109 protein-coding genes, 1 tRNA gene and 4 pseudogenes (2 of these 114 only partly in view) are annotated in these 111,655 nt (G+C 61.6%); 62 read left to right on the forward strand and 52 right to left on the reverse strand.

Annotation, left to right across the window (positions count from 1 at the left end; all coding sequences use genetic code 11):
- The 4 genes from AC56QQ_RS17975 to AC56QQ_RS17990 form a co-directional block, all read right to left on the reverse strand.
- On the reverse strand, positions 1-21 hold the 5' portion of the coding sequence (locus AC56QQ_RS17975; protein WP_497122866.1) for a sulfatase-like hydrolase/transferase. The gene continues 1,416 nt to the left of window position 1, outside the view; only the first 21 of its 1,437 coding nucleotides appear in the window; its start codon is at positions 19-21; its stop codon lies beyond the left edge, outside the window.
- Positions 22-118: 97 nt separating this feature from the next.
- The gene (locus AC56QQ_RS17980) at positions 119-1,333 is read right to left on the reverse strand and encodes a GNAT family N-acetyltransferase (RefSeq protein ID WP_497122867.1); all 1,215 of its coding nucleotides are present in this window, start codon (positions 1,331-1,333) and stop codon (positions 119-121) included.
- Between the two features lie 57 nt (positions 1,334-1,390).
- Positions 1,391-2,119 carry a glycerophosphodiester phosphodiesterase gene (locus AC56QQ_RS17985; protein WP_497122868.1) on the reverse strand — a complete coding sequence of 243 codons (729 nt, stop codon included), beginning with the start codon at positions 2,117-2,119 and terminating at the stop codon, positions 1,391-1,393.
- Between the two features lie 14 nt (positions 2,120-2,133).
- Positions 2,134-2,598 (reverse strand): RidA family protein, encoded by a 465-nt coding sequence (locus AC56QQ_RS17990; protein WP_497122869.1) that lies wholly within the window; start codon positions 2,596-2,598, stop codon positions 2,134-2,136.
- Positions 2,599-2,736: 138 nt separating this feature from the next.
- Here AC56QQ_RS17990 and AC56QQ_RS17995 point away from each other — a divergent pair, with 138 nt between their 5' ends.
- From AC56QQ_RS17995 to tsf, 5 genes are all read left to right on the forward strand, one after another.
- Positions 2,737-3,564, forward strand: a complete 828-nt coding sequence (locus AC56QQ_RS17995; protein ID WP_091574814.1) for a cell envelope integrity EipB family protein — start codon at positions 2,737-2,739, stop codon at positions 3,562-3,564.
- Between the two features lie 115 nt (positions 3,565-3,679).
- Complete coding sequence (locus tag AC56QQ_RS18000) at positions 3,680-4,972, forward strand: lysophospholipid acyltransferase family protein (RefSeq protein ID WP_497122870.1); 1,293 nt, start codon at positions 3,680-3,682, stop codon at positions 4,970-4,972.
- A 43-nt stretch (positions 4,973-5,015) separates the two neighbouring features.
- Entirely contained in the window at positions 5,016-5,294 is a 279-nt protein-coding gene (locus AC56QQ_RS18005; protein WP_497122871.1) for a DUF4031 domain-containing protein, read from the forward strand.
- Positions 5,295-5,497: 203 nt separating this feature from the next.
- On the forward strand, positions 5,498-6,280 hold the full coding sequence (gene rpsB / locus AC56QQ_RS18010) for a 30S ribosomal protein S2 (RefSeq protein WP_142865747.1): 783 nt from the start codon (positions 5,498-5,500) through the stop codon (positions 6,278-6,280).
- Positions 6,281-6,389: 109 nt separating this feature from the next.
- Entirely contained in the window at positions 6,390-7,313 is a 924-nt protein-coding gene (tsf, locus tag AC56QQ_RS18015) for a translation elongation factor Ts (RefSeq protein WP_497122872.1), read from the forward strand.
- A gap of 17 nt (positions 7,314-7,330) precedes the next feature.
- On the opposite strand, the gene AC56QQ_RS18020 is transcribed toward tsf, so the two are convergent.
- Positions 7,331-8,269 carry a LysR family transcriptional regulator gene (locus AC56QQ_RS18020; RefSeq protein ID WP_489861601.1) on the reverse strand — a complete coding sequence of 313 codons (939 nt, stop codon included), beginning with the start codon at positions 8,267-8,269 and terminating at the stop codon, positions 7,331-7,333.
- Between the two features lie 109 nt (positions 8,270-8,378).
- Between AC56QQ_RS18020 and AC56QQ_RS18025 the strand changes: the two genes are divergently transcribed.
- The 12 genes and pseudogenes from AC56QQ_RS18025 (at position 8,379) to lpxB (ending at position 20,911) form a co-directional block, all read left to right on the forward strand.
- Complete coding sequence (locus AC56QQ_RS18025; protein WP_497122873.1) at positions 8,379-9,482, forward strand: aldo/keto reductase; 1,104 nt, start codon at positions 8,379-8,381, stop codon at positions 9,480-9,482.
- Between the two features lie 136 nt (positions 9,483-9,618).
- On the forward strand, positions 9,619-10,341 hold the full coding sequence (pyrH, locus tag AC56QQ_RS18030) for a UMP kinase (protein ID WP_091574801.1): 723 nt from the start codon (positions 9,619-9,621) through the stop codon (positions 10,339-10,341).
- A gap of 109 nt (positions 10,342-10,450) precedes the next feature.
- Positions 10,451-11,005 carry a ribosome recycling factor gene (gene frr, locus AC56QQ_RS18035; protein ID WP_091574798.1) on the forward strand — a complete coding sequence of 185 codons (555 nt, stop codon included), beginning with the start codon at positions 10,451-10,453 and terminating at the stop codon, positions 11,003-11,005.
- Positions 11,006-11,040: 35 nt separating this feature from the next.
- Positions 11,041-11,775 carry an isoprenyl transferase gene (locus tag AC56QQ_RS18040; RefSeq protein ID WP_489861599.1) on the forward strand — a complete coding sequence of 245 codons (735 nt, stop codon included), beginning with the start codon at positions 11,041-11,043 and terminating at the stop codon, positions 11,773-11,775.
- On the forward strand, positions 11,772-12,587 hold the full coding sequence (locus AC56QQ_RS18045; RefSeq protein ID WP_497122874.1) for a phosphatidate cytidylyltransferase: 816 nt from the start codon (positions 11,772-11,774) through the stop codon (positions 12,585-12,587). The genes AC56QQ_RS18040 and AC56QQ_RS18045 overlap by 4 nt, the downstream gene beginning before the upstream one ends.
- A 104-nt stretch (positions 12,588-12,691) precedes the next feature.
- Positions 12,692-13,833, forward strand: a pseudogene (gene rseP / locus AC56QQ_RS18050) (RIP metalloprotease RseP).
- 217 nt (positions 13,834-14,050) lie between these two features.
- A complete protein-coding gene (bamA, locus tag AC56QQ_RS18055; protein WP_497122875.1) occupies positions 14,051-16,420 on the forward strand; it encodes an outer membrane protein assembly factor BamA in 2,370 nt (789 codons plus the stop codon).
- Positions 16,421-16,495: 75 nt separating this feature from the next.
- Complete coding sequence (gene lpxD, locus AC56QQ_RS18060; RefSeq protein ID WP_497122876.1) at positions 16,496-17,551, forward strand: UDP-3-O-(3-hydroxymyristoyl)glucosamine N-acyltransferase; 1,056 nt, start codon at positions 16,496-16,498, stop codon at positions 17,549-17,551.
- Positions 17,544-18,011 carry a 3-hydroxyacyl-ACP dehydratase FabZ gene (fabZ, locus tag AC56QQ_RS18065; protein WP_256752815.1) on the forward strand — a complete coding sequence of 156 codons (468 nt, stop codon included), beginning with the start codon at positions 17,544-17,546 and terminating at the stop codon, positions 18,009-18,011. Before lpxD ends, fabZ begins: the two co-directional genes overlap by 8 nt.
- Before the next feature lie 13 nt (positions 18,012-18,024).
- A complete protein-coding gene (gene lpxA, locus AC56QQ_RS18070; RefSeq protein ID WP_489861594.1) occupies positions 18,025-18,858 on the forward strand; it encodes an acyl-ACP--UDP-N-acetylglucosamine O-acyltransferase in 834 nt (277 codons plus the stop codon).
- Positions 18,830-19,746 (forward strand): annotated as a pseudogene (locus AC56QQ_RS18075) (LpxI family protein). The gene lpxA and the pseudogene AC56QQ_RS18075 overlap by 29 nt, the downstream one beginning before the upstream one ends.
- The gene (gene lpxB / locus AC56QQ_RS18080; protein WP_497122877.1) at positions 19,739-20,911 is read left to right on the forward strand and encodes a lipid-A-disaccharide synthase; all 1,173 of its coding nucleotides are present in this window, start codon (positions 19,739-19,741) and stop codon (positions 20,909-20,911) included. Before AC56QQ_RS18075 ends, lpxB begins: the two are co-directional and overlap by 8 nt.
- Before the next feature lie 31 nt (positions 20,912-20,942).
- Here the strand turns inward: lpxB and gltA are convergent, their stop codons facing one another.
- Together gltA and gltX are read right to left on the reverse strand one after the other, a co-directional pair.
- Positions 20,943-22,271 (reverse strand): citrate synthase, encoded by a 1,329-nt coding sequence (gltA, locus tag AC56QQ_RS18085; protein ID WP_256752818.1) that lies wholly within the window; start codon positions 22,269-22,271, stop codon positions 20,943-20,945.
- A 183-nt stretch (positions 22,272-22,454) separates the two neighbouring features.
- Positions 22,455-23,879, reverse strand: a complete 1,425-nt coding sequence (gltX, locus tag AC56QQ_RS18090) for a glutamate--tRNA ligase (RefSeq protein ID WP_497122878.1) — start codon at positions 23,877-23,879, stop codon at positions 22,455-22,457.
- A 101-nt stretch (positions 23,880-23,980) separates the two neighbouring features.
- Here gltX and AC56QQ_RS18095 point away from each other — a divergent pair, with 101 nt between their 5' ends.
- The gene (locus AC56QQ_RS18095) at positions 23,981-26,125 is read left to right on the forward strand and encodes a ComEC/Rec2 family competence protein (RefSeq protein ID WP_497122879.1); all 2,145 of its coding nucleotides are present in this window, start codon (positions 23,981-23,983) and stop codon (positions 26,123-26,125) included.
- Here the strand turns inward: AC56QQ_RS18095 and lexA are convergent.
- Complete coding sequence (gene lexA / locus AC56QQ_RS18100) at positions 26,119-26,859, reverse strand: transcriptional repressor LexA (RefSeq protein WP_256752821.1); 741 nt, start codon at positions 26,857-26,859, stop codon at positions 26,119-26,121. The genes AC56QQ_RS18095 and lexA overlap by 7 nt on opposite strands.
- 381 nt (positions 26,860-27,240) lie before the next feature.
- Positions 27,241-27,975, reverse strand: a complete 735-nt coding sequence (locus tag AC56QQ_RS18105) for a GntR family transcriptional regulator (protein WP_497122880.1) — start codon at positions 27,973-27,975, stop codon at positions 27,241-27,243.
- A gap of 161 nt (positions 27,976-28,136) precedes the next feature.
- Here AC56QQ_RS18105 and kynU point away from each other — a divergent pair, with 161 nt between their 5' ends.
- Entirely contained in the window at positions 28,137-29,384 is a 1,248-nt protein-coding gene (gene kynU / locus AC56QQ_RS18110; protein ID WP_497122881.1) for a kynureninase, read from the forward strand.
- Between the two features lie 4 nt (positions 29,385-29,388).
- Here kynU and kynA read toward each other — a convergent pair whose 3' ends face one another.
- A complete protein-coding gene (gene kynA, locus AC56QQ_RS18115; RefSeq protein ID WP_497122882.1) occupies positions 29,389-30,225 on the reverse strand; it encodes a tryptophan 2,3-dioxygenase in 837 nt (278 codons plus the stop codon).
- Positions 30,222-31,847, reverse strand: coding sequence for an AMP-binding protein (locus tag AC56QQ_RS18120; RefSeq protein ID WP_497122883.1), 1,626 nt, complete (start codon positions 31,845-31,847; stop codon positions 30,222-30,224). The genes kynA and AC56QQ_RS18120 overlap by 4 nt, the downstream gene beginning before the upstream one ends.
- Before the next feature lie 318 nt (positions 31,848-32,165).
- Between AC56QQ_RS18120 and AC56QQ_RS18125 the strand changes: the two genes are divergently transcribed.
- Positions 32,166-32,996 carry a hormone-sensitive lipase gene (locus tag AC56QQ_RS18125; protein WP_497122884.1) on the forward strand — a complete coding sequence of 277 codons (831 nt, stop codon included), beginning with the start codon at positions 32,166-32,168 and terminating at the stop codon, positions 32,994-32,996.
- A gap of 47 nt (positions 32,997-33,043) precedes the next feature.
- On the opposite strand, the gene AC56QQ_RS18130 is transcribed toward AC56QQ_RS18125, so the two are convergent.
- From AC56QQ_RS18130 to AC56QQ_RS18150, 5 genes are all read right to left on the reverse strand, one after another.
- Positions 33,044-34,249, reverse strand: coding sequence for a molybdopterin molybdotransferase MoeA (locus AC56QQ_RS18130; RefSeq protein WP_497122885.1), 1,206 nt, complete (start codon positions 34,247-34,249; stop codon positions 33,044-33,046).
- Positions 34,249-34,731, reverse strand: coding sequence for a cyclic pyranopterin monophosphate synthase MoaC (moaC, locus tag AC56QQ_RS18135; RefSeq protein WP_497129041.1), 483 nt, complete (start codon positions 34,729-34,731; stop codon positions 34,249-34,251). Before moaC ends, AC56QQ_RS18130 begins: the two co-directional genes overlap by 1 nt.
- A 66-nt stretch (positions 34,732-34,797) precedes the next feature.
- Entirely contained in the window at positions 34,798-35,646 is an 849-nt protein-coding gene (gene trpC / locus AC56QQ_RS18140; protein ID WP_497122886.1) for an indole-3-glycerol phosphate synthase TrpC, read from the reverse strand.
- A gap of 3 nt (positions 35,647-35,649) precedes the next feature.
- Positions 35,650-36,660: an anthranilate phosphoribosyltransferase gene (gene trpD / locus AC56QQ_RS18145; RefSeq protein WP_497122887.1), complete on the reverse strand. Its 1,011-nt coding sequence runs from the start codon at positions 36,658-36,660 to the stop codon at positions 35,650-35,652.
- Positions 36,657-38,549: a SurA N-terminal domain-containing protein gene (locus tag AC56QQ_RS18150; RefSeq protein ID WP_497122888.1), complete on the reverse strand. Its 1,893-nt coding sequence runs from the start codon at positions 38,547-38,549 to the stop codon at positions 36,657-36,659. The genes trpD and AC56QQ_RS18150 overlap by 4 nt, the downstream gene beginning before the upstream one ends.
- Positions 38,550-38,693: 144 nt before the next feature.
- Here AC56QQ_RS18150 and tpiA point away from each other — a divergent pair, with 144 nt between their 5' ends.
- The 5 genes from tpiA (at position 38,694) to AC56QQ_RS18175 (ending at position 43,782) form a co-directional block, all read left to right on the forward strand.
- The gene (gene tpiA, locus AC56QQ_RS18155) at positions 38,694-39,461 is read left to right on the forward strand and encodes a triose-phosphate isomerase (RefSeq protein ID WP_497122889.1); all 768 of its coding nucleotides are present in this window, start codon (positions 38,694-38,696) and stop codon (positions 39,459-39,461) included.
- 170 nt (positions 39,462-39,631) lie between these two features.
- On the forward strand, positions 39,632-40,108 hold the full coding sequence (gene secG / locus AC56QQ_RS18160; protein WP_489861579.1) for a preprotein translocase subunit SecG: 477 nt from the start codon (positions 39,632-39,634) through the stop codon (positions 40,106-40,108).
- Between the two features lie 211 nt (positions 40,109-40,319).
- Positions 40,320-41,441 carry a L,D-transpeptidase gene (locus AC56QQ_RS18165; RefSeq protein ID WP_497122890.1) on the forward strand — a complete coding sequence of 374 codons (1,122 nt, stop codon included), beginning with the start codon at positions 40,320-40,322 and terminating at the stop codon, positions 41,439-41,441.
- Positions 41,442-41,579: 138 nt separating this feature from the next.
- Positions 41,580-43,217 (forward strand): CTP synthase, encoded by a 1,638-nt coding sequence (gene pyrG / locus AC56QQ_RS18170; RefSeq protein ID WP_497122891.1) that lies wholly within the window; start codon positions 41,580-41,582, stop codon positions 43,215-43,217.
- 25 nt (positions 43,218-43,242) lie between these two features.
- Positions 43,243-43,782, forward strand: a complete 540-nt coding sequence (locus tag AC56QQ_RS18175; protein WP_497122892.1) for a DUF1697 domain-containing protein — start codon at positions 43,243-43,245, stop codon at positions 43,780-43,782.
- Between the two features lie 33 nt (positions 43,783-43,815).
- Here the strand turns inward: AC56QQ_RS18175 and AC56QQ_RS18180 are convergent, their stop codons facing one another.
- Positions 43,816-45,273 (reverse strand): NCS1 family nucleobase:cation symporter-1, encoded by a 1,458-nt coding sequence (locus AC56QQ_RS18180; protein WP_497122893.1) that lies wholly within the window; start codon positions 45,271-45,273, stop codon positions 43,816-43,818.
- 324 nt (positions 45,274-45,597) lie between these two features.
- Here AC56QQ_RS18180 and AC56QQ_RS18185 point away from each other — a divergent pair, with 324 nt between their 5' ends.
- On the forward strand, positions 45,598-45,900 hold the full coding sequence (locus AC56QQ_RS18185) for a DUF982 domain-containing protein (RefSeq protein ID WP_489861573.1): 303 nt from the start codon (positions 45,598-45,600) through the stop codon (positions 45,898-45,900).
- 280 nt (positions 45,901-46,180) lie between these two features.
- Here AC56QQ_RS18185 and AC56QQ_RS18190 read toward each other — a convergent pair whose 3' ends face one another.
- Complete coding sequence (locus tag AC56QQ_RS18190) at positions 46,181-46,642, reverse strand: pyridoxamine 5'-phosphate oxidase family protein (protein WP_497122894.1); 462 nt, start codon at positions 46,640-46,642, stop codon at positions 46,181-46,183.
- A 342-nt stretch (positions 46,643-46,984) separates the two neighbouring features.
- Between AC56QQ_RS18190 and AC56QQ_RS18195 the strand changes: the two genes are divergently transcribed.
- Entirely contained in the window at positions 46,985-48,187 is a 1,203-nt protein-coding gene (locus AC56QQ_RS18195; protein WP_497122895.1) for an MFS transporter, read from the forward strand.
- 124 nt (positions 48,188-48,311) lie between these two features.
- Positions 48,312-49,271: a tRNA dihydrouridine(20/20a) synthase DusA gene (gene dusA / locus AC56QQ_RS18200; RefSeq protein WP_497122896.1), complete on the forward strand. Its 960-nt coding sequence runs from the start codon at positions 48,312-48,314 to the stop codon at positions 49,269-49,271.
- Positions 49,272-49,287: 16 nt separating this feature from the next.
- Here dusA and AC56QQ_RS18205 read toward each other — a convergent pair whose 3' ends face one another.
- Positions 49,288-49,989: a TIGR02281 family clan AA aspartic protease gene (locus AC56QQ_RS18205; protein ID WP_497122897.1), complete on the reverse strand. Its 702-nt coding sequence runs from the start codon at positions 49,987-49,989 to the stop codon at positions 49,288-49,290.
- Between the two features lie 13 nt (positions 49,990-50,002).
- Positions 50,003-50,236: a DUF1289 domain-containing protein gene (locus tag AC56QQ_RS18210; protein ID WP_489863436.1), complete on the reverse strand. Its 234-nt coding sequence runs from the start codon at positions 50,234-50,236 to the stop codon at positions 50,003-50,005.
- Between the two features lie 199 nt (positions 50,237-50,435).
- Here AC56QQ_RS18210 and AC56QQ_RS18215 point away from each other — a divergent pair, with 199 nt between their 5' ends.
- Positions 50,436-51,434, forward strand: coding sequence for a nicotinate-nucleotide--dimethylbenzimidazole phosphoribosyltransferase (locus AC56QQ_RS18215; RefSeq protein ID WP_497129043.1), 999 nt, complete (start codon positions 50,436-50,438; stop codon positions 51,432-51,434).
- Positions 51,435-51,467: 33 nt separating this feature from the next.
- Here AC56QQ_RS18215 and AC56QQ_RS18220 read toward each other — a convergent pair whose 3' ends face one another.
- A complete protein-coding gene (locus AC56QQ_RS18220) occupies positions 51,468-52,988 on the reverse strand; it encodes a sensor histidine kinase (RefSeq protein ID WP_497122898.1) in 1,521 nt (506 codons plus the stop codon).
- 75 nt (positions 52,989-53,063) lie between these two features.
- Between AC56QQ_RS18220 and AC56QQ_RS18225 the strand changes: the two genes are divergently transcribed.
- The 4 genes from AC56QQ_RS18225 (at position 53,064) to AC56QQ_RS18240 (ending at position 55,607) form a co-directional block, all read left to right on the forward strand.
- Positions 53,064-53,687 (forward strand): thermonuclease family protein, encoded by a 624-nt coding sequence (locus tag AC56QQ_RS18225; RefSeq protein ID WP_497100869.1) that lies wholly within the window; start codon positions 53,064-53,066, stop codon positions 53,685-53,687.
- 43 nt (positions 53,688-53,730) lie between these two features.
- Complete coding sequence (locus AC56QQ_RS18230) at positions 53,731-54,342, forward strand: glutathione S-transferase (protein ID WP_497122899.1); 612 nt, start codon at positions 53,731-53,733, stop codon at positions 54,340-54,342.
- Positions 54,282-55,007, forward strand: coding sequence for a uracil-DNA glycosylase family protein (locus tag AC56QQ_RS18235; protein ID WP_489861366.1), 726 nt, complete (start codon positions 54,282-54,284; stop codon positions 55,005-55,007). Before AC56QQ_RS18230 ends, AC56QQ_RS18235 begins: the two co-directional genes overlap by 61 nt.
- A gap of 108 nt (positions 55,008-55,115) precedes the next feature.
- A complete protein-coding gene (locus tag AC56QQ_RS18240; RefSeq protein WP_006205209.1) occupies positions 55,116-55,607 on the forward strand; it encodes an Lrp/AsnC family transcriptional regulator in 492 nt (163 codons plus the stop codon).
- 28 nt (positions 55,608-55,635) lie between these two features.
- Here AC56QQ_RS18240 and AC56QQ_RS18245 read toward each other — a convergent pair whose 3' ends face one another.
- The 13 genes and pseudogenes from AC56QQ_RS18245 to moaA all read right to left on the reverse strand — a co-directional run bounded on the left by AC56QQ_RS18245 (position 55,636) and on the right by moaA (position 65,309).
- Complete coding sequence (locus tag AC56QQ_RS18245; protein ID WP_497122900.1) at positions 55,636-56,208, reverse strand: DUF3299 domain-containing protein; 573 nt, start codon at positions 56,206-56,208, stop codon at positions 55,636-55,638.
- Positions 56,209-56,270: 62 nt separating this feature from the next.
- On the reverse strand, positions 56,271-56,810 hold the full coding sequence (locus AC56QQ_RS18250) for a GNAT family N-acetyltransferase (protein ID WP_497122901.1): 540 nt from the start codon (positions 56,808-56,810) through the stop codon (positions 56,271-56,273).
- Positions 56,807-57,536, reverse strand: a pseudogene (locus AC56QQ_RS18255) (DNA alkylation repair protein). Before AC56QQ_RS18255 ends, AC56QQ_RS18250 begins: the two are co-directional and overlap by 4 nt.
- Positions 57,533-58,402 carry an NAD(P)-dependent oxidoreductase gene (locus AC56QQ_RS18260; RefSeq protein ID WP_489861363.1) on the reverse strand — a complete coding sequence of 290 codons (870 nt, stop codon included), beginning with the start codon at positions 58,400-58,402 and terminating at the stop codon, positions 57,533-57,535. The pseudogene AC56QQ_RS18255 and the gene AC56QQ_RS18260 overlap by 4 nt, the downstream one beginning before the upstream one ends.
- A gap of 112 nt (positions 58,403-58,514) precedes the next feature.
- On the reverse strand, positions 58,515-59,336 hold the full coding sequence (locus AC56QQ_RS18265) for an ABC transporter permease (protein WP_489861362.1): 822 nt from the start codon (positions 59,334-59,336) through the stop codon (positions 58,515-58,517).
- A complete protein-coding gene (locus AC56QQ_RS18270; RefSeq protein ID WP_497122902.1) occupies positions 59,333-60,052 on the reverse strand; it encodes an ABC transporter permease in 720 nt (239 codons plus the stop codon). The genes AC56QQ_RS18265 and AC56QQ_RS18270 overlap by 4 nt, the downstream gene beginning before the upstream one ends.
- An 80-nt stretch (positions 60,053-60,132) precedes the next feature.
- Positions 60,133-60,918, reverse strand: a complete 786-nt coding sequence (locus tag AC56QQ_RS18275; protein ID WP_091585816.1) for an ABC transporter substrate-binding protein — start codon at positions 60,916-60,918, stop codon at positions 60,133-60,135.
- 157 nt (positions 60,919-61,075) lie between these two features.
- Positions 61,076-61,585: a molybdopterin-guanine dinucleotide biosynthesis protein B gene (mobB, locus tag AC56QQ_RS18280; protein ID WP_497122903.1), complete on the reverse strand. Its 510-nt coding sequence runs from the start codon at positions 61,583-61,585 to the stop codon at positions 61,076-61,078.
- Positions 61,582-62,214 carry a molybdenum cofactor guanylyltransferase MobA gene (mobA, locus tag AC56QQ_RS18285; RefSeq protein ID WP_497122904.1) on the reverse strand — a complete coding sequence of 211 codons (633 nt, stop codon included), beginning with the start codon at positions 62,212-62,214 and terminating at the stop codon, positions 61,582-61,584. Before mobA ends, mobB begins: the two co-directional genes overlap by 4 nt.
- A gap of 56 nt (positions 62,215-62,270) precedes the next feature.
- Positions 62,271-63,191: a DMT family transporter gene (locus AC56QQ_RS18290; RefSeq protein WP_497122905.1), complete on the reverse strand. Its 921-nt coding sequence runs from the start codon at positions 63,189-63,191 to the stop codon at positions 62,271-62,273.
- A gap of 119 nt (positions 63,192-63,310) precedes the next feature.
- Positions 63,311-63,670, reverse strand: a complete 360-nt coding sequence (locus AC56QQ_RS18295) for a hypothetical protein (RefSeq protein ID WP_497122906.1) — start codon at positions 63,668-63,670, stop codon at positions 63,311-63,313.
- Between the two features lie 116 nt (positions 63,671-63,786).
- Positions 63,787-64,257: a hypothetical protein gene (locus AC56QQ_RS18300; protein WP_497122907.1), complete on the reverse strand. Its 471-nt coding sequence runs from the start codon at positions 64,255-64,257 to the stop codon at positions 63,787-63,789.
- Positions 64,258-64,313: 56 nt separating this feature from the next.
- A complete protein-coding gene (moaA, locus tag AC56QQ_RS18305; protein ID WP_497122908.1) occupies positions 64,314-65,309 on the reverse strand; it encodes a GTP 3',8-cyclase MoaA in 996 nt (331 codons plus the stop codon).
- A 198-nt stretch (positions 65,310-65,507) separates the two neighbouring features.
- Between moaA and AC56QQ_RS18310 the strand changes: the two genes are divergently transcribed.
- Both AC56QQ_RS18310 and AC56QQ_RS18315 read left to right on the forward strand, forming a co-directional pair.
- On the forward strand, positions 65,508-65,861 hold the full coding sequence (locus tag AC56QQ_RS18310; protein WP_256754463.1) for a gamma-butyrobetaine hydroxylase family protein: 354 nt from the start codon (positions 65,508-65,510) through the stop codon (positions 65,859-65,861).
- Between the two features lie 71 nt (positions 65,862-65,932).
- Positions 65,933-66,544, forward strand: coding sequence for a pyridoxamine 5'-phosphate oxidase family protein (locus AC56QQ_RS18315; protein ID WP_497122909.1), 612 nt, complete (start codon positions 65,933-65,935; stop codon positions 66,542-66,544).
- Between the two features lie 24 nt (positions 66,545-66,568).
- On the opposite strand, the gene AC56QQ_RS18320 is transcribed toward AC56QQ_RS18315, so the two are convergent.
- Complete coding sequence (locus tag AC56QQ_RS18320) at positions 66,569-67,021, reverse strand: MarR family winged helix-turn-helix transcriptional regulator (RefSeq protein ID WP_109671239.1); 453 nt, start codon at positions 67,019-67,021, stop codon at positions 66,569-66,571.
- Positions 67,022-67,068: 47 nt separating this feature from the next.
- On the opposite strand from AC56QQ_RS18320, the gene AC56QQ_RS18325 reads away from it, so the two are divergent.
- Entirely contained in the window at positions 67,069-67,980 is a 912-nt protein-coding gene (locus AC56QQ_RS18325) for an alpha/beta hydrolase (protein WP_497122910.1), read from the forward strand.
- Positions 67,981-67,986: 6 nt separating this feature from the next.
- On the opposite strand, the gene AC56QQ_RS18330 is transcribed toward AC56QQ_RS18325, so the two are convergent.
- The gene (locus AC56QQ_RS18330) at positions 67,987-68,382 is read right to left on the reverse strand and encodes a rhodanese-like domain-containing protein (RefSeq protein ID WP_256754467.1); all 396 of its coding nucleotides are present in this window, start codon (positions 68,380-68,382) and stop codon (positions 67,987-67,989) included.
- Positions 68,383-68,779: 397 nt separating this feature from the next.
- Between AC56QQ_RS18330 and AC56QQ_RS18335 the strand changes: the two genes are divergently transcribed.
- A complete protein-coding gene (locus tag AC56QQ_RS18335; RefSeq protein WP_497122911.1) occupies positions 68,780-70,660 on the forward strand; it encodes a L,D-transpeptidase family protein in 1,881 nt (626 codons plus the stop codon).
- Positions 70,661-70,724: 64 nt separating this feature from the next.
- On the opposite strand, the gene AC56QQ_RS18340 is transcribed toward AC56QQ_RS18335, so the two are convergent.
- From AC56QQ_RS18340 to AC56QQ_RS18350, 3 genes are all read right to left on the reverse strand, one after another.
- Positions 70,725-71,210 (reverse strand): hypothetical protein, encoded by a 486-nt coding sequence (locus tag AC56QQ_RS18340; protein ID WP_489861351.1) that lies wholly within the window; start codon positions 71,208-71,210, stop codon positions 70,725-70,727.
- Between the two features lie 91 nt (positions 71,211-71,301).
- Positions 71,302-72,042, reverse strand: a complete 741-nt coding sequence (locus AC56QQ_RS18345) for a lysozyme inhibitor LprI family protein (protein ID WP_497122912.1) — start codon at positions 72,040-72,042, stop codon at positions 71,302-71,304.
- Between the two features lie 160 nt (positions 72,043-72,202).
- On the reverse strand, positions 72,203-72,460 hold the full coding sequence (locus AC56QQ_RS18350) for a PepSY domain-containing protein (RefSeq protein ID WP_489861349.1): 258 nt from the start codon (positions 72,458-72,460) through the stop codon (positions 72,203-72,205).
- Positions 72,461-73,083: 623 nt separating this feature from the next.
- Between AC56QQ_RS18350 and AC56QQ_RS18355 the strand changes: the two genes are divergently transcribed.
- Positions 73,084-73,521: a hypothetical protein gene (locus tag AC56QQ_RS18355; protein WP_489861348.1), complete on the forward strand. Its 438-nt coding sequence runs from the start codon at positions 73,084-73,086 to the stop codon at positions 73,519-73,521.
- A gap of 333 nt (positions 73,522-73,854) precedes the next feature.
- Entirely contained in the window at positions 73,855-74,076 is a 222-nt protein-coding gene (locus AC56QQ_RS18360) for a DUF768 domain-containing protein (RefSeq protein WP_497122913.1), read from the forward strand.
- A 487-nt stretch (positions 74,077-74,563) separates the two neighbouring features.
- On the opposite strand, the gene AC56QQ_RS18365 is transcribed toward AC56QQ_RS18360, so the two are convergent.
- Both AC56QQ_RS18365 and AC56QQ_RS18370 read right to left on the reverse strand, forming a co-directional pair.
- A tRNA-Val gene (locus AC56QQ_RS18365) sits at positions 74,564-74,638 on the reverse strand.
- 136 nt (positions 74,639-74,774) lie between these two features.
- Positions 74,775-75,461: a phosphoglycolate phosphatase gene (locus AC56QQ_RS18370; protein WP_497122914.1), complete on the reverse strand. Its 687-nt coding sequence runs from the start codon at positions 75,459-75,461 to the stop codon at positions 74,775-74,777.
- Positions 75,462-75,625: 164 nt separating this feature from the next.
- Between AC56QQ_RS18370 and rpiA the strand changes: the two genes are divergently transcribed.
- The 4 genes from rpiA to AC56QQ_RS18390 all read left to right on the forward strand — a co-directional run bounded on the left by rpiA (position 75,626) and on the right by AC56QQ_RS18390 (position 79,659).
- Positions 75,626-76,357, forward strand: a complete 732-nt coding sequence (gene rpiA, locus AC56QQ_RS18375; RefSeq protein ID WP_497100863.1) for a ribose-5-phosphate isomerase RpiA — start codon at positions 75,626-75,628, stop codon at positions 76,355-76,357.
- Positions 76,344-76,958 carry a DUF2059 domain-containing protein gene (locus AC56QQ_RS18380; protein WP_497122915.1) on the forward strand — a complete coding sequence of 205 codons (615 nt, stop codon included), beginning with the start codon at positions 76,344-76,346 and terminating at the stop codon, positions 76,956-76,958. The genes rpiA and AC56QQ_RS18380 overlap by 14 nt, the downstream gene beginning before the upstream one ends.
- A gap of 116 nt (positions 76,959-77,074) precedes the next feature.
- A complete protein-coding gene (gene gor / locus AC56QQ_RS18385) occupies positions 77,075-78,463 on the forward strand; it encodes a glutathione-disulfide reductase (protein WP_497122916.1) in 1,389 nt (462 codons plus the stop codon).
- 35 nt (positions 78,464-78,498) lie between these two features.
- Entirely contained in the window at positions 78,499-79,659 is a 1,161-nt protein-coding gene (locus AC56QQ_RS18390; protein ID WP_497122917.1) for a serine hydrolase domain-containing protein, read from the forward strand.
- 63 nt (positions 79,660-79,722) lie between these two features.
- On the opposite strand, the gene mgtE is transcribed toward AC56QQ_RS18390, so the two are convergent.
- The 4 genes from mgtE to AC56QQ_RS18410 all read right to left on the reverse strand — a co-directional run bounded on the left by mgtE (position 79,723) and on the right by AC56QQ_RS18410 (position 86,397).
- Complete coding sequence (gene mgtE / locus AC56QQ_RS18395) at positions 79,723-81,087, reverse strand: magnesium transporter (protein WP_497122918.1); 1,365 nt, start codon at positions 81,085-81,087, stop codon at positions 79,723-79,725.
- Positions 81,088-81,360: 273 nt separating this feature from the next.
- Positions 81,361-83,253, reverse strand: a complete 1,893-nt coding sequence (locus AC56QQ_RS18400; RefSeq protein ID WP_489861341.1) for an ABC transporter ATP-binding protein/permease — start codon at positions 83,251-83,253, stop codon at positions 81,361-81,363.
- Between the two features lie 626 nt (positions 83,254-83,879).
- Positions 83,880-84,560: a DsbA family oxidoreductase gene (locus AC56QQ_RS18405; RefSeq protein ID WP_489861340.1), complete on the reverse strand. Its 681-nt coding sequence runs from the start codon at positions 84,558-84,560 to the stop codon at positions 83,880-83,882.
- A gap of 16 nt (positions 84,561-84,576) precedes the next feature.
- The gene (locus tag AC56QQ_RS18410; RefSeq protein WP_497122919.1) at positions 84,577-86,397 is read right to left on the reverse strand and encodes an extracellular solute-binding protein; all 1,821 of its coding nucleotides are present in this window, start codon (positions 86,395-86,397) and stop codon (positions 84,577-84,579) included.
- Positions 86,398-86,629: 232 nt separating this feature from the next.
- On the opposite strand from AC56QQ_RS18410, the gene AC56QQ_RS18415 reads away from it, so the two are divergent.
- Entirely contained in the window at positions 86,630-87,259 is a 630-nt protein-coding gene (locus tag AC56QQ_RS18415) for an invasion associated locus B family protein (protein WP_091585775.1), read from the forward strand.
- A gap of 90 nt (positions 87,260-87,349) precedes the next feature.
- Here the strand turns inward: AC56QQ_RS18415 and hspQ are convergent, their stop codons facing one another.
- Both hspQ and AC56QQ_RS18425 read right to left on the reverse strand, forming a co-directional pair.
- Entirely contained in the window at positions 87,350-87,673 is a 324-nt protein-coding gene (gene hspQ / locus AC56QQ_RS18420; protein WP_019858091.1) for a heat shock protein HspQ, read from the reverse strand.
- A gap of 173 nt (positions 87,674-87,846) precedes the next feature.
- Positions 87,847-89,058, reverse strand: coding sequence for a UbiH/UbiF family hydroxylase (locus AC56QQ_RS18425; RefSeq protein WP_497122920.1), 1,212 nt, complete (start codon positions 89,056-89,058; stop codon positions 87,847-87,849).
- Positions 89,059-89,128: 70 nt separating this feature from the next.
- Between AC56QQ_RS18425 and AC56QQ_RS18430 the strand changes: the two genes are divergently transcribed.
- The 8 genes and pseudogenes from AC56QQ_RS18430 to AC56QQ_RS18465 all read left to right on the forward strand — a co-directional run bounded on the left by AC56QQ_RS18430 (position 89,129) and on the right by AC56QQ_RS18465 (position 97,387).
- A complete protein-coding gene (locus tag AC56QQ_RS18430; protein WP_497122922.1) occupies positions 89,129-90,067 on the forward strand; it encodes a DUF2182 domain-containing protein in 939 nt (312 codons plus the stop codon).
- 14 nt (positions 90,068-90,081) lie between these two features.
- Entirely contained in the window at positions 90,082-90,696 is a 615-nt protein-coding gene (locus AC56QQ_RS18435; RefSeq protein ID WP_497122923.1) for a DUF1326 domain-containing protein, read from the forward strand.
- Positions 90,693-91,511: a phosphatidylcholine synthase gene (gene pcsA / locus AC56QQ_RS18440; RefSeq protein WP_497122924.1), complete on the forward strand. Its 819-nt coding sequence runs from the start codon at positions 90,693-90,695 to the stop codon at positions 91,509-91,511. Before AC56QQ_RS18435 ends, pcsA begins: the two co-directional genes overlap by 4 nt.
- Before the next feature lie 22 nt (positions 91,512-91,533).
- The gene (locus AC56QQ_RS18445; protein ID WP_497122925.1) at positions 91,534-92,511 is read left to right on the forward strand and encodes a quinone oxidoreductase family protein; all 978 of its coding nucleotides are present in this window, start codon (positions 91,534-91,536) and stop codon (positions 92,509-92,511) included.
- 133 nt (positions 92,512-92,644) lie between these two features.
- Complete coding sequence (locus AC56QQ_RS18450) at positions 92,645-94,222, forward strand: ABC transporter ATP-binding protein (protein WP_497122926.1); 1,578 nt, start codon at positions 92,645-92,647, stop codon at positions 94,220-94,222.
- Positions 94,219-95,348 (forward strand): annotated as a pseudogene (locus tag AC56QQ_RS18455) (ABC transporter permease). The gene AC56QQ_RS18450 and the pseudogene AC56QQ_RS18455 overlap by 4 nt, the downstream one beginning before the upstream one ends.
- Positions 95,348-96,268, forward strand: coding sequence for an ABC transporter permease (locus AC56QQ_RS18460; protein ID WP_497122927.1), 921 nt, complete (start codon positions 95,348-95,350; stop codon positions 96,266-96,268). Before AC56QQ_RS18455 ends, AC56QQ_RS18460 begins: the two are co-directional and overlap by 1 nt.
- Positions 96,269-96,319: 51 nt before the next feature.
- Positions 96,320-97,387, forward strand: coding sequence for a BMP family ABC transporter substrate-binding protein (locus AC56QQ_RS18465; RefSeq protein ID WP_489861330.1), 1,068 nt, complete (start codon positions 96,320-96,322; stop codon positions 97,385-97,387).
- 71 nt (positions 97,388-97,458) lie between these two features.
- On the opposite strand, the gene rimO is transcribed toward AC56QQ_RS18465, so the two are convergent.
- From rimO to AC56QQ_RS18485, 4 genes are all read right to left on the reverse strand, one after another.
- Complete coding sequence (gene rimO, locus AC56QQ_RS18470) at positions 97,459-98,772, reverse strand: 30S ribosomal protein S12 methylthiotransferase RimO (protein WP_497122928.1); 1,314 nt, start codon at positions 98,770-98,772, stop codon at positions 97,459-97,461.
- A 146-nt stretch (positions 98,773-98,918) separates the two neighbouring features.
- Positions 98,919-99,578 (reverse strand): TerC family protein, encoded by a 660-nt coding sequence (locus AC56QQ_RS18475; RefSeq protein ID WP_091585755.1) that lies wholly within the window; start codon positions 99,576-99,578, stop codon positions 98,919-98,921.
- A 186-nt stretch (positions 99,579-99,764) separates the two neighbouring features.
- A complete protein-coding gene (locus tag AC56QQ_RS18480; RefSeq protein WP_497122929.1) occupies positions 99,765-100,172 on the reverse strand; it encodes a DUF930 domain-containing protein in 408 nt (135 codons plus the stop codon).
- A 109-nt stretch (positions 100,173-100,281) separates the two neighbouring features.
- A complete protein-coding gene (locus tag AC56QQ_RS18485) occupies positions 100,282-100,971 on the reverse strand; it encodes a DUF2161 domain-containing phosphodiesterase (protein ID WP_497122930.1) in 690 nt (229 codons plus the stop codon).
- Positions 100,972-101,398: 427 nt separating this feature from the next.
- On the opposite strand from AC56QQ_RS18485, the gene AC56QQ_RS18490 reads away from it, so the two are divergent.
- The gene (locus AC56QQ_RS18490; protein WP_497122931.1) at positions 101,399-101,578 is read left to right on the forward strand and encodes a hypothetical protein; all 180 of its coding nucleotides are present in this window, start codon (positions 101,399-101,401) and stop codon (positions 101,576-101,578) included.
- 109 nt (positions 101,579-101,687) lie between these two features.
- Here AC56QQ_RS18490 and AC56QQ_RS18495 read toward each other — a convergent pair whose 3' ends face one another.
- Entirely contained in the window at positions 101,688-102,254 is a 567-nt protein-coding gene (locus tag AC56QQ_RS18495; RefSeq protein ID WP_497122932.1) for a CatB-related O-acetyltransferase, read from the reverse strand.
- Between the two features lie 308 nt (positions 102,255-102,562).
- Here AC56QQ_RS18495 and AC56QQ_RS18500 point away from each other — a divergent pair, with 308 nt between their 5' ends.
- The 9 genes from AC56QQ_RS18500 to AC56QQ_RS18540 all read left to right on the forward strand — a co-directional run.
- On the forward strand, positions 102,563-102,931 hold the full coding sequence (locus AC56QQ_RS18500; RefSeq protein ID WP_497122933.1) for a YybH family protein: 369 nt from the start codon (positions 102,563-102,565) through the stop codon (positions 102,929-102,931).
- A gap of 426 nt (positions 102,932-103,357) precedes the next feature.
- Positions 103,358-104,659 (forward strand): tyrosine-type recombinase/integrase, encoded by a 1,302-nt coding sequence (locus AC56QQ_RS18505; RefSeq protein WP_497122934.1) that lies wholly within the window; start codon positions 103,358-103,360, stop codon positions 104,657-104,659.
- A gap of 135 nt (positions 104,660-104,794) precedes the next feature.
- Positions 104,795-106,009, forward strand: a complete 1,215-nt coding sequence (gene mauJ / locus AC56QQ_RS18510; protein WP_497122935.1) for a methylamine utilization protein MauJ — start codon at positions 104,795-104,797, stop codon at positions 106,007-106,009.
- A gap of 71 nt (positions 106,010-106,080) precedes the next feature.
- The gene (locus tag AC56QQ_RS18515; protein ID WP_497122936.1) at positions 106,081-106,377 is read left to right on the forward strand and encodes a helix-turn-helix transcriptional regulator; all 297 of its coding nucleotides are present in this window, start codon (positions 106,081-106,083) and stop codon (positions 106,375-106,377) included.
- Between the two features lie 158 nt (positions 106,378-106,535).
- Positions 106,536-109,028 (forward strand): DNA primase family protein, encoded by a 2,493-nt coding sequence (locus AC56QQ_RS18520; RefSeq protein ID WP_497122937.1) that lies wholly within the window; start codon positions 106,536-106,538, stop codon positions 109,026-109,028.
- An 852-nt stretch (positions 109,029-109,880) separates the two neighbouring features.
- Complete coding sequence (locus AC56QQ_RS18525) at positions 109,881-110,624, forward strand: hypothetical protein (RefSeq protein WP_497122938.1); 744 nt, start codon at positions 109,881-109,883, stop codon at positions 110,622-110,624.
- Positions 110,621-110,860, forward strand: coding sequence for a hypothetical protein (locus AC56QQ_RS18530; protein WP_497122939.1), 240 nt, complete (start codon positions 110,621-110,623; stop codon positions 110,858-110,860). Before AC56QQ_RS18525 ends, AC56QQ_RS18530 begins: the two co-directional genes overlap by 4 nt.
- Before the next feature lie 34 nt (positions 110,861-110,894).
- Positions 110,895-111,326, forward strand: a complete 432-nt coding sequence (locus tag AC56QQ_RS18535) for a hypothetical protein (protein WP_497122940.1) — start codon at positions 110,895-110,897, stop codon at positions 111,324-111,326.
- A gap of 255 nt (positions 111,327-111,581) precedes the next feature.
- A protein-coding gene (locus AC56QQ_RS18540; RefSeq protein ID WP_497122941.1) for a hypothetical protein crosses the window boundary here: on the forward strand, positions 111,582-111,655 show its 5' end (the start). It continues 124 nt past the right edge of the window; 74 of the gene's 198 nt are visible here — the first part of the coding sequence; its start codon is at positions 111,582-111,584; its stop codon lies off the right edge, out of view.

Here is a 111,655-nt window from a genome sequence, read left to right on the forward strand (position 1 = left end):
CAGAGATGCCAAACCCTGCATGCTTCCCCCGTGGGTGCCTGAGCACCCATGCCCGAGCTTGGCTTAGCGGATTCCGGTTGGACGGTAAACAGCGGCGATGGTCACGCCGAAAGGCCTGTTATTCCTCCAGGTCTTTGCGAAACGGGGTGTGCTCTCCCAGATATTCGCCCATCCGTTCCACCTCGCGCCGTTCGCGCTTGAGATAGTCGGCAACGGCGTTGCGCAAGCCGGGATGGGCGATGTAGTGCACGGAATGCATGGTCACCGGCCGGTAGCCGCGCGCCAGCTTGTGTTCACCCTGCGCGCCCGCCTCGACCACCTTCAGCTTGCGCGCGATGGCGAAGTCGATCGCCTGATGGTAGCAGACCTCGAAATGCAGGAAGGGGTGGTCCTCGATGCAGCCCCAGTTGCGGCCATAGAGGGCGTCGGAGCCGATGAAATTGATGGCGCCGGCAACATGGCGCCCGTTGCGCTTGGCCATGACCAGCAGGATGTCGTCGGCCATGCGTTCGCCGATCAGCGAGAAGAACTGGCGGTTGAGATAGGGCCGGCCCCATTTGCGGCTGCCGGTGTCCATGTAGAAGGCGAAGAAGTCGTCCCAGGCCTTTTCGGTGAGGTCCTTGCCGGTCAGCCAGTCGATCGAGATGCCGTCGGCAAGCGCCTCGCGTCTTTCCTTCTTCATCGCCTTGCGCTTGCGGGAAGCCAGGGTGGCGAGGAAATCGTCGTAGGTTGAAAAGCCTTCGTTGAAGAAGTGGAACTGCTGGTCGGTGCGATGCAGGAAACCTGCCGCTTCCAGCACCTCCACGTCGCTCTCCTGCGCGAAGGTGACATGCGCGGACGAGACGCCAAGCTTGTCCGTGACCGCCTTCAAACCGGCAGCCAGCCCGGCCTTGACGGTGCCGATATCCTCGCCCCTGGTGACCAGCAGGCGAGGGCCAGTGACCGGCGTGAACGGCACCGAGCATTGCAGTTTGGGATAGTAGCGACCGCCGGCGCGCTCGAAGGCATCCGACCAGCCATGATCGAACACATATTCGCCCTGGCTGTGCGACTTGAGATAGCACGGGACCGCACCGAGAAGCCTGCCTTGCGCGTTCTCCAGCCTCAGGTGATGACCTTGCCAGCCGGTGCGCCGCACGGCGCAACCAGACTCTTCGAGTGCGCTCAGAAAAGCGAATGAAACGAGCGGGTTGTAACCGTTTTCCGTGTCGCCGCGCGTGGTGCCGCCGAAGCTGTCCCATTCCTCGCAGGTGAACGCGCCGATGCCCGCGGCGACGCGGATCGAATAGTCCGCATTTGCTGTCTGCCCGTCGCCGTCGTCGCCCTGATCCATGAGGCTTATTTAAGCTCCGCCCTGCTTGGTACAAGTCACGTTTCAGGCAACCCGACCTCAGGCAGCATTGACAAGATCGGGCTCGAATCCCTCGAACGTCATCTGGTCGGCGTATTTGAAGGTCAGGTCCACGGCCGGCTGGTCGTGCACGGTCCAGGTGATGACTGGCATGCCGAGCTTTTCACGCACAAAGCTGACGAACCGGTTCGGCAGATCACCGGCGGCATAGGAAGTGAAGGCGATCTCGTGCGCCAGCATGGCGAAATGCGCCTCGATCAGCCGGTTTTCCTTGCCATAGGCGGTCAATCCGGCCGGAATGCCCGGCGCATGTTTGGAAAAATCTCGGATCAGCCAGTGATCGAACGACATGATCGCCGCTTTGCCCTTGTAGCGCTTCAGCAACTTGCCGACATGCGCCACGAGGCTCTCGTCGCGGCCGGGAACCCCTTTCAGTTCCACTACCATCGGTACGCGGCCATCAACCAGGTCGAGCGCTTCCTGCAGCGTCGGCACATGGTCAGCCGTGCCACCGACCTTCAGCGCGGCCATCTCCGCCGCGGTGCGCTGCCAGACGAAGCCGTCCTGTCCTGTCAGCCTTTGCAAGTCGCCATCATGGATGATGACGGGAACGCCGTCAGACGACAGATGCACGTCGCATTCGATGGCATAGCCGCGCTCGGTAGCCGCGGCGAAAGCGGAAAGCGTGTTTTCCCATCGCGTCTTGTTCATGTCGTGAAAGCCGCGATGGGCGACTGGCCGGGCGGTCAGCCAGGATAGGTCGGTCATGGTCGTCCCCTGGCTCATTCGACTTCGAAGATCGCTTCGATTTCCACTGCGGCATTAAGCGGCAGGGAGGCGGTGCCGACGGCGGAGCGGGCATGCCTGCCGCGCTCGCCGAGTGCCTCGACCAGAAAATCTGAGGCGCCATTGGCAACCAGATGCTGTTCGACAAAATCAGGCGTGGAGGCGACGAAGACGGTGATCTTCACCAGGCGGCGGATTTTCTCGAGGTCGCCGAGCGCGGCCTTGGCCTGGGCCAGGATGTTGATCGCGCAGTACTTTGCCGCGTCCTTGCCGGCCGCGGTGTCGACATCACGGCCAAGCAGGCCGCTCGCCTGCAGCTTGCCGTCCTTGAGTGGCAACTGCCCGGCGGTGAACAGCAGCTTGCCGGTTGTGCAATAGGGCACATAGTTGGCGGCGGGCGCGGCGGCGACAGGAAGTGTCACGCCCAGATCGCTTAGCCGCTTTTCGATTGTTTCACTCATTGGTTTTCCCTATTGCTGGAAGGCGCCGCGCTGGCCGGGCCGAAATTGCTATTTTTGCCTCGCTTCCGCCACGACTTTTTTTAAGCTGGACCATCTTTCCCTGCGGCCTGCCATCAGCCGCGACGATCGGAGCACCTCATGCGCGCAACGCGCCTTGTATTCCCTGCCGTTCTGTTGTCGGCGGTCTTCTCGATGGGCCCTGCTTTTGCCGTGCCGGCGCTGCAAGCACATCGCGCTGTCTACGACCTTACGCTCAACAAGGCTTCCGATCGCTCCGGGATAACAGGCATATCCGGCCGCATGGTCTATGAGTTCAACGGCTCGGCCTGCGAAGGCTATACGGTCAAATTCCGCTTCGTTACCCAGATCGTCACCGCTGACAACACGAGGCTGACGGACCAGCAGACGACCACTTTCGAAGATGCGGAAGGCAAGACATTCTCGTTCGTGACGAAATCCTTCGTCGACCAGAACCTCGACAAGGAGGTCAAGGGCATCGCCACGAAAGAGACAAAGGGGCTCAAGGTCGATATCGACAAGCCCGAAAAGAACAGCCTTGAGCTGGCCGCGACCCAGTTTCCCACGCAGCATCTGGTCGAACTGATCGGCAAGGCCGAGAAGGGCGAAAGCTTCTATGAAACCAACCTGTTCGACGGCTCCGAAGACGCCAACAAGGTGATGACCACCACTGTCGTGGTCGGCAAGAAAACCGATGCCGACAAGGCCGACCCGGAGGCCCCGGCGCTGGCGAAGCTCGCCACCGACAAATACTGGCCGGTCGACATCGCCTATTTCGACGGTACCGACAAGTCAGGCGAAGAGGTGCCCGAATACCGGATCAGCTTCAAGCTGCATGAGAATGGCATCACCCGCGACCTCGTCATGGACTATGGCGACTTCTCGATGACGGGAAAGCTGGTCAATCTTTCATTGTTCGACCAGTCGAAAGCCTGCCCGACGAAATAGTGCCGTGGCCGCCGCTTTGACTGATCTCGACACGGCGCCTGTGCGGTCAAGGACTTGAACGCGCCGCAATTGCTTCTCACCTTCTCTTTCGGATTTGCGGGGGAGCAGCTTGAGCATGATCGATGTCTTCGTGGCGCCGAGGCCCAATCCGGCGCTGATCAACATCATGACGTCGGTCAACCGGATCGTCATGCTGCGAGGTGTCCCGGGCTTTCGCGATATCTTGCCGTTCAACCGCCTGGCCGGGTTGCGCGGCGTCGCCAACGTCCGTCACATCGATTTTCCCGATGCCGACCTTCAGCGGCTGCGGGCCAGTTGCGGTACAGGCAAGGCCACCTTCATCACGCCCAATCATCCCGAGTTCTTCACCGACTGGATGATCGACAAGGAGATCGTGTCGCAGGTCAGCCCGCTCGCGGCGTCCTGGGCGACGAACGGTGTCGTCAACGGTCTCGGCCGGCTGATGCAGAAATTCTGGCTGGCCAACAATCTGATCGCCCAGATACCCGGTAACAGCGCCGCCGCCGGGGAACACTCGGTGGCTTGGGCCGTGAAAGGACATGGCGTGCTCCTGCATCCCGAAGGCGGCGTCGGCTGGCACGGCCATGTCGTTGCGCCGTTGCTGCCGGGTGCCGTGGAAATGGGGCTCGAAGCTCTCAGGCAGGGGCGGGCGGTTGATCCGAATTTCAAGGTCTGGATCGCACCGATCGTCTGGAAGCTCGCTTTCACCGGGAATGTGGAGCGGGCGCTGGCCAAGGAGTGCGCCTATGTCGAGCGAAGTCTGAAAATCGAGCGCAACCTCGCCGACACGCTGCCGCAGCGCGTCCACCACATCTATTCGATGCTGCTGGCCCGCGATGAGGCCGCCTGGGCCATGGCATCGGACGAAAGCGCACCCTATGCAGAGCGCCAGCAGGCGTTGTTGATCGAGCTGGGCCGTCGGCTTGGCGAAACCATCTCATTCGACGCTGCCAACACCACCATCACCGAGCTTCTGCGGCGGTCGCGCCGCTGGCAGCGCGAAAACGCCGGCGATGTCGAAAGGCAGAAGCAGGTCCGCGCGCTGGCCGACACGATCCAGAGGCTGCAACGCGTCGGGTCCTGGGCCTCGGCCGATCCGCGCATCACCCAGGAGGAGATCGCCGAACATCTGAAGCGGATTCGCAACGACTATTGCCGGGGCGGACTGCGCGACACGATGAACCGGTTCATTCCGCAGCCGGCCGGGCCGCGCTGCGCCCATATCAGGGTGCCCGATCCACTCGGCCTGCATGCCTATGTCGGCTCGGTCGAGGATGCGGTCGCCGAGTTGCATCGGCGTATGCAGGAAACAGTGACCAGCACGATGGTGGAGGTCGAGGCCTGCCGCGGCTTCATTTTCTATCCGAATCCCTTCTATCATCGCTAGGCGGGTTCCGACCGGCGCGAAATGAAGGAATGCGGCGAGCCTCATGGCGGTCTATGTCGACGCGGCGATCTGGAAATGGGTTGGTCATCGCTGGTGCCATCTGCTGGCCGACGACACCGACGAGTTGCATCGCTTCGCCGCGGAGCTTGGCGTCAAGCGCTCATCCTATCAGGGACCACCCAAGACATCGGCACCGCATTATGACATAACCGGCTTCGAGCGCGACCGTGCGGTGCGGCTCGGCGCCATCGAATGCAGCCGCGAGGAGATCGTCGCGATCTTCAGGCGGGTGAGGGTGCCGAACGGCAAGGTAAAGCGCTGACGGCAGGGCGCGGATCGTCGCACGCCTGACCACGGAAGCCGCCCGACTTGCGTTTGTCGCGCATCCCATCTATATGCGCGCTCATTCCACACACGGACTTTGGTGTCTGCCCGGGAGAAATCCGGCTGAAACCTCCGGTGGCGTTCGAGGACAAAGTCCAACAATGCCTGTGTCCGTGGAGGCTAACCGGAAAGGAAATAAGAATGGCTCTGCCTGATTTCAGCATGCGCCAGCTTTTGGAAGCTGGCATTCACTTCGGCCACCAGACCCACCGCTGGAACCCGAAGATGGCGCCCTACATCTATGGCGCCCGCAACAACATCCACATCATCGACCTCTCGCAGACGGTGCCTTTGCTGCACCAGGCGTTGAAGCAGGTTTCCGACACCGTCGCCAAGGGCGGCCGCGTGCTGTTCGTCGGCACCAAGCGCCAGGCATCCGACATTGTCGCCGATGCCGCACAGCGTTCGGCCCAGTACTATGTCAACTCCCGCTGGCTCGGCGGCATGCTGACCAACTGGAAGACGATCTCGAATTCGATCCAGCGCCTGCGCAAGCTCGACGAGATGCTGGCCGGCGAGGCCCAGGGCCTGACCAAGAAGGAGCGCCTGAACCTCGATCGCGAGCGCGAGAAGCTCGACAAGGCGCTCGGCGGCATCAAGGACATGGGCTCGACGCCCGACCTGATGTTCGTGATCGACACCAACAAGGAAGCGATCGCCATCCTCGAGGCCAAGCGTCTCGGCATCCCGGTCGTCGCCATCATCGATTCGAACTGCGATCCCGACAAGATCGACTTCCCGATCCCCGGCAATGACGACGCGGCCCGCGCCATCCAGCTCTATTGCGACCTTATCGCCAAGGCCGCGATCGACGGCATCGCTCGCCAGCAGGGCGCGCTCGGCGTCGATATCGGCGCTTCGGTCGAAGCTCCGGTCGAGCCGGCGCTCGATCCGACACCGGCGGCAGAGACCCCGGAAGCCTAATAATCGAAGGCCGGTTGCGGCCTTCATCTTTCTCATATTCTGGCACGCTAGACAGACGCATCATCGAGTACCGATGGTGCGTCGGTGCATTTAAAACAAAGAGGCGACAATGAGCATTTCGGCTGCACAGGTCAAAGAACTCCGCGACTTGACCGGCGCGGGCATGATGGATTGCAAGGCGGCACTGAACGAGACCAACGGCAATATGGAAGAGGCCGTTGACTGGCTGCGCAAGAAGGGCATTTCGAAGGCCGACAAGAAGGCTGGTCGCACCGCGGCCGAGGGCCTGATCGGCGTCGATTCCGGTGTGCGCGAGGCTGCTGTCGTCGAAGTCAATTCCGAGACCGACTTCGTTGCGCGCAATGCCGCGTTCCAGGAGATCGTCGCCAATGTGGCCAAGGTCGCGCTCGCCTATGGCGGCAAGACCGAAGCGGTCGCGGCAGCCAAATATCCGGGTTCGGACAAATCGGTCGCCGACACCATCAAGGACGCTGTCGGCACCATCGGCGAAAACATGGGCTTCCGCCGTTCGGCCAAGCTCACCGTTCCGCATGGTGCGGTCGCTACCTACGTCCACAATGCGGTTGCCGACGGCCTCGGCAAGCTCGGCGTGCTGGTCGCGATCGAGACGACTGGCGACGCGCATGCGGCCAACGCCTTTGCGCGCCAGGTTGCCATGCATGTCGCCGCCACCAGCCCGATGGCGTTGACCACGGAAGAGCTCGACCCGGCGGCTATCGAGCGCGAGAAGGCCATCTTCTCCGATCAGGCGCGCCAGTCCGGCAAGCCGGAAGCGATCATCGAGAAGATGGTCGAAGGCCGTCTGCGCAAGTTCTACGAGGAAGTCGTTCTGCTGAAGCAGGCTTTCGTGCTCAATCCCGACATCACCGTCGAGAAGGCGCTGAAGGATGCCGAGAAGGACATCGGCGCGCCCGCTAAAATTACCGCTTACCTGCGCTTTGCGCTCGGCGAGGGCATCGAGAAGGAAGAGACCGATTTCGCGGCGGAAGTCGCGGCGGCGGTCAAGAAGTAAGGTTGCCTTCGGGCAGTCTATCCTTCTGACGAAGTTTTTCGGCCGGGCGTCCGCAAGGGTGCCCGGCCGATTTCTTGCGCGGTATCGATGAAGGCCCGGAGTTTCGGCGCCATGGACGCCCGGCGCGGGAAATACAGGAACGCGCCCGGCTCCTCGATCGAGGCCTCGCGCAGCACCTCGACCAGCCGGCCCGCCTCGACATCGGCCCGCACCAGCGGTTCGAACAGATAGGCGAGGCCGATGCCGGCCAGCGCCATGTCGCGCGCCGACAGCGAATCGGTGACGATGACGCTGCCGCGCGTCTCGAACCCAATATCCTTGCCCTGGTCGGAGAGATCCCACCGGTAGAGCGCGCGCGATCGCAGCATCCGGTAACCGATGCAGTTGTGCTGTGAGAGATCAGCCAGGGTTCGTGGCTTTCCGTGCCGGCCGATATAGGCCGGAGAGGCGACAATGACCGTCCGGAATGGCGGGGTGAGCCGCACCGCCACCATGTCGTCGGCGATCATTTCGCGCAGCCGGATTCCGGCGTCGAAGCCCTCGCCGACGATATCGCTCAGGCGGTCATCGGTCACGATGTCGACCGTCACGTCGGGAAAACGCACCGCCATGGCCGCAAGGACGGGCATCAGCGCCAGCGGCAAGGCCAGCCGCGGCGCATTGATCTTGAGAAGCCCGCTCGCCTTGCCTTTGATCGAGCGAATGCGCTCGATCCTGTCCGCGATGTCTTTCAGCGCCGGTTCCGCCGCGGCCACCAGCGCCTCGCCGGCCTCTGTCAGGGCGACGCTGCGCGTCGTCCGGGCGAACAATGGCTGGCCGATCCGCTCTTCCACCAGCCGCACCGAATGGCTGACAGCGGACGGGCTCATGCCAAGTTCGGCGGCGGCCAGCGCGAAGCCGCCGCGCCGCGCAACGGCGACGACGACGGGAAGGTGGCTTAGGAGATCGCGATCCATTCATGCATGATATCGCATAGTCCATGCGGATAATACAATCTAATCAACTGGGACTGGCAGGAGCATCTACGCTGCATCGCCGCGATTGGCTAAACAGCAGGAGACGATCATGACCATGTATTACACCCTTGGGCGCAGCGGCTTGCGCGTCAGCCGGCTCGCGCTCGGCACCATGACTTTCGGCACGGAATGGGGCTGGGGCGCCGACAAGGAAACGGCGCGTGGGCTGGTCGACGCCTATGTCGAGGCAGGCGGCAATTTCTTCGACACCGCCGATCTCTACACCGGCGGCACGGCCGAAACCTGGCTCGGCGAATTCATCGCCGAGCGCGGACTGCGCGACAAAGCGGTCATCGCCACGAAATTCACCTACAACGCCGAACCCGGCAACCCAAACGCCGGCGGCAATGGCCGCAAGACCATAATGCGGGCCGTCGAGGCTTCCCTGAAACGGCTCGGCACCGACTACATCGATCTCTACATGCTGCATACCTGGGACAGGCTGACACCGCCCGAGGAGGTGATGCGCACGCTGGACGACCTGGTTCGTGCCGGAAAGATCCGCCATGTCGGTCTGTCGAACGTGCCGGCATGGTATGCCAGCCGGGCGCAGGCCGTTGCCGAGCATCACGGCTACGAGCCGGTGTCGGCGCTGCAGCTCGAATATTCGCTGGCCGAGCGCAACATCGAGCATGAATTCGTGCCATTCGGCACCCGCCATGGCGCCGGCATCATGGTGTGGAGCCCGCTGGCCAGCGGCCTCCTCAGCGGGAAATACCGTTCCGGCGCGGACGGCAAGGCAAGTGGCAGGCTGGAAACGATGCGGGGCTCTTCCAATCCCGGTTTCCAGAAATTCACCGACCGCAATTGGGAAATCGTCGCCGAACTGGAGAAGGTTGCCAATCGGGTCGGCCGCAGCCTGGCCCAGGTCGCGGTGAACTGGGCCGCGACCAGCCCGGGCATTGCATCGGTGATTATCGGCGCGACCAAACTGGATCAGCTCAAGGACAATCTGGGAGCGCTCGATTTCGACATTCCGGCGGACCTGCGGGCGCGTCTCGATACAGTCAGCAAGCCGGTCACGCCCTTTCCCTATTCGTTTTTCGGCGCCGACATCCAGGGCGGCATAACGGGAGGACTGGCCATCGGCGACAAGCCGCTCGGCTACATGCCCGACCTTTTGATGCAGGGCAGCTTCGCCGGCGTTTCCTAGAAAATCGTCCCTGAATTCCGCTTCGGGCGCCGCGTGACATCGCGGCGCCCTTCGTGTATCGGAACCCGGTGTCTTGGGATGGCGCCCGCGCGAGGGTAGCCGCCCCGGACCCGCCACATAAAACGACGAGGCCCAGATGACGGTGAAGCCCCTCTACCGACGTGTCTTGCTGAAAGCGTCGGGCGAAGCATTGATGGGCGAACAGCATTTCGGCATCGACGTATCCGTCGTCGACCGTATCGCCGGCGATATCGCCGAGGCTCGCGCCTTGGGCATCGAGGTCGGCGTCGTCATCGGTGGCGGCAACATCTTTCGCGGCGTGGCCGTCGCCTCCAAGGGGGGCGATCGCGTCACTGGCGACCACATGGGCATGCTTGCCACGGTCATCAATTCGCTGGCGCTGCGCACCTCGCTGAACAAGATCGGTGTCGATGCCGTGGTGCTTTCCGCGATCGCCATGCCTGAGCTCTGCGAGAGCTTTTCGCAACGCCAGGCGACCGCCTACATGAACCAGGGCAAGGTGGTGATCTTTGCCGGCGGCACCGGCAATCCGTTCTTCACCACTGATTCGGCGGCGGCACTTCGCGCGGCCGAAATCGGCGCGGACGCGCTGTTCAAGGGCACTCAGGTCGACGGTGTCTACTCGGCCGACCCGAAGAAGGACCCGAATGCGACGCGTTTCGAGCGCATTAGCCATGGCGAAGTCATAAAACGCGGCCTCTCCATCATGGATACGGCAGCGATTGCACTTGCGCGGGAAAACAACATTCCGATAATCGTCTATTCGATCCACGAAAAGGGTGGTTTTGGCGATATTCTGAGGGGCGGCGGCCGCTGCACGGTTGTCGCGGACGATTGATCCGGGGCCGGATCCCGAAAAAAGGGAACCGGCTTTCGAAAATCAGGCTCGAACACGGGGCCTTGCCCCGAAGCAGTGAACCCGCGTCAGACGGGTCGAGGAGACTAGGATGAGTGGTGAGTACGAGGATCTCAAGCGGCGCATGGATGGGGCAATCGCCGCGTTCAAGCATGATCTGGCTTCGCTGCGGACCGGTCGCGCCTCCAGCAATCTGCTCGACGCGATCCAGGTGCAGGCTTACGGCACCACCATGCCGATCAACCAGGTGGCCAACGTTTCGGTGCCGGAGCCGCGCATGATTTCGGTGTCGGTCTGGGACAAGTCGATGGTCGGCGCGGTCGACCGCGCCATCCGCGAATCCAATCTGGGCTTCAACCCGATCGTCGACGGCACCAATCTCAGAATTCCGCTACCCGAACTCAACGAACAGCGCCGCAAGGAATTGGTCAAGATCTCGCACACCTACGCCGAGAATGCCCGTGTCGCCGCACGCCATGTGCGTCGCGATGGCATGGACTTCCTGAAGAAGGCGGAGAAGGATGGCGACATCAGCGAGGACGACCAGCGCAAGCGCTCCGACCAGGTCCAGAAACTGACCGACGAGACGATCAGCACCATCGATCACCTGCTTTCCGATAAGGAAGCTGAAATCATGCAGGTTTAGGGTCGGTCGGCAGCGACTGGCCCGAAAGCGAGAACATGGCAACGCCCGCGCATGTCGCGATCATCATGGACGGAAACGGACGCTGGGCCAAGGCGCGCGGCATGCCGCGGCTTGCTGGTCATCGTGCCGGTGTCGAGGCGCTGCGCAAGACGGTGCGTGCCGCACCTGGTCTCGGCATCTCCTACCTGACTGTCTATGCCTTCTCGTCGGAGAACTGGTCGCGGCCAAAGTCCGAAGTCAGCGACCTGATGGGCCTCCTGAAGCTTTTCATTCGCCGCGATCTCGCCGAGTTGCACCAGAGTGGTGTGCGGGTCAGGATCATTGGCGACAGGGCAGGGCTGCAGCCCGACATCAGAGGGCTGCTCGATGAAGCCGAATCGCTGACCGCCGGCAATGGAGCGCTGACGCTGGTGATCGCCTTCAACTATGGTGGACGCGACGAGATCGTTCGCACGGCGCGCAAGCTGGCTTCAGCCGTGGCGCGTGGCGAACTCGACAGCGAGGCGATCACCGCCGAAAGCTTTGCCGGCTGTCTCGACACGCAAGGCATTCCCGACCCGGAACTGGTCATACGCACCAGCGGCGAGCTCCGGCTGTCGAACTTCCTTTTGTGGCAGGCCGCCTATAGCGAGCTCGTCTTCCTGCCTTGCTACTGGCCCGACTTCAGCCGGGAGCACCTTGCCGAGGCCTTGCGCGAGTTTGCCGGCCGCGAACGCCGTTTTGGCGGACTCGGCCCGCAGGACGTCGCTTCGCGACCGGCCGCGAGATGAGCAATCTTCAGCTCCGCGTCATTTCGGCAATCGTGCTTGCCATCATCACCCTTGGCTTGACCTGGCTCGGAGGTCTGCCTTTCCGATTGCTCTGCGCCGTGATGTCGGCGGTGATCTTTTACGAATGGACGCGCATGTCGCGTCCGACCGAGGGCGCGGGCCTGGGTTTCCTGCCCGAAGCACTGCTTGTCGTTTTCATTGGCGCCTTGATTGCCGGCCTTGCCGCATCCTGGCTGCTGCCTCTTGTCGTGATCGTGGTTGCCGCAACGGCGATTGCCGCCTCGATTCGCAAGGCCGGACAATGGGATGCGGCCGGCCTTGCCTATGCCACGGTTTCCGGCCTGTCGCTCGCTTTGCTGCGCGACGGCGACCGTTCAGGGCTCGTTGCCATCCTGTTTCTGTTCGCGGTCGTCTGGGCCACCGATATCTTTGCCTATTTTGTCGGTCGCGCCGTTGGCGGTCCGAAACTGGCGCCGTCGATCTCGCCGGGCAAGACCCGCAGTGGGGCGCTTGGCGGCGCTGTCGGGGGCATCGTCGCGGGGTTGATCCTGGCCGCCGTCGCCGGTATCGGCAATCTGGCGCTGCTCGGCCTGGTGGCGCTCGCGCTTTCGATTGTCGCCCAGGCCGGCGACCTGTTTGAATCCTGGGTCAAGCGCCGCCATGGCCGCAAGGATTCGGGTACGCTCATCCCGGGCCATGGCGGCGTCATGGACCGTGTCGACGGGCTTGTCGCGGCGGCTTTCGCCCTATACGTCATCGGCTGGATTTCGGCGACCGCCGATCATCCGGCGCAGGGGCTGTTTCCCATTTGAGCGGTGTCATTTCGAGATCCGATGCGCGCAACGCCTTGGATTTGCCCGGATTGATGTCACAGTCACGGCGCTACCTGCGCCGCGGAAGAATTTGAGGGCATGACTTGAACGAGATTCTTCACGCGATCTTCAGCACGGAAGGCTTCTTTCTCGGCACGCTCGTGCCTTTCCTGTTCGTGCTGACGGTGGTGGTGTTCGTCCATGAAATGGGCCACTACCTCGTCGGCCGCTGGTGCGGCATTGGGGTCAGGGCCTTCTCGATCGGCTTCGGCCCGGAACTCTTCGGCTTCAACGACAGCCACGGCACGCGCTGGAAACTGTGCGCGATACCGCTTGGCGGCTATGTCAAATTCGTTGGCGACATGAACGCCACCTCGAGCCAGCCCTCTTCGGAAGAGCTCGAAACGCTGACTGAGGAAGAGCGCAAGGTCGCCTTCCATACGCAACCGATCTGGAAGCGCGCTGCGACGGTGGTGGCCGGGCCGCTGTTCAATTTCCTGCTGACGATCGCCGTCTTTGCCGTGCTGTTTGCCGCCTATGGGCGCTATGTCTCGGAACCGATGGTGGCAGAGGTGACCGTCGACAGCCCGGCGGCGAAGGCAGGTATCCTGCCAGGTGACCGATTCGTCAGCGTCGATGGCAGCAAGGTCGAAACCTTTGGCGACGTCCAGCGCCTGGTTTCGGGCCGGGCGGGCGACACCATCACCTTCGTCATGCTGCGCGACGGCAAGGAAGTTACCGTGACCGCGACGCCGCGGTTGATGGAACAGGAAGACGCGCTCGGCAACAAGGTCAAGGTGGCCGTGATCGGCGTCGTCAACAACAAGGAACTTGGCCAGCCCCGCCTCGTCACCTACAGCCCCGCCGGCGCGCTGACCGCGGCGGTCGAGGAAACCGGACACATCATCCAGCGCACCGGCCAGTTCCTGCAGCGCTTCGTCGTCGGGCGCGAGGACAAATGCCAGCTGGGCGGCCCGGTGAAGATCGCCGACATGGCTGGCAAGGCGGCAAAACTGGGTTTCGAATGGCTTGTGCAACTCGTTGCGCTGCTGTCTGTCGGGATAGGTATTCTAAACCTTTTGCCGATTCCCCCCTCGACGGCGGCCATCTGTTGTTCTACGGGGTGGAGGCCATCATCCGTCGTCCGGTGTCTGACCGGATGATGGAAATGGCCTATCGGGCGGGGTTGCTTCTGGTGCTGTGCTTCATGGGGTTCGTTTTCTGGAACGATCTGTTTGGGTGCTGAAATCATGAAGAAATTTGGCCTGAGCATGGTCGATGTTGAGACGTCGTTTACCATGCACGGGGATATGAGTGACGCGAAAGCCACGCCGCAGGGTTAAGTAAATACAAATTAACCAGAAGCCTTGCGTGTAGGGAAAATCCGGTTAATACGGTAGGGGAAATTACCGCACGTCCGGTTTTCTCGCCGTGGGGACTACGAGAAAAGGTTATTAAGCCCGATGAAGGCAGCATCCAAGTTTCTGAGCGCCGCTTCCGCGGTGGCCCTGTCTGCGGCTCTGGTCGTGCCAGGCGCGCTCACAGTGCAGTTCGTTGCCACATCGGCGGCCGAGGCCGCTGTCGTCAGCAGAGTCGAAGTGAGCGGTAATCAGCGTATCGACGCCGACACCATCCGCAACTACATCACTATCAAGCCGGGCAAGGCCTTCTCCAGTTCCGATATCGACAACGCCATCAAGGCGCTGTTCGGCACGGGCCTGTTCTCGGATGTGCAGATCAACCAGGTCGGCTCGACGCTGGTGGTCAAGGTTGCCGAATACAAGGTCGTCAACCAGGTGCTGTTCCAGGGCAACAAGAAGCTCAAGGACAATGCCCTTGCGGCAGCAGTGCAGTTGAAGCCGCGCGGAACGTTCTCGCAGGCGACGCTCGATGCCGACGTCGAATCGGTCAAGGCTGCGTACAAGCGCATCGGCCGAGACGACGCATCCGTTACCACCCAGGTCATGGAACTCGGCGACAACCGCGTGAACGTGGTCTTCAACATCAACGAAGGTGGCCGCACGCAGATCGCGGCGATCAATTTCGTTGGCAACAGCGCTTACTCCAGCCGTCGCCTATCGGATGTGATCAACACCAAGCGTTCGTCGTGGATTTCGTTCGTGCTGCGCGACGACGTCTATGACGACGACAAGCTGCGCGCCGACCAGGAGCTGCTGCGCCGCTTCTATTACAATCACGGCTATGCCGATTTCCAGGTCGTGTCCGCTGTCGGCGAGCTCGACAGCACGACGAACAAATACACGGTCACCATCACCGTTCAGGAAGGCGACCGTTACACATTCGGCGACGTCAGTGTCGAAAGCACGATCCCGGAAGTTGACTCGAAGTCGCTGGAGTCGGTGGTCGAGACCCACAAGGGCGATGTCTACAACGCCAAGGATGTCGAGAACACCATCATCGCGCTGACCGAGAAGGTGGCCGGTTCCGGCTATGCCTTCGCGCAGGTGACGCCGCGTGGCGATCGCAACTTCGAGAACCATACCATCTCGGTGGTTTATACCGTCGATCAGGGCACCAAGGCCTATGTCGAGCGCATCGAAATCCGCGGCAACGATCGCACGCGTGACTATGTCATTCGCCGCGAATTCGACGTCAGCGAGGGTGACGCCTTTAATCAGGTGCTCATCCAGCGCGCGAAGAAGCGACTTGAAGACCTCGGTTACTTTGAGAAAGTCGATATCTCGACGGTGCCTGGTTCGCAGCCCGACCAGGTCGTGCTGGTGGTCGACGTGGTCGAGAAATCGACCGGCGAATTCTCTGTAGGCGCCGGTTATTCGACCGGTGGAGACACGGCTGGCCCATCCGTCGAAGGCTCGATCACCGAGCGCAACTTCCTCGGCCGAGGCCAGTTCATCAAGATTTCTGCCGGTGGCGGCAAGAACTCGCGCGACTACAGCCTGTCCTTCACCGAGCCCTATTTCCTCGGACGGCGCATCGCCGCCGGCTTTGACATCTACAATCAAACCCGGAACTACGACAAGTACGACAGCAAGACGCTCGGTGCGACCGTGCGTTTCGGCCTGCCGATCACCAACAGCATCTCGACCCAGCTCGCATACAACATTGCCCAGGAAAAATATCAGTACGACTCCAGCTGCGATAACAATGGAGACGGTACGCTCGGCGATTGCAATATTTCGCAAGCCATTGTTCAGGGTATTGACGAGAGCCCCTGGATCAAGTCGTCGGTCAGCCTTGGTCTGGTCTACAACACCATTGACGACATGAAGAACCCGCACGAAGGCATTTACGCCACGACGACGGCCGAATTTGCCGGCTTGGGCGGCGATGCCAAATACGTGAAGCTGACCGGGCGCGGCAGCATCTATCAGACGCTGTCGGAGCAGCTTGATCTGGTTGGCCTCGTCTCGGCTGGCGCAGGTCATGTCGAATCTTACGGCGGCGATGGCGGTTTGCGTATCTTCGATCAATTCCAGAGCAGCGATCGCATGATCCGCGGCTTTGCGTATGGCGGTATTGGTCCTGTAGACGCAAGTACGGGTGACCATCTGGGTGGCACGACCTATTTCAATGCTTCTGCGGAAGCCCAGTTCCCGTTGCCGGTCATTCCGGAAAGCTTTGGTCTGCGCGGCGCCGTGTTCGCTGACGCTGCAACGCTCTATGGCAGCAGTATCAATAGTCCGACCGTCACTCAGACCTCAGTTGACATGAAATTGCGTGCCTCGGTCGGCCTCGGCCTGATGTGGGCCTCGCCATTTGGTCCGATCCGTATCGACTATGCGATTCCGGTCAAGAAGGAAGCGTCAGACGACGTGCAGGAATTCAACTTCGGCATATCGACCCGCTTCTGATCGGCGGCCAACGATGCTCCCGGATCCTACAGGTCCGGGAGAAATGTTCCGACCTAGCTGGATATAGCTTCTGGAATGACCGATCCGGTGTTCTTCGCGCCATCACGCCGGTATACGGCGGGCGAAGTCGCGAATCTGACCGGCTCGGTGCTTGTCGATTCCGGCCACTCCCAAATTGCGATCGATGCTCTGGCGCCAGCCAACGAAGGCGGCGAGAATGCGCTCGTTTTCGTCGATGGCAAACGCAATTCCGCGCTGATGCCGTCGCTGCGAGCGGCGGCGGTGCTGTGCCCTGCGGAATTCGCCGGCAAGGCTCCGGCCGGCATTGCCGTTCTTGTTCATCCGCGTCCGCAGCAGGCATTCGCGCTGGTCGGGCGCCTGCTGTTTCCGACGGCTGCGACACCGGGGCCAATGACCAGTGAAACCGGTGTCTCGCCGCATGCTCATGTCGACCCGACCGCGCATGTCGAACCCGGTGCGGTCATCGAGGCCGGCGTGGTCATCGGGCCGGGGGCCTCGATCGGCAGCGGTACCGTCATCGCACCCAACGCTGTCATTGGACAATTTTGCCAGATCGGCCGTGACGGCTATGTCGGCCCGGGCGCCAGCATTCAGTATGCCTTGATCGGCAACCGTGTCATCATCCATGGCGGCGCCAGGATCGGCCAGGATGGTTTTGGCTTCGTCGGTGGCGCCAAGGGACCCGAACGTGTGCCCCAGATCGGTCGCGTCGTTATCCAGGACGATGTCGAGATCGGCTCGAATTCCACTGTGGATCGTGGCGCCATGTCCGACACGATCATCGGCCAGGGCACCAAGATCGACAATCTCGTGCAGATCGCCCATAACGTCCGCATCGGCCGCAATTGCATAGTGGCCGGGCTTTCAGGTATTTCGGGTTCCGTTATCGTGGGTGACAATGTCACCATGGGTGGCGGGGTTGGGCTTGCGGATCACCTGACCATCGGGTCCGGAGCCAAGCTCGCCGCCAGAAGTGGGTTTATGAGCAATGTCCCCGCAGGTGAGATCTGGGGCGGTTATCCGGCACAGCCAATGGCGGAAGCCATGCGCGAGATAGCCATGTTGCGAACGATGGCAAGGGCACGCAAGCAGGGCAAGGGAAATGGCTGATATGGTGGCGGCTACGACGCTGGAAGCGGTCGACATCATGGGGCTGATGAAGCTCCTGCCGCACCGCTATCCGTTCCTGATGATCGATCGTATTGTCGACATCGATGGCGACGAGTCCGCCGTCGGTATCAAGAACGTCACCATCAACGAACCGCATTTTCAGGGACATTTCCCGGAGCAGCCGGTCATGCCGGGCGTGCTCATCGTCGAGGCGATGGCGCAGACCGCCGGCGCCATCTGCATCCGCAGTCTGGGTACCGAAAAGCCGTCACTGGTCTATTTCCTGACCATCGACAACGCCAAATTCCGCAAACCGGTCGTTCCCGGTGACCAGTTGAAGATCTATGTCAAGAAAATCAAGAAACGCGGCAACCTGCTTAAATTCGCTTGTGAAGCCATGGTCGACGGCGCCAAGGCGGCCGAGGCCGAGATTTCAGCCATGATGGTCACCAGCGACTGACGATCGAATGCTTATGAAAATCAAGACATCAATCCATGCTTCCTCCGTCGTGGAGGAAGGCGCTCAAATCGGCCAAGGCGTGCGCATCGGACCATTTTGCCACGTTGGCGCCGATGCGGTGATCGGCGACGGCGTCGAACTGGTCAGTCATGTCTCGGTGATGGGCGCGACCACCATTGGCGCCTCGACCAAGGTTTATCCGATGGCGACGTTGGGCGCGCCGCCGCAGAACACCAAGCACAAGGGCGGCCGCACCACCCTGGTCATCGGCAAGAACTGCACGATCCGGGAAGGCGTCACCATGCATCTCGGCACCGATTCCAGCCGTGGCGAGACGACGGTCGGCGACAATGGCAATTTTCTCGCCTACGCCCATATCGCCCATGACTGCGTCGTCGGCAACAACGCGACCTTCGCCAATGGGGCGACGCTGGGCGGTCACTGCGAGGTCGGCAACAATGTCTATATTGGCGGCCTGACCGCCGTTCATCAGTTTGTCCGCGTCGGCGACAACGCCTTTCTGGGCGGCTGCTCGGCGGTCGTCGGCGATGTCATCCCCTATGCCATCGCGGTCGGCAATCGCGCCAGTCTGCGCGGCCTCAACATCATTGGCCTGAAGCGTTCCGGCCTGCCGAGGTCCGAAATCCATGTGCTGCGCAAGGCCTACAGGATGATCTTCGATCGTTCCCGCACCGTTGGCGAAAACATCGAATTCGCCAAGGCGGAATTCGCGTCGTCACCGACCGCCATGAAAATCATCGATTTCATCACCAGTCGCGGCAAGCGGCACTACGCGGTGCCGTCGCTCAAGGGCGGCGATGGCGACGATGTCGATGACGAAGACTGAGACGGCGCGAGCGGGGCTTGATCTTTCGCCGGGCGCCAGGGTTGGAATCATCGCTGGCGGCGGCAGCCTGCCGGTCGAAGTCGCGGTCAGCGCGGCGGAACTAGGCTACCCCCCTTTGTCATCCTGATGGAAGGCGAGGTGGACCGCATGGCGGAGCTCTCTCGATATGAGCATGAAAGCCTCGCCCTGGAAGGTATCGGCTCGCTTGTACCACTGCTGAGGCGGCATCGGATCACCCATCTGGTGCTCGCGGGTGAAATCAAGCGCAGGCCGCGACTGCTTGCGCTACGCCCCAGTCTTAGCCTGCTTGCGGTGATCCCCTTGGTTATCACGGCGCTTGCGCGTGGCGACGATGGCCTGCTGAAGGTCGTGGCACGAGGTCTTGAGGCGCGTGGAATCAAGGTTGTCGGCGCCCACGAACTCGTGCCGAACCTTGTTGCCGCCGAGGGCATCCTGACGAAAGCCACACCCAGGAAGTCGGACTGGCGCGACATTGAAGCCGGCCTTGCCGCGGCAAAGGCCATAGGCGCGCTGGATATCGGCCAGGCGGCGGTCGCGGTTGGCGGCCGGACCATTGCGCTCGAAGGCATCGAGGGGACGGCCGGATTGCTCGAGCGTGCGAAGCTACTGCGCGGCCACGGCCGGATAGCCGGGAAAACCCGAGGTGTGCTGGTCAAGTGTGCCAAGCCCGGCCAGGAACTGCGCGCGGATCTCCCTTCCATCGGCCCGCGGACGGTCGAAGCGGCGCATGCGGCCGGGCTTGCCGGCATTGCCATCGAAGCGGGACGATCGCTGGTTCTAGAAGGCCCGGCAACCATCTTGAGCGCCAACACACTCGGCCTGTTCATCATCGGTCTGCCTGCCGCCACGGAGCCGCATCATGGCTGACAAGGTGCTGAGGATCGCGATCGTTGCCGGCGAGGAGTCCGGCGACCTGCTTGGCGCCGATATCGTGCGTTCGCTCGGCCAGGCGACCGGTCGCGAGGTACAACTCGTCGGCCTCGGCGGCCGTCATCTGCAGGCGCTGGGACTGGCATCGCCATTCGATGCCGGCGAGATCGCCCTCATGGGGTTCAGTGCCATCCTGCGTGACCTGCCGCGTCTGATGCGTCGGATCAACCAGCTGGCCAAAATCGTTGCGGACGAAAAGCCCGATTGCCTCGTCACCATCGACAGTCCGGACTTTTCATTACGCGTCGCCAGGAAGGTGCGTGCGGCCAACCCGTCGATCCCGATCATCCACTATGTCTGCCCGAGCGTATGGGCGTGGCGGCCGGGCAGGGCTGTAGCGATGAAGCCCTACGTCGATCACATTCTCTGCATCCTGCCATTCGAGGTGAAGGAACTCGAGCGGCTGGGTGGCCCGCCCGGCACCTATGTCGGGCATCGCCTCACGCATGATGCGGGCGTGCTCGCGGCGGCCAGGGCGCAGGACCTGCCGCGCGACCTTGCAGCGGACCGCGTGAAGACACTGCTCGTCCTGCCCGGCTCGCGACGCGGCGAGGTGCGGCGGTTGCTTGACCCATTCGGTGAAACAGTGTCGATGCTGCGCGCCCGCGGGCATCGCCTGCGCCTGCTGCTGCCGACGGTTCCGCATGTCGCCGACCTCGTCAAATCCTCGGTCAACCGTTGGGATGAAAAGCCCGAGATCATCGTCGATCCCCAGCGCAAATGGCAGGCTTTCGGCAAGGCCGATGCCGCGCTTATAGCGTCCGGGACGGTGTCCCTGGAATTGGCGCTGGCGGGGGTGCCGATGGTCTCGTGCTACAGGCTCGATCCCGTCGCCCGCACCGTGGCGCCATACCTGCTGTCGGTCTGGTCGGCGCTGCTGCCTAATCTGATCGCGGACCGCGCGCTGGTTCCGGAATTCTACAACGAGTATGTCAAGCCGAACAATCTGGTCCGGCAGATGGAAGCACTGTTCGCAGACAGCGGTATGCGCGCCTGGCAGAAGAGCGGATTTGCCGAGATCACCCGGCGTATGGCAACCGACAAGCCATCCGGCGAGATCGCGGCGGGCGTTGTGCTCCGTCACATAAAAAAAGCGCCCTGACGGGCGCCTTTTCCACTCCAGAAAGCCTCGATCAGCGCTTGGCGATCGGCACGTAGTCCCGCTCCGGCGCACCGGTGTAGAGCTGGCGCGGGCGGCCGATCTTCTGGCGCGGGTCCTCGATCATCTCCTTCCACTGGGCGATCCAGCCGACGGTGCGGGCGACCGCGAACAGCACAGTGAACATGGTGGTGGGGAAGCCCAGCGCCTTCAACGTGATGCCGGAATAGAAGTCGACATTCGGGTAGAGCTTCTTTTCGATGAAATAGGGGTCGGTCAGCGCGATCTTTTCCAGCTCCATGGCGATGTCGAGCAGCGGATCGTCCTTGATGCCGAGCTCGCCAAGAACCTCATGCGCCGTCTTCTGCATGATCTTGGCGCGCGGATCGTAGTTCTTGTAGACGCGGTGGCCAAAGCCCATCAGCCGGAACGGGTCGTTCTTGTCCTTGGCGCGGGCGATGAACTCCGGAATGTGGTCGACATGGCCGATCTCGCCCAGCATGTTCAGTGCCGCTTCATTGGCGCCGCCATGGGCGGGGCCCCACAGGCAAGCGATACCGGCGGCGATGCAGGCAAACGGGTTGGCACCCGACGAACCGGCGAGACGAACGGTCGAGGTCGAGGCGTTCTGCTCGTGATCGGCGTGCAGGATGAAGATGCGCTCCATGGCACGCGCCAGCACCGGGTTGATCTTGTATTCCTCGCACGGCACGGCAAAGCACATATGCAGGAAGTTGGCGGCGAAATTCAGCTCGTTCTTCGGGTAAATGAAGGGCTGACCGATGTGGTATTTGTAGGCCATCGCGGCGATGGTCGGCATCTTGGCGATCAGCCGCATCGACGCCACCATGCGCTGGTAGGGGTCGGAGATGTCGGTGGAGTCGTGGTAGAAGGCCGACAGCGCGCCGACCACGCCGCACATCACCGCCATCGGGTGCGCGTCGCGGCGGAAGCCGGTGAAGAAGCGCGACATCTGCTCGTGCACCATGGTGTGGCGCGTCACGCGGTAATCGAAATCGTCTTTCTGCGCCTTGGTCGGCAATTCACCGTAGAGCAGGAGATAGCAGACCTCGAGGAAATCGCCGTGCTCGGCCAGCTGGTCGATCGGGTAGCCGCGGTGCAGGAGGATACCGGCGTCGCCGTCGATGAAGGTAATTTCGGACTCGCAGCTCGCGGTCGAGGTGAAGCCAGGATCGTAGGTGAAGGCGCCAGTGGTGCTGTAGAGCGAGGCGATGTCGATGACATCAGGCCCGACCGAGCCACTTCGCACCTTGAACTCATGGGTCTTGCCTGCGAATTCGAGCTTTGCCGTGGCCTCCTGGGTCGTGCCGCCAAATTCCAGTTTTGTCGCAGCTTCGGTCATTGCAAACTCCTTCTTGTTTCCTCATGCCGGCAAAGGCAAATTGTGCAAGGCGACACGTCGAAATCACCACAATGCGCGTATTCGCCACCGCATTTCAGGAGGTGCGTGCCAGATTGGGCCAAGGCCTAATGTTGCACTGCGAAACGCCCCTTTCAATGCCAATCTTCTTGGGCCAGTTTGCTGCTAATCGATTTGATCGGCTATGCGCGCCAGACTTTCCTCGCGCCCCAGCACCGCAAGCACGTCGAACACACCCGGCGAGGTGCTTTTGCCGGTCAGCGCGGCGCGCAAGGGCTGGGCCACGGCACCGAGTTTATGGCCGCCGGCCTGCGCGTAGTCGCGGATTGCTGCCTCAGCCGCGGCGGCCGTCCAGTCACCTGAAACAGCGCTCAAGGCTTCGTGGGCCCCGCGCAGGATTTTGCGGGCATCGTCATTGAGCAATAGTGCCGCCTTGTCGTCGATCGGCAGCGGTCGGGTGGCAAACAGGAAGGCGGCGCCATCGACAAGCTCGACCAGCGTCTTGGCGCGCTCCTTCAAGCCTGGAAGTGCTGCCAGCAACTGGGCCTTGTTCCTGTCGTCGAGGCGCGGGGCCATGGCCGGGCCACCCTCGAGATAGGGCAAGGTGGCGATGAAGATGTCGAACAGCTCGGCATCGCTCATGCGCCGCATGTGGACGCCGTTCAACGCCTCCAGCTTGGCGAAATCGAAGCGGGCAGCGCCTTTGTTGACGTCGCCGATGTCGAACCAGGAGATCATGTCCTTGATCGACATGATCTCGTCGTCGCCGTGGCTCCAGCCGAGGCGCGCCAGATAGTTGAGCAGCGCCTCCGGCAGATAGCCCATGGCGCGATACGCCTCGACGCCGAGCGCGCCGTGCCGCTTCGACAGCTTGGCGCCATCGGCGCCGTGGATCAGCGGGATGTGCGACATCGACGGCACGTCCCAGCCCATCGCGCGATAGATGACCGTCTGCCGGGCGGCGTTGGTCAAGTGATCGTCGCCACGGATGATGTGCGTGACACCCATGTCGTGGTCGTCGACGACGACAGCGTGCATGTAGGTCGGATTGCCGTCCGAGCGCAGGATGATGAAATCGTCGAGGTCCTTGTTGGGAAAACGCACCTCGCCCTGAACGCGGTCGTGCACCACCGTCTCGCCCTCGGTAGGCGCCTTGATGCGGATGGCGCCCTTGACGCCCGCGGGCGCCTCGGACGGGGCGCGGTCGCGCCACTGGCCATTGTAGCGCGGCGGCAGGCCCTTGGCGCGTGCGGCCTCCCGCATCGCCTCCAACTCGGCAGGTGTCTCGTAGCTGTAGTAGGCCTTGCCCATGCGCACGAGTTCTTCAGCCACCTCGCGGTGGCGCGGCGCGCGCTCGAACTGCGACACCGGCTCGCCGTCCCAGGTCAGACCGAGCCAGGAAAGCCCGTCGAGAATGGCTGCGGTCGCAGCGTCGGTCGAACGCTCCCTGTCGGTGTCTTCGATGCGCAGCAGCATGATGCCGCTGGTGTGCTTTGCATACAGCCAGTTGAACAGCGCCGTGCGGGCTCCGCCAATATGCAGGAAGCCAGTGGGCGAGGGGGCAAAACGGGTGACGACCTTGTCGGGCATGGAACTCTCGGGAAACGGCTGAAGCGGGTGTGGATGCGCGGACTTTCGCGCGTTGCGCGTTCATGTAGCATAGGGTGTCGAGGGCGCAAGGGGCAGACCCGATGGCTGGACGAGGCTGGGGCTCGGATCAGGGCGAGGACGCCGCCATTGGCGTCAGCGAACGGTCCCTGTTTGCGACGCCTCCGCCGACCTCGCTGCCATCGTCATTGCCCCTCGTGCCGAGCCCCGGAGACCATCCGTTACAGGCGGATGTCTCCAATCCCGTTCCGGTTGCAGAAGCCGGCGCGATCCTGCGCCTGCACCGGCAATTCCGTCGGGTTTCGCTGCCTCGCCTGCGCCATAGCGCGGCAGTGGCGGCGGACCTCGAACTTGACCGAGGCATTGCCTTCCTGCTGGTGCCGGTCTGCCTGGCTGGCGGAGCGGTCGGCTACTTTTCCCTGGCGACGGAGCCTGACTTTGCAAAACCCGTCGCGGTTGTCGCCCTCGCGGGGCTCTGTGCGCTTGTCTCGCGTCCCTGGCCGATGACCCATCTGTGCTTCATGGCAGCATTGTTGTGCGCGCTGGGCTTTCTTGCCGGCAAGGTCGAGACGTGGCGGGCCGGAACTCAGATGCTGGGCTCGGAGATCTCGACGCAAGTCACCGGCCGCGTCGTCTCGCTCGACCAGATGGAGAGCGGCCGCATTCGGCTGACCATCGACGTGACGTCGACCGCACGGCCGAAATTACGCTATATGCCGGAACGCGTTCGGCTTTCGGCACGCAAGATACCGGCCGAAACGACCGCCGGCTCCCTGATATCGGGTTACGCCAAGTTGTTGCCGCCAACCGGCCCGGTGCGCCCGAACAGCTACGACTTTTCTTTCGACAGCTATTTCTCCGGAATAGGCGGCAGCGGCTTCTTCCTTGGCAATCCAAGGATCGTCACAGCCGATAACGACGACATGCCGCTGGCGGCCCGTCTTTCCTCGGCGGTAGAGAATGCCCGCGAAGCCATTGCAGACCATATCAGGGGCAGCGTCGGTGGCGCCGAAGGTGAAATCGCCGCTGCGCTGATCGTCGGCGTGCGCGCCGGCATTCCCGATGAAATCAACGAAGCGATGCGGCGGACCGGCATCTATCACATCATTTCCATTTCCGGACTGCACATGGCGCTGGTCGGTGCCTATGCCGGCTGGTCGGATCATCGTGCGGGAAAGACGAGACCGCCGCCGCCAAAGCGGTCATTGCCCAGTTTCCTGACGCGAAAATTCCTGCTGGCGATGGGTGGCCTTGCCATGACCTCCATCATCGCCGGCAGCGCGACGGCGCTCTTCGCCATCTGGCATTTCCAGCGCGTTTCGCCGCTCAGCCCGTTCGCCAATCTGGCCGTCATGCCGATCGTCTCGCTGGTTGTGATGCCTTTCGCCGTTCTCAGCGCGCTGGCGATGCCGTTCGGCGTCGATGGTCCCTTCCTCTATGTGATGGGCAAAGGCCTGACCGCGATGATCGTCTTGTCGGCGTGGATCTCGGAACGCTCACCGATCGATGCCGTCGGGCTGATTTCACAGCAATCCGTGCTGCTGGTGGCGATCGCCCTAGTCATTGCGACGATGGCGACGACATGGCTGCGGCTCCTGGCACTGCCATTCGCGCTTGCCGGCCTGTTGACCGTTTCGGATACGCGCGCGCCGGATGTGCTGATCTCGGAGGACGCGAGGCTGGTGGCGCTGCCGATCGGCGGCGGCGAACTCGCGGTCAGCCGGGCGCGTCCGAACGAATTCACCGTCGACAACTGGAAACGCGCACTGGCATCCGAAACCGTCGTCGTGCCGGAGGTGTTCGACAAGGGAGACGGACAATTCGACATCGCGGATTCCGCCGAACTGCCGCTGGGAGCGCCTTTCTACTGCACCGCCGGCGTATGTCTCGCAAGGCACCCGTCTGGCGCTATCATTGCGCAAGTCGAGGATCGCAAGGACGCGTGGAAGGCCTGCGGCTTCGCGGAACTGATCGTCATCAATGACGCGACAGCTTATGATCCCTGTCACAATCCGCTGGTTCTGGTCATCACCAAGCGGCAACTCGCCCGCAAAGGCAGTGCGGCCGTCTTCTTCGATCGTCGATCGGCAATCATGCCAGCAACGGTCAGCTTCGCTGTGAACAGGCCATATCGACCTTGGCACACCCAGCGCAAATTCTCACGCGAGGCGAGGGGCCTGCCGCCCTATCGCAACCCTGAAAAGGCGGTCACCAGCACTGATCAGTAGCGCCTGATCAGCCCAACGAGCTTGCCTTGCACCTTGACCCTGTCCGGTCCGAAAATGCGTGTTTCGTAGGCCGGATTGGCGGCTTCGAGGGCAATCGAGGCACCCTTGCGGCGAAACCGCTTCAGCGTCGCCTCCTCGTCGTCCACCAGTGCCACGATGATCTCGCCCGGACTTGCGGTATCGGCATTGCGGATGATGACCGTATCGCCATCGAAGATGCCGGCCTCGATCATCGAGTCGCCCTTGACCTCCAGGGCATAGTGTTCGCCACCCATGATCATGTCCGGCGGCACCGAGATCGAATGCGTCTGATGCTGGATGGCGTCGATCGGCACGCCGGCGGCGATGCGACCCATCACCGGGATCGACACCGCGGAGACCACGTCGTCGTCATTGCCGGCCGAGGGCATGCGTGAAGACGCCGGCTTGATCTGCCGGCCAAGGCCGCCGCCTTGACCGAGGCTGCCCTGGATGACGCTTGGAGAGAATTTGCGCGCCGCGTTGAGGCCGGGCGCGATCGAATCGGGCAGCCGCAGCACTTCCAGGGCGCGCGCCCGGTTCGGCAGCCGGCGAATGAAGCCACGTTCCTCGAGCGCCGTGATCAGTCGATGAATTCCGGATTTTGAAGCGAGATCGAGCGCTTCCTTCATTTCGTCGAAGGAGGGCGGAATGCCGCTTTCCTTGAGCCGTTCATGGATGAACATCAGCAGTTCATGTTGCTTGCGCGTCAGCATGGCGGCCCCCGAGGCATTGAACGAAGGTTTGAACCAGAATCGAAAAACAAACCCAGAACAAACACTATCTGTTCCAGTTGTGTTCCGCAACCGTTTAAAGTTTAGTGAATTTGTTAAGACGGCTGAAATTATTTGGCGCTTGGCAGCGGGCCGTGATCCCCGGCCGGCCGCCGCCACAGTGCACTTGCACACGTTGAAATTGTTATGGTTAACGGCCTGTGGACCAGCGTGTGCCGAGGCTTGGCCTCAGTCGCCCAGAGACGTCGGGAAGCTGCTTTTTCACTTTCACCAGTCGTTCGCCCGCCGTGAACGAAACGAAGCCAAAACGCCAACTTTTGCCCAAGAAATTCCTATATCGGCTTTTGCCTCAGTTCGTCTACCTCATTGCCTGTTTGGGCTGCCGTCACCGGCATGGACATAGACATGCAGCGTATAGCCGATGTGCACCGTCATCAGCGCTTTCGCGCGTTCGATGTCACGATCCAGCGCTGCTTCCATGAGCGCAGTGTGATGTTCGATCGCGACAGCCCGTCGCAACGCCTCCATGGCCTCCTCATAGCCATGCAACTGGCCGGTGGCCGCCCGCAACGTTGGCGCAAGGCCCAGGAAGCGGTGATGGCGACGCAACTGATCCGCGATGGTGGACTGGAAGTTGAGCAGCCAGGGGGATGTTGCCGCGCTGAGCAGCGCCGCGTGGAAGGCCTCGTGCTTTTCATCCCATCCGTCGACCACTTCATCTGAAGGGTCATCAACCGCGGTCTTGCAGCGCGACAGCCGGTAGTGGGCCGTGACGACGGCATCTTCCCATTCATGGCCGCCCTTCTCGATCGATTCCTGGAGCAGAGGCAGCTCAATCACCAACCGGGCGCGTGACAGATCTTCGAGTTCGGCGCGCGAGACCGGAGCGACGGCGAAGCCGCGATTGCTGATGGAAGTCACCAGGCGCTCCGCCTCCAGTCGCGACAGCGCTTCGCGCAACGGTGTCCAGCCGATGCCATAGCTATTGCGCAGCGTGCTGAGCTTGAGCGGCGCGCCGGGTCTCAGGCGGGTCGTGAGGATATCGCGGCGCAGCAGCCTGTAGGCCGCTTCAGTCTTCGAGTGTCCATCATCCAACATCGTTGCCATCCGCGCACAGCGCATCAATTATATATGAAAATCTTCTGTGGTGTAAATTATATATAATGTTTGACACAATCCGGCAGACTGCGCATGATCGGCCGGCCGATTTCACCTGTCGTGTTCATCTGGGCGCGCGTGTGCGCGGAGGACAATCGATCATGAATGCAATTCCCGATCTCGCAACAATCGAGGCATTGGATGCCGCGGATCCGCTGCGCTCCATGCGCAATCGCTTCGTCTTGCCGGAAGGGGTGATCTATCTCGACGGCAATTCGCTGGGTGCCGCTTCACCGGCCGTCTTCAACGAGATCCAGAAGGCCGCGACACAAGAATGGGCGCAGGACCTCATCCGTGCCTGGAACACCGCCGGCTGGTTCGACATGCCGGTCGCGCTCGGCGACCAGCTCGGACGCCTGATTGGCGCCGCGGCTGGCCAGACGGTGGTCTGCGATACGACCTCGATCAACATCTACAAGGTGCTTCACGCGGCGCTTGGCATGCGGCCAGACCGGTCGGTCATCGTCGCCGAGGGCGACAGCTTTCCAACGGACCTCTATATGGCCGAAGGCGTGGCATCGACGCGACCGGGCACTGTGCTGCGGCTCGAGGGCGTCGATGCGCCAACCATCGAAGAGCTGATCGATGAGCGCGTCGCCGTCATCCTGGTCAACCACGTCAACTACAAATCCGGCCAGTTGCGCGACATGGCGGCGCTGACGCGCAAGGCCCATCAAGCCGGCGCGCTGATCGTCTGGGACCTTTGCCACACGGCGGGTGCCTTGCCGGTCGAGCTCGACGGCGCCAATGCCGATTTCGCTGTCGGCTGCACTTACAAGTACCTCAATGGCGGCCCGGGCTCGCCGGCCTTCATCTATGCCGCAAAGCGCCACCATGGCGATGTCCGCCAGCCGCTCAGCGGCTGGTGGGGCCATGCGCGGCCTTTCGCCTTCGAACAGGGCTATGCGGCTGGCGTCGGCATCCGCCGGTTCCTGTGCGGCACGCAGCCGGTATTGTCGATGCGGGCGCTCAAGGGCGCGCTGGACCTCTGGGACGAGGTCGACATGGCGGCGGTGCGCAAGAAAAGCATTGCGTTGACCGAGCTGTTCATCCAGCTCGTCGAAGCCAGATGCGGCGCCTACGGCCTCGAACTCGAAAGTCCGCGCAATGGCAATGAGCGGGGCAGCCAGGTGTCGTTCGTTCATCCGCATGGCTACCAGGTGATGCGGGCGTTGATCGAGCGTGGCGTGATCGGCGATTTCCGCGCGCCGTCGACCATCCGCTTCGGCTTCACGCCGCTCTATGTGGGCTACAAGGATGTCTGGCAGGCGGTCGAGGTGCTGGAAGATATCCTGCGCACCGGCGCTTGGCAGGATGCTCGCTTCGCGGTCAAAACGGCCGTTACTTGAGAAGTCAGAGCCGGGTGCGAACCGTCCAGAGCTCCGGAAACAGGACGACCTCCAGCATCTTCTTCAGATAGGACGCGCCCGACGTGCCGCCGGTGCCGCGCTTCATGCCGATGATGCGCTCGACTGTCGTGACGTGGTTGAAGCGCCAGCGGCGGAAATAATCCTCGAAGTCGACCAGTTTTTCGGCCAGCTCATAGAACATCCAGTAGCGCTGCGGGTCGCGGTAGACGGTCTGCCAGGCCACCAGAACCTCTTCATTCTCGGTGCGTGTCTCACGCCAGTCCGTGCGCCTGGCGTCGGCGCCGATGTCGAATCCATTGCGCGCCAAGAGCAGCAGCGCTTCGTCGTAGAGCGATGGCTCGGCCAGGATAGCCTCCAGCTTCCGGCTGAGGTCCGGCCGGTGCTTGTGCGGACCGAGCATGGCCGGGTTGCGGTTGCCGGCCGTGAATTCGATGGCGCGATTTTGCCAGGACTGGAAGCCAGAGGACTGGCCGAGCGCGTCACGGAACTCGGTGTATTCGCTGGGCGTCATCGTCCTCAGCACGTCCCAGGCGTTGTTCAACTGCTCGAAAATACGGGCGACGCGCGACAGCATTTTGAAGCTCGGCTCGAGACGGTCCGCACGGATGGAGCGGATCGCGGCACCGAGCTCGTGAAGCGCGAGCTTCATCCATAATTCCGAGGTCTGGTGCTGGATGATGAACAGCATCTCGTCATGCGCGGACGACAACGGCGTCTGCGCGTCGAGCACCTTCTCCAGGTGCAGATAGTCGCTGTAGGACATGCGTTCCGTGAACGACATCTGTGCGCCTTCGGACGCCGGATCGTATGGCTCGCTCAATTGATTTTCTCCGTGCGCAGCCGGAAGCGCTGGATCTTGCCGGTCAGGGTCTTGGGCAAGGCGGCGATGAACTTCACCGATCGCGGGTATTTGTAGGGGGCGATCGTTGCCTTGACATGGTCCTGCAGGCGCTTGGTGGTCAAGGCATCGGGCGCCACGCCTTGCACCAGCACGACATGCGCCTCGACGATCTGGCCGCGTTCGGCATCCTCGGCGCCGATCACCGCGCATTCGGCGACATCAGGATGCGACAGCAACGCCGCCTCGACCTCGGGCCCGGCAATGTTGTAGCCGGCGCTGATGATCATGTCGTCGGAGCGCGCGGCGAAATGGAAGAAGCCGTCCTCATCCTGGGTGAAAGTGTCGCCGGTGAGGTTCCAGCCGTCGCGCACATAGTCCTTCTGCCTGATATCGGCCATGTAGCGGCAGCCGGTCGGCCCGCGTACCGCCAATCTGCCAGTCGCGCCGCGCGGCACCTCGCGCATCTCTTCGTCGACGATGCGCGCCTCGTAGCCACCCACGGGCTTGCCGGTCGACGCCGGCTTCATGTCGTCGAAGCGGTTGGAGATGAAGATATGCAGCATTTCGGTGGCCCCGATACCGTCGAGGATCGGCTTGCCGGTCTTTCGCGTCCACTCTTCGAAAACCGGAGCTGGCAACGTCTCGCCGGCCGAAACGGCGACGCGCAGCGATGACAAGTCGGCACCCTCATCCATGGCCTTCAGCATCGCGCGGTAGGCGGTCGGCGCGGTGAAGGAGATGGTTGCTTTGTAGGTCTCGATGATGTGGATCATGTTGGGCGGCGTTGCCTGCTCGAGCAGCGTTGCCGCCGCGCCGAAGCGCAGCGGGAAGATGGCGAGCCCGCCAAGGCCGAAGGTGAAGGCGAGCGGCGGCGAGCCGACAAAGATGTCGTCCGGCGTCACCTGGAGAATCTCGCGGGCGTAGGCGTCGGCGATGATCAACAGGTCGCGGTGGAAATGCATCGTCGCCTTCGGCACGCCGGTCGTGCCCGAGGTGAAGCCGAGCAGGGCGACGTCGTCGCGGCCGGTGCTGACGGCGGTGAAGGTAACCGGCTTGTCGAGGGCCGCGCGATCGAGTTCGGCGTCATGGTTGGCGGTGCCGTCGAAGCCGATGACTTGTCTGAGGAACGCACTATCCTTGGCGCAGGCGGCCATCTCGTCCATCAGCCTGGTATCGCAGAGCGCGATGGTGATTTCCGCCTTGTCGACGATCTTGGCAAGCTCGCCGGCGCGCAGCATCGGCATGGTGTTGACGACCACGGCGCCGACCTTGGTGGCTGCCAGCCAGCAAGCCACCATGGCAGGGTTGTTGGCCGAACGGATCAGCACCCGGTTGCCCGGCTTGACGCCGTAATTTTCGACCAGCGCATGGGCCAGCCTGTTCGTCCAGTCGGACAGTTCCTTGTAGGTGCGGCGGCGACCGTTGCCGATCAGCGCGGTGTGGTCACCGAGGCCTTTCTCGACCAGCCTGTCGGTCAATTCGACGCCGGCGTTGAGGCGTTCGGGATAATCAAAACCGTCGAGCAGGAAGTCCGGCCATTGCTCCGGCGGCGGCAGGTGATCGCGCGTGAACGTGTCGATATGCGCTGAAGGCCCTAGCATGTCGCCGCTATCCCGTCTGCTGCCTGGCCAGTGCGCAAGGCGCCTGGCCGGATATGGTGGATCTGAAGGTCCTGCTTTTTAAGAGGAGGCTTCGTGCCGCCGGTCGCACCTCGCTCGACGCCAACCCGGACAGGGTGAGCATCCGCAGGGTTCGGGCCGCACAGCAGACCTCCCATTTTGTCGGCTGTTCGTCAGGCAGGATCGCACCAGTCGAAATTTGTTTCAAGCCTAAAATGTTTTGCGTGGAAGCATTGACGCAAGGCGCTGCGGTGGCCATTGCTAGCGCTGAAAAACGATGCCGTTTGGGGGAGGGTGCCAGTGCTCGAGCGTCACATTGTCGATTGGGACGGCGCCTATGCCAACGGCGCGAACATCGCCGGCAGCGACCGCTGGCCGGCGGCCTGGGTCGAACCGGCGCAAGCGTTTCGCAATGCACTTTCGACAGAGGGCCGGGCACGGCTCGACATCGCCTATGGCGAAGGACGTCGCAATCGGCTCGATCTCTTCCTTCCCAGCGCCACGCCCAAGGGGCTGGTGGTGTTCATCCATGGCGGCTACTGGATGGCGTTCGACAAGAGTTTCTGGTCGCATCTCGCCAATGGCGCGGTCAGCAGCGGCTTCGCCGTGGCGATGCCCTCCTACACGCTGTGCCCGGAAGCACGCATCGCCGGCATCGTCGGGGAAATCGGGGCGGCGATCGCCAAGGCGGCAGAAATGGTCGACGGACCGCTAATGTTGACCGGGCATTCGGCTGGCGGACATCTTGCCAGCCGGATGGTGACGACAACCACGCCACTGGCGACCAATGTCGCGCGGCGTATCCGCCACGTCGTGTCGATTTCAGGCGTCCATGACCTGCGTCCGATCATGCTGACCGAGATGAACGCCACACTGGCGATCGATGAACATGAGGCGCTGACCGAGAGCCCGGCTCTTTTGCGCCCCATGGATGGTGTCCGCATCACCTGCTGGGCCGGTGGTGGCGAGCGCGCCGAGTTCCTGCGCCAGAACGCATTGCTTGCCAACATCTGGACCGGCCTTGGCGCCACGACCAGCACCGTGGTCGAGCCCGACCAGCATCATTACAGCATTGTCGACGGCCTTGCCGATCCGGCTCATCCGCTGACCCGGACCTTGATCTCGGAATAGGACGAGTTCATTTTCGTATTGTTGTTAATGGCTTATGTTGGATTCATTCAACGTAGCATCAGCACGCTGCAAGCCTCGCCCGCCGCGGCCGCGGGGGTAAATGGCGGCCGCACGATCAGCCCATTGGCGTCGGCCAGCATCCTCAGCATCGAGGAATCCTGGATGCTGAACGGGGTCGCAACCAGCCCGTCGGCATCTTCCTGGACCACGGCTCGCACATAGTCCTGGCGAAGATCATTGGCCGGCATTGCGGTGCCCAGTCGGGCCGTACGTATGTCCTGACGATAATTGCGGCCGCCAAGCCGCGCCAGCAGCGGCTTGAGGAACAATTGCGAGCAAACCAGGCTTGCCACCGGATTGCCGGGCAGGCCGACGCACCTGATCTCGCCGAGGCGTCCGAACATCAGCGGTTTGCCGGGACGCATGGCGATCTTCCAGAAACCGAGCTGCATGCCTTCGCCCGTCAGCACGTCATGGATCAGGTCATGGTCGCCGACCGATGCGCCGCCAAGGGTGACGATGACATCCGCACCGGCCGCGACCGCCTTCTTGACCAACGCGGCGATGGCCTCCTTGCGGTCGGCTGCAATGCCAAGATCGAGCGCGCGGGCGCCCACCGATTGCGCGGCGGCGGCGACGCCATAGGCATTGGACGAGATGATCTGGTCCGGCCCGAGTTCGCTGCCAGGCGGCAACAGCTCGTCGCCGGTGGCGATGATGGCGACCAGCGGTCGTCGCACCACGCTCACTCGGGGATGATTGGCCGATGCCGCCAGCGACAGCGCCGCCGGATCGAGCAAGCGGCCTTTTTCAAGCAGGACGTCACCCTTCGAAAAGTCGAGGCCGATGCGGCGGATGTTGCGCCATTCGGCTGTCGGCTCGGTCACTTCGATGTTGCCGCCGCCGAGATTCCGGACATTCTCCTGGATGACAATCGTGTCGGCGCCGTCAGGCAGCGGTGCACCGGTGAAGATGCGCACGGCCTGGGCCTTGCCAACCGTGCCGTCAAAGCCGCGCCCGGCCGGTGCCATGCCGATCACGGAAAGCCGCGCTGGCACCGACGCCACGTCGGCGGCACGGACCGCGTAGCCGTCCATGGCCGAGGCGTTGAAGGGCGGCTGGGTGCGAAGCGCGACAACCGGTTCCGCCAGCACGCGATCCACAGCCTCGAAAAGTGGAGCGCTTTCGCTTGCCAGCGGCACGGCGCCGTCCAGCAGGCGCTCGAGCGCGTCGGCGACCGGAACCAGCGCCATCAGGCGCCTGCCTTGTAGTCGCCCGACTTGCCGCCGGTCTTTTCGACCAGCCGGATGCCGGAGATGACCATGGCGCGGTCCACCGCCTTGGCCATGTCGTAGATGGTCAGGCAGGCAACCGAAGCGGCGGTCAATGCTTCCATCTCGACGCCCGTCTTGCCGGTGACACGCGCCAGCGCGATGACCTTCAGACCCGGCAAAGCATGGTCCGGCTCGATGTCGACGGAGACCTTGGTCAGAAGCAGCGGATGGCAGAGCGGGATCAGCTCATGCGTCTTCTTGGCCGCCATGATGCCGGCGATGCGCGCGGTGCTGAGCACATCGCCTTTCTTGGCGTCGCCCGCGAGGATCATTGCCAGCGTCTCTGGCTGCATCGAGACAAAACCCTCGGCGATCGCCGTGCGCATCGTCTCCGCCTTGTCGCCGACATCGACCATGTTGGCCTCGCCCTGCGCGCCAAGATGGGTGAGGGCGGCCGCCATCGTCAGATCGCCATAGAGCGACGTGCGTCCATTCGGACGCACAAAGTACGCTCTATCACTTTGAATCTATGCATCGTGCTCTCCGAAAATCGATTCCGATTTTCGGGCCGATGCATCCGGCGCCTTGCCCGTCAGGAGCATGTGCGTCGCCGCAGTGACGTCCTGTTGCCGCATCAGGCTTTCGCCGACAAGGAAGGTAGCGATGTCGCTCTTTCGCAGTCTCAGGCAATCGTCATGTGTGAAGATACCGCTCTCGCTGACCAGCAAACGGTCGGCCGGGACCATCGACGCCAGCCGCTCGGAGGTATTGAGGTTGGTCTCGAACGTTCTCAAATTGCGATTGTTGATGCCGATCAGCCGCGACGACAGCTTCAGTGCGCGCTGCGTCTCGGCCTCGTCATGCACTTCGACAAGCGCATCCATGCCGAGATCGAACGCCGTCGATTCGAGGTCGCTCGCCAGGGTGTCGTCGACGCTGGCCATGATGATCAGGATGGCGTCCGCGCCCCATGCACGGGCTTCATAGACCTGGTAGGGATCGAACAGAAAATCCTTGCGCAGCGCGGGCAGGGCGACGGCGGCGCGCGCTTTGGTGAGAAATTCGGGCGCGCCCTGGAAGGACGGCGCGTCGGTCAGCACCGAAAGACAGGCGGCGCCGCCTTTCGCATAGGCCTGCGCCAGTGCCGGCGGGTCGAAATCCGCACGGATCAGGCCCTTGGAAGGGCTCGCCTTCTTGATCTCGGCGATCAGGGCGAAGCTGCCTGACCTGCGCTTCGCCTCGAGCGCGGCCAGAAATCCGCGTGGTGCGTCGGCGTCTCTTGCGCGTGCCTTGATCTCGGCCAGCGGCACACGTGCCTTGGCCGCCGCGATCTCGTCGCGCTTGTAGGCCTCGATCTTGCGAAGAATGTCAGACACGCTCTATCCGTTCGAAATCTCGATCAGCCGGTCGAGCACCTGCAACGCCCGGCCGCTGTCTATGGCCTGCGCCGCCGCCGCTATGCCGTCAACAAGCGTCGTCGCCTTGCCCGCCACCACAAGTCCGGCGCCAGCATTCATCAACACGGTGTCGCGATAGGCGCCGGCAGCGCCGCCGAGCATATCGCGCAAAGCCCCAGCGTTGTAGGCCGCGTTGCCGCCGCGCAACTCATCCTTGGTGTGGCGCGGCAGCCCAACGGCTTCAGGCGTCAGCGTGAAGCTGCGTATCTCGCCACCGATCAGTTCCGCCACCTGCGTCTCGCCGGTGGTGGTGATTTCGTCATAGCCGTCGCCATGAACGACCCAGGCATGTTCGGTGCCCAGCGCCTTCAATGTCTCGGCGACCGGCATGATACATTCCGGCAGGAACACGCCAACCATCTGCCTGACGACGCCGGCCGGATTGGACAGCGGGCCGAGCAGGTTGAAGATGGTGCGTGTGCCGAGCTCGCCACGGATCGGGCCGACATGCTTCATCGCCGGATGGTGCGCCGGTGCGAACATGAAGCCGACGCCGGCCTTGTGGATGCAGCGGCCGATCGTCTCCGGCGGAATGTCGATCTTGACCCCGAGCGCGGTCAGGACATCGGCCGCACCGGTTAGCGAGGAGAGGCCGCGATTGCCGTGCTTGGCGACCGGGACGCCGCTGCCGGCGATGACGAAGGCCGATCCCGTCGAAATGTTGACGCTGTGCGAATTGTCACCGCCGGTGCCGACGATATCGATGGCGCCGGCGGGCGCGTCGACGCGAAGCATCTTGGCGCGCATGGTGGCGACGGCGCCAGAAATCTCGCTCACCGTCTCGCCACGCACGCGAAGCGCCATCAGGAAGCCGCCGATCTGGCCAGGGGTCGCGTCACCCGACATGATGATGTCGAAGGCTTCACGCGCTTCCTCAAAGGAAAGGGCGGTCCCGCCCGCGACCTTGGCGATATGGGTTTTCAGCGCGCTCATCTTGTCGAGGCTTGGGCAACGGCGGCCTGATCGATGCGAACGTCGTACTGCGTCTGTAACTGCGCCACCAACTGGTCGAGCAGATCGTCCGACATGCCGGAGGTGAAGGACTTCTGCGCGTCTTCCGGCACCGAGCTTGCCTCGGCGCCCGCGGGCTCGAACACTTCGGCGACCTTGAACAGGATCTGTCCATCGCCGGTAGGCGAGGGGATCAATCCGGTGCCGCCTTCGCCGACGCCGAACATGACCGCGGCGCCCTCCTTGCCGAAATCGGCATCGTCGACCTCACGCTTCAAGCCGCGCTTGGTCTGCTTTTCCAGCTTGAGGTCGCCGGCGATGACGTCGAGCGTGGCGCCGGCCTTGAGCCGCTTTTCGAGTTCACCTGCCTTGGCGGCGAGCCGCTTGGTCGTTTCGGCCGCCGTCCAGTCGGCGGCGACTTTCTGACGAACCTCGTCCAGCGTCCGGTCGCGCGCCGGCGTGATCGAACTGACCTCATAGAAGATGAAGCCATTGTCCGCCGTGGTCCGAGCGTCGTTCTCAGTGTTGGGTTCCGCGTCGAAGACGGCCTTGATCAGCTCCGGTGATTCCGGCAGGTCCTTGACGATGGAGCCGTCCGGCTTGAGACCACTGCGATCGATGGCGTCGATGGTGACGTCCTTGAGCTTCAGCTTGGCGGCGGCGTCGGCCAGCGAACTGCCCGAGGCGCGGGTGTCCTCATAATTGTCGTGCACATCCAGAAGGATGCGGCTTGCCTCACCGAGCGCCAGGTCCTTGCGGATCTGGTCGGACACTTCAGCCAGCGGCTTCACCACTTCGGGCTTGATCTCGGTGACGCGCAGCAGCACCGGGCCAAAGGTGCCCTGAACCACGGGGCTGACTTCGTTGGCGTTGAGCGCGAAAGCCGCGTCGGCGATCGCCTTGTCGGCGATCTTGTCCTTGGCGAGCGTGCCAAGCAGAGTATCGGCCGGGGTCTTGCCCTCGGCCGCGACGAGCTTGTCGAAGGTCGCACCCGCCTTGAGCGAATCGAACGCGGCCTTTGCCGCATCCGGCGTCTTGAACACGAGCTGCTCGATGGTGCGCTGCTCCGGCGTGGTGTAGCGCGCCTTGTTCTTGTTGTAGTCGTCGCTGACCTGTTGGTCGGTGACCGCGGTCGTATCCATGATGTCCGCCGGTTCGAGCCGGACATAGGAGAATTTGCGGTACTCGGGTGCGGCGTAGGTTTTCTTGTTGGCCTCGAAATAGGCCGACAGCACACTGTCGCTCGGCGCCTCGATCGGCTCGACCAGCGTCTTCGGCAAGGTCAGATAGTCGACGGTGCGATCTTCGCCGCGATAGAGCGCAACCGCCTTGAAGAAGGTGTCCGGCGCCTTAAGGCCATCCGAGACCGCCTCGACGATCTGCTGGCGTACCGCAACCTGGGCACGGTTCTTCAGATAATCCTCAGGCCGCATGCCGATCTGCCGCAGCATGTATTCGAATGTCCTCTTGTCGAACTGGCCGCCGGGCCCCTTGAATGCCGGGTCCTCGCGTGTCAGCTCGGCCAGCCGGTCCTTGGACAGGCCGAGGCCCAGCTTGCGCGCCTGTTCGTCGAGAACGGCACCTGAAACGAGCTGTGCCAGCACTTGATTGTCGACGCCAAGCGCCTTCGCCTGCTCGTGGGTGAGACGTTGGCCGAACTGCTGCGACATGACGCTGAGCTGGCGATCATAGGCGAGGCGATATTCGTTGATCGACACTTTGGTGCCGCCGGCGGTGATCACCGAATCATGGCCAGCGAAACCGCCCATCAGCCGTCCGGAAATGCCCCAGGCGGCGAAACTGACCACCAGCAGCGAAAGCAGCGTCTTCGCGACCCAGGTGCCTGCCGCGTTTCTCAATATACCAAGCATCGTTACTTCCGATTTATGCGCATTTTCGCGTGCGCCGAGTCTGAAACAAGCGCAATAGCGCCCTTCCGGTCCACTGTCGATTGCTTTGTGGCCTGATTTTGGTAGTGAGGGCCAGAGCCGAATATCGCCCGGAGAAGCAAACCCATGACGCCAGGAATTCGCCCGCTCGTCGCCGGCAACTGGAAAATGAACGGCACCAGCGCCTCGCTCAACGAGCTTAGGATGATCGGCAATGGTTTCATGAGCGGGCTTGATGCGGAAACCGAAGCGCTGGTCTGCGTTCCGGCGACCCTGCTTGCCCACGCCGCCGAGATCCTGTCGCGCACCCCGGTCCATGCTGGCGGTGAGGATTGTCACACAAACGAAAGCGGCGCCTATACCGGCTGTATTTCGGCCGAAATGCTGAAGGATGCCGGCGCGACCCATGTCATCGTCGGCCATTCCGAGTGCCGCGAGCAGCGGGGCGAGGATGACGCCACGGTCCAGGCCAAGGCCTCCGCCGCCTGGCGCGCCGGACTTGTGGCCATCATCTGCATTGGCGAGACCCAGCAACAGCGCGAAGCCGGCGCCACGCTCGAGGTGCTGTCGCGGCAGGTCGCCGGCTCGGTGCCACCGAGCGCCACCGCGTCCAACACCATCATCGCCTACGAGCCGGTGTGGGCGATCGGCACCGGCCTGACGCCGACCGCCGCCGATGTGGCCGAAGCGCATGAACATATCCGCGAAAAGCTGTCGGAAAAGCTTGGCGGCGTCGCGGCGAAGATGCGCATTCTCTACGGCGGCTCGGTCAAGCCGTCCAATGCGGTTGAACTGCTCGGCGTCAGGAATGTCGACGGCGCCCTGGTCGGCGGCGCCAGCCTGAAGGCGGCGGATTTCCTCGGCATCGCCGAGGCCTATCGCAACATCTCCTAGGGATACCGACCGCGCCGAACGGGGCTGATGGCGCTGGAAATCGTTGCAAAGCAGGTGTTGCTTCCCATATTCCGGCCACGGGCTTGGAAATGCCGTCAAAGCATTGTATTGAGCCGCCTCCAATTCACCGGTCGTGTCCGCGGCCGGGCAAGGCCTTGCCAGGATAAACTATGGAAACCGTACTTATCGTCATCCATCTCATGGTCGTGCTCGCCCTTGTCGGCGTGGTGCTGCTGCAGCGCTCCGAAGGCGGCGGCCTTGGCATCGGTGGTGGCTCGGGCTTCATGACCGCGCGTGGTGCGGCCAATGCGCTGACGCGCGCGACGGCGATCCTGGCGGCGGCTTTCTTCGTCACATCGCTGACACTGTCGATCGTCGCCCGTTACGGCGAGAAGCCGATCGACATCCTCGACCGCGTGCCGGCGAGCTCGGACGGCGCTGGCAAGGGCGTGCTCAACCAACTGCCTGGCACGACCACTCCGGCGCCCGCTGGCAACGCCAAGCCGACGCCACCTTCCGGCAACGACGCGGCCACAACGCCTCCGGCGACTGCTCCGGCCACGGCCCCTGCCGCCGGTTCGACGCCGCCGGCGGCCAACGGCGCCACTCCTGCAGCACCGGCGACCCCGCAGGTTCCGAACCAGTAACCTTCGACATTTGCTGCCGCGGCCTGTTGTCGTTTGAACACAGTCGCGGCAAATGCAGCATGATCACGAAGATTCGAGCGGCTGCGGCGCGGCCTCGCGCTTGAGACGTCCGCGCTTATTCGACTATAGATTGCGCGCGGCATTTTCGGCGTCCTTGGGGGGCGCCGGGCGACGCCGTGGGCAACAAGCATTGAACGATCGGATCTTCGCCATGCAGCTTCGCAGCTTCATTTTCCTGGGACTTTGCGCCGCACTCGGCATCAGTTCCCCGGCCTTCGCCGGCATGCCGGCAAATATGGCCGCACATCAGTCGGTTGATAAAACCGATGCCATCAACGTCGCCGCCAAGAGTGATGCGGCGCAATTGAAGCTTCTCAAGAAGAAGAAAAACCCGACCCCGGACGATCTCGCCCAGATCAAGAAGATAGAGGCCAAGATCGTTGCCGACAAGGAAGCCGCCAAAGCCAGGGCGCTCGAAGCCAGGAAGCTGGCGATGCGCGAAGCGGCGAAGGCCAAGGCCGACGCGGAACGGCAGGCATTCCCGGCCAAGAGGGGCCAGAGAGAGTCTGCAACCGAGGTGGCTGACGCCAAGCCAGCCAAGAAGACCGCCAAGGTGATCGAGCCGATTGAGCCGATCGAACCGATCCAGTCGGCCGAGCCACTCCCGGCCGAGGCCATGAATGTGGCTTTGACCGGCAACAATGGCGAACTGCGCAGCGAGGTCGTCGGCCAGAAGCAGCCGACCGGCGGCCTGTTCGCCGGCCTCTTCGGCGGCACTTCGTCTTCCTCCTCGATGTCGCTGCTTCCCGAGACTCGTGCTCTCGACCAGGCTCTCGCCAAGAGGGAAGCCAAGAAGCAGTTCAAGGTGAAGCCGGAATTCGTGCCGCAGGACGTGGAATTCACCGGCTATGATGCCGGCACCATTGTCATCGACACCAGTGCGCGGCGCCTCTATCTCGTCGAATCATCTTCGACGGCTCGCCGCTACGCCATTGCGGTTGGCCGCGAAGGCCTGCAGTTCAAGGGTACGGTCGCGGTCGGCGACAAGCAGGAATGGCCGCGCTGGATCCCGACCCTGGACATGCAGAAGCGCGAGCCGAAGCACTACGCCCAGTACAAGGATGGCATGCCTGGCGGTGGCCAGAACCCGCTTGGCGCGCGCGCCATCTATCTCTACGACGGCAAGAAGGACACGCATTTGCGCATCCACGGTACCATCGCGCCGCAGTCGATCGGAACCAGCGCCTCGAACGGCTGCTTCCGCATGATCAACGAGCACGTCATGGACCTCTACAGCCGCGTCAAGGTCGGCACCAAGGTCGTCATCATCTGACGCCTGCACCCATCATGCCGAAAGGGCCGGCCTTGCCGGCCCTTTTGTTTTGCCTCGTCCACCCCTTCGGCGCCTTCTTGGGAAAAAACCTTCGCGGTGGTTTTTTCTCTGGCGGAATCAATCCGGCCGCGTTAAGCGATGACTCCCATGGCGCGATATGTATTCATCACAGGCGGCGTGGTTTCCTCACTTGGAAAAGGCATTGCCGCAGCGGCCCTTGGGGCTCTCTTGCAGGCGCGAGGCTATCGCGCACGCATCAAAAAACTCGATCCCTATCTCAATGTCGATCCGGGCACGATGTCGCCTTACCAGCACGGCGAGGTGTTCGTCACCGATGACGGCGCCGAGACCGATCTCGATCTTGGCCATTACGAGCGCTTCACAGGCCGCTCCGCCAATCAACAAGACAACATCACCACCGGCCGCATCTACAAGAACATCATCGAGCGCGAGCGGCGCGGCGACTATCTCGGCGCGACCGTGCAGGTCATTCCGCACGTTACCGACGAGATCAAGAATTTCGTCCTCAACGGCAATGACGACTATGATTTCGTGCTCTGCGAGATCGGCGGCACGGTCGGCGACATCGAGGCGATGCCGTTCCTCGAGGCGATCCGCCAGCTCGGCAACGACCTGCCGCGCAACAACGCCGTCTACGTGCATCTGACCTTGATGCCCTATATCCCGACGGCGGGTGAGCTGAAAACCAAGCCGACCCAGCATTCGGTCAAGGAACTGCGCGGCATCGGCATCGCGCCCGACATCCTGCTGGTCCGCGCCGACCGCGCCATTCCCAAGGAAGAGCGCCGCAAGCTGTCGCTGTTCTGCAATGTGCGCGAAAGCGCCGTGATCCAGGCGCTCGACGTGCCGCACATCTATGACGTGCCCATGGCCTATCACAAGGAGGGGCTCGATTCGGAAGTGCTCGCCGCCTTCGGCATCGATCCGGCGCCGAAGCCGCGCATGGAGCCCTGGCAGGCGGTGTCCAACCGCATCCACAATCCGGAAGGCGAGGTCACCATCGCCGTGGTCGGCAAATATACCGGCCTCAAGGACGCCTATAAATCGCTGATCGAGGCGCTCTCGCATGGCGGCTTGGCCAACCACGTCAAGGTCAAGCTCGACTGGATCAGATCGGAGATCTTCGAAAAGGAAGACCCGGCGCCGTGGCTGGAAAAGGTGCATGGCATCCTGGTTCCCGGCGGCTTTGGCGAGCGCGGCTCCGAAGGCAAGATCCTGGCGGCGAAATTCGCGCGCGAGCGAAAGGTACCGTATTTCGGCATTTGCTTCGGCATGCAGATGGCCTGCATCGAGGCGGCGCGTTCCCTGGCCGGTGTCGAACATGCCTCGTCGACCGAGTTCGGCCCGACCAAGGAGCCGGTCGTCGGCCTGATGACTGAATGGCTGAAGGGCAACATGCTGGAGAAGCGCCGGGAAACCGGAGATCTCGGCGGCACGATGCGGCTCGGCGCTTACCAGGCCGATCTCGCCAAAGGCTCCAAGATTGCCGAGATTTATGGCGACACGCAGATTTCCGAGCGCCATCGCCACCGCTACGAGGTCAATATCGACTACAAGGAGCGGCTCGAGGATTGCGGTCTGGTGTTTGCCGGCATGTCGCCTGATGGCGTGCTGCCGGAAACGGTCGAATATCCCGATCATCCCTGGTTCATCGGCGTGCAGTATCACCCGGAACTGAAAAGCCGGCCGCTCGATCCGCATCCGCTGTTCGCCAGCTTCATCGAGGCGGCGGTGGAGCAATCGCGCCTGGTTTAGGCACGGCCAGGCGAGACCGCGCTTCATGCAGACCTATGTCGCGCTTCTCTACAGCATCATCCTCGGCGAGGGGCGCCGGGTTGTCATGTCCGACCTCAAGGCGATGGCGGAAGGCCTTGGCCTGAAGAATGTCCGTACGCTGGTGGCGACGGGCAATCTGGTCTTCGAAGCACCGGTGACGGAAATCGCCGACCTTGAAGAGCGGCTGGAGGCAGCCTTCGAGAGTGCCTTCGACCGCCATGTCGACATCATCGTACGCGGCGCGGCCGATTGGCTGAGGCTTGCGGCCGGCAATCCGTTCGCGGTCGAATCGGCCGCCGCGGCGGATCAGGTGGCGGTGCGGGTGATGCGGCAGCCGGTGCCCGAGGAAGCCATCGCCACGCTCAGATCTTATGTCGGCGTGGGTGAAAAGATCCAGGCGGTCGGCGGCGACATCTGGATTTTCTTCTCCCGCGCCACGCCCAATTCACGGCTTCTGACGGCGACAAGCCACAAGCGCCTGGGCATCGGCACCTCGCGCAACTGGAACACTGTGCGCAAACTGGCCGAGATGGTTGGCGCATAAGGGGCGGCATTGCGCCGCCCCTTACGATGCCTGTCAGGCTTTTGCTGTCTTGGCGCCGGCGCCCACGGCGGCGGTGCGCAGCACGTAGTAGATGGTGCCGGCGATGGCGACGCCGAAGAACCAGCCATAGACGCCCCACCAGGACGGCAGCCAGTTGGTGAAGTTGGGCAGGATCGACGAGAAGATGGCGCCGATGCCAGCGGCGATGAAGGCATTGACGTGCCAGCCGCCCTGGAAACGGAACTCTCCGTCCTCGCGATAAAGCGCCTCGACGTCGACCTCGCCCTTCCGGATCAGATAGTAGTCGACCATCATCACGCCGAAGATCGGTCCCATCGTCGCGCCGATGACGTTGACGAAGGAGGCCGCACTGCCTTCCCATGGCGCGAAGGGATAGAGCACAAGCGCGATCAGTGCCGCGATGTAGCCACCCTTCTTGAAGTCGATCTGACGCGGAAAGACGTTGGAGAAGTCGAAGGCCGGCGAGACGAAGTTGGCGACGACATTGATGCCGAGCGTCGCTACCGCGAAGGTCAGGGCGGCCAGCGCGGCCAGGAACCAGCTGTCGAATTTGGCCGAGATCTGGTCGGGGTGCAGCAGCACTTCGTGGTAGACGTCATAGGCGGCTATGGTGGTGACGCCGGCAACCAGCGAGAACAGGATGAGGTTAACCGGCAGGCCCCAGATGTTGCCCTTGCGCAGTGACGCCTGGTCGGGTGCGTAGCGGGCGAAATCGCAGAAGTTGAGATAGAGCGCCGAGAAGTAGGTGACCCAGATCGCGGCCACCGCGAAGAGCGCGGTCCACGAGCCAGGTTCTCCAGGCACACCTGCGTCCCTGGTCTTCTCCTTCAGCACGTCCATCGGGATATCGCTGGTGAAGGCGAAGGTTCCGGACTTGACGCAGAGATAGACCGCCAGGATCAGCATCATCACCCAGACCGCCGGCCCCGCCCAGTCCTGGAAACGGCGCACTGTCTCCATGCCTCGCTGGATGATCAGCAACTGCAGCGCCCAGATGACGACGAAGCAGATCACCTCCAGTGCGGAATGGCCGAGGAAATGCGTGCTGAGGTTGAAGTCGGCAAACCATTGCGAGCGGATCAAAAGCGCTACGATGGCGCCGGAGGCGGCGGCTGTCTGTGCACCGTACCAGAAGCAGGCGACGATGGCGCGCACCAGCGCCGGTATGTTGGCGCCCCAGATGCCGAAGGAGGCGCGGGCAAGCACGGGGTAGGGCACGCCGGTCTTCACGCCGGCATAGCCGACCATGTTCATCAACGCATAGATGATCAGTGAACCGATGCCGATGGCGATGATGAAGTTGACGAAGCCGCCGCAGAACAGGAACAGGCTGGCCGCGAGATAATAGCCCCAGAGGCTGTGGACGTCCGATGTCCAGACGTTGAAGATCGAGAATGGTCCCCAGTTGCGGACCGTCGCCGGAGCGAGATCCTCGTTGTACAGGTCAGGCGATGCGCCTTGTATGGTCACTGCGATGTCCTCCCCTTGATGGCCACGCGCTTTCGCGTGTTGGCCGCGCAAGTTAAGCCTGACGCAGGGGAACCGGCAACCAACCCATTTGCCGGCTTTGGCCTTAAAGATATTCAATCAGAACCGAGCTTATCAGCAGGGGTAAGCTGGGTGCTGGCATGCCTGCGACGGCGATTCGAATTTGCCGAACCGAGGGTCGAAGGCTGCCCGTTTTTTGCCACCAATCTTTTTTAAGCGGATCTTTCTTTTTTCTGGAACCAAATGCCCATCCGGGAGTTTAATGGGGTTCGATCGAGCGGAGGGCGATCGACCGGGAGGAAACATATGGACCGCTTGCATTTCTTCACGCCCGTGCGCCTTGCGTCCGGGGTGGGGTACCCAGTTCAGGAAGTCGACAGCGTTGCCGAAGCGATGGTGTTCCTGCGTAAGTGGCCAACAGGGCGCCGCGGACCGGTTTATCAGTGCGCCTTGAATTGCTGCTCCGCCGCGCTGTCCGGCAACATGTCGGCCGAGGAAGCGAGAAAGGCTTTTACCGGATTTGCCCGCATCACCCGCCTGCTGGACGACGACATGGCGCTGCCCGTCGGTGGCGACCATATCGAAAACATCTACGCGTTGAGGCGGTAGGCGCCGAATTCTGTTGAGTTCGAAGGCTGCGCCCGTGATGGCTGCGGCAGGGTTTGTTCTGCGCCTCCGGTGAGAACGGCAAATGGGCCGGCCCGGAGCCGGGGCTTTCGCACGATTCTATAGCCCCCTTGCCACTGGCCACGCGCCGGGGAGCACAAGGCATCCTCACGCCGAACTGATGCAGCCGATCGGCGGCGCGCCTGCAATTCAAAGACTGAAAACAATCGTGTCGACGCAATCCACACTTGTGGTTCGGCGCATGCATCAAACGGTGGACAGCCTACTCGCTTGCTTCCCGGTCACTCGCTTCCCGGCCAGACACCTGCTCGATGAGGATCCGGAAGAAAACGTGCGGTATGCTATCTGACACGGGAGGCATCACAGGCTTGAGGGCACCTGGCTCCCACCAGTCCGCATGCTTGCTCAACACTGACCACGCGTGATCGCGCTGAAGCTTGTGGCCGACCCGGTCAGGCAGTTCTTCAAAGCGGCCGTCGACAATCACGCTTCTCCATCCTCGCCCCTGGCCGTGTTCGTCGATCTGGACGCACACAAGGGGATTGGTCCGCATCCAGTCGATCTTCTTCCCCGGCAAGGAGAACGCATAAAGGTGATAATCGGCGTAAGCGTAGTTGAAGCACACGACGTAGGGCTGTCCGTCCTTGGCACATGCCAAGTGGCCGACACGATTGGACGTCAGCAATTTCGTGCATTCCAATGCAGACAGTGTGCGGATCAGCATCGATACTATCTCCCATGCTGTAATTTCACACCTTGGCAGCAGCATTCGCAATGATTTGGGTCAAACCGCCGCGTCTGTTTGGTCAACAGGGTTCCGGCCGTGCTTCGGAGCGCAGCAACCCGCGGGTGCAGCCGGACCGTGATCGCGGGACCATCGCAAATGGCTGACATGACGACGGCCGGACCGTTGCTCCACTAGGTCGACCGCTTGTTCGTGCGGATCAGGGCCGCGGGATCGCAGGACCCGAACACGCACCGCAATATCCGTGATGCGCATCAAGAAACTGGTATTTTGGTTTCTGCTCGCTGGAGATGATCAGGAAAGAGTCGGAGCTAGCAAGCCATGGCCATTGCAACGAGGCATCAACCCTTCGCCGGGCTCTCGCGCAATACGTTTCTTCTGGCCTTGGCCAGCCTGTTCGCGGACATCTCGACGGAGATGCTCTATCCGGTCCTGCCGATTTTCCTCACGCAGACCTTGAAGGCCAGCGGGAGCGTGGTCGGCTTGGTGGAGGGCGTCGCTGACGCGACGCAGAACATCGTCCAGGGCTTTTCCGGCTCGCTCTCGGACAAGCTGCAAAGGAGAAAGCCCATCGCCCTGGCGGGTTACCTGCTGGCCGCGATCGGCAAGCCAGTTATGGGCGTCGCCACGATTTGGCAAGGCGTTCTGGGCGGGCGATTCCTGGATCGGCTCGGCACCGGTACCCGCTCGGCCCCGCGCGATGCGCTTATCGCCTCCTCCGTGGACGAGGCGAACAGGGGAAGGGCCTTCGGGCTCGAAGGAGTTGGCGATAACGCGGGCGCGTTCCTGGGGCCGTTGCTCGCTGTCTTGCTGCTCATCGTATGGCATCTCGACACGCGCCTGATTTTCTATCTCGCGGTTATTCCAGGTCTTCTCGCCTTCCTGATGGTCCTTCTCGTCGAGGAACGGCCCGTCGAGCTGATGGCGAAAGCGAAGATCGACGTCAGCTTCAGACGATTTCCCAGGGCCTACTGGAAGTATCTCCTGGCGACGGCCCTGTTCGGCATCGGCAATTCCAGCAACGCCTTTCTGATCCTGCAGACCAAGGATATCGGCGCCTCATTGACGACGACGATCCTGATCTATGCGGGCTTCAACCTTGTCGCCGCGCTGGTCTCCTACCCGGCGGGGTTTCTGTCGGACAGATTGGGCAGGAGAAACATCCTGCTCCTGGCGTTCGCCATCTTCCTAGTCACTTATCTCGGCTTCGCCTTGACCCGACACGTCGCGCTGATCGCGGTGCTCTTCGTGTTTTACGGGCTCTATCAGGGAATGTTCCGCTCCGTCGGCAAAGCGTTGGCGAGCGACCACGTGCCGGAGCAGCTTCGCGCCAGCGGAGTCGGCTGGTACAACACGACGGTGGGGTTGTTCGGTCTGGTAGCCAGCCTTGTCGCCGGATGGCTCTGGGACGGGGTCGGCCACGCCGCCGTGTTTCTCTTTGGCGCAGCTTGTGCAGTTGTGGGCAGTCTCGCCCTGCTGATGTTGGTTGCCGACGTCAAGCATCTTGGAACGGGCGGACAATGAGCGCTTGACGGAAGGACTCTTCCCACCTTCGAGCTTCGAGGTGTAGAGGCAAATTTGACTGGACGGCTGGTGCTCGAAAAGGTAACGAACGCACATGTCAGATATGCAACTAGCGATTGCACCCATGATGGACTGGACGGACCGGCATTGCCGGTTCTTCCATCGCCAGCTGACGAGCCGCGCGCTGCTCTACACCGAGATGGTGGTCGCCGACGCGATCATCCAGGGCGCGCGCGAGCGGTTGCTTGGCTTCGATGAGACGGAACATCCGGTCGCGCTGCAGCTTGGCGGCTCCGATCAAGGCAAGCTTGCCGAGGCGGCGCGCATTGGCGAAACCTTCGGTTATGACGAGATCAACCTCAATGTTGGCTGTCCGTCGGACCGCGTCCAGTCTGGCACGTTTGGCGCCTGCCTGATGAAGGTGCCTGATCTCGTCGCCGGCTGCGTCGCGGCGATGAAGGCGGCGGTGACAATTCCCGTCACCGTCAAATGCCGAATCGGCGTCGACGAGCAGGATCCCGAGCCGGCGCTCGATGCGCTGGCGGACGGTGTTTTCGATGCCGGCGCCGATGCGTTGTGGGTGCATGCGCGCAAGGCCTGGCTGGAAGGGCTGAGCCCCAAGGAAAATCGTGACATTCCGCCGCTCGACTATGGCCGCGTCTATCGGCTGAAGGTCAGAAAACCAAACGAATTCATAGGTATAAATGGCGGCATTCAGTCGATTGAAGAGGCGCGAGCGCATCTCGTTCATGTCGACGGCGCGATGCTTGGCCGCGCGGCCTACCACACGCCTGGCATTCTGGCCGGCGTCGATGCCGCCTTCTATGGCGTCAAGTCAGATGCGTTCGATTTCGCCGCGCTGATCGACAGGATGGCGGACTATGCGGCACACCATATCGAGCAGGGCGGCCGGCTTGGCCATGTCACCCGCCATATGGTCGGGCTGTTCCACGGATTGCCCGGGGCGCGCCGCTACCGCCAGATCCTGTCCACCGACGCGACCCGGCCCGGCGCCGGACCGGATGTGCTGAAGAGGGCTTTCGCCGCCGTTGAATTCAGTGGTGCGGCGGCCGAAGCGGCCTGATACGTCTAGGCTGGTTTCAATCCCTGAGGATCATGCGGTCGCCGCGCACGTCGAAGCCCGACAGCGAGCCAATGAAGTTCATACCGAGCAGACTCTGGCTGAGCATGCCCGGTGCCGCGACCATCACCGACATGTCCTTGCGCACGATGCCGCCGATCGCCACCTCGTCGGTTTTCACGGCGGCGGCGCGCGCCATGCCGTTGGCGGTCGAGACCGGTATGGTGTAGTTAAGCGCCGCTGGATTGAAACCGGCGGCTTGCGCGTCCTCCGACGTCAGCACGGTGCTGGTCGCGCCGGTATCGACAACGGCCCGCACCGGATTGCCGTTGATCAGGATTCTCGCTTCGAAATGACCATTGTCGGCCTTGTCGAGCGTCACCGTGGCGTGGCCATCCTCGATACCCAGGGCGAGCGGACTGCCGGGAACAAGACCAGCGGTCACCCGGCTGGCAATATCCTGCAGTTCGTAACGATACTGGTAGCCAGCGATCAGCACGAGCACGATTGCCGCCCAGGCGCCGAGGTTGCGGGCCATGGCGCCCAACGGTCGACCCGACCGCAGCAGACCGGCGCCGATAAGAGCGCCAAAGGCGCCAAGCCAGATCAACCGGCTGAAATCGTAATTCTCGACGCCGAGCGTGCTGCCGCCGGAATCGTTGAACATCAGCAGGACCGTTCCCACCCCGATCGCCGCCATCAGTATCCAGAACAACCTCATCCGCGTGGCCGCCTCACGAAAGGGCGTCGCGTTCGCGCGCTATGCGGGTGCGGCGCGTTTCGCGACGTGGCCGGCGCTCGACCGTCTCCAGGCGAGCAGGCAATTCAGCCATGACACTGCGGCGCGTTTCCGGCGTCATTCCCATCCAGGCGCCGATTTCCTCGCGCGTGCGACCGCAACCGAAACAGAAGCCGGTTTTCATGTCGATCGAACAGACCAGGATGCAGGGGGATTCGATGGCCGTCATGACTTTCTCTTGAGGGCTTCCTGCCGGAATCCCTTGTTCCATCTCCACATGGTGCAACCGCAATGCCAATGCAAGCCCTCGCGATTGCGCCTTCCGGGACCACCTTTGCGGCAAATGCAGGAGGATGATCCAGGAGGTTGTGCCGACCACGCAACGCGGCTATGCCGCTCCCCAACTCCATGGAATGATCGCCAACGACATGACCAGCGCACTGCCTTTCGACGGTTTTCGTAACCTGCTCGCCAACCTGCCGGCGGCCGACACGACAGCAGAGGCCCGCGTGCGCTCGCTGTTTGCCAAGGCCGACAAGCCCAGGAATTCACTTGGCCGAATCGAGGACATTGCCGCCTGGCTGGCCGCCTGGAGCGGCCGTGCTCCGCCCGCGGTGACGAGACCGTCGATGGCGGTCTTTGCCGGCAACCATGGCGTCACCCACCACGGCATTTCACCTCGCCCGATGGCGGCGACCGCCAATGCGGTCGAGCTTTGCGCGGCGGGAGGTGCCGCGATCAACCAGATCTGCATCGCCAACGATCTCGGCTTGAAGGTTTTCGATCTTGCCCTGCACATCCCGACCGCCGACATCAGCGAGGATGCAGCGCTTGATGAGCGTGGCTGCGCCGCCACCATGGCCTTCGGCATGGAAGCGATCGCGGGCGGCACGGATCTGCTTTGCCTTGGCGACATGGGTGTCGGCAACTCCACCGTCGCCGCCGCCCTGTTCGCGGCGCTGTTCGGGGGCAGGGGCGTTGACTGGGTCGGTCCGGGGTCGGGCGCCGATGCGGCGATGCAGGCACGCAAGGCTGACGTGGTCGATGCGGCGCTGGCCTTTCACGGCGGCCATCTCGGCGACCCGTTTGAGGCGCTGCGCCGGGTTGGCGGCCGCGAGTTCGCGGCGATAGCCGGCGCCATCCTCGCCGCACGGATGCAGAAGATTCCGGTTCTGCTCGACGGAGTCGCGGCAATGGCGGCCGCAGCGGTGCTGCATGCCGCCAACCCCACAGCACTCGACCACTGTCTTGTCGCCAGCCTGTCTCCAGAGCGCGCGCATGCGCGGGTCGCCGAACGCCTTCGTCTGCGCCCGTTGCTCGACCTCGGTATAAGTCATGGCGAAGGGGTAGGGGCCGCTCTTGCCGCTGGTCTGGTCAAGGCGGCGGCACTGACCAGTTCGGGCATGGCCGCGGCTGTTCGTAACTAGGCACCAGACAAGGCTATGTCGGGACGACTTCCGTTAGCGCCGGCGCGCCGCCACCGCCGCGGTCGGCAGCGCGGGCAGCTCTTCCATCACCCGGCTCAGCGGGAAGATGGCGATCGCCTCGGTGCCCTCGCGCAGCTTGGAATGAAGTTCGAACTCGCCGCCATGCATGGCTAGCAACCCCTGCACGATCGGCAGGCCAAGACCTGTGCCTTGCTCGGCACTCTTGATGGCGATCGAGCCCCGGCCGAAGGCCGAGAGCACAATCGGGATCTCGTCCTCGGGTATGCCGGGACCATTGTCCTTGACCGAAATGTATTGACCGCCGCCCGCCGTCCAGCCGACGCGAACGCGAATTTCGCCGCCGGTGGCGGTGAACTTGATGGCATTCGACAGAAGGTTGAGGGTGATCTGACGCACCGCCCGCTCATCGGCGAACAGGCGCGGCAACTCATGCTCGAAATCCTGGACAACGCGGATATCCTTGTTGCGTGCCTTCAGTTCCATCATGTGGCAGCAATCCTCGACGATGTTGAGCAGCATCAACGGCTCCTCGTTGAGCTGGTAGCGGCCGGCCTCGATGCGCGACAGGTCGAGGATCTCGTTGATCAGGTCGAGCAGATGCTGGCCAGATTCATGCACGTCATGGGCGTAGTCGCGATAGGTGGGGTTGCTCATCGGCCCCAGCACCTCGTTCGACATCACCTCGGAAAAACCGAGAATGGCGTTGAGTGGCGTGCGCAGTTCGTGGCTCATAGAGGCGAGGAACCGCGACTTCGCCAGATTGGCATCCTCCGCCCGCCGCCGCGCTTCGTCCGACATCGATTTCGCCGTCTCCAGTTCGGCGATCAGCGCATCCTTTTCGGAGCGGAACGATAGCAGCATCAGGGAGGAGCGGTTGAGGTGGCGAGCCACATAGGCGAAGAAGGGCAGCGACACGACCAGCAGCCCGGTCATGATCGCCTCGACCGGCATCCATAGCTTGACCACGGCATAGGTGTAGAACGCTACCGGAACCGCAAAGGTCGCCAACAACGCCCCGCGCAGGGATGAAGCCATGACCGCGGTCGCCGCCATGATGAACAGCAGCACCACCGCCTTGGCCACCTGGAACTGGTCGACCTGGCAGGCACCGCAGCCGAGCCACACGAACCAGCCCCAGCCGAGGCCACACAGGAAATGGCCGAGCAGGAATTCCCGTCGTGTTTGCAAGGGGGTGAGTTCAGAAGCTTCCGCACGCTCAACGCGCCGGGCCATGAAGGCGACGAGGGTGTAGCAGGTCAGCGTGAACAGCGCCCAGAGGCCGATCTCGTTGCCGACGCCGGCGAGCCGGCCGGCTGCCGCGATCGCCAGGACGAGAAGCGGAATGGCGATGGCGCCGCTTGTCATGGAGCGGGCGTGGAGCTTCAGCAGTTCGCGATCGAAATCAGGATTGCCGGCCTGCTGCGAAAGACGGTCGCGCGTCTTGCGCACCGCGCGCGCGACATCGCTGTTGCGATGGCGTTTCCTGCGGTCCACAATGAACTTGTCCGCTGTATTCGAGCGTTGCAAGGGCATCAAAACTTCAATTTATGCGAGCAGCGGTTTCCAAGTGTTAAGCTACGTTCGAATGATTAACCAACCGTTTGCCATATGAGCCGTTCATGGGCCCCAGGGCCGCGCCGGCGATACGCCGCGCCACGTCAGAGAAGCTTGTGGCGCCGGCTGCTGGACTACGGGCTTACCGTCGTCATTCTCGGATTGCTGATCCTGCTGGCGGCTCGCCTCGACCGGGTGGAAACCCGCAAGGCGGAAGGGGCTGCAATCGTCAATGACGGCGATTCGATCACGCTCGGCACCGAGCGCATCCGCATGCGTGGAATCGATGCCCCGGAGTATTCGCAGACCTGCCGCAAGAATGGCGCCGACTATCCGTGCGGGACGCTTGCGCGCCAATCGCTGGTGCGGCTGATCGCCGGCAAGCCCGTTTCCTGCAGCGGCTGGCAGCGTGACCGCTATGGGCGGCTGCTTGGCGACTGCACCGCCGGTGGCAAGGATATCAACCGTGCGCAGGTCGAGGCGGGCTGGGCGGTTGCCTATGGCGACTACGAGAGCGAGGAAGCCAACGCCCGCGCGGGAAAGGCCGGCATCTGGGCGGGCACATTCGACCAACCGCAGGATTGGCGCGACAGCCATCACGGCCAAATCGTCGAAAGAAAGCACGGCACGCTGGCGTCGATCGGCGATGCCGTGCGCGAGATTTTCCGTTTCTGGTGATCGCGCATCCTGTAACTGGACCGACAACGAACGGGAGGATGGAATGAAGCTCTTCGACGGCGGCCGGGCGCCCAATCCACGGCGGGTGCGCGTTTTCCTGGCCGAGAAAGGCATCACGGTGCCGCTGGTGCCTGTCGACATGGGCGCGCTGGAGCACAGGAATCAGGCGGTCAGCTCGCGCAACCCTCTGCAACGCCTGCCGGTGCTGGAGCTCGACGACGGCACCGTCATCACCGAATCCGTTGCCATCTGCCGCTATTTCGAGGAGTTGCATCCGGAGCCGGCCCTGTTCGGACGCGGCGCCCTCGGCAAGGCACAGGTCGAGATGTGGCAGAGACGGATGGAGTTCAACCTGCTCAGCTGCGTCGCGCAGGCCTTTCGTCACATCCACCCGGCCATGAAGGAATGGGAAATCCCGCAAATTGCCGAATGGGGCGAGGCCAACAAGCCGAAGGCCGTGGAGTTCCTCACGATTCTGGACAGTGAACTGGGCAGCCGGGAGTTCATAGCCGGCGACAGCTATTCGATCGCCGACATCACAGGCCTGATCGCCGTCGACTTCATGAAACCGGCACGTATCAAAGTGCCGGAGGAATGCACCAATGTGTTGCGCTGGCATCAGGCGGTTTCCAGCCGACCGAGCGCCGCCGCCTAACCATGATCCTGAAAAATGGAAGCCGGTTTTCGGACAAGACCATGGTCGACCAGGATGCGCTTGATAGTTTTGCAGCGACGGTTCGCGCTTGCCGAATCTGCGTCGAGAATCCGATCGGCAAACCGCTGCCGCACGAGCCACGGCCAGTGCTGCGACCTTCGTCCAAGGCCCGCATCCTGATCGCCAGCCAGGCGCCGGGAACCAAGGTGCATGTCACGGGCATGCCGTTCACCGACGCCTCCGGCGACCGCCTGCGCAGCTGGCTCGGGGTGGCAAGCGACGAATTCTACGACATCGAGAAATTCGCCATCGTGCCGATGGGCTTCTGCTTTCCCGGGCAGGATGCCAAGGGCGGGGACTTGCCGCCGAGGCGCGAATGCGCCCCGGCCTGGCGCGCGCCTTTGATGGCCTTGATGCCTCGCATCGATTTGGTGCTGACGATCGGCATCTACGCGCAGTCCTGGCACATGGGTGCCGCGCGCCGGCCTTCGCTGACGGAAACGGTGATGGACTGGCGTGCCATCTGGGAGACTTCCTCCGGCCCGAAAGTGCTGCCGCTGCCCCATCCATCATGGCGAAACACCGGCTGGTTGAAGAAGAACCCCTGGTTTGAAATGGATTTGCTGCCTTTCCTGCGAGCGGAAATCCGCTATCGCCTTGGTTGACCTTTCAGCAAGAAATCACTCGCTTTTGCGCCAATCGGCAGAATTTCTTTCTTGTGAAAGGCCCTGATAAGGCGGACTATAGCCAATCTATTCCCTTGGGAGCACGAAATGGACCGCCTCGATAGAAAAATTCTCCGCCTTTTGCAGGAGGATGCGACACTCGCGGTCGCCGACGTTGCCAAGAAGGTCGGGCTGTCGACGACACCTTGCTGGCGGCGCATCCAGAAGCTCGAGGAGGAGGGCGTCATCAAGCGGCGCGTCGCCATCCTCGACCACGAAAAGGTCAATGTGCGGGTCACCGTCTTCGTGTCGATCCGCACCAATTCGCACAGCCATGAATGGCTGCGGCGCTTCTCCGAGGTCATCCAGGAGTTTCCCGAGGTGGTCGAGTTTTACCGCATGAGCGGCGACGTCGACTATCTCCTGCGCGTGGTGGTGCCCGATATCGCCGCCTATGACGCGTTCTACAAGCGTCTGATCGCCAAGATCGAGATCCGCGACGTGTCGTCGTCGTTTGCCATGGAGCAGATCAAGTACACGACCGAGATTCCGCTCGACTACATGGTGCTGGACAAGGAATCGGGCGCCAACGCCGCCTGAGCGTGACCTCACACAGGATCCGTCCTGCTTAGTTCTTCTTTTTGTTGAGGAAACTCCACGGCGAGTTGACCGGTAGCGTGATCGTGTCTGGCACGTTGTCGACGCTCACCACATCCGCCTTGCGTACCATATAGCCCGACTGGATGACGCTGACGCCGTCGAGGATGAAAAGCTGGCTCTTCTCCATCCCGGGCGTCAGCGTGCCGGTGACCGCAACCGGCTGATAAGCCTCCGACATCTTGTAGGGATGGGCTGGCGTGACCAGCACGATCTGGTTGGGCGGCGGTGTCGGCATGTGACTGCAGGCGCCCGTCCATGGCACCAGCAGGAACTGATAGACCAGGTCGCCGTCGCGATCGACAGGCAATGCATAGCCGGCCAACTGGATGGTCTTGTCCCGCAGGTCGACAGAGAGCGTTTCACCGTGATCTGGCATCTTGGCCGCAATCATCGGCAGCCCGGCGTTTTCGGCTGCGGCTTGCGTCGCCGGGCGCAGATCCTTCCAGAAAATGTGCGCGGTCTCGGCCGAGGCATCGGTGGCGGCAACGGAGACCAACAACGCGGTGGCGAGCGCCATGGTTGATTTGGGATGATGGCTCATTGGCTGATCCGTTCCGAGGCCGCGCCCTTTGAGGTCAAGTAAAGCCGCCGCTGCCAATGACGTCAACGGACGAGCCGCATCACATGTCGGCGAGAACCGGCCATGCCGGTTTCGTGGAACCCGCGCGCGGCAAACATCGACTTGAAGCCCATGAAGCGGAAGCTCGGCGAATCCGGATCGACCGGATAGGCCTCGACAGCGGATGCGCCGCTCGTGAAGGCGTGATCGACGGCGGCCTCAAGCAAACGAGCGCCGATGCCGACAGCACGGTGAGGGCGAGCGACGAAGAAGCAGACGATGGACCAGATGTCTTTCTCATTGTCATTCTGGTCCGGCGACAACTTTCTGAAAGACTCGCGTGGCGCAACGGAGCACCAGCCAACGACTTCCTCACCACCGCGCGCGATGATGCCCACTGGTGTTCCGGCCGCGACGGTCGACTCCATCGCCCGCTTCTTGTCGGCACCGCTGCTCGACTGACGGCCAGCAAGCTCCCGCCAACTCATGCACCAGCAGTATTTCGGGCCACCCGACTGTTCGAACAGGGTCTCGAAGTCCGGCCATGTCTGCCTGGTGACAGGAACGAAATCCAGGTCGATCATGTCTTGGGCATCGTCCTTGCCGACAGACGCTCGAGCGTTTTGCGGGCGGTCAGTTCCTTGACGGCATCCTTGCCGATCCAGCGCGCCGTCTTGTCCGCCGAGGCTGTCAGCTTTTGCGCCAGGGCAAGGGCAGGGCCGTACAGGTTCAAAGACCGCTTGCCGATCTGCCGCAGCGCCCAGTTCACTGCCTTCCTGACGAAGTTGCGCGGATCGCCGGCATGAGCCTCTATCAATGGCAGATAATTCAAGAAGGTTGCGTCCGGCTCCTTCTTCAAATGCACCGTTGCCCATGCCAGCATGGCAAACGCGGTTCGGCGGACGAATTCGCGCTCATCCGTGGCGAACTCGTCGATAAGGTCGCGCCAGAAAGGCGTTGCGGCAAACAGGTCCGAGACGCTGTCGACGACCTCCCAGGAATCGAAGTCGCCCGCCCAGCGGCGGCATTCTTCGATGGTGATCTTTTTCGGCTCGCCGGTGAACGCCGCCATCAGCCGCGCCTCGCGAATGCCGCTGTCCCATAGCACGAGGGCCCGCTCGTGGTTGCGCTTCACCTTGCGCGCCAACGGCCGCAAATTCGAATTGCCGATGCCGAGCGCGGTCGCGATGTTGATGCCGAACCGCGCCATGCCGGAAAGATTTTCCGGAGCGCGCAATGCCTTCAGATGGGCAACGATGTCATCGGCCGTCCAATCGGGATCTGGCTGAGACATGGCAGCCAAGTGCTATTTCTCCAGCCGTGCCAGCAGCGAGGACGTATCCCAGCGCTTGCCGCCCATCGCCTGCACATCCTTGTAGAACTGATCGACAAGTGCGGTCACCGGCAGCTTGGCGCCGTTGCGGTCGGCCTCGTCCAGGCAGATCCCGAGATCCTTGCGCATCCAGTCGACGGCGAAGCCGAAATCATACTTGCCGGCATTCATCGTCTTGTGGCGGTTCTCCATCTGCCAGGACCCGGCAGCACCCTTGGAAAGCACCTCGATCACCTTCTCGATGTCGAGCCCGGCCTTCTTGCCGAAATGGATGCCTTCGGCCAGTCCCTGCACCAGTCCGGCGATGCAGATCTGGTTGATCATCTTGGTGAGCTGGCCAGCGCCTGCGGAGCCCATCAGGCCGACCATGCGGGCAAAGGCATCGATGACGGGCCTGGCCTTGTCGAAGGCTTCCTGATCGCCGCCGACCATGACAGTGAGAACGCCGTTCTCGGCACCGGCCTGGCCGCCTGAGACCGGAGCATCGAGGAATGAAAAGCCGCGCGCTTCCGCCGCCGCCGCCAGTTCACGCGCCACCTCGGCCGAGGCGGTGGTGTTGTCGATGAAAACCGAACCCTTCTTCATCGATTTGAAGGCGCCGTCCGGTCCTGTCGTCACCGAACGCAAATCGTCGTCATTGCCGACGCAGGAAAAGACGAAATCCTTGCCCTCGGCCGCCTCCGCCGGCGTTACAGCGAAGCTGCCGCCGTGTTGGCCAACCCATTGCTCGGCTTTCGCTTTCGTGCGGTTGTAGACGGTGACGTCGTGGCCGCCCTTGTTCCTGAGGTGCCCGGCCATTGGATAGCCCATCACGCCAAGACCGAGAAATGCCACAGATGCCATAAGCTTGCCCTTCAGAATGAGAACGGAATTTGCTGCGAAAGCTCTAGGCTCTGAGCTCAATTCGTCAAGACGTGCGTAGCCCGATCGACTGGCACAGCAGCGTTTGAAGGGGTCACCGTTTCAGGTGAATGGTGATCCGGCGCTCGATCCATTCGATCGCGTGGCGCAACAACTCGACCATGACAAGATACACCAAGGCCACCCAGATATAGGCCTGGATGTCGAAGCTGTTGGCGAAGGCGAGCTTTGCGTTACCCATCAGATCGTAGACGGTGATGATGGCGACGATCGCCGAAGCCTTGACCATCAGGATCAGCTCGTTGCCATAGGGCCTCAAAGCGACGATCAATGCTTGAGGCAGGATGATCTTGCGCAACGTCTGCAGCTTGTGCAGGCCGAGCGAAGCAGCCCCTTCCCATTGGCCCTTGGGCACGCTCTCAATGGCGCCGCGCAGGATCTCGGCCTGGTAGGCGGCGGTGTTGAGTGCAAAGGCGAAGACGCCGCAGTTGAAGGCGTCTTTGAAAAAATCCCAGAGCCCGACCATCTGGAGTTGCGGCCTGAACGAGCCCAGCCCGTAGTAGACCAGAAACGTCTGAACCAGCAGCGGCGTGCCGCGGAAGAAGTAGACGTAACAATAGGCAAGTCCGGACAGAATCCGGTTCCTGGACATGCGCCCATAGGCAACCGGCACCGACAAAATCGCGCCAAGCACCATCGAAATGGCAACCAGCGACAGGGTGACGCCGAGTCCTTGCAGATAGGCCGGCGCGTATTTGGCGAAGAAGGCGGCGTTCCAGGCAAAGAAGAGGTAGCTGACGATACCGAGGCCAAAGGCTGCCCACAGACAGACCAGCGCATAGCCGATGATGCGCCGGCGCGGCCAGCCGCGCGCTCGTGGTGGCGGCCGTTCGACCATGGCGGCCGTAGCGCTCATCGTTGCGCCTCTCGTTTGCCGAGCGAGCGCAATATGGCACTGGTGGCGAAGGACGACACAACCGCCAGACCAAGAAAGACCAGGGCCGCCAGGCTGTAGAACAGGAACGAATGCTTGGTGACGCGCGCCGCCACACCGGCGTTGCGCAACGTCTCGGCAAGACCGACGACCGAAACCAGGGACGTGTCCTTGAGCAGGCTGAGCCAGCAGTTTTCCAGGCCGGGGAACGCGATACGAAGCAATTGCGGCAAGATCACCTTGCGCATCGTCTGCCATTTCGACAGGCCAATGGAATAGCCACCCTCATATTGCCCCTTCGGGATGGCGCGAAAGGCCGAAAGGAAAACCTCGCTGGCGTAGGAAGAGAAGATCAGTGCGAGCACAATCATCCCGGCGAAGAAGCTGTTGACGTCTATGGTCGCTTCAGGGCGGAAATATCGGACGAGGTGTTGCAGCAGGATCGGCATGCCGAAAAAGAACAGGAAAAGCGTCACCAGTTCCGGCAGGCCACGAAAGACCGTGGTGTAGATGTTGGCAGCCAGGCGCAGCGAAGGCTCTTCGGACTGCTTGCCCATCGCGACAAAAAAACCAATCGCCAAACCGATAGGGAGCGTCGCCAGTGCAAGAAGAACCGTCACAATGACGCCATAAGCAATATCATCAAGCCAGCCGTCAGGTCCCCAACTGAGAAGTGTCCATATGCTCTGGGCTGGCATTGACAGGTCTTATCCCCACGGCGTTACCAAGATGAATGGAAAGACGGCGGGGAATTTCCCCGCCGTCTTGATCCTGTCTATCAGGACTCGGCGCCGAAGACGTCGAACTTGAAGTACTTGTCGTTGATTTCCTTGTATTTTCCATTGGCGCGGATGGCGTCGATGGCGGCATTGAGCTTGTTGACCAGGTCGGTCTCGCCCTTGCGTACGGCAATGCCGGCGCCCGGCCCGAAGATCTCGACCGGTTGCGGCGACGGCTGGCCGAGAATCTTGCAGCAGGCGCCATCAGGCGAATCCAGCCACTGCTGCAGCACGACGATATCGTCCTCGATGGCGTCGAGGCGACCATTGGCAAGATCTGCCTGCTCCTCGGGGCTGCTCGGGTATCCCTTCACGGTGCTGTCGGTGAAGGTTTTCGTGGCATAGTTGAAATGGGTGGTCGTCGTGGCGACGCCGACGGTCTTGCCGGCGAGATCTTCCTTGGTCACGCCCTTCAGCGTGCTGTCCTTCGGCACGGCGAGCGCCGACGGCGTGTTGTAGTATTTGTGGGTGAAGTCGACCTTCTCTTTCCGCTCCGGCGTGATCGACATCGAGGCGACGATGGCGTCGAACTTGCCGGCCTGCAGTGCCGGGATAATGCCGTCCCAATCCTGGGCGACGAAGGTGCACTTGACCTTCATTTCATCGCAAAGCGCCTTGGCGATGTCGATGTCAAAGCCGACAAGCTGGCCATCGGAAGTCAGGTTGTTGAATGGAGGGTAGGCGCCTTCGGTGCCGATCCTCAGGGTCTTCTCCTGGGCCTGGGCTACGCCGAGCGTCAGCAGCGCAGCCGATGCGGCAAGCGCGATACGCAGTGCAATACGCATGATAGTCCTCTCTTTATGTCCCGGCCGTCGTTCCGAAACGGCTCTGTGGGGCGGTGCTTTTGACCGCCCGCTTAGGCGATACTCCCATTCTTTCCAAGAAAAAAGCAACTGCAAAACCACAAAAATAGGCAATGCTATTCTGCCGCTGCGTTACCTCTCAAGCAACGAGCCCGGTGGCACGCTCGATGAAGTCGGCTATCGACTTTGTATCGTCGAGATCGAACACTGGCAGGCTTTCGCCCTCCGTCGTGAAGTCGGCGGCCACGGCGATGATGGCAGGATCACTCGCCGAAAGCGGTGTCCGGTCCTTCGCTTCCCGCCGGCGGGTTTCTATCTTGCGATGGGCCTCGCGCTTGTAGCCCTCGACCAGCACTATGTCGCAAGGCGCGAGCCGCGACAGAACCGCCTCCAGCGTCGGCTCATCCTCGCCGCGCAGTTCGTGCATCAGCGCCCAGCGAACACCGGAGACGATCGCGACTTCCATGGCGCCGGCCTGCCGGTGACGAAAGCTGTCGGCTCCAGGCTTGTCGATGTCGAAGTCATGATGGGCATGCTTCACCGTCGAGACCTTCCAGCCGCGCTGGACAAGCTCGGCGACCAGCTTCTCGGTCAATGTCGTCTTGCCGGAGTTCTTCCAGCCGGTGATGCCGAAGACGCGTCTGTTCATGGTTTCATGCTCTGCAACAGACGCTCGGCCCGGGCAAGATCATCAGGCTCGTTGATATTGAAGAAAGGGTCGATCGGTTGGCCCGCGGATTGCGGGACGGGAAATTCCACGTCGACAAAATCATGCCGCTCGATGAAGGCCGAAACCCGCCTGTTGTCCTCGTCGACCAGAAAGCGCCGCAAGGCTTCGCGACAATCGGTCGGCCAGAGCGTGAAGGTCGGGTGCCGCTTGCCGGCCGAGCAAGCAACGGCAATCGAACCGGGGCGCGGATCGGTGGCCGCCGCCAGCCGCTCGACAAGATCCAGCGGCAGGAAGGGCGTGTCGCCGGCAGCGGCGACGATTGCCTCGCAAGCGGTGTTGGCGATGGCCCATTCGAGGCCGGTCAGGATTCCGGCAAGCGGCCCGGCAAAGCCGGCGACCGTGTCGGCAAGCACCGGCAGTCCAAAGCGGGAGAACCGCGCCGGGTCGCCATTGGCGCTGAGCGCCAGCGGCGCCAGCTGCGGGGCAAGACGCAAGATGACATGGTCGAGCAGGCAGCCGCCGCCAAGCGGCAACAGACTCTTGTCGCCTCCGCCCATCCGTCTTGACTGGCCACCGGCCAGAATGATCCCCGCAACGTCTCGTTTCATGCCATCGAGCCTGTACGCCAGCCGTCGGGAATCACAAGAACCTTCTCGGGAGCCGGCTAGATTCCGTCCGGCATCATGGTCGGCCCGGTGCTTTCGGTGACGATCTTTCGCCGGCCGACGATCCGCTCGCGGTAGAGTGCATAAAGGCCGGAGCCGATGATGATGGTGGCGCCGATGACCATCGGCAGGTCGGGAACGTCAGCGAAGATGAAGAGGCCAAGCAGGATCGACCAGATCAGGGCCGTATAGCGGAACGGTGCGATGAAGGAGATGTCGCCCACCCGCATTGCCATGATGATGGACTGGTAGCCGATGAGCACAAGGACCGCGGCGAGCGCCAGCAAGGCCGTGCTTTGTCCAGTCATCGGTGTCCAGCCGCCCATCGGCGACAACAGCGCCGCGCCGACGATGGTCATGGCAAGTGCGGTCGCGGTCGAAACCAGAACGGTCGGAATAGCCTTGGGAATCCTCTTGGTGGCGAGATCGCGCACCGCGCAACATGCGACGCAGGCCAACGCGACCAGGGAATATACGCTGAACCCTTCGAAGCCCGGCCGCACGATGACCAGAACGCCGACAAATCCGATGGCGATGGCCAACCAGCGCCGCCAGCCGACATCTTCCCCGAAGACAAGCGCCGCGCCCATCGTCACCGCCAGTGGCAGCGCCTGCAGGACGGCCGAGACGCTGGCGATCGGCAAATGGGCGAGCGCGATCAGAAACGTCACCGTGCCGCCGGCTTCGCCAAGGACGCGCAGCGCCACCAGCGGGTCCAGCATCGAGCGCAGCCGGACGAGAGCACCGCGCTGCCAGGCAAGCGAGCCGACGAGAAGGGTAGCAAATGCTCCTCTGACCAGCATGACTTGCGCCATGCTCATCGATTGCGACGAGTATTTGGTAATGGCGTCGTTGAGGGTGAAGCCGGCCATCGCCACCACCATGAGCAATGCGCCGCGAAGATTTGGAGAAAGGGGCAAGACAACTACCGGTTCTGCTTTGCAGCAAGCCTGTAGCAGCCGGGCCTGAAACAGCAACGGCAAAAGACTGGGCCACGGCCTTGCCGCGGCCCATAAAACCCCTGCGATAACGGTGGAATTTACTTCTTTGGCGTCAGCACCTCGGTGCCATTGCCGTCCTTGCCGGCGATCGTCCACAGACCATGCAGCGAACCGTCGTCCATCACCTTGTAGACGACGAGGCCGATGTCCTTGTCCATGACATAGCCGGCTGAGAAGGCATCATCGTTGCGCATGCAGATGCCGTCGGAAGACGAGCCGCCCGTCTCCCAGTGGATCGTGCAGGTCGTCTGGCTGGTCAGCGTGATGGTGGCTTCACCGTCATAGGTCGAGCCGTCGAAGTTGGTGCCGGCGACCGTGTAGGTGCCGCCAATCGACTGGCCTGCCGCTGGCATGGCCGTGAGGCCAAGCAAGGCGAGAGAAAGAATGACTTTGCGCATATTTTAATCCCCCGAGAAGCGAAAATCGCGACGGGCAGGCTTAGGGCGCAACTGGCCGACGGTAAATCCGGCCGGCGCCCGTGTTCGGCAATATTGTCATTGTGTGGCCGAAATGTTCAGTGCGCCTTGAGGCTGCCCGCTATGGCCGCGACAAGCCGATCGTACTTCGACTTCACGGCAGGCGGGTATTCGAGCCATACGGTGCGGATGACACCATCCTTGCCGAAGAGGCGACGCTCATAAAAGATCTTTCCATCCTTCAAGCCCGACAGCACGGCCCAGTCCTTCCCGGCCTTGCTGTAGGTAATCTCGTAGCCTGGCTCCTTGCTGGCTTTCTCCGCCGCGACGAAACCCTTCGGCGTGTCGTCGATGTTAAGGATGCCCGAGCAGATCAGGCTGGCGCCATCGGCACTGAGCCATTCCTGCCCGTCGCCATTTTCGGGCTCAGGCTGGCGATCGGTGAAGACCTCGTCGGGAAAAGTGCAGAGGGTGCCGAAGCGCTCGTTGGTATAGGTGAAGGGAGCGGCACTTGCGCTGGTCGCTGCAATGGTTGCGACAACCGCCAGGAATGAAGAACGCCTCTGCATATCTAGCCTCGGAGCCAATGACCGAGAGGCGATCTTGCATGAATTTCTCGAAAAGGTCAGCCGCCCGTAACGCTCATATGCCGCGAAACAGAGGGGCGGCTGGTGCGGCGGTCGATGATGAAATCATGGCCTTTCGGCTTGCGGCCGATGGCTTCGTCGATGGCGTCGGCGACCAGTTCGTTGCCTTCGGACGCGCGCAAGGGCGCGCGCAGGTCAGCCGCATCCTCCTGGCCGAGGCACATATAGAGTGTGCCTGTGCAGGTCAGCCGGACGCGGTTGCAGCTTTCGCAGAAATTGTGGGTCATCGGCGTGATGAAGCCGAGCCGGCCGCCGGTCTCGGCGACGTGGACATAGCGGGCCGGGCCGCCTGTCTTGAAGGGAATGTCGGTCAGCGTGAACTGGCGTTCCAGCGAGGCGCGCAGCAGCGACAGCGGCAGGTACTGGTCGGTGCGGTCGGCATCGATCTCGCCCATCGGCATGGTTTCGATGACCGTCAGGTCCATGCCGCGGCCGTGCGCCCAGCGCATCATGTCGGGCAGTTCGGCGTCGTTGAAATCCTTCAGTGCCACCGCGTTGAGCTTCACCTTCAGCCCGGCCGCCTGCGCGGCATCGATGCCTTCCATGACCTTGCCGAGATGGCCCCAGCGGGTGATCTTGTGGAATTTGTCGGCGTCAAGCGTGTCCAGCGAAACGTTGATGCGCTTGACCCCGCAATCGGCGAGTTCGGCGGCGAAGCGCGAAAGCTGCGAGCCGTTGGTGGTCAGCGTCAGTTCTTCCAGGGCGCCGCTTTTCAGATGTCGCGACAGCTGGCGCACGAGGTGCATGATGTTCTTGCGAACCAGCGGCTCACCACCGGTGAGGCGCAATTTCCTGACACCCTTTTCGATGAAGACGCTGCACAGCCGGTCGAGTTCCTCCAGCGAAAGCAGGTCCTTCTTCGGCAGGAAGGCCATGTCCTCGGCCATGCAATAGGTGCAACGGAAATCGCAGCGGTCGGTGACCGACACCCTGAGATAACTGATCGTGCGACCGAAAGGGTCGATCATGTCCATGCTTCAAACGCTTCCCGTGGCCGGAACGGCTTCGTTATATATGGCTATGTGATACGATCCGGCCCACCATTCAAGATACCGTTTCTCGATCTTTGGTAACATTCCCTGGCCGACATCGCATGTCGGCTCACCGCAAACGGCTTTTCCCGTTTGGCGAAGCAGCGTAGGGAAGGGTGGATTGCCAAGGGATCGAACACCATGACCGCACCCAGGGAACTCCGGGTCTCAAAAGACCGCCGACTGCTCTCGGTGACCTTTCCCGATCATCAACCGTTCGAACTGCCGGCGGAACTGTTGCGCGTCGCCTCGCCCTCGGCCGAGGTGCAGGGCCATTCGCCCGAACAGCGCGTTACGGTTCCAGGCAAGCGCAATGTGGCGATCCTCAAGATCGAGCCGGTCGGCAACTACGCCGTCCGCATCACCTTCGATGACTTCCACGACACCGGCATCTTCACCTGGAATTACCTGCACACCCTCGGCCACGAGAAGGACGCGCGCTGGAATGCCTATCTCGCCGAGCTTGCGGAAAAAGGCTTGAGCCGGGATCGCTAGGTCCGACAAGTCGGCGTCGTGAAAACGTCACCCATCGGGAGTAAGGGCGGCGGATATGCGGAGACGAAAAGATGTCCGTCATCACCACGGTCGAACAGCTCGAAGCCCTTTACGGATTGCCCGGCGAAACCTCGCTGGTCAAGGAACTCGACCATGTGATTCCTGAATACGCCGCCTTTATCGAGGCTTCGCCCTTCGTCGCCCTGGCGACCAGTGGGCCGGAGGGGCTGGACTGTTCGCCGCGCGGCGATCTCGCCGGCTTCGTGCGCATCCTTGACCCGAAAACCCTGATGATGCCGGACCGGCGCGGCAACAACCGCGCCGATTCGCTGAAGAACATCATTCGCGATCCGCGCGTCGGCCTGCTGTTTCTGGTGCCGGGCTCGGGCACGACGCTGCGCATCAACGGTCGCGCCCATATCACCACGGATACAGCGCTCTGCGCGTCGTTCACGGTCGATGGCAAGCTGGCGCGCTCGGTGACCGTCATCAGCGTCGATTCGGTTTATTTCCAGTGTGCCCGCGCCATCGTCCGTTCCGAGCTCTGGAACCCGGCGAGGCATGTCGATCCGAAGTCATTGCCGACACCCGGCCAAATCCTCGAAATAACCAGCCGCAAGAACATCGACGGCGAGACCTATGACAGGGAATGGCCGGAGCGGGCGAAAAAGACGATGTGGTAGGCTGACGGCCTGGCCGAGAGGCGGTCACGCCTCCTTCAGCACCTCATAGATCTTGCGCATCTGATCGCCGATCATGTCGCATTGCTCCGGTGTCGACTGGCTCATCGCCTTTTCGATCAGCGCCATATGGACTTTCAGCGCCTGCATTAGCAGCGCCTCGCCGGCTTCCGTCAGGGCAAGCCGCAGGATACGCTTGTCCTTCTCATCGCCTTCGCGGCGCAGCAAGCCACGCGCCTCCAGCTGCGGCAGCAGCATGGTGATGTTGGAGCGACCAACGAGCAGCTTGCGGGCAAGATCGTGCTGCGACATGCCGGGGTGGCGATAGAGGTTCATCAGCACATCGAGCTGTGCCGGCTTCAGGTCGAGCGGCGCAAGCTTCACCGCCAGCGTACGCTCCAGCACATGGCAGGCGCGCGCCACCGCGACCCAGTTGCGAAAACGCGGGTTGTCCCAGGGTAGCTCTTGTTTATTGTTCATCTTTGAACTATTATGTTCATGCTTGAACGTATGGATGGATTCTCACTATGGCATCAATCGGGCTGAAGGTCATCCGGGGGGTGTTTGGTGCGGCCGAACATATTGCACCGCGCCTCACCGGTCGCGCGGCTTTCGAACTGTTCTGCCGCACCCCCAATGCCAAGGCACTGACGGACGGCGAACGCCGCGCCGTCAACCGTGCCGCGGAGTTCATGGCCGAGGCGCGTCATCATCGGCTGAAGACCGCTACCGGCTGCGTCATGGTGCACGAGTTCCGGCCAGAGCCGGGCAGGGCGGTTGCCGGCACGGTGCTTGTCGTCCACGGCTGGCGTTCGCGCACCGAATACATGCGTGCATTGATCGAGGGGTATCGCGCCGCCGGCTACAGGGTTGCTTCGCTTGATCTGCCGGGCCATGGCCAGTCGCGGGGCCGGCGGCTGAACATGGTCAATGCCGTGGATGCCGTGCGCGTTGCTGGCGAATGGTTCGGTCCGTTCGCGGCGGCGGTTGGCCATTCCTTCGGCGGCGCCGTCGCCGCCAACGCCATCGCTGGTTCGGTCAAGAACATCCCACCACTGGCGGCCGGACGGCTGGTCCTGATCGCGGCGCCAAGTTCCCTGCCGGCAATCTTCGCCGACTTCAGCCGCATGCTCAATGTCGGGCCGCGTTCGCAGGCCGCCATGGCGGACCGCGTCGAACATCTTTCTGGCCGGCCATTGCATGAATTCACCGGCGACCGCCAGCTCGCCCATGCGCCGGTGCCGACCCTGGTCATCCACGCGCCGGACGACCGCGAAGTCTCGGCCGATCATGCGAAGCGCTATGCTGGCGCTGGCGGCCATGTGCGGCTTTACTGGGCCGACGGGCTCGGCCACCGCCGCATCCTCGCCGACAGGGGCGTGGTCGAACGTGCCGTCGGCTTTGTGGCCACGCACCGCGAGCCGTCGCTGCTCCACTAGCGGCAATTATTTCTTCTTGTCGCCAGGCTCGACTGGCAGTCCGGCCGCCTTCCAGGCCGTGTAGCCGCCAAGGATGTGCTTGACTGGCGAAAGCCCCATGTCCTGCGCCGTCTTGGTGGCCAGTGCCGAGCGCCAGCCGCCAGCGCAGAAGAAAACGAAACTCTTTCCCGAAGCAAAGAACGGCTTGTGGTAGGGGCTTTCGGGATCGATCCAGAACTCCAGCATGCCGCGGGTCACATGCCTGGCGCCTGGAATCCTGCCGTCGCGCTCCACTTCGCGCGGATCGCGCAGATCAATGAAGATGGTGCCTTCGTCCTCGAGCAATCCCGCTGCTTCCTCGGGCGACACCACTTCGATCTCGGCGTTGGCCTCGTCGAGCAGTTCGCGATAACCCTTTTTCACCCTGTCGTCCCTCCCGGCCAGGTGGTTTGCTGGCAGGTCGAATTTCGAGCACAACAGCCGGCGTTTGTCACGCCGCGTCGAGGCCGGCCATCGTCCACCAGGCAGCCATCGCCCCGGCCACGGTCACGGAAGGCCGTTTCGTCACCGGCGCCGCGCTGACCGTCGACGGTGGCGCCAACGCCCGATCGCCAGTGGATTTCCCCGGCCGGAGCCGAACCGTATCCGTTCCGGCCGTCACGAGGTTGTGAAACCGTTCTGCAACAGGCGCTCCGAAATTTATGGAAGCTTAACGAAATCAGTATGAATCGGTATAGTCGCGTCTTACATCCGCCATGCGGTGAGCGAGATCGTCTAACGGTGCGGAACGGGAACCGGTTGCGACCGGAGCGGGTGATCCATGAAATTCCTCGGAAACAAAGCAGCGGTGATGCCGCTGGTGGCGATCACGGCAACGCTCGCTCTCGGCGTGCCTCAGGCGGAAGCGCAAGGGCTTTTCGAGATGCTTTTCGGGGGCGGCATCAGACATGCGCCGCAAGGCGAGTTTCCACCACCTCCTCCGAAGCACAAGCCGAAAGTCCCTGCCGGTGGTGGCGGGGTGAAAATCAGCGGTCCGTCCTACTACACCTACAAGGCCGATCGCCTGGTCCGAATCGATTTCTCGGCGCTGACGGCAGCGCCGCAGCCGGCGACACCGCAGGACGCCGCTTTCGTTCCATCTGCCACCGGCGCTGCTTTTCGTGATGCGATTGCCAGCCTAGGCGACTACGAACTCTACGCCGAGCCCGACATCGCCAAGGCGCTGATCGCCTATTATTCGGCCAATCCGGATTTCATCTGGGTAAGCGGAACCAGCCTCAACAGCCGCGCGCAGGATGCGGTGCGGGTGCTCGGCGAGGCAGCGAGCTATGGCCTTACGCCCGCCGACTACGCAGTCGACGTGCCCGCCGCCGACTCGTCAACGGCCGACGCTGGGGCGCGGCTGAAGGACCTCGTCCGTTTCGAAATGGCTCTGTCGGCGCGCGTGCTGCGCTATGCCCACGATGCCCAGAATGGCCGTGTCGAGCCCAACCGCATGACCGGCTACTATGATTTCCCGGCCAAGCCGCTCGACTTGCAAGGCGTGCTGAAAACGCTGGCTCACACCCAGGAAGTACGCACCTATCTCGAATCGCGACATCCGCAGAATCCGGAATACCAGGCGTTGCGCGTCGAACTGGAAGCCCTGCAGGCAAGCGCCGAGAACGAAATCGTCGTCGATCCCAAGCTGTTGCTGAAGCCGGGCGAGACCAGCCCCGAACTGCCGAAGCTGCTGACGCTGATCGCGCGCAATCTCGATGACGAGATGGGCGGCGCCTATGGCGAGGTGTTGTCCAGGCTGGCGACCAGTGAAGTCTACGTTCCGGATCTGATTCCGGTCATCAAGGCCGTGCAGCAGAAGGCGGGCATGAAGGGCGACGGTGTCATCGGGCCGCGCACCGTCGAGTCACTGGCCGGGACATCCAAGGCCGACAAGCTTCTGAAGGTGGAAGTGGCGCTGGAGGAACTGCGCTGGCTGCCTTCCGACCTTGGCAGCCCGCGCGTCTTCATCAACCAGCCGGCCTTCACCGCGAGCTACATCGACAATGGCGAGGAGAAGCTGAAGACACGTGTGGTCGTCGGTCGAACCACCAACCAGACCGCTTTCTTCTACGACCAGATCAAGCAGGTCGATTTTCATCCCTATTGGGGGGTGCCGCAGTCGATCATCGTCAACGAAATGCTGCCCAGATTGCGCAGCGATCCAGGCTATCTCGACCGGGCCGGCTACGAAGTGACCGACTCGCGCGGCAACCGCATCCCGTCGTCGGCGGTCAACTGGGGCGCCTACGGCGCCAACATTCCCTACAGCGTGCGCCAGCAGCCGAGCGAGGCCAATGCGCTGGGCGAGTTGAAGATCCTGTTCCCCAACAAGCATGCGATCTATATGCACGACACGCCGCAGAAGTCATTCTTCAAGCAGGACATGCGCGCGCTCAGCCATGGCTGCGTGCGGCTGCAGGATCCACGCGGCATGGCGGCGGCGGTGCTCGGCACCTCGGTGGACTATATCGCGGAAAAGCTGAAGCATGGGCATTCGACGGAAAACGTGACACGCAAGATCCCGGTCTATGTCGCCTATTTCACCGCATGGCCGGACATGTCCGGCAAGGTCGAGTATTTCGGCGACGTCTACGACCGCGACTCGCGGCTGAAGCAGGCATTGGACGCCACCGAGGCAGTGCGTTCACCGTCGAGTTGAGCAAAAGCAGTTTACGGCATCCGGAGGCGGCGCAACGTTTGAACGTTTAGCCGCCTCAACTCTTTTATTGACCTGGTGACAGCGGTCGCCGGAAGCCGGCGTCCCGCCCGGCGATCAGCCAGTAGATCAGTCCGGCGACAAGGCCGGCAGCAGCGATGATGCCGATATCGGCCCAGCGCTCGGGATCCATGTCTTCCGCCGTACTTGGCCAGATCAGGAAGAAGCCGCCTGCTGCCGCCGCGGCGGCGAAGAACATGTGCAACAGGGCATTGCGTAACGAGAAGAACTCGGCGATCAGCGCGAAGACAAGCGTCTGCGCTCCGGTCACGACAATCGTCAGGAAATAGATGAACATGCCGAGCGGCGGCACCACCAGGGCGGCGATCGGCGTGACGCCCATGACATCGAAATACGCCGGCGCATTGGGCAGGGAACTGAGCGCGGCGTAGATCGCCGCTACGGCGACCAGGCCGACCAGTACGGCGACGAGATAACCGGCAAGCACCATCAGGATACGCTTCAATATGTGCTTCGCTGTCGCCATGCCCATCCCCCATGCGGCGCAGTCAACCCATTCCAGTCAGCCATCAAAGCGAGGCCGATGCAAGCGGGAGGAGGGAAACCTCGGTCGCGGCGGCAGCTCAGGCGCCACCGCACAGATGCTGCGAATCGGGCAGCGCCCATGACCCTTTGATAGCGAGATCGATGCCATAGTAGAACCGGCCGCGATCGTCGCCCGCAGGGCAATCTCGCGGAATTGCGATCAGGCACATGATCGCCGCGTCGCCGACCTTCGAGGCGGCCAGGCCAGGCTCACGATCATAGGAGACGGCCGTACCGCCATTCGTGAATGTCGCCGCGCTGCCAGCCTCGGGACTGGCCGTTTCCAGCGGATCGTCGCCAAGCCGCGCGGTGAGCGTCTTGATATGCGTGGAGGCGCATTGTCCGATGGCCGAGGGCAGGGGCTGATCCGTCCCTCCAGGGTTCCGCGAGGCGGCTTCCAGCGCCTTTTTGCCGATCAGCGCAATGTTGTAATCCTGCACCCATGACGGGGCATTGCCATAGGTCTGCAATGCGTTGTTCTGCGCACTGACGATGCAGGCAGTATCGCCCTTGCAGGCATTACGATCGGCGATGAGCCAGCGGGCGATCTTGCGCTTGTCGCCACCGAACGCCGGCTCGAAACCCTTGAACGCCTTGGAGACCAGCAGATCGATGGCCGATAGCTGCGGATCGGCGCAGATCGCCTTTTCCGCCGGCAGGCTTGCCTTGGCGCAGTCGAAGGACGGCCCGTCGGCCCGTGCCGGAGCGGCCCCAAGCACGCCGCCGGCCAGGATGATGGCGAGCAAGAGCAAGACATCGGTTCGAACGGAAGATCGCATGCGTGCCCCCAAGCCAACAGGATCGCACACATATCATATCCCAGGATGGACATTCTTGGTCCTATCCCAGGATGGACATTTTTGGGCGAGACGGTTGGTCATTGAGAGCGCCCCGAGAAACGGGGCGCCTCCTTGAGCCGCGGATGTCTCGGGAAAAGCCCTATTTCGGCTCGGCCGTCACGGGATCGTACGTGATTTCGACCTTGGCCTTGTCCGACGTGTAGTAGGTGACGGTGTAGGCGCCGCTGTCCCAGTCGATCTCCTTGATGTAACGGAAGCCGTCGCGCTGCTCGACCTTGGCGATGATCTCCGACAGTTTCTTGGCATTGGGCGGCGGCAGCGGCTTGTCATCCGCCGCCAGAGCCGGGCCGGTGGCGAGGAGAACGGCGACGCTGGTCGCCAGCAGAAATCTGGACATGGTTTTCCCTCAAGTTTCGACGGAGGGAAACTCGCTCACAGGCTGGTTGGTTCCTCCGGCTTGAGGGAAACGCGATGGCACGCCCACCGGCATCCTTTCGGCCCGCGTTTCTGTGGGTTGGGCGTTCGCGGGAGTCACCTTCGAGTATAGGCTGCGCCAATTCGCCCAGGACAACCAAGCTTGTTGGCATCTTGGAGAAGGAGGTATCGTCGCTGGCGTCACTGCATCAGAAACTTGTCGCCGACGCTATCGAGCTTAGGCAGAATCTCGACTTGGAGGACGCCTCGCGCCGGAAGGCCTTGGAAGCGCGTGCAGGAGCATGCGGGGCCGGCGCCCAAGGGGATGAAACGGCCCGCAACACAGTGGGTCAGATCGGGTCTGGTCGGCCGCGTGAAACACTTGCGTGGCGGGGAAGATTTGCGCCACGCTTCGCTGCAGGATTTCCGATTTGAAGAAGATCAATGAACGGCGTCTGGCTCGCGCTTTGGTTTCGTCGGCATCGTGGTGCTGGTGTCGTGGTGGTCGAAAGAGTCGCCAGCTAGATACGGTTGACAGTTTTCGAACTTAAGCGCGGAATCCCCCGTGCGAATTATCGCACTACTGCTTAAAGGGAGGACCGTTACATGGAACACCTTAATCGCAGATCAGCCCTTAAATTTGGTCTCGCCGTGACAGCCGCGACACCCGTATTTTCACTGGCAGCGCCGGCGGAGGCGGCAGCTCCCACCTATGGCGCCACCGACGGCATGGACATGGGACATGGACGGCGAATGGTGGAAGTCGGGGAACAGGAGTCGCAGATCAGTGCCTATAAGAGCATCAAGATAATCGATGTGATCTATCAGCCTGGGGCTTCTGATCCCGACGATCAGCCTTTGATGGACATGGACATGATCTGCCACATCATTGCCGGAGAGTTCAAAATAGAAAAGAAAGGCATACCCGCCTACACGGTCAAGGACGGCGGAATCTACAGCTGCGGCAAAGGGAAGTCGGACAAAGCCACCAATATCAGCAGCGTGGTTGGCATCCATCGAATTGCTCTTTTGATCCCAGCCTGAGTCGTTTCCGAGAAGTCCGGGTTTGCCGGCCATTAGATTCCCACCTGGGCCCTAGAGCGTGCCGCGTGGTGTGGCGAGCCGCGCGGCAGCGGCCTTTCGCCTAGCTGCTATAGACGTCAGGCACGCGTCAGGACGCGGAGCGCTTCGTGCTCGGGGAACATTCGCGGAACCTATCAGGACTTGGCACCTTCTAGCATCAAGAAGAATGCATGAGGCGCGCCTAATGTTCAGTGACAAAGAAACACGAGTTTTGGAAGCGGGGCTGTTCGCCGCAGTGCCGCTCTCAATCCTGATCGCGGTGGCGATGGTTAGCCTTACGTTCTGCTGGTTTGGATGAGCACACGCGGCATAAACTTCCTCGACCGATGGATCGCCAACAACGTCCCAGGGACGACAAAGGCGGATGTCATCTCAGTCGACGAGCTCACGCACAAGCTCATCGCGGACGCCAAGGCGCTCGGCATCAAGCGGGAAGAGATCGACGAAGAGGTCGACAGCCTCTATCGAACGATCCTTGACGCGATTGTGTATTACGACCCTGGCCTGCCCAAATAGCATTTGCCACCGAGATCGAGACGAGGAATATAATCCTCCCGTTGCGGCGCCCCTTCAATGAAGATCGCCATGCCTCACGAGACCCTCGCCGACACCCTCGCAGCATGCGAAACGGTCTGCATCACTTGCGGCCATCCAGCGTGCTGCAAATCGACCCAACTTGACGTTCAGGCGCTGATGGCGCCATGCCGGCTCTGCACATGCCTGAAAGGAAATTGGCAAACGTTGGACAGAGGCTGACAGGTTTTCACTAAGTGCTTGAAATCTCTGGTACGCCCAAGGGGAATCGAACCCCTGTTACGCCGTGAAAGGGAAAATGCAGGGCAGGCGGTGCGCGGTTGGCGGAGCGATTGGGATTCGAACCCACGGTACCAGTTCGCCGACCGGCCTGCGGCACCTAGTGACGACCCGGAGACGACCCGCACTAGAGAGCTGGTCGTTGTCTTGCGTTTGTCTTGCCGTAACGCTTTGATTTTATTTAGAGTTTTGGTGGGCGATGCAGGGATTGAACCTGCGACCCCACCCGTGTGAAGGGTGTGCTCTCCCGCTGAGCTAATCGCCCGCTCGTTGCCCGAAGGCCAAGCGAGCCGCGATATAAGGGAGGCCGGCCGGTTAAGTCAAGGCAGTGTCGGGCGTTCTGACAAGGATCGGATTGCTGTGCTTTCGAGCCTCTATCCGGCGCAGTCGGTGCCTTCCGGTCAGCGTCCGGCAGCGGCGGCGATCAGTTTTTGCGCCAGGTCCAGCGTCAGCGCATCGAAATGCGAAATCACCGCCGAGGGTTCGAATTCGCGCACATGGCGATCGGTATAGCCGAAATCGACGGCCACCACCGGAATGCCGGCGGCCTTCGCCGTGTCGATGTCGGTTTGCGAATCGCCCACCATCAGGGCGCGGTGCGGGTCACCGCCAGCCCGCGCGATGGTCTCGGTCAGGTGGCGTGGGTCGGGTTTGCGGAACGCGAACGTGTCCTGTCCGGCGATTGCGGCGAAATGCCTGGCCAGGCCGAGCGCATCGATCAGCGCCAGCGAATTGGCTTCGTACTTGTTGGTGCAGATGGCCAGCAGATAGCCTGCATTTTCGAAACGCGCGATCGCCTCGACGACGCCGGGGTAGGGGCGTGATTTGCCGGGTATGTTATCGGTGTAGTGATCGAGGAACAGTTTCAGCAGCCGGTCATGCTCGGCGACGTCAAGCGATCGCTGCTGGGCAGCATGAGCTCGTTCGATCATCACGCGGCCGCCATGGCCGACGAAGCGCTTGAAGCCTGCTTCGTCGACGGCCGCGAGCTCGCTGGCGGCCAGGCTGTGGTTCAGGCTGTCGAGCAGGTCCGGCGCTGTATCGACCAGCGTACCGTCGAGGTCGAACACGATGATCGGGCGGGTCATGGTCTGTCCTGCGCAGGTTTGTGCAATTGGCAGGCGATAGCGGCTGCGGCCCGCCAAGGCAAGCACGTCAGGGCAAGCGGGCCGGTGGATAGCGGCCAAAGGCTTTGACCCGACCGTCAAAAATGCTAGGAGCCCAGCCAGCAGGTTCCGGGGCAGCAAGCGGCATGGATGCAAGACAACTGAAGGTCGAGGCCGCCCGGGCGGCCCTTGCCCATGTTACGGACGGCATGCGGCTCGGCATCGGTACCGGCACCACCGCCGAAGAGTTCGTGCGGCTGCTTGCCGACAAGGTTGCCACCGGCATGACCGTCATCGGCGTACCAACTTCGGAGCGCACCGCGTTGTTGTGCCGCGAGCTTGGCGTGCCGCTGTCGACATTGGAGGAAACGCCCGAGCTCGATCTCACCGTCGATGGCGCCGACGAAGTCGACCCGGAGCTGACCTTGATCAAGGGCGGCGGCGGCGCGCTGCTGCGCGAGAAGATCGTCGCCGCTGCCTCCCAGCGCATGATCGTGATTGCCGACCGCTCGAAGATGGTTGAGACGCTTGGCCGTTTTCCGCTACCGATCGAAGTCAATCAGTTCGGCCTGCGCGCAACCGAAATCGCGATTGCCGCCGCGGCACAAAATCTCGGCCTTTCCGGTCCGGTTACATTGAGGATGACTGGGGGCCAGGCTTTTGTTACAGACGGCGGCCATTTTATCCTCGATGCATCTTTTGGCCGCATTCCGGATACAAGAGCGCTTTCGAATGCTCTCCACGCCATTCCGGGCGTGGTCGAGCATGGTCTTTTCATCGGGCTGGCGTCAGCGGCCATCATCGCCGGTGGCGACGGCATCCAAACCGTCCATGCCGCCCGAAAACCAGGGAGTTCTACCGATCATGATGTTGCATAACCGGGTTCGCAGCCTTTGCGCCGTTCTGGCGGCTTCGGCCGTTTTCGCGTTCTCTTCGCCGGCGTTTTCGCAGGATGTCACGGAATCGCACCTGAAGGCTGCCCGCGCGGCGGTCGCGGCGATCCACGCGACCGACCCGTTCGACAACATCCTGCCGCAGGCGGCAGCAGCGCTCGAGTCACAGCTCATCCAGAAAAACCCGGACATGCAGGAGTTGATCGGCAAGACGATCAACGAGAAGGCATTGGCGCTTGCCTCGCGCCGCGCCGACCTGGAAAAGGAAGCGGCGCTCGCCTATGCGAAAGTGTTTTCCGAGAAGGAACTGTCCGATATCGCGGCTTTCTACAGCTCGGACTCAGGCAAGAAGCTGCTCGACAGCGGCCCGACCGTGACGCGTGAACTGGTCAAGGCAGCCGACATCTGGCAGAACGGCCTTGCCCGCGATCTCGCCCAGCAGGTCGGCGAGACACTGGCCGCAGCCGCCAAGGCAAAGGCGCCGGCGGCGCCGGCCGATGCCACCGCTCCCGCGGATGGAGCCGCTCCGGCGGATGGCGCAGCGCCCGCCGATGGTTCGGCTCCCCCGGACGACACGCAGAACTGATCCTGCGTTTTCAACCGGCCTTGCGGCCATCTGTTAAGCCCGGCTTGTCCGGGCTTTTCTTTGATGGTTTGCAGCCTACCTGTCTCTGGATTTTCCAAAGCTCGAGGAGCCACGCCATGGCCGGTTACGACTACGATCTTTTCGTCATTGGCGGCGGTTCGGGCGGGGTGAGGGCGGCGCGCGTCGCCGCCGCGCTCGGCAAGCGCGTCGGCATCGCCGAAGAATTCCGCTATGGCGGCACCTGCGTCATTCGCGGCTGCGTGCCAAAAAAACTCTATGTCTATGCATCGCAATTTCCTGAGCATTTCGCCGATGCCGCGGGCTATGGCTGGTCGGTGCCGGAAGCCAGTTTCGACTGGCAGACACTGGTCGCCAACAAGGATCGCGAGATCAGCCGTCTGGAGGCGATCTACGAGAAGAATGTACAAGGCGCTGGCGGCGAGACGTTCCATTCGCGCGCCATGATCGTCGATCCGCATGTCGTGCATCTTCTGGGCGATGATCGCACCGTCACCGCCGACCAGATCCTGATCGCCACCGGCGGTCGCCCGGCCGCGCATCCGGCGTTGCCCGGCCATGAACTTTGCATCTTTTCCAACGAAGCGTTCGACCTCAAGCAGCTGCCAAGGGCGATCATGATCGAAGGCGGCGGCTATATCGCCGTCGAGTTCGCCAACATCTTCCATGGCCTCGGCGTCGACACCACGCTGGTCTATCGGGGCAAGGAGATCCTCAGCCGCTTCGACATGGATCTGCGGCGCATGCTGCATGAGACGATGGAAAAGAAGGGGATAAAGATCCTCTGTCATGCCGTGTCCGAATGGGTCCGCAAGCGCCCTGACGGCCGGCTCGACGCAGTGGTCACCGGCGGCAAGGTATTGACCGTCGACCAGGTCATGCTCGCCATCGGCCGCATTCCCAACACCGAGAACATGGGTCTGGAGGGTATCGGGCTGGAGATGACCAAGACCGGTGCGATCGCCGTCGACAAATACTCCCGCACCAACATCGACAACATCTGGGCGATCGGCGACGTCACCAATCGCGTTCAGCTCACCCCGGTGGCGATCCACGAGGCGATGTGTTTCATCGAAACCGCCTTCAAGGGAAATCCCACCGCGCCCGACCATGATACGATCGCGACCGCCGTCTTTTCGCAACCCGAGATCGGCACGGTCGGTCTGTCGGAGGATGATGCCGTCAAAAGCTTCCCCGACATCGAAATCTACCGAGCCACATTCAGGCCGATGCGGAACACGCTGTCCGGGCGCGACGAGAAGATGTTGATGAAACTGGTGGTCGATGGCGCGTCGAAGAAGGTGCTCGGCGCCCACATCCTGGGACCAGATGCCGGCGAGATGGCGCAACTCCTCGCCATTCCGCTCAAAGCCGGCCTGACCAAGGATGATTTCGACCGCACGATGGCGGTGCATCCGACAGCGGCGGAAGAACTCGTCACCATGTACAAACCGACCTACCGCGTGAAGGATGGCCAGCGCGTCTGACCTTTCGCCAGTTCGCTCGTCGTAAGGGGCAATCAATGACCGCGACCATCGGTTCCGCGCCGCTCGACGATGACTTTGGCGGACGCGTCGATCAAGTAGTCGACAGGGCCATCGAGGAGCGCATTGTCGGCGCCACGATCCTCATCGCTCGACGCGGCGAAATCCTTTACAGCCGCGCCGCCGGTCTTGCCGACCGCGAGTCGAAAAAACCGATCACGGCGGACGCGATCTTCCGGCTCGCGTCGGTGACCAAGCCCGTGGTCGCGACCGCGGCTCTTGCCCTTGTCGAAGCAGGCGTGATCGGCCTCGATGATCCCGTGGCGAAGTTCATCCCTGAATTCCGGCCGAAGCTGGCTGACGGCAGCGAGCCCGTCATGACCGTCCGACAGTTGCTGACGCACACCGCGGGCCTGTCCTACGGTTTCCGCCAGACCGCCTACGGACCCTATCATCGCGCCGGGATCTCCGATGGTCTCGACCAGCCCGGCCTTTCCATGGCCGAGAACCTCCGGCGCATCGCCTCGGTGCCGCTGTCCTACGCGCCAGGAACAGGCTGGGGCTACTCGGTGGCGATGGACGTGCTGGGCGAGGCCATGGCGAGAGCCGCCGGAGCCACCCTGCCGGAGCTGATCGATCGCCTGGTCGTCCAGCCGCTCGGCATGCACGACGCGGCCTTTGCGGTGCGAGATCGATCACGGTTGGTGACGCCTTACGCCGATGGACCTGGCAAGGCCGTGGCGATGGGCGAGCATCATCGCGTCCCCTTCGGCGACGGCGCCATCTCATTCTCGCCTCAGCGCGTCTTCGATCCCGCCTCCTTCGCGTCAGGCGGCACCGGCATGAACGGCACAGCTGGCGATGTCCTCAAGCTTCTCGAAGCGCTGCGTTCCGGGGGCGGACCCGTTATCCGGCCCGAGACGGCCGCGGCAATGACCACGGACGCGATATCGGGCCTGGAAACCACCATGCCCGGCTGGGGCTGGGGTCTTGGGTTTGGCATCCTGCGCGACCCGCTGGCCGCGTCGACGCCTCAGGCCGCGGGCACCTGGCGCTGGGGCGGCGTCTACGGGCATTCCTGGTTCGTGGACCCGACAATGGACCTGACGGTGGTGGCGCTGACAAACACGGCGATCGCCGGCATGGTGGGCGCCTTCCCCGATGCGCTCCGCGACGCGGTCTATGGCAGGCAAGCCTAAGGCCGGAAGGGCGGAACCCGCCGCCGGCCATTTGCCGGCGGCGGAAACAATTGGCGCTGCTGGTTAGAGCAGCGTGCCGCGCAGGATCACCAGCGCCACCGAGAAATAGATCACCAGCCCGGTGACATCGACCAGCGTGGCGACGAACGGGGCCGATGCGCTGGCCGGATCGAAGCCGATGCGTTTCAAGGCAAAAGGCAGCATCGACCCTGACAGCGAGCCAAAGGTGACGATGCCGACCAGTGCCGCGCCCACCGTCGTGGCGATCAGTGGCCAGTGCGGCCCATAGTCGTAGAAGCCCATATATTGCCAAAGCGCGATGCGGCAGATGCCAACCACGCCCAGCATGGCACCCAGCACGACGCCAGTGGGCAGTTCGCGCAGCGCCACCCGCCACCAGTCGCCAAGACCGATCTCGCGCAGAGCCAGCGCCCGGATGACAAGCGACGTCGCCTGTGAGCCGGAATTGCCGCCGGAGCTCATGATCAGCGGGATGAACAGCGTCAGCACGATCGCCTTTTGCAGTTCGCCCTCGTAGCTCTGCATGGCGTTGGCCGTCAGCATCTCGCTGAGGAAGAGCGCGCACAGCCAGCCGCCCCGCTTCCTGATCATGGCGAGAAAACCCATCTTCATGTACGGCTCATCGAGAGCCTCCATGCCACCGAAGCGGTGCACGTCTTCCGTCGTCTCCTCGATCATCGTGTCGATGATGTCGTCGATGGTGACGATGCCCAGGATCTTGCCATGGTCGACGACCGGGACGGCGAGCAAATCGTATTTGGAAATGAGTTGAGCGACTTTCTCACGGTCGGTGAGCGGTGAAACCGTCACCGGCACGCGGTCCGGCGCCACCGTCATGATCAGATCGTCCGGCTCACCGGTGATGAGCCGACGCAGGCCGGTCGATCGCATCAGGAGATGCGTTTGCGGGTCAACGATATAGATCGCGTAGACGGTTTCGCGTGTCCGCTCGACCTTGCGGATATGGTCGAGCGTGCGGCCAATGGTCCAGTCCGAGGGAACGCTGACAAACTCCGTCGTCATGATCGATGCGGCGCTGCCTTCGGGATAGCCCAGAATGGAAAGCAGTGTCGCGCGCAGTGCCGGCGCCAGGGCTCCGAGCAGCTCGGAGCGAGCCGGCTCATCGAGATCGCGCAGGATGTCGGCGGCGCGGTCGACCGACATGGCGGTGAGCAGCTTGCCTGCCCTGGCACGCGGCAGCGTCTCCATGAGTTCGGACGCGCCGGCAAGTTCCGGCTGGTCGAAGATCTCGACCAGACGCTCGAATTGCACTTCGCAGAGCAGCTCCGTCGCGGTTTCTCGCGGCTCCCTGTTCAGCGCCTCGACAATGTCGGCGACGTGATCATTGGCCAGGATACGAGCGATTGCGACGGCATCGTCGCTCGCTATCGGGGTAAATTCGTTCATGGTTCACTCCTTGCCGTCCGGCAAGGCATGAACCATTCAAGGTCACGTCTTAGGCGGACGGCGGTTGCGTTCGACTGTGACTATCGCCAGGCATGGCGCGGTGACCTTTCCGCTTGCGGGTTCGCGTTTGAATGTCTGCAAGCCGGCGCAACATAGGGATGCGCCTTGCCGAGTCAATCGTGGTGAGAAGGGAAAATGCCGGCCAGCGAGCAGGATCGCGAGACTGTGATCACCGGCCGACACATGACGCGGCTGGTTCGTCTCACAGCCTCGTTATTTCTGCTTCAGCCGGCGCGAAAAACGCAGCCATTTGTCCTCGACCGGCCTCGGCTGCGCGAGAATGGTGGTGAGTTCGGCAGGCAGGGTCGGAACCAAAGGCTTCTTGGTGGCGACACCGTCGGCGATCGCGACAACGCTGTGATAGAATTCGCTGCCGGTCATCGATCGCGGCGCCACCGCCTCGTGCATGACGCTGATCACCGTGACATCGGGACAGTTGTCCTTGATCGCCTGGTGGAAGGCAACCTTGCCCTGCGGGTCGAGGGCGCCGGTGGCCTCATCCAGGAACAGCAGCCCTGGCTGCTGCAGTATGATGCGAGCCACCACCAGCTTCTGTTTCTGGCCACCCGACAAAACCTGATCCCAGCTTTTGCCTTCGCGGCTGTTGTCGGCCATATGCTCGATGAAGTCACCGAGACCGGCCTTGTGCAATGCCGAGGCGACCTGCGCGTCGCCATGGTCGTGCTCGGAACCCGGCAGGCAGACCAGCTGTTTCAGCGACACTTGCTGCAGCTTGACCTCCTGGGCGGCATAGAAACTCCTCACTCCCTCGGGGAAAACGATGGTGCCATGGCCATAGGGCCACAGTCCATTGATCGCCTTGATCAGCGAAGTCTTGCCGCAACCGGATTCGCCTTTCAGGAACGTCCATTCGCCGCGCCGGAAGCGCAGATTGGCGGCACTGAGGAACGGCGTGGCGTCTTCGCCCTGATGCGCCAGCTCGAGCTTCTGGATGGTCAAGCCGAAAACCGGGTTCTGGCTGGCGTAACGGAATTCGGAGCGACCGGTCTGACTGTAGAACTCCTGTGGATGCTGGACATTCTCGATCGCCACCGCCAGTTCGGTCACGCGCTGGCTGTTGGCCCGCAGCGTGGCAATGGCAGGCATGACATGGATGAACCACGAACATTGGCCGATCAGCGCATTGACCAGTTCGGAGCCGGTAATGTAGCCCTTGAGATCGAGACCGTTGTGGATGAACGGCACGAGGCCAGGCCCATAGGCGACAATGCGGGCGCCGACAAAATTGTAGATCAGCTCGAACGACATGTAGACGGTGTTGACGATGTTAAGCCGCGTCCAGGTGCCGTCGATGTCGACATAGAGCCGGCCATGCATGGTCTTCTGCACGCCTTCGCCCTGAGAGGCGGCGACATGGAAACTGCGGCGCAGGAACGTCGTCAGCTCACCGCGATAGCTGCCTTCAGCCTGCTGCATCCGGATGTTGAGACGCTCGAGCAGGCCGCCGAGCTTGACCGCTATCCAGGTGTTCAGCGGCACATAGGTGGCAACCGCCAGGAAGGCCAGGATGGCACTGCCATAGCTGCCGAGGAACTCCAGCCCCTTCACCTCGACAGAGGTTTCGAGCAGCTTCTGGCCGACAAAATAGAGCGAGGTGGCAACCCCCAGAACGCCCATGGCGAGACCGATGGCGCCGCCGGTCATGTCCTTGATGGATTCCTGGACGCGCTGGTCGATGTTGTCGGGAGCGGGCGCGCCCGTGCCGGTCGACGCGTGCTGGGCGTGGAAATGCGTATGATTGGTGTCCAGCAGCGCTTCGTTGAAGCGGCTGTCCAGCCAGCCGCGCCATTTGCGGTGCAATGTCGCCGAGACAAGATTGCGGATGCCGGTAAAGCCGGCGTCCTTGAGCACGACCAGCAGAACGAGGATGCCGGCATTGACCAGCAGGGTGCGAAGCGGCGTGGTGTTGGCGGCGTCATGGAAGAAGGCGATCGAGTTTACGAGTTCTCCGGACGCTTCGGCGAACCAGACACCGGCCTTGCTGGACAGCGCCGTGAGCAGCGCGATGACCAACGTCAGCGTCCAGGCTTCTTTCCAGCGATCCGAGACCCAGTAGGCCCGCATCAGGCCCCAGAAGCTGCGCATCGAGGACACCGGCGTCAGGAGCGACCGCCTTACGGCATCGCGGTGTAGTTCATCCGGTGCTGACTCTTGCGATCGTTTGCCGATCCGAATCACGATCCCGCCCAAACCTTTTTTGTTTTGTTACGGAGGGTAACACCAATTGATCATTTTCCATTAATTTTTAAAGTTGGCCGAACGGATTACTCCCAGCGGCCGTTGCCAGGAGGCAACAGATCGCTTGGCCGGAATGCCGCCAATCCCGTCAGCACAAATCAGGATATCGTCATTAATTCAAACTCTTGATCGGCGCAGGCACGCCTTCGTCGAAGCTTCCCTTAGGGAAGCTTTTCACACGTTTTTGTGAACTCGAAAATCGTGGGGGAAGATCGATTTTCTTGCCGCGGACTGACCGGAGCGCCCGAAAATACCGTTCATGATTCCGACAGGCTTGCTTTTTTCGTCCTTGGCGGAGCCGCAAAAAATGCCGGCAACGGCCTCGCGGCACGTCGTACTTGGGCAATGACAACGTCTCAATTCGCGGGTGGAACCAAGCTGCATAAGCGCTGAGTTGCAACGGGGCCACGGCTTCGTCAGGCAAAGGTGATGGTGCAATAGCCAGCGTTGCCAGGTGCAGCAGAGATCGTGCCTCAGCCGGCTGCTCTTTCCAATTCGCCGCGCGCCTTCGCCGCCGCAACCTGGCGAATGGCGTCGGCCAGCGTGTCGACATCCTGCGCACCCATGACCGCGTATTTGCCTTCGAGCAGGAAGCACGGCACGCCTGATATCCCCATGCGCGACGCAGTGGCGATCTCGGTGCGAACCGCCTCGACATCGGCGTCGGTGGGCAAGAGTGTGGCGATCACGGATGCGTCCATGCCAGCCTCGCGCGCGGCTTCGACAAGGACCGCGTGGTCGCCGATATTGGCGCCCTCCTCGAAATTCAGCTGGAACAGGCGGCGCACCAGCCGGTTCTGGACTTCCTCGCCGACAGCTCCGGCCCAGCGGATCAGCCGGTGCGCATCCAGCGTGTTCGCCGCCACCTTGATAGCCCCGAACGCGAAGGAAATGCCTTCGGCTTCGCCCAGCGGCTCGATGCGGGCATGGATCTCACGGATGCGCTCGTCGCTGCCGAACTTGGCCAGCATATACTCGTGGCGATCCCTGCCTTGCGGCGGAATGGTCGGATCGAGCTGGAACGGCCGCCATCGAACATGCACTTCACCGCCGACAGCGGCGATCGCCTTGTCGAGCCGCTTCTGACCGATGAAGCACCAGGGGCAAACGACATCGGACACCACATCGACGGTGATGGCGTTGAGTACGCTCATCTCGATCTCCTGATCTTCAGTTCGCCTTGCGCCACCAGGTTGGCAGTTGATAGCCGAATATGGGCGTCTTCTGCGGATGTTCCAAGTAGTTCCAATAGGCGATCCATTGCTGCGTGTTGTGCTGCATCGGCACCATGTAGTTGCCGGAGATCAGCAGCCGGTCGAGAACGCGAACGGCGGCGACATAGTCTTCCTTCGAGCGGGCGTGCAGCATCGCCTCGATCGCCGCGTCCACCGCCGGATCGGCAACCCCGGCGAGATTGAACGAGCCTTCCGCCCTGGCCGCGGCCGAACTCCAGCGTCCAGTCTGTTCGATGCCGGGCGACAGCGAATTGTTGAAGCCGCTCGAGCCGACCAGCACCTCGAAATCGAAGCGCTGCTTGCGTGACTGGATCTGATCGCCATCAAGGCTGCGAATGCTGACGTTGATGCCGATCTTTTCCAGCGTGCGCTGGTAGATGCCGGCAAGACGCTCCTCGTCCTGCGAGGCAGTAAGTATCTCGAAGCCGAAGGGTTTGCCGTCGGGATCGAGCATCGTCCCATCCTGCACGTGGAAACCGACGCTTTTCATCAGGTCGAAGGCGGCTTTCAGCACCTTTCGATCCTGGCCTGAACCGTCAGTGACCGGCGGCCGGTAGGTACCGTCCATGACATCGGCCGGCACGCGACCGGGGTAGGGAGCCAAAAGTGCTTTCTCCCTGTCGTCGGCCGGATGGCCGAGCGCGGAAAGCTCTGAATTCTGCCAATAGCTCATCGTGCGTGTGTATTTGCCGCCGAACAGGTTCTTGTTGGCCCATTCGAAGTCGTAGAGCATGCCGAGCGCACGCCGCACGACGGGGTTGGAGAATTTCTGCAGCCGGGTATTGAACAGGAAGCCGGTCACCACAGGCGGAATGCCGGTGTCGAAGGTCTCGGCAATCACGTCGCCCTTGTGGAAGGCCGGGAAATCCAGATCGCGCTCGCGCTTCACCGGGTCGCTGTCGTCGTCGATGGCGCACAGGCCTTTCTTGAACGCTTCCAGCTTGGCGTTGGCGTTGAGGAAATATTCGATGGTGATCTGGTCGTAATTGTCGAAACCGCGCTTGGCCGGAACATCCTTGCCCCAGTAATCCGGATTGCGCTTGAAGACGATGCGTTGGCCGGGCTGTACCTGCGCTATGGTATAGGGGCCACTGCCGATCAGCGGCTTTAGCGTGGTCTTGTCGAAGGTTTCCTTGTCGAAAGCATGTTTGGGAATGATCGGCGTCAGCGCGATGATCAACGGAAATTCGCGATCGGCCTTGTCATTGAAGGTGAAACGAACACTGTGGTCGCCGGTCTTTTCGAGCTTGGCGACCCTGGCCATGCGGTCGCTATAGGGCGGGCGGCCCTTCTCCGTATAGACATCGTAGCTGAACAACACATCCTCGGGCGTTACCGGCTCACCATCCGACCACCTGGCCTTCGGGTTGAGATGGAATTCGATGCTCTTGCGCTCGGGGTCCATGTCGGCGGTGTCTGCCAGCAGCCCGTAGAGGGTAAAAGCCTCGTTGGCACTACGTTGCATCAATGGCTCGAAGACCAGATTGCCGAAGATCGTGTCCATCATACCGCGCGCCGTTGTGCGCAGGCTCTTGAGGATGAAGGGGTTGAGGTTGTCGAAGCTGCCGACGACGCAATAGGTGACGCTGCCGCCCTTCGGCGCGTCGGGATTGACATAGTCGAAATGCGTATAGTCGGGCGGGAGCTCCGGTTCGCCCTGCATGGCGATCGCGTGCTTCGGCTCCGACACCGCCGGCTGATGCGAAAGGGCGAGAAACGATATCGCGGTGATCAGCCAAACAAGAACGCGGCCCATGACCGTCTCCTTACTGGGTCGGCTTGATGATTCGGTGCGCACCCTAGCATGAGGCAGCGGCATGCCGGCCAATGGTGTGGTCAAGAATTACAAGTGGCGGGCTGGATTCGGCATCACTTGCAGTGTAACACGCCGACCGAAGTCATTCTGTTGCCTCATTTCGGCAACAGGTAGCTGGACCACACGGCGCGAAGAAGCCGGTCCCGGGATCATTTGAGAGGAAGTGCACGACATGACGAGCCTGAACAGCAACGCGTACCGCCTGTCGGTCATGGCCGCTGGCGTGATCGGCTTTCTAGGCGCAGGGCTTCCCGCTGCTTCCGCACAGCAACAACAGCAGATTCCGCAAGGCTGGTTCAAGGCTTGCACCAAGCAGGAAGATGTCGACATCTGCAACGTCCAGAACATCACCACCGCCGGCAACGGCCAATTGATCACCGGCGTCAGCCTGATCGAATTGAAGGGCAAGGTGAACCGCAAGGTGTTCCAGGTGACGGTGCCGACCGGTCGTCTGGTGCCTCCCGGCATCGGCCTGCAGATCGATACCGGCAAGGCGCAGAAGCTCGACTATGTGATCTGCTTCCCGGATCGTTGCGTGGCGGAGGTGCCGTTGACCGACCAGCTCGTCGCCTCGTTCAAGAAGGGCCAGGCGATCACGCTGACTTCGGTCAATTTCCAGAACCAGCCCAATCCGATCAAGATCGCCCTGCAGGGCTTCAGCGGCGCCTATGACGGCCCGCCGCTGCAGCAGTCGGACATCGAGGACCGGCAGAAGAAGCTGCAGGACTTCGTCGCCAAGAACAATCAGGACTTCGCCAAGAAGCTCAAGGAAGAGCAGGACAAGGCGAAGACCGCCAACTGATCACCCGTCATCGGGTCATTCTCAAGCCAAGGAAAAAGCGGGGTCATGCCCCGCTTTTTTCGTTACTGACCATACGGGCAACGCCGGTAATCAGTGTCTGGACTGCCGTTTGGGCTCGTAGCGCCCGTCGGGCCTCTTGTCGAACATCTCCTTGATCTGCGGATGCCTGACCGGTTCACCCGACCGATCCTCCAGCAGATTCTGCTCGGATACATAGGCGATGTATTCGGTTTCCGAGTTCTCGGCGAGCAGGTGGTAGAATGGTTGATCCTTGCGCGGCCGCACATCGGCGGGGATGGCTTCGTACCATTCGTCGGTGTTGGCAAACTGCGGATCGACGTCGAAAATGATGCCCCTGAACGGAAACAGCCGATGGCGAACCACTTGCCCGATTGCGAATTTGGCTGTTTTCATCGTACTCACCACTGAATTCCTTAGCTTTATTTGGCGCAGACCGCGTGTCAATTCAATCCTGCTGTGCTTGACGCGCCGTCAAGCACAGCAGGACGCGGGGCACGGTTCCGCTGCATGCGGGCGATATCGACGATCGTCGACCATGCAGATCAGCAAGAATGTCCGGAAGGTCGTTACCGGCGCACCGGCCTTCGCAGGCCGCCCGCGAGCGCCGCGAAGCCGCTGCCGGGACGAAGTCCCTCGCGCATGAAGAACGCGCGAAGCGGTGCGAAGCCGCCGAGCACGCCGAGCCCGGCAACGCGGGCAATCTGGGCCGGCAGCATGTCGGAGAGGAGCGACATGTTGAGCAGGTTGACCGCTCTGCTGCGTGCCAGAATATCGGGGCGGCGCTTGAAGTCGTAGGCCGCAAGCGCCGTTGGGGAACCGGGATCGCGACGATTTTCACAAGCAATCCCAATAAGATCTTCGATATCCCTGATGCCGAGATTGAGGCCCTGTGCGCCGATGGGTGGAAACACGTGGGCGGCTTCGCCGACCAGCGCTATCCGGTCTCGCGCGAAGCGCAGCGGGGTCACCGCCGAAAGCGGATAGATCTGGCGCCCCGGCTCGACCGTCACCCGGCCCAGCATCGACTGCATCTGTTGTTCGACCCGCATTGAAAGCGTTGCATCGTCCAATGCGGCAAGTTCTGTCGCGGTCTCCGGTTTCACCACCCAGACGAGGCTGGAGCGATTGCCGGGCAGTGGAACCTGCGTGAACGGCCCGGTCTCGGTGTGGAATTCGGTCGAGGTATAGGCATGGTCGCCAGTGTGACGGAAATTGAGGACAAGCGCTGCCTGCGGGTAGGAGCGAGCCGAGGTCGAGATGCCAGCCGCCTGGCGAGCCGGCGACAGCCGTCCGTCGGCGGCGACCGCCAACGATGCGTCCACCGTGCTGCCGTCGGTCAGAATGGCACCGGCGTGCTCGGCATCGAGATGCCAGCTCGCCACCATCGACCTTCGCCACTCGACGCCGGCGTGCGCGGCAGTCGCGCCGGCGAGCGTCGGATTGAGGGCGCTGTTGGGCAGGTTCAAGCCGAACTGTTCCTCGTCGATCTCGCTGGCGCGGAACGTGACGACCGGACTGCGGATCAGCCGGCTGGTCGCATCGACTATGCGCATCACTTTCAAGGGCGCAGCCTTGGGCTTGATGTCTTCGAGGACGCCCAGCCGTGCAAGCACATTCAAGGCAGGGTTCATCAGCGCCGTCGTGCGGCCATCCGGAGCAGAAGCCTCGGGCCCGACGAGCGTCACCGGGAAACCGGCATCGGCGAAACCGAGCGCCGCGATCAATCCTGCCGGCCCCGTGCCAGCAACCAGTATCCGCGCAGTTCCCTGATGCTCCAAGATCGGCTTCCGGCTTGCAATGCGAGGCGGTCCACCTGACCTGCCAGTCGATCAGCATATAGGTCAGATCATGGCGCTTGATCAACGCGGCGATTCGGCTCATTCGAATGTCATGACCGGCCAGCAACACGACTTCAGCCATCTCGACCGCGTGGGTCGCGCCACGGCGAACATCGCGCGCAGCCCGCGTGTCACGGTCAATGTGGTTATTGGCACCGGTATCCTGCTTGCCTGGCTGTTCCTTGCCGCGACGGCAATCCGTGGCGCTGAAGGGCGGGTTGCAGACGGCGGCGCGCCTGGTGACGCGATCCTGCAAGACCTGCCGCGCCTGCCACTGCCGGCTTTCCTGGAACGGTTCTTCGCGCTTTGCCTCTCGCCGGCGGCGCTGGACGGAAGTGTCGGCCTGCAGGCCGGCGCGCTCGTTGCGATGTGGTTCCTGATGGCGATCGCGACGATGCTGCCGTCCGCCGCACCGATGATCCGCACCTATTGCGAGATCGCCGATACGGCACGAATCAAGGGCGAGCCGGTCGTCCATCCGCTGGTGCTGGTCGCCGGTTATCTCAGCGTCTGGCTCGCCGCCTCGGTGATGTTCGCGGCGCTGACCTTTGCCGGCCACGCCTTCGCCTCTTCCGATGGGCTGCTTGACCCGGCGATCGGTATTGCCGGCGCACTCGCGCTCCTGATTGCCGGCCTCTACCAGTTCAGCGGCCTGAAGGAAGCCTGCCTGAAGAAATGCCGAAACCCGTTCTCGACCCTGTTTTCGAACTGGAGTGCGAGGCCCGCCCGCATCTTCCGGCTTGGCCTCGCACAAGGCATATGGTGCCTCGGCTGCTGCTGGGCATTGATGCTGGTGATGTTCGCCGTCGGCGTGATGAACGTCTTCTGGATGGCCTTGATCGGGTTGTTCACCCTGATCGAAAAACAAACAGCGAGCAGGGTTCCAACCCGGCTGGCCGGTGCGATACTGCTTGTCTGGGCAGCCGCCCTGCTAGTAGTCTCACGATAGTGGGGGAAATTTCGATGGCAGATCAGGGCTGGGCGATGAAGGGAGAGCTCGTACTCTCCTGCAATTGCACGGTTTTCTGTCCTTGCGTGCTGTCTCTCGGCAGTCATCCGCCAACCGAAGGCTATTGCCAGACCTGGGCGGGGTTTCGCATCGATGCCGGCCATTTCGGCGACGTCGACCTGTCTGGTCTCAATCTCGGGCTGGTCATGGAAATCCCCGGCTATATGAGCCGCGGCAACTGGACCGCCGGCCTGTTCATCGACAAGCGCGCCTCTGTCTACGCGGTCAAGGCACTGACAAGGATCTTCACCGGTAAGGCGGGCGGCACCACATCGTTGCTCTCCATCCTTGTCGGTAAATTCCTCGGCGTCGAGCAGGTGCCGATCACCTATGAGACGCGCGACAAGACGCGCATCTTCCAGATACCGAAGATCATCGACGGGGCGGTGACGCCCATTCCCGGCAGGGACCGCGAAAAGGATACAGTGATCAGCAATTCGGAATACTGGATCGCGCCGGAGATCATCGTGGCCAAGTCCGACAAGAGCAAGATGCGGGCTTTCGGCCGCAACTGGAATTTCGCTGGCCGTTCGGCCGAAATCTGCAAGCTGGATTGGCGGGGCCCGTGAGCAAAAACACAACGGCCAGGAAAGCCGCCAAGAAGATCACGGACCGGATTCCGCGGCCGAAGAAGAAAGTCACCTGGCCGCAGGCGAGGGCGTTTTCCGTCCATCTGCTGACCGCGTCGGGCTCGTTCCTGGCGTTCCTGTCGCTGGTGGCGGCGAGCGAACAGCGCTGGACGGCCATGTTCTGGTGGCTCGGGCTGGCGCTGTTTGTCGATGGTATCGATGGGCCGATCGCCAGAAAGCTCGAGGTGAAGGAAATCCTGCCGACATGGTCGGGCGAACTCCTCGACAACATCATCGACTACGTGACCTACGTCCTGATCCCGGCCTTCGCGCTCTATCAGCGCGGCTTCATGGGGGAGGGGCTGTCATTCCTGTCGGCGGCGATCATCGTCGTCTCCAGCGCCATCTATTATGCCGACACCGGCATGAAGACGAAGGAGAACTTCTTCAAGGGATTCCCCGTGGTCTGGAACATGGTGGTGTTCACACTGTTTGTCATTGAGCCGGGACCGTGGGTTTCGTTCGCGGTGGTGGTGGTAGCCGGCATTTTGACTTTCGTGCCGATGAACTTCATCCATCCGGTTCGCGTGGTGCGGCTGCGGCGCATCAATCTTTCGATGACCCTTTTGTGGTGCGCCTTCGGCGCGCTTGCCCTGGCGCAAGCGGCGCTCGCAGCCTTCTACGATCAGATCGGCGTGCTGGGCGAGCAGGTCAGCACCTTCACCAAGATCGGCATCACCATTACCGGGCTCTACCTTGCCTGTATCGGCGGCATCATGCAGTTCTTTCCAAATCTCGGTGCTAAAAAGGCCTGATCAGCCAGAGGAAGCCTAGCCCATGTCCAAAGCGATCCGTATCCACGCCAATGGTGGTCCGGAAGTTCTCACCTATGAGGATGCCGATCCCGGCCGGCCGGGATCTGAGCAGATCCTGATCAGGCACACGGCGATCGGCCTCAATTTCATCGACGTCTATCATCGTTCGGGCCTCTATCCGCCGCCTGGCGGATTTCCGCTTGTCCCCGGCAGTGAGGCCGCCGGAGTAGTGCTGGAAGTCGGCGAGGGCGTCGACTGGCTGAAGCCGGGCGACCGGATCGCCTATGCGGTGACGACGGGCGCTTATGCGCAAGAGCGGGTTATCGATGCCAGCCGCGTCGTCAAGGTTCCGGATGGCATCAGCGACGAGCAGGCGGCCGCAATGATGCTGAAAGGCATGACCGCCGAGTACCTGCTGCGCCGTACCTTCAAGGTGAAGGCGGGCGACACCATCCTGTTTCACGCCGCGGCCGGCGGCGTCGGATTGATCCTCGGCCAATGGGCGAAACATCTCGGCGCGACGGTCATCGGCACGGCCAGCTCGATCGACAAGATCGAACTCGCCAAGGCGCATGGCTTCGACCATGTCATCAACTACAAGGAGCAGGATTTCGTCGCCGGCGTCGCCGCCATCACCGGCGGCGGAAAATGCGATGTCGTCTACGATTCGGTTGGCGACGACACGTTCCCGGCGTCGCTGGACTGCCTGAAGCCGCTCGGCATGTTCGTCAGCTTCGGCCAGTCCTCGGGTCCGATCCCGCCGTTCAGCATGTCATTGCTGGCACAGAAGGGCTCCTTGTTCGCCACGAGGCCAACATTGTTCGTCTACAACGCAAAACGTGAGGCCCTGGAGGCCTCGGCCGCAGCCTTGTTCGAGGTCGTGCTCAGCGGCGCTGTGAAGATCAAGATCAACCAACGCTACGCGCTGAAGGACGCCGGCAAGGCGCATTCCGACCTCGAAGGCCGTAGGACAACCGGGACCACCATTCTCATCCCTTAGTCCCTTCCGGCTTGCTATCCCTTGAATTTCCGCTGAAATTCTTGAAGCTCTTTCAAGACGCGTGCCGCTTTCCGATGGGAGCCGGCCGCGCCTACCATGCTTGCGGGAACACAGAACATATCTGGCTAACCAGATGGGAGGCACTGTGAGTGCAAATCAGGATGGCACGAACTTGCTCGAGGTTCGTGGCCTTACCAAGATATTCGGTACGCTGACGGCGTGCGATCATATCGATCTCGACATCGCCAGGGGTGAAATCCACGCTTTGCTCGGCGAGAACGGCGCCGGCAAGTCGACGCTGGTCAAGATGCTGTTCGGATCACTGGAGCCCAATTCCGGCGAGATTTTCTGGAACGGCCAGGCGGTCAGGATCACCAGCCCCGGCGTTGCGAAAAAGCTTGGCATCGGCATGGTGTTCCAGCATTTCTCGCTGTTCGAGGCGCTGACCGCGGCGGAGAACATCGCCCTGTCGCTGGATGATGGTTCGCCGATCAGCAGCATCGCGGCCAAGGCGAGGGCGCTTTCCTACAGCTATGGGCTGCCGCTCGATCCTGAATCGATGGTCGGCGACCTGTCGGTCGGCGAGCGCCAGCGTATCGAGATCATCCGCTGCCTGTTGCAGACGCCGCAGCTGATCATCCTCGACGAGCCGACCTCGGTGCTGACGCCACAGGAAGCCGACAAGCTGTTCGAGACGCTGGAGCGGCTGCGCTCGGAAGGCAAATCGATCCTCTACATTTCGCACCGGCTCGAAGAGGTCAAACGCATCTGCGATCGCGCCACCGTGCTGCGGCATGGCAAGGTCGTCGGCCACTGCAATCCACGCGAGGAGACCGCGGCCTCGCTGGCCCGCATGATGGTCGGCAACGAGGTGCAGGCCGTGGTGCGTGCGCCGGTCGAGGGGATCGAGACGGCGCAGCCGCTGCTCGAAATCCGCGGCCTCACCCGTAAGCCGGCAACACCGTTTTCTATCCCGCTCAGGAACATCAGCCTGAATGTCCGCGCCGGCGAGGTGATCGGCATCGCCGGCGTCGCCGGCAATGGCCAGGGCGAGTTCTTCGAATCCGTCTCGGGCGAAGTGTTGCAGCAGGATGCCGCGTCCGTACGCATCCGCGGCAAGGACGCCGGTGGCCTCACCATCACCGGACGGCGTTTGCTGGGCGCCGCTTTCGTTCCCGAAGAACGCCTCGGCCATGGTGCGGCGCCACGCATGAAGCTCTCGGAAAACCTGCTGTTGTCGCGCCATGCCACCGACGGCAAGGCCTTTGTCGGCACCGGCGGGATGGTGAAGAGCGGCGCTATCTACGCCGCGTCCCAACGCATCATCGCGGCGATGGACGTGCGCAAGAGCGCCCCGGATCCGGAAGCCGCGGCACTTTCGGGCGGCAATCTGCAGAAATTCATCGTCGGCCGCGAACTCGACCGCCGGCCCAGCGTCATGGTGGTGAACCAGCCGACCTGGGGCGTCGACGCCGGTGCCGCCGCCCACATCCGACAGGCCTTGATCGAGCTGTCGCGCAGCGGATCGGCGGTGCTGGTGATCAGCCAGGATCTCGACGAACTGTTCGAGATATCGGATGCCATCGCGGTCATGCACAATGGCGAGCTGTCCAAACCCATGCCGATCGCCGAAGCGACCTTCGAGAAAGTCGGCTTGCTGATGGGCGGCGCCGAGCCCGGCCACGCCGAACACACGCTGGAGACGGCATGATGCGCCTCGAACTCGTCAAACGTCCGCAGCGCTCGGCGCTGTTTTCAGCACTGTCGCCGTTCATGGCCTTCGTGCTGACCATCATCGCGGGCGCCATCATGTTCGCGCTGCTTGGCGTCAATCCGTTGACGGCGTTCCGGATCTATTTCATCGAACCGGTCAGCCAGGTCTGGCAGCTGCATGAGCTGGCGATCAAGGCTGCCCCCCTCATCCTGATCGCTGTCGGCCTGTCGGTCTGCTACAAGGCCAATATCTGGAATATCGGCGCCGAGGGCCAGTTCATCTTCGGCGCCATCTTCGGCTCGGCCATTCCTGTGCTGTTTCCGCAGTTCGAAGGCCCGCTGGTGCTGCCGCTGATGCTGTTGCTCGGCATGGTCGGCGGCGCGGCCTATGCGGCGATCCCGGCTCTGCTCAAGACGCGCTTCGGGACCAACGAGATCCTGACCAGCCTGATGCTGGTCTATGTCGCCCAGCTGTTCCTCGACTGGCTGGTGCGCGGCCCCGGCGTGATCCGCAGGGCCATGGTTTCCCGCAGACGATCCAGTTCGGCGACTCGGCCGTGCTGCCGGAGCTGATGCCGGATGCAGGGCGAGCGAACTGGGGGTTCGTCTTCGCCTTGATCGCCGCGGTGCTGATCTGGATCCTGATGAGCCGCATGCTGAAGGGCTTCGAGGTGCGCGTACTCGGCTCCAGCCCGCGGGCAGGGCGCTTTGCCGGCTTCGGTCTCAACCGCATGGTGTTCTTTGCCTTCCTGCTGTCGGGTGCACTGGCCGGTCTTGCCGGCATCTCTGAAGTCTCCGGCGCCATCGGCCAGTTGCAGCCGGTGATCTCGCCCGGATACGGCTTCACCGCCATCATCGTGGCGTTCCTCGGCCGGCTCAACCCGCTCGGCATCGTCGCCGCAGGCCTGGTGCTGGCGCTGACCTATCTCGGTGGCGAAGCGGTGCAAAGCGCGCTCGGCATTTCCGACAAGGTGGCGCGGGTATTCCAGGGCATGCTTTTGTTCTTCGTGCTCGGCTGCGACACACTCATTCATTACCGCATCCGTCTGATCGGCCTGGCGCTGACGAAACCGGAAAGCGCGGCCAAACTCGAAGCCGCGCCAAAGTTGAAGGAAGCCCGCTGATGGACATCACCATCAACATCCTTTTGACCATCGCCACGGCGGCAACCCCGTTGCTGATCGCCGCGATCGGCGAACTGGTGGTCGAGCGCTCCGGCGTGCTCAATCTCGGCGTCGAGGGCATGATGATCATGGGCGCGGTCGGCGGCTTCGGCGCCGGCTATCTGACCGGTTCGCCGTGGATCGGCCTTTTGGCGGCGATCGCCATGGGGGCGGTATTCTCGCTGCTGTTCGCCGTCATGACGCTGTCGCTGGCAACCAACCAGGTGGCGACCGGCCTGTCGCTGACACTGCTTGGCCTCGGCCTTTCCGGCATGATCGGAACGAGCTTTGTCGGCCAGCCCGGCGTCAGGCTGCCCAATCTCGATATCCCCGGCTTGACCTCGATCCCCGTCATTGGCAGGCTGTTGTTCGGCCAGGACCCGATCTTCTACATTTCGATCGCGCTGACGGCGGCCGTCATGTGGTTCCTGTTCAAGACGCGTACCGGGCTGACGCTGCGCTCGATCGGCGACAGCCACGCATCGGCGCACGCACTCGGCATCAAGGTCATCCGCTACCGCTATCTCTCGGTCATCTTCGGCGGCGCTTGTGCGGGCCTTGCGGGCGGCCATCTGTCGCTGGTCTACACGCCGCAATGGGTCGAGAACATGACCGCCGGCCGCGGCTGGATCGCGCTGGCGCTGGTGGTGTTCGCTTCGTGGCGGCCGTGGCGCGTGCTCGCCGGCGCCTACATCTTCGGCGCGGTGTGGATCGGCCAGCTTCATGCACAAGCTTTTGGCATTCCAGTGCCCTCGCAGATGCTTTCTTCTCTGCCCTATCTGGCAACCATCGTGGTTCTCGTTCTAATCTCGCGCAACAAGCGTCTGACGATGATGAACACGCCGGCTTCCTTGGGGCAGCCATTCGTTCCGGATCGTTGACAACAAGAACAAACGGGAAGCCCCAAGGCTTAACACAGAGAGGTAACCACAATGAAAAAACTGCTTATTGCCCTGATGACCACGACAGCGGCGTTTTCGCTGGCGGCGTCCGCGGAGGCCGCCGACAAGCTGAAAGCCTGCTGGGTTTACACCGGCCCGATCGGCGACTTCGGCTATTCCTACCAGCACGACCAGGGCCGGCTCGAGGTCGAGAAGGCGCTCGGCGACAAGGTCGAGACCGCCTATCTGGAGAACGTGTCCGAGGGCCCCGATGCCGACCGCGCTTTCGAGCGTCTGGCGCGCGAGGGATGCAAGCTGATCTTCGGCACTTCGTTCGGCTTCATGGACGCGGAAGTGAAGGTCGCCAAGAAATTCCCCAAGGTGATGTTCGAGCACGCGACCGGCTACAAGTCCGGCGACAATCTCGGCCTCTACAATGCGCGCTTCTATGAAGGCCGCTATGTGCTCGGCCAGATCGCCGCCAAGGAATCGAAGTCCGGCGTCGCGGGCTACATCGTTTCCTTCCCGATCCCGGAAGTGGTGATGGGCATCAACTCCTTCATGCTCGGCGCACAGTCGATCAACCCGAACTTCAAGGCCAAGATCGTCTGGGTGAACTCGTGGTTCGATCCCGGCAAGGAAGCCGACGCCGCCAAGGCGCTGTTCGACCAGGGTGCGGACATCATCGTCCAGCACACCGATTCGACCGCTGCCCTGCAGGTGGCCGAGGAGCGCAAGCTGCATGGCTTTGGCCAATCCTCCGACATGATCAAATTCGCGCCGAACGCGCAGCTGACCTCGCTGACCGACGAATGGGGTCCCTACTATATCAGCCGGGTCCAAGCGGCACTGGACGGCACCTGGAAGCCGGACAATGTCTGGCTTGGCATCAAGGACGGCGCGGTCAAGCTCGCGCCCTTCACCAACATGCCCGACGACGTGAAGGCGATGGCTGAGGCAACCTCGAAGAAGATCGCCGGCGGCTGGAACCCCTTCACCGGGCCGATCGCCAAGCAGGACGGCACGCCATGGCTGAAGGACGGTGAAGTCGCCGACGACGGCACGCTGCTCGGCATGAACTTCTATGTGAAGGGTGTCGACGACAAGCTGCCGCAGTAAGCTGCGCGAAGATTGAAATGAAGAGGGCGCCGCGAGGCGCCCTTTTCTTTGCTTGCGTGAACGGAATGAAATCAGACCGCCGATCCGTAGAGGTCGTAGGCATCGGCGCGGTCGATCTTGACGGTGACGATGTCGCCTTGGCGCAGCGGGCGGCGCGACTGGATGTGGACGGAGCCGTCGATTTCAGGCGCGTCGTATTTGGTGCGGCCTTTTGCCGACGTGCCGTGCGCCTCGTCGATCAGCACCGGCAAGCGCTTGCCGACCTTCTTGGCCAGCTGCGTTGCCGAAATCTTCTGCTGGCGCTGCATGAAGCGGTGCCAGCGCGCTTCCTTGATCTCCTGCGGAACCTGTTCGAGGCCTAGGTCGTTGGAGCGGGCGCCCCGGACCGGCTCGTATTTGAAGCAGCCGGCACGGTCGATCTTGGCTTCATCCAGCCAGTCGAGCAGCGTCTCGAAATCATCGTCCGTTTCGCCGGGGAAGCCGACGATGAAGGTCGAGCGTATGGCAAGATCCTGACACACCTCGCGCCAGCCGCGAATGCGCTCGAGCGTCTTTTCGCCATGCGCGGGCCGGCGCATGTTCTTCAGCACCTGCGGCGAGGCGTGCTGGAACGGGATGTCGAGGTAGGGAAGGATCTTGCCTTCCGCCATCAGCGGGATGACGTCGGCGACATGCGGGTAGGGGTAGACATAGTGCATGCGCACCCAGATGCCGAGCTTGCCCAATTCCTCGGACAGATCGAGGAATTTCGCCCGAACCTCGCGGTCGCCGAACATGCTGGTCTGGTACTTGATGTCGATGCCGTAGGCGCTTGTGTCCTGCGAGATGACCAGAAGCTCCTTGACACCGGCCTTGGCCAGCTTCTCGGCTTCGCGCAGCACATCGGCCGCCGGCCTCGAGACAAGATCGCCACGCAACGCCGGAATGATGCAGAAGGTGCAGCGGTTGTTGCAGCCTTCCGAAATCTTGAGATAGGCATAGTGGCGCGGTGTCAGCTTGACGCCCTGCGGCGGCAGCAGATCGACATAGGGATCATGCGAAGGTGGCGCCGCTTCATGCACGGCGGCCATCACGCTCTCATAGGCCTGAGGGCCGGTGATGGCGAGAACGTTGGGATGCTTCTCGCGGATCACGTCCGGCTCGGCGCCCAGGCAACCGGTGACGATGACCCTGCCGTTTTCCGAAAGCGCGGAGCCGATGGCGTTGAGCGACTCGTCACGGGCGGAATCGAGAAAGCCGCAGGTGTTGACGACGACGAGGTCGGCGCCGTCATGCTTGCGCGCGATCTCGTAGCCCTCGGCGCGCAGGCGCGTGATGATGCGCTCCGAATCCACCAGGGCCTTCGGGCATCCAAGACTGACAAAACTCACGCGGGGAGCGGACATATAGGGTTTTCCGGACTTTTCAGGATTGCGGCGCCAGTACCACACTTATTGCGGCATTGGTATGGTGGAAGACATCCATGGCCAGACGCGCGGCGATCGAGCGTGAAGCCTCAAGCCAGATCGAACGATCCGGAGACAGGCTTTTTTCAGCTTACCGCGTTGCTGACATGCGGCCAGACTTCCATCGCCCCGCGATAGACCATGTCGACAGCAACATAGAGAATGATGAGCAGGCCGATATAGGCGATCCAGCGATGGCGGTGCAGCAGCTTGGCCATGAAACTTGCCGCCAAGCCCATCAGCGCGATCGACAGCACGAGGCCAATGACCAGCACCGGGAAATGATCGCGCGCGGCACCGGCGACCGCCAGTACGTTGTCGAGCGACATCGACACGTCTGCGACGACGATCTGCAATGCTGCCTGGCCGAGCGTCTTGCGCTTGGTCTTGCCAGCCACCGCGTTGTCGTTGTCGAGATCGGAATTCGACAGCGCCTCGGTCGCTTCCAGCTCATCGGCATGCGACGTGCGCAACTCGCGGTACATCTTCCAGCAGACCCACAGCAGCAAGATACCGCCGGCCAGGAGCAGGCCAACGATCGCCAGCAGCCTGACGGTCACCGAGGCAAAACCGATGCGCAGCACCGTTGCCGCCAGCACGCCGATGAGGATGGCCTTCTTGCGTTGTTCGGCCGGCAACCCGGCGGCGGCAAGGCCGATGACGATCGCATTGTCGCCAGCAAGGACGAGGTCGATGGCGATGACCTGGAGCAGGGCCGTCAGGCTGGCAGCGCTGAAAATGTCCATCGACCGGAAGCCCTTGCCTGTTTGCCGAGTGTTCGTCGATTATCCAGACGGGCCCTAACTTGGTGATCCCTTGACGTCAAGGGTTCGCCCATGGCGGCGTCACCGAACCATCGTTCCACCGAGGCCGAATCCAATAATCTGCGCACTTTCCGGCAGCCGGGCAAAACCGCCACGGCCGAGAACAAATCAATCGTAAAGATTGTACTTTGCCCAATCGGCTTCCGGAATCTCATCACCGATCCGGTAACGGAGTTGCAAAACTTGCATATGGTCCGGTCCCGTCTGGCACTTGAACTTCAACCGGTACCATTGCCCCTTGCTGCGAAACGCGGCACCTGGGCTCCTGATTGCATCCGTGCCCATCTCGGGCGTCGCGAAGGCGTAGGCGACGACGCGATCCGCCTTGAACTTGCGATCGTCGTGAGTGATCCGGTCGAGCACTTCGGCATCACAACGCTGTTCAAGACGGGTTTGCGGATCGAGTTTCATCAGGCCGGCGCGCAATGCACTGTCCATTGCGTTGGCCGGAAAACTCAGCGTCACAGACGCCAAGGCGGTCATGCAGAGCTTCTTCATGGGCGGGACAAGCAGCATGTTTTGTCGGAAAAATCAACATGACGGGACATTCCGCACCGATCAGAAATCAATGATCGGAATGTGATCGGCGACAGTCCGACCGGACATGCGCCCCTTTTTCACCCATTCAAGCGTTCAAATCTTTTGTCTGCTCTGCCGCGTCAGGCAATTGCGGCCAACGAACCAGCGAAGCCCGGCCGGCGGCGGTAAGGTCATAGAGGCCGCGGTCGACGCGCGCGAACCAGCCATAGACATTGTGCAGCAGGATCTTGGGCGCGATCGGCGTCAGCATCTTCAGATCACGGGGGCGTTTGGGTCCGTCGGCCATCGCGGCGGCACAGGCGAGGGCGCTTTGCCGATACGCCGTCATGATCGGATTGCGCGACCCGCCTCCCGCAACGGGATCGCCGCGGCGGCGCTGATGTTCGTCGACCAGCCGAGAGCGCCGTCGCGCATTCTTGCGCGGCGACAGCGCGACCGGGCTGAGAAGCACCTCGACCCGATCATTCGCAGTCACGCCAAGCAGGCCAAAGCCAAGCCGGCGGCAGAGGTTGCGAAACCTGGCATCGCCCTCACGTCCCTTGCCCCGCACCGACATGCGCGCGGCCAGCCACACCTCGTCGCAGGCCGTCGCGCGATCGACACCTTGCAGCACCAGTTCGAGATTGAACTGCAGCTTCAGTTCGCAGATGACGACGACCGGCGGCTCGCCCTCGCGCAACGCAACAATGTCGCAGCCGCCGATCTCGCCTTTCACGACGAAGTCGAGGCTTTCGAGGAACCGCTTCACCGGTGCATAGAGTGAGGTCTCGTTCATGCCTCAAGGCTTAGCCGATTCGGGCGATAAAGCCTTGCGGCGGTGCGGGGCTTACCGCGCGCCCGCTGGATCAGCGCCTGGAAACGTCTGGCCTTCCCGAAAGATGGGTCACAGTTCATTCCGGGGAGATGGGTTATACTTTCGGGCCTTTGCAAGGAGCAGAAACGCGCTCTGGTGAGGCTCGGAGAGGGCCTGACGCATCACCTGAGGATGAAGTAGAGCGGTACGAGAATCGAGAACGCCGCGACAGCGGCGAGAAATAGGTCTGTGGTCATGAGCCCCCGCCCGGAATTCCATGACCCTTCTCACATTCAAGTTAGCTAAAATGCAAGGAGTCGGCCCTGTGCATTCGACTGTATCCCCTGATTGTTCCACTTACCGGCCAGCTCGATTTCAGGAATAGGCTCCTCGTTACGGCGACCCTTCAATGGAGATCGCCAAATCTCAAAAAACCCTCGTCGGCACCCACGCCCCTCATGAGATGATGTACGTTAATTGCGGGCATCCGATATGCTGCAAATTGACCAAGCTCCAGGCGCTCATCGACAGGCTCTGCGTCGACCATAGCTCGATGCATCAGGATATGGCGGGGATCTTTGACTGCTGAGCTGTAAGCCGCGGCTGCCACCAACGGCCGGTGTTCTTCACGATCATCCCGATTACGAAGGCCAGCAGCGAGACCGGAACAGGTGCAGGAAGCTGGCTTTCGAGCGACGCTATGCGAGAACTTTTCGCGCCTCGACCTCACGAACTGTGCCGTGAGGTGCCTGGATCGGCTGTGGCGTGAAATGCCGAGCCACGAAAGCATCGATCGGACCTGTCAAGAAATCGGCTTCCTGCTTGATCTTTTCGTCGTCCCAGTCCCACCAGCGAATAGCCAGCATTTTACCGATGATTTCTTCGGAGAAGCGCAGCCGGATGATCTTGCCGGGATTGCCGCCGACAATGGCATAGGGCGGCACGTCCTTCGTAACCGTGGCTTGCGCTCCCACAACGCCACCGTGGCCGACGTTCACCCCGGGCAGGATCAGGGCTCTTCTGCCGATCCACACATCATTACCGACCTTGATGCCGCCCTTTCCGGGGCGATCCCAAGGCGAGGCCTTTCCCATCATATTCGAGTGGACATAGGACGTCGTCGCGCAGTCCGTTGGGTGGTTGCCGCTGCACAAGAGCACGACCTCGGCAGCGATTGAGCAAAAGGAACCGATCTCAAGCGGTGACTCTGGACCGCATCCGGCAATTTTTTGACCGTCGTCAATACCGTAAGTCCAGCGACCCATTGTGGCGCTCTTCGGAATTGGATGGCGTCTGTTGCGCCACCACATAGACAATTTCGACATTTCACCCCCAACTACACTTCCGCAGCGGCCCGTCTGCTCGCTCCCGGAGTGACGTTAGACATTCATTGGCGGAAAGGGCAATGCCATGGCTCGTAACTTCCTGCCCGCCATGAAGAAACGGCCTGACAGAATATTATTCCCCAAAATATTGGTGCCTCGCGGCGGGGCGGTGACCCACTCGCGATTGTATACATTCATGCTAATATTCGAAGCATGCAAATTAAGGAGCTGGCCAGGGAGCAGAAATTGTGTCAATCCGCGATGAATTGCAGGGAATTTGGAACATCTACATTGCGGCCTATCGGACCGGGGACGCTGTCGGTTGTGCGGCCATATCTACATCTGACGCAGAATTGCATTCTCCCTATGCGCCGCCGGCTCGCGGCCGCGCGGCGATAGAGGCACTGCACGGCATCTGGACTCAACACGCCACTCCCGACAAAACTCTTGTCATAACGCAGGCAGGAGGGTCCGGTGAACTAGCCTGGTCTCTCGCGGCCTATTCGGAAGGCGCGGCGACCGGAAACGGAACTTCGCTCAGCGTCTTTCAGCGCCAGGTCGGCGGAGGCTGGTTGATCCGTATGTGTAGCCTGAACAGCAGCGACCCCGCAGAATGACCGGACAAGCCTGCAACGACCGTTTCAACAAGCCGCATTGGCTGACGATCCTGACCACAGCGGCCAAGGGAGTGGCCGAAGCGCTTGAACAGGCGATGGTCCCTGACGAGCTAAGGCGCGGATCGAGGAGATCACGCCGGACCGTCCCCACGTTTTAGCGGGAAATAAATCGGCTTCCCATCGCAACTGATCCACAACAAAGAATGGCCGACGCCGCTGCGATGTAAAACAGAAGATTATTCAGTTAAATCAATGACCAATGGCGGAGGAAGTGACCTTAAGTTGGCTTAGTCGTGACTAGTCACTAGTAGCCAACCTGTTGATATCGCTACATTTTGCTTAATCGTAGCTATTCAACTGATCTGTCGGACGGCTTCTAAAGGTTAGCACGGCAATGGCCATCTAACCGAAGGGACCGCTCCGCAAATGGCACGCAAGATAGACGATCTCAACCGCGAACTCCGCAACCGCATCAAGGCGGGAAAACCCAATCTTTGGTCGCACGGCAACGGCCTGTGCTTCGCGCTCGCCAAGAACGGAAAGGCGTCGTGGGTGATTCGCTACACCATCGACAATCGCCGCCGTGTTATGACGGTGGAAGCCCATGCGGACCCTATCAGCGAACGCAAGTTGAAAGAGCTAGAGATGGTCGCGATATTCGAGCGCGACAAAGTGAAAGCCGGAATCGATCCACTCGCTTTGCGCGAGGCAACTTCGAACCGCTCGAAAAGCACAGCCGGCGATACCTTCGAATGTGTGGCAGGCGACTACATTGCGCAGCACAAAAGCGAGTGGAAAAATCCCAAACATTCGCAGCAATGGGAAAACACGCTTTCTCAGTACGTTTATCCGAAGATTGGGCGGAAGCTGCCGCACGAAATCAGCGTTGACGATGTGCTATCGATTTTGCAGCAGCAGCACATTCGACGCGGCAAGCGATTGCCGTTGTGGGACGCCGTGCCGGAAACCGCGTCACGCGTTCGGATGCGCATCGAAACTATCATTGCCGCAGCGAAGTCTAAGGCGCTCGGCAGCGCGAACGCCGAAACAAAGGCACTATGGAAGGATCACCACAATCCTGCAAAATGGGAAGACGGGTTGCAGCATTGGCTCGGCAAGAAAGGCAAGCAATTCAAAGGCAATTTTGCAGCGATGGCATTCGCAGACGTTCCGGCCTTTGTGCAGGAATTGCAGACAAAAACCGACTACTCGGCAAAGGCGCTTATGCTGACGATCCTTTGCGCGGTTCGCACGTCAGAGACATTGCTTGCGACTTGGGATGAGTTTGACCTTGAAGCCGCCACCTGGACCATTCCAGCGGAGCGGATGAAGGCCGGCGTTGAACACCGCGTTCCTCTGTCGAGCGCTGCAATCACCCTGTTGAAAGGTCTGCACCGTTTCGCTGGCAATCCGTATGTCTTTCCGGGAGCCAAGCGCGACAAGCCGCTATCCAATATGGCGATGCTCGAAATGTTGCGTGGAATGCGAGACGGATTGACCGTGCATGGTTTCCGCTCGGCATTCCGCGACTGGACGGCAGAGACAACCCTGCATCCCGACACAATCGCCGAAATGGCTTTGGCACACACCATCAAAGACAGGACCGTAGCGGCCTATAGGCGCGGCGATGCATTGGAACGTCGCAAACAATTAATGCAGCAATGGAACGATTATCTTTTGATCTCGAATGACAACTATAAGCAAGCATGGCAACGATTTATCGCCTAGTGGTGAAAAACTGGACGCGTGGTGACCGCCTTGGAGCGACCACCGTGCCCAGCAAAGCTATGAGCGAAAGAAGCCATCGCGGAGGGAGCCATGCGTTGCGCAGCAAATTTTGAGGTAGTTTCGGGGGTCTCAGTGGTGGCCGATGACCTTGTGTTGACGATCAATGACCCGCGCGGAGCTTTCAAAGCGCGGATAAAGAATATTCCACGTTCAGAATTTACGACACCCTTCCTACTTTCCATTCAAATCTACTTTGAAGCAGAAAACTTGGAAGACGCCAAAGATGTTGCTGAGGACGTGCTGGCAAACTGCCTAAATATGCTGGCCTTTACTACAGGCTCCGGTTTTCGAAAACACAGAATTCGACAGATCGTGGACGCAGAAGCTTCCTCGAAGGGAGCGATGAGAAATGTCCTAATGTGGGGCGAAAGGATCGAGTACGAAGACCCGCAACCTTTCCTAAGAGATGAGAACGCAAACTCGATTGAGCGCTTGCTCGAATTTGACGTTCCACCAGCCATTCGGCGCGCTCTCCGCTGGTATAGGTTAGGAATTGACGCGACTGCGCCTGATGATCAGTTCACCTACTTTTGGTTTGCTCTCGAAATTGTTGCTGAATTTCAAAAGCCAACTGCGAAAGTGCATGACAAATGCCCCCACTGTCAGTCGGCTCTCTACTGTGAGAAATGCGGAACGCACCCAGAGCACAGACCTTATGCAAAACAGGCCATCCGGGCGTTAATGATGGCGGCAGATGAAGAGTGTGACGATGCCACCGTGGACTTGCTCGACAAGACGCGGAACGGCCTCATGCACGGGGCAACGCTTAGGGAAAATGAAAGCTCGCTACCTGATCCGCATCAAAGCGTGGTCGACACCTTGGGGCGAGTCTTATGGAAGGCCCTTGTCAGGCAGTTCCCGAAAGAGATGTTCAACGGCACGTTAGTAATGGGCATGCCTTCAACGTATGTGCACTACAAAGTCGATGCGGTCGCCCATATTCAGACGTTTGTCCCTTTTGACAAGGAGGGGCATTTTGATCTCGAATTCAGCGGCATGACTGTGGCGATGAAGCCTTTCGGGCCGCCGCAAAGCGCTTTGCCATCAGTGGTTAGAATGACGCATGAGCAATATGACCGGCTACGGAAGCTCAGCTATTCGAAAAGCGACCATCAAGAGATGCTCGACCGCATCCAACAGCGGGTTAAGGAGAGGAAGGACGGTCATATCCATGCGCTTGTGCTTGCAACGGACATGTCACTGATCCGACAGGCATTGGCAAAAAATGAAGGGGGAGCATGGCAAGACCTATTCCGTGAGATTTTTGAACCAATCGATCGTGACGCGTAGACTAACAATGTGTGGATAACTATCTGAAACATACAGGGTTTTTCGGTCGTTTTTGTTGACTAGATATGCCTATGCATGCTCATCTGGAATTGCCGCCTCGATCGGATGATCGGCGGCGCTCGCGGCGTGGATGCCCGCAAATCTTTCAATCCAGAGATTTAGGACGCATCCCCATGTCGGACGCTTTGATTCTACTCACGCGCGATCAGCTTTGCGCGCTTTTGAACATTTCGGACACCACACGCCAACGGCTCGAAAAGACCGATCCGGCCTTTCCTCGCAAGCTGCATGTTTCGGTACGCAAGGTCGGCTATCTTCGCGCCGATGTGCTCGAATATCTGATGCAACAGCGGCAAAAAGCGGCCTGATCGTCAGTCGCGCTGATTAGACGAAAGCTTAGGCCGCAGCCGCAATCAATTAAATCAATCGCTTGCCGCAAATAGTGCGGCGGAGCGGTGCTCATTCGAACTTAAAAAATAAGCCCGGCAGGCGTTGTGAGCCGTACCGGGCAATAGGAATAAATGCAATGAACGCTTTAGCACCGCTCGCGCCATCGGGCAACCCGACCGCACTTTCGATCACCTATTTTCAGCAGAACAATCAGCCGGCAGGACAGCGCCGCGATGTCGAGTGGCCCGCTCTTTGCGATTGGATCGTACAGGACGCGACGACCGCGACGACCAAAGACGGCTTGCCGCTGATCAAGCTGGCCACGTTCGCGGGCGACTATCGATCAGATATAAACCTCGAAGCGGTATTCGGCATCGAAGGCGACTATGATGGCGGGCTGTTGCAGCCGTCCGAAGCAGCGCGAATTCTCACGGCATTCGGTGTTCAGGCGTTTATTTACACGTCGCCCTCGCATCGGCCCGGCACGCCCCGCTGGCGTGTCCTATGCCGCTTGTCGCGACCGCACACCCCGAATGACCGGCATGCGCTTGTGGGGCAGCTCAACGGCTTGCTTGGCGGCATTCTCGCACCGGAAAGCTTCGTCCCGTCGCAGGCGTTCTATGTTGGCAGCGTAGCGGGCGGGAACCCGGTCCAATTCTGGCGAGTTGAAGGCCGTCCGCTCGATGCCTTCGAAGGCTTGCCAATCGTTGCGCCTCCGCCATCTGCACCGATGAACGGGTATATTCCAATCGGCCAGGGCGAGCGCGCGCCAAGCTTTGACGCTGCTGTTGCAGGATTGAAGCAAATCGACGTTCGCCAACTCACCGAACGCGGCGATTGGACCGCTGTGAGCGGCGCGTTCATGCAATCCATCGCGCCTGAACGCATGAATGAAGCGTTGCCGATTTGGCAAGCTTGGAATGAAACCTATCCGGGCAACGATCCCGCCAAAAACCTCAAATACTGGAACGACACGTTGAAGCGCGGTACCATCGTAAAGGGTTGGCGACGACTTCACCGCGAAGCTTATGGGGAACCGCCACAACTGAACCCCATGGCGCTATTCAACGGCGCGACGTATCAGTTGCCGCCCGGCGCGAGCGCGACACCATTACAGCCGCAGCAACCGGCACCGCTTCCAAGCCGCAACATCGAAGAAATCTTGAACGACGCGGCGAAGCTGACGCCGGACAATGCCGACGCGATAACGGCGCTTTGTAGAGAGGCCGGATCACTCCCACCGATCCACCGCGATACCATTTTGAACGCGATCCGCACCTTAACCGGTATCAGGATCGCCACGCTTAGGGCGGAAGCATCGCAAGCGACCAACGACACCGAACCGGACCACCTTGTGCTTGCCAGAATGACGCTCGCTACCGCTGGCGCTGGAAACGTGATCCATGCCGAGAATCATTTTTGGATTTGGGAAGGGCGCGGCGTTTGGAACAAGCGCGACGATATCGCAATCAAGAAACAGGTCCAGACAACGCTAGAAGCGAATAACTGCGCCGTCACCGCCGCAAGGGTCAGCGGCGTGGCCGATGTTCTCCGGAATGAGACCTACCGCCCGGATCACACCTTCAATATCAGCAATCCCGACGTTGTGAATTGCCGGAACGGCGAATTAGAATTGGCCGACATCGGTTGGACGCTACAGCCGCACCGACGCGAGCATTACCGCACAACCCAAATCCCGGTGGCCTATGATCCAAGCGCGACCGCGCCAATGTTTCTCGCGTTTCTCAACGATGTGTTCCGCGATGATCCGGACAAGGATTTCAAGATTTGGTCGCTACTGGAATTGATCGGCTACACGCTGATGAGCCACGCAAAGCATGAACGCTTCATCATGCTCATCGGCGGCGGCGCGAATGGAAAAAGCGTGCTGCTATCGGTGATCGAAGCTTTGACGGGGATGAAGAACGTCGCAGGCGTCCAACCGGCCAATTTCCAATCGCGATTTCAGCGCGCGCACCTTCATCAAAAGCTCGCGAATATCGTGACCGAATTGAAGCAGGGCGAGGTTATTGCTGACGCCGAATTGAAGGCGATCACTAGCGGCGAATTGACCACCGTTGAAGATAAGAACGGTCACCCGTTCGAAATGCGGGCATTCGCGACATGCTGGTTCGGCACCAACCACCTTCCGCACACGCGAGATTTCTCAGACGCGCTATTCCGCCGCGCAACCATCATCACATTCAACCGGACGTTCAGCGAGACAGAACAGGATCACAACCTCAAGGCCAAGCTGACCACCGAATTGCCGGGAATTCTCAATCTTGCGATCACCAGCTACGCTAAGGCTACTACTCACGGCTTCATTGCGCCACCATCGTCAATCGAGGCGAAACGAAAATGGCGGATGGAAGCCGATCAAGTCGCACAGTTTGTCGAGGAACAATGCGTTGCCGATCCGCTCGGCATTGTGGCCGTGGATGAAGTCTATCGCGTGTTTTCCGAATGGGCGCGGCGATCCGGTGTGCGCCAGATCGTAGGCAAGCAGATGATGGGGGATCGGATGGAAAAGCTACGGTTCCCGGGTAAGCGTTCTAACGGAAGCTGGATAACCGGGCTGACATTGCGGACTGCGGCAAATTATGGAAGTCCGCCAGCCGGTGGCTGATCAGCGATTAGCGGCAATTATAGCAATTATGTAATTTACTAGGACAGCTTGGACAGCTTTTTTTATTCCATACGTGTGGGAAACGGTGAGGGTGCAACCAACCCTATTGTGTTGTATCCATATAAAAGAATAACGAAAAAGCTGTCCAAGCTGCCCGGCTAACTTAGCGCATATATCAGTAAGCGCACCGCGAGCCAGATTGCCCCGACCACCAAGATGATTACGAAGAAGTCCGTATCCAGCTTGTCAAATAGCCTCGTGCGCTTAGGCCGGAAACCGGGTGCGCCCGGTTGGTAGCGGACTTCATCCTTGTAATGTTTCCAGATGCGACCGAATTGCGATTGGGGCAACGGCGCGCTCTTTGTTGGGACCCCACGACCGCGCTTTCGGTGTGACCACTTGCGTCTCATTTGCCTAAGCGCCGATCAACCAAATCAAAGCCAGCACCGCGCCGATCCCATCTAACTTTTCAGCAATCGCCGATCTTTGCGCAAGTGCGCGTTGTGAGATTTGTCCTTGGCGGAGATATCGTCTGTCGAACCCGTGATTATCAACGCGTTGATTGCATTGCTCAAATCACACGGTCGGTCCTGATGATCCCCCGGTATCTAACCACTCGACTAGTCAAATTCATCATTTGCGTTGGTCAACGCCTTGGTCGCGCTCGAACATGCAATGGCTGCGCAATTAGGGTTGCGACAATTTCAAAAGTAATTCGGTAAATCAAAAATGTTGCTGTAAAGAAATATGATAATTGCGATAAATAAGTCGTCAACCGGGCATTGACCTGACCGGACTTCTCGGAACACAGTCCGTACATAGATTTAATTATTTTCAGAGAAGGATAGATTTATGGACCCCACACATACCAAGACACCGCGCGGACCAATATTCAAAATCGAAGGTGAGGCCGTGTACATCCCGGATGAGATCGCCACCGGCGACACACAACAGGCCGCCGAGATGATTGTCAGCGCCCATGCCGGTCTTCATGAGAAGCTAGTGCAGAACGCGGCGACATTTAAGGATGATGCGCAGCCTGCGGAGAACACTCGCGCCGTTGAGACGATCTTCAAGCCAAGGTTCAAATCGGCGTTGTCCGAAGGTCAGAAGGCCGCGCGGAATTTTGCCGAAGCTGATGCTAGATCAGCCGAACCGGGAGCGCTGACAAACGCTGCTTGGGAAACCGCTTTCGTCGGACGTATCGAAGCACTACCGCTGCCGGAGCGCATCCAGGCAGTTGCGGAACTGTCTTTCGTCCAGAGCAGCGCACTCACGCGCAATGGTGATCTGGGTCGCCTCGGCATGCCTGATGAGATCGTCGCGGCTGTCCGGGAGCGGCATAACATCAACGGTCATTTGGTCCGGTCTGGACTTGCCGCCGATTATGCTCGACGCCCGGACCTGAAATCCCCACTGTCAACCGGCATTGACCAAGATGCAGCATTCGCAGCCGCAAGCGCAGTCTTTAAGCAGCATAAGCAGCGCGGCGAACGCATCCAGCTTTTGGCTGACACGCTCCGCTCGACAGTCCGTTACGTCGCAGCCGCGACCGGCAAGACCCCTGAAACAGCATGGGCGGAGCTTAGCGCGTGATCCTGCCGAGCGGCCCAACGCTGCCGGCGACGGTCTATCTGCCCGCCGTGGTCGAGATTGACAACCTGACGCTCAGCAAGGCGCTCGGCGGTCAATCTCGCTCAGTCCTATCCCTGTGGCGGAAGCGATTTGCCTTCCCGCCAGCATCGCCACGCCGTGGCAATTGCACATACACCCGGACCGCAGATGTAGCCGCCTTTTTGGCACTGCACGGACGGCGCATTGAATGGCTGTGAACCGCTAATTACCGAAATTTAAACGGAATTCTTGATGGGTGACAAAGACAAAATTACCGGCAGGTTCTTGCCCGGGAATAAGCTTGGTGGACGCGCGCCGGGTGCGATCTCGCATCGTCGCCGTGCATTGGAACATCTTACCAAACACGGCGATGCGATCATTACAACCGCTATTTCCGCCGCGCTCGGTGGCGATACACAATTGCTGTCAGTGTTGCTGAAGATGCTCGTTCCTATGGGTGGCATACCCGCCATGATCCCAAACGGCGATCCAATCGAAGCGTATTCCCAAGGCGAGATCAATTCCGGCGAGCTTCGCCAACTGATGACATCCATTGAGAAGGCCCGGAATTTGGACGCCGTTCATAAGGACGCCAGCGACGACAAGCAACACACCACTACGCTTCCTGTGAATGTATCGGACGAAGAAGCGTCCGAAGCCTACCGTCGGATGATCAATGGCTAGAGACATCATGACAACAACGCAAAACGAGGCAGTCGCAATACCCTCTTGCGAATTCGTTGACGAAACCTTTGCCGCGTCCATCTTCGAATGGGACATGCAACGCCTCTACTATATGCAGTCGTTCAATTCGTTTCCAATCGCGAACCGACACGGGAAGATATTGGTCATAAGAGCCGACGACATTGCACGATGGTCCAAAAACCGCCGATATGGCGTCACTCGATATTCGATTGAACCCACACAAGGAACATGACGATGCGTATCACATACTTCAACAACGCAAAGCTCGAAGCGGAAATCTTGGACGGCAATTTGACCAAGCTTCACAA

The organism is Mesorhizobium sp. RCAM 05099, assembly GCF_059683685.1.

What these genes read in the sequence shown, in the direction of transcription:
- AC56QQ_RS17980 (WP_497122867.1), bottom strand. Translation starts at nt 1,333, where the DNA reads ATGGATCAGGGCGACGACGGCGACGGGCAGACAGCAAATGCGGACTAT.
- AC56QQ_RS17985 (WP_497122868.1), bottom strand. Translation starts at nt 2,119, where the DNA reads ATGACCGACCTATCCTGGCTGACCGCCCGGCCAGTCGCCCATCGCGGC.
- AC56QQ_RS17990 (WP_497122869.1), bottom strand. Translation starts at nt 2,598, where the DNA reads ATGAGTGAAACAATCGAAAAGCGGCTAAGCGATCTGGGCGTGACACTT.
- AC56QQ_RS17995 (WP_091574814.1), top strand. Translation starts at nt 2,737, where the DNA reads ATGCGCGCAACGCGCCTTGTATTCCCTGCCGTTCTGTTGTCGGCGGTC.
- AC56QQ_RS18000 (WP_497122870.1), top strand. Translation starts at nt 3,680, where the DNA reads ATGATCGATGTCTTCGTGGCGCCGAGGCCCAATCCGGCGCTGATCAAC.
- AC56QQ_RS18005 (WP_497122871.1), top strand. Translation starts at nt 5,016, where the DNA reads ATGGCGGTCTATGTCGACGCGGCGATCTGGAAATGGGTTGGTCATCGC.
- rpsB (WP_142865747.1), top strand. Translation starts at nt 5,498, where the DNA reads ATGGCTCTGCCTGATTTCAGCATGCGCCAGCTTTTGGAAGCTGGCATT.
- tsf (WP_497122872.1), top strand. Translation starts at nt 6,390, where the DNA reads ATGAGCATTTCGGCTGCACAGGTCAAAGAACTCCGCGACTTGACCGGC.
- AC56QQ_RS18020 (WP_489861601.1), bottom strand. Translation starts at nt 8,269, where the DNA reads ATGGATCGCGATCTCCTAAGCCACCTTCCCGTCGTCGTCGCCGTTGCG.
- AC56QQ_RS18025 (WP_497122873.1), top strand. Translation starts at nt 8,379, where the DNA reads ATGACCATGTATTACACCCTTGGGCGCAGCGGCTTGCGCGTCAGCCGG.
- pyrH (WP_091574801.1), top strand. Translation starts at nt 9,619, where the DNA reads ATGACGGTGAAGCCCCTCTACCGACGTGTCTTGCTGAAAGCGTCGGGC.
- frr (WP_091574798.1), top strand. Translation starts at nt 10,451, where the DNA reads ATGAGTGGTGAGTACGAGGATCTCAAGCGGCGCATGGATGGGGCAATC.
- AC56QQ_RS18040 (WP_489861599.1), top strand. Translation starts at nt 11,041, where the DNA reads ATGGCAACGCCCGCGCATGTCGCGATCATCATGGACGGAAACGGACGC.
- AC56QQ_RS18045 (WP_497122874.1), top strand. Translation starts at nt 11,772, where the DNA reads ATGAGCAATCTTCAGCTCCGCGTCATTTCGGCAATCGTGCTTGCCATC.
- bamA (WP_497122875.1), top strand. Translation starts at nt 14,051, where the DNA reads ATGAAGGCAGCATCCAAGTTTCTGAGCGCCGCTTCCGCGGTGGCCCTG.
- lpxD (WP_497122876.1), top strand. Translation starts at nt 16,496, where the DNA reads ATGACCGATCCGGTGTTCTTCGCGCCATCACGCCGGTATACGGCGGGC.
- fabZ (WP_256752815.1), top strand. Translation starts at nt 17,544, where the DNA reads ATGGCTGATATGGTGGCGGCTACGACGCTGGAAGCGGTCGACATCATG.
- lpxA (WP_489861594.1), top strand. Translation starts at nt 18,025, where the DNA reads ATGAAAATCAAGACATCAATCCATGCTTCCTCCGTCGTGGAGGAAGGC.
- lpxB (WP_497122877.1), top strand. Translation starts at nt 19,739, where the DNA reads ATGGCTGACAAGGTGCTGAGGATCGCGATCGTTGCCGGCGAGGAGTCC.
- gltA (WP_256752818.1), bottom strand. Translation starts at nt 22,271, where the DNA reads ATGACCGAAGCTGCGACAAAACTGGAATTTGGCGGCACGACCCAGGAG.
- gltX (WP_497122878.1), bottom strand. Translation starts at nt 23,879, where the DNA reads ATGCCCGACAAGGTCGTCACCCGTTTTGCCCCCTCGCCCACTGGCTTC.
- AC56QQ_RS18095 (WP_497122879.1), top strand. Translation starts at nt 23,981, where the DNA reads ATGGCTGGACGAGGCTGGGGCTCGGATCAGGGCGAGGACGCCGCCATT.
- lexA (WP_256752821.1), bottom strand. Translation starts at nt 26,859, where the DNA reads ATGCTGACGCGCAAGCAACATGAACTGCTGATGTTCATCCATGAACGG.
- AC56QQ_RS18105 (WP_497122880.1), bottom strand. Translation starts at nt 27,975, where the DNA reads ATGTTGGATGATGGACACTCGAAGACTGAAGCGGCCTACAGGCTGCTG.
- kynU (WP_497122881.1), top strand. Translation starts at nt 28,137, where the DNA reads ATGAATGCAATTCCCGATCTCGCAACAATCGAGGCATTGGATGCCGCG.
- AC56QQ_RS18120 (WP_497122883.1), bottom strand. Translation starts at nt 31,847, where the DNA reads ATGCTAGGGCCTTCAGCGCATATCGACACGTTCACGCGCGATCACCTG.
- AC56QQ_RS18130 (WP_497122885.1), bottom strand. Translation starts at nt 34,249, where the DNA reads ATGGCGCTGGTTCCGGTCGCCGACGCGCTCGAGCGCCTGCTGGACGGC.
- moaC (WP_497129041.1), bottom strand. Translation starts at nt 34,731, where the DNA reads ATGGCGGCCGCCCTCACCCATCTTGGCGCGCAGGGCGAGGCCAACATG.
- trpD (WP_497122887.1), bottom strand. Translation starts at nt 36,660, where the DNA reads ATGAGCGCGCTGAAAACCCATATCGCCAAGGTCGCGGGCGGGACCGCC.
- AC56QQ_RS18150 (WP_497122888.1), bottom strand. Translation starts at nt 38,549, where the DNA reads ATGCTTGGTATATTGAGAAACGCGGCAGGCACCTGGGTCGCGAAGACG.
- tpiA (WP_497122889.1), top strand. Translation starts at nt 38,694, where the DNA reads ATGACGCCAGGAATTCGCCCGCTCGTCGCCGGCAACTGGAAAATGAAC.
- secG (WP_489861579.1), top strand. Translation starts at nt 39,632, where the DNA reads ATGGAAACCGTACTTATCGTCATCCATCTCATGGTCGTGCTCGCCCTT.
- AC56QQ_RS18165 (WP_497122890.1), top strand. Translation starts at nt 40,320, where the DNA reads ATGCAGCTTCGCAGCTTCATTTTCCTGGGACTTTGCGCCGCACTCGGC.
- pyrG (WP_497122891.1), top strand. Translation starts at nt 41,580, where the DNA reads ATGACTCCCATGGCGCGATATGTATTCATCACAGGCGGCGTGGTTTCC.
- AC56QQ_RS18175 (WP_497122892.1), top strand. Translation starts at nt 43,243, where the DNA reads ATGCAGACCTATGTCGCGCTTCTCTACAGCATCATCCTCGGCGAGGGG.
- AC56QQ_RS18185 (WP_489861573.1), top strand. Translation starts at nt 45,598, where the DNA reads ATGGACCGCTTGCATTTCTTCACGCCCGTGCGCCTTGCGTCCGGGGTG.
- AC56QQ_RS18190 (WP_497122894.1), bottom strand. Translation starts at nt 46,642, where the DNA reads ATGCTGATCCGCACACTGTCTGCATTGGAATGCACGAAATTGCTGACG.
- AC56QQ_RS18195 (WP_497122895.1), top strand. Translation starts at nt 46,985, where the DNA reads ATGGCCATTGCAACGAGGCATCAACCCTTCGCCGGGCTCTCGCGCAAT.
- dusA (WP_497122896.1), top strand. Translation starts at nt 48,312, where the DNA reads ATGATGGACTGGACGGACCGGCATTGCCGGTTCTTCCATCGCCAGCTG.
- AC56QQ_RS18205 (WP_497122897.1), bottom strand. Translation starts at nt 49,989, where the DNA reads ATGAGGTTGTTCTGGATACTGATGGCGGCGATCGGGGTGGGAACGGTC.
- AC56QQ_RS18210 (WP_489863436.1), bottom strand. Translation starts at nt 50,236, where the DNA reads ATGACGGCCATCGAATCCCCCTGCATCCTGGTCTGTTCGATCGACATG.
- AC56QQ_RS18215 (WP_497129043.1), top strand. Translation starts at nt 50,436, where the DNA reads ATGACCAGCGCACTGCCTTTCGACGGTTTTCGTAACCTGCTCGCCAAC.
- AC56QQ_RS18220 (WP_497122898.1), bottom strand. Translation starts at nt 52,988, where the DNA reads ATGCCCTTGCAACGCTCGAATACAGCGGACAAGTTCATTGTGGACCGC.
- AC56QQ_RS18225 (WP_497100869.1), top strand. Translation starts at nt 53,064, where the DNA reads ATGAGCCGTTCATGGGCCCCAGGGCCGCGCCGGCGATACGCCGCGCCA.
- AC56QQ_RS18230 (WP_497122899.1), top strand. Translation starts at nt 53,731, where the DNA reads ATGAAGCTCTTCGACGGCGGCCGGGCGCCCAATCCACGGCGGGTGCGC.
- AC56QQ_RS18235 (WP_489861366.1), top strand. Translation starts at nt 54,282, where the DNA reads ATGCACCAATGTGTTGCGCTGGCATCAGGCGGTTTCCAGCCGACCGAG.
- AC56QQ_RS18240 (WP_006205209.1), top strand. Translation starts at nt 55,116, where the DNA reads ATGGACCGCCTCGATAGAAAAATTCTCCGCCTTTTGCAGGAGGATGCG.
- AC56QQ_RS18245 (WP_497122900.1), bottom strand. Translation starts at nt 56,208, where the DNA reads ATGAGCCATCATCCCAAATCAACCATGGCGCTCGCCACCGCGTTGTTG.
- AC56QQ_RS18250 (WP_497122901.1), bottom strand. Translation starts at nt 56,810, where the DNA reads ATGATCGACCTGGATTTCGTTCCTGTCACCAGGCAGACATGGCCGGAC.
- AC56QQ_RS18260 (WP_489861363.1), bottom strand. Translation starts at nt 58,402, where the DNA reads ATGGCATCTGTGGCATTTCTCGGTCTTGGCGTGATGGGCTATCCAATG.
- AC56QQ_RS18265 (WP_489861362.1), bottom strand. Translation starts at nt 59,336, where the DNA reads ATGAGCGCTACGGCCGCCATGGTCGAACGGCCGCCACCACGAGCGCGC.
- AC56QQ_RS18270 (WP_497122902.1), bottom strand. Translation starts at nt 60,052, where the DNA reads ATGCCAGCCCAGAGCATATGGACACTTCTCAGTTGGGGACCTGACGGC.
- AC56QQ_RS18275 (WP_091585816.1), bottom strand. Translation starts at nt 60,918, where the DNA reads ATGCGTATTGCACTGCGTATCGCGCTTGCCGCATCGGCTGCGCTGCTG.
- mobB (WP_497122903.1), bottom strand. Translation starts at nt 61,585, where the DNA reads ATGAACAGACGCGTCTTCGGCATCACCGGCTGGAAGAACTCCGGCAAG.
- mobA (WP_497122904.1), bottom strand. Translation starts at nt 62,214, where the DNA reads ATGAAACGAGACGTTGCGGGGATCATTCTGGCCGGTGGCCAGTCAAGA.
- AC56QQ_RS18295 (WP_497122906.1), bottom strand. Translation starts at nt 63,670, where the DNA reads ATGCGCAAAGTCATTCTTTCTCTCGCCTTGCTTGGCCTCACGGCCATG.
- AC56QQ_RS18300 (WP_497122907.1), bottom strand. Translation starts at nt 64,257, where the DNA reads ATGCAGAGGCGTTCTTCATTCCTGGCGGTTGTCGCAACCATTGCAGCG.
- moaA (WP_497122908.1), bottom strand. Translation starts at nt 65,309, where the DNA reads ATGGACATGATCGACCCTTTCGGTCGCACGATCAGTTATCTCAGGGTG.
- AC56QQ_RS18310 (WP_256754463.1), top strand. Translation starts at nt 65,508, where the DNA reads ATGACCGCACCCAGGGAACTCCGGGTCTCAAAAGACCGCCGACTGCTC.
- AC56QQ_RS18315 (WP_497122909.1), top strand. Translation starts at nt 65,933, where the DNA reads ATGTCCGTCATCACCACGGTCGAACAGCTCGAAGCCCTTTACGGATTG.
- AC56QQ_RS18320 (WP_109671239.1), bottom strand. Translation starts at nt 67,021, where the DNA reads ATGAACAATAAACAAGAGCTACCCTGGGACAACCCGCGTTTTCGCAAC.
- AC56QQ_RS18325 (WP_497122910.1), top strand. Translation starts at nt 67,069, where the DNA reads ATGGCATCAATCGGGCTGAAGGTCATCCGGGGGGTGTTTGGTGCGGCC.
- AC56QQ_RS18335 (WP_497122911.1), top strand. Translation starts at nt 68,780, where the DNA reads ATGAAATTCCTCGGAAACAAAGCAGCGGTGATGCCGCTGGTGGCGATC.
- AC56QQ_RS18340 (WP_489861351.1), bottom strand. Translation starts at nt 71,210, where the DNA reads ATGGGCATGGCGACAGCGAAGCACATATTGAAGCGTATCCTGATGGTG.
- AC56QQ_RS18345 (WP_497122912.1), bottom strand. Translation starts at nt 72,042, where the DNA reads ATGCGATCTTCCGTTCGAACCGATGTCTTGCTCTTGCTCGCCATCATC.
- AC56QQ_RS18350 (WP_489861349.1), bottom strand. Translation starts at nt 72,460, where the DNA reads ATGTCCAGATTTCTGCTGGCGACCAGCGTCGCCGTTCTCCTCGCCACC.
- AC56QQ_RS18355 (WP_489861348.1), top strand. Translation starts at nt 73,084, where the DNA reads ATGGAACACCTTAATCGCAGATCAGCCCTTAAATTTGGTCTCGCCGTG.
- AC56QQ_RS18360 (WP_497122913.1), top strand. Translation starts at nt 73,855, where the DNA reads ATGAGCACACGCGGCATAAACTTCCTCGACCGATGGATCGCCAACAAC.
- AC56QQ_RS18370 (WP_497122914.1), bottom strand. Translation starts at nt 75,461, where the DNA reads ATGACCCGCCCGATCATCGTGTTCGACCTCGACGGTACGCTGGTCGAT.
- rpiA (WP_497100863.1), top strand. Translation starts at nt 75,626, where the DNA reads ATGGATGCAAGACAACTGAAGGTCGAGGCCGCCCGGGCGGCCCTTGCC.
- AC56QQ_RS18380 (WP_497122915.1), top strand. Translation starts at nt 76,344, where the DNA reads ATGATGTTGCATAACCGGGTTCGCAGCCTTTGCGCCGTTCTGGCGGCT.
- gor (WP_497122916.1), top strand. Translation starts at nt 77,075, where the DNA reads ATGGCCGGTTACGACTACGATCTTTTCGTCATTGGCGGCGGTTCGGGC.
- AC56QQ_RS18390 (WP_497122917.1), top strand. Translation starts at nt 78,499, where the DNA reads ATGACCGCGACCATCGGTTCCGCGCCGCTCGACGATGACTTTGGCGGA.
- mgtE (WP_497122918.1), bottom strand. Translation starts at nt 81,087, where the DNA reads ATGAACGAATTTACCCCGATAGCGAGCGACGATGCCGTCGCAATCGCT.
- AC56QQ_RS18400 (WP_489861341.1), bottom strand. Translation starts at nt 83,253, where the DNA reads ATGCGCAGCTTCTGGGGCCTGATGCGGGCCTACTGGGTCTCGGATCGC.
- AC56QQ_RS18405 (WP_489861340.1), bottom strand. Translation starts at nt 84,560, where the DNA reads ATGAGCGTACTCAACGCCATCACCGTCGATGTGGTGTCCGATGTCGTT.
- AC56QQ_RS18410 (WP_497122919.1), bottom strand. Translation starts at nt 86,397, where the DNA reads ATGGGCCGCGTTCTTGTTTGGCTGATCACCGCGATATCGTTTCTCGCC.
- AC56QQ_RS18415 (WP_091585775.1), top strand. Translation starts at nt 86,630, where the DNA reads ATGACGAGCCTGAACAGCAACGCGTACCGCCTGTCGGTCATGGCCGCT.
- hspQ (WP_019858091.1), bottom strand. Translation starts at nt 87,673, where the DNA reads ATGAAAACAGCCAAATTCGCAATCGGGCAAGTGGTTCGCCATCGGCTG.
- AC56QQ_RS18430 (WP_497122922.1), top strand. Translation starts at nt 89,129, where the DNA reads ATGGCGCTTGATCAACGCGGCGATTCGGCTCATTCGAATGTCATGACC.
- AC56QQ_RS18435 (WP_497122923.1), top strand. Translation starts at nt 90,082, where the DNA reads ATGGCAGATCAGGGCTGGGCGATGAAGGGAGAGCTCGTACTCTCCTGC.
- AC56QQ_RS18445 (WP_497122925.1), top strand. Translation starts at nt 91,534, where the DNA reads ATGTCCAAAGCGATCCGTATCCACGCCAATGGTGGTCCGGAAGTTCTC.
- AC56QQ_RS18450 (WP_497122926.1), top strand. Translation starts at nt 92,645, where the DNA reads ATGGGAGGCACTGTGAGTGCAAATCAGGATGGCACGAACTTGCTCGAG.
- AC56QQ_RS18460 (WP_497122927.1), top strand. Translation starts at nt 95,348, where the DNA reads ATGGACATCACCATCAACATCCTTTTGACCATCGCCACGGCGGCAACC.
- AC56QQ_RS18465 (WP_489861330.1), top strand. Translation starts at nt 96,320, where the DNA reads ATGAAAAAACTGCTTATTGCCCTGATGACCACGACAGCGGCGTTTTCG.
- rimO (WP_497122928.1), bottom strand. Translation starts at nt 98,772, where the DNA reads ATGTCCGCTCCCCGCGTGAGTTTTGTCAGTCTTGGATGCCCGAAGGCC.
- AC56QQ_RS18475 (WP_091585755.1), bottom strand. Translation starts at nt 99,578, where the DNA reads ATGGACATTTTCAGCGCTGCCAGCCTGACGGCCCTGCTCCAGGTCATC.
- AC56QQ_RS18480 (WP_497122929.1), bottom strand. Translation starts at nt 100,172, where the DNA reads ATGCTGCTTGTCCCGCCCATGAAGAAGCTCTGCATGACCGCCTTGGCG.
- AC56QQ_RS18485 (WP_497122930.1), bottom strand. Translation starts at nt 100,971, where the DNA reads ATGAACGAGACCTCACTCTATGCACCGGTGAAGCGGTTCCTCGAAAGC.
- AC56QQ_RS18490 (WP_497122931.1), top strand. Translation starts at nt 101,399, where the DNA reads ATGGAGATCGCCAAATCTCAAAAAACCCTCGTCGGCACCCACGCCCCT.
- AC56QQ_RS18495 (WP_497122932.1), bottom strand. Translation starts at nt 102,254, where the DNA reads ATGGGTCGCTGGACTTACGGTATTGACGACGGTCAAAAAATTGCCGGA.
- AC56QQ_RS18505 (WP_497122934.1), top strand. Translation starts at nt 103,358, where the DNA reads ATGGCACGCAAGATAGACGATCTCAACCGCGAACTCCGCAACCGCATC.
- AC56QQ_RS18515 (WP_497122936.1), top strand. Translation starts at nt 106,081, where the DNA reads ATGCATGCTCATCTGGAATTGCCGCCTCGATCGGATGATCGGCGGCGC.
- AC56QQ_RS18520 (WP_497122937.1), top strand. Translation starts at nt 106,536, where the DNA reads ATGAACGCTTTAGCACCGCTCGCGCCATCGGGCAACCCGACCGCACTT.
- AC56QQ_RS18525 (WP_497122938.1), top strand. Translation starts at nt 109,881, where the DNA reads ATGGACCCCACACATACCAAGACACCGCGCGGACCAATATTCAAAATC.
- AC56QQ_RS18535 (WP_497122940.1), top strand. Translation starts at nt 110,895, where the DNA reads ATGGGTGACAAAGACAAAATTACCGGCAGGTTCTTGCCCGGGAATAAG.